72 protein-coding genes, 1 tRNA gene and 2 pseudogenes are annotated in these 85,645 nt (G+C 54.7%); 43 read left to right on the forward strand and 32 right to left on the reverse strand.

Annotated features, from left to right (window positions below; all coding sequences use genetic code 11):
• Positions 1–209 precede the first annotated feature (209 nt).
• Positions 210–980 (reverse strand): amidohydrolase, encoded by a 771-nt coding sequence (locus IAE48_RS20605; RefSeq protein ID WP_200135439.1) that lies wholly within the window; start codon positions 978–980, stop codon positions 210–212.
• 109 nt (positions 981–1,089) lie between these two features.
• Positions 1,090–3,537: an acyl-CoA dehydrogenase FadE gene (gene fadE / locus IAE48_RS20610; RefSeq protein ID WP_200135440.1), complete on the reverse strand. Its 2,448-nt coding sequence runs from the start codon at positions 3,535–3,537 to the stop codon at positions 1,090–1,092.
• A gap of 237 nt (positions 3,538–3,774) precedes the next feature.
• On the opposite strand from fadE, the gene lpcA reads away from it, so the two are divergent.
• Both lpcA and IAE48_RS20620 read left to right on the forward strand, forming a co-directional pair.
• The gene (lpcA, locus tag IAE48_RS20615; RefSeq protein WP_023479022.1) at positions 3,775–4,356 is read left to right on the forward strand and encodes a D-sedoheptulose 7-phosphate isomerase; all 582 of its coding nucleotides are present in this window, start codon (positions 3,775–3,777) and stop codon (positions 4,354–4,356) included.
• 140 nt (positions 4,357–4,496) lie between these two features.
• Positions 4,497–5,264 (forward strand): class II glutamine amidotransferase, encoded by a 768-nt coding sequence (locus IAE48_RS20620; RefSeq protein WP_023478998.1) that lies wholly within the window; start codon positions 4,497–4,499, stop codon positions 5,262–5,264.
• Here the strand turns inward: IAE48_RS20620 and dpaA are convergent.
• Complete coding sequence (gene dpaA / locus IAE48_RS20625) at positions 5,235–5,972, reverse strand: peptidoglycan meso-diaminopimelic acid protein amidase (protein WP_023479016.1); 738 nt, start codon at positions 5,970–5,972, stop codon at positions 5,235–5,237. The two genes, IAE48_RS20620 and dpaA, sit on opposite strands and share 30 nt — an antisense overlap.
• A gap of 350 nt (positions 5,973–6,322) precedes the next feature.
• On the opposite strand from dpaA, the gene dinB reads away from it, so the two are divergent.
• From dinB to prfH, 3 genes are all read left to right on the forward strand, one after another.
• Complete coding sequence (dinB, locus tag IAE48_RS20630) at positions 6,323–7,378, forward strand: DNA polymerase IV (protein WP_200135441.1); 1,056 nt, start codon at positions 6,323–6,325, stop codon at positions 7,376–7,378.
• A 207-nt stretch (positions 7,379–7,585) separates the two neighbouring features.
• Positions 7,586–8,725, forward strand: a complete 1,140-nt coding sequence (locus IAE48_RS20635) for an RNA ligase RtcB family protein (RefSeq protein WP_200135442.1) — start codon at positions 7,586–7,588, stop codon at positions 8,723–8,725.
• Complete coding sequence (gene prfH / locus IAE48_RS20640) at positions 8,722–9,336, forward strand: peptide chain release factor H (protein ID WP_042714190.1); 615 nt, start codon at positions 8,722–8,724, stop codon at positions 9,334–9,336. Before IAE48_RS20635 ends, prfH begins: the two co-directional genes overlap by 4 nt.
• A 41-nt stretch (positions 9,337–9,377) precedes the next feature.
• Here prfH and pepD read toward each other — a convergent pair whose 3' ends face one another.
• Positions 9,378–10,835 (reverse strand): cytosol nonspecific dipeptidase, encoded by a 1,458-nt coding sequence (gene pepD / locus IAE48_RS20645; protein WP_200135443.1) that lies wholly within the window; start codon positions 10,833–10,835, stop codon positions 9,378–9,380.
• 256 nt (positions 10,836–11,091) lie between these two features.
• Between pepD and gpt the strand changes: the two genes are divergently transcribed.
• The 3 genes from gpt to crl all read left to right on the forward strand — a co-directional run bounded on the left by gpt (position 11,092) and on the right by crl (position 13,351).
• Positions 11,092–11,550 carry a xanthine phosphoribosyltransferase gene (gene gpt, locus IAE48_RS20650; RefSeq protein WP_023478997.1) on the forward strand — a complete coding sequence of 153 codons (459 nt, stop codon included), beginning with the start codon at positions 11,092–11,094 and terminating at the stop codon, positions 11,548–11,550.
• Positions 11,551–11,650: 100 nt separating this feature from the next.
• Complete coding sequence (gene frsA / locus IAE48_RS20655) at positions 11,651–12,895, forward strand: esterase FrsA (RefSeq protein WP_200135444.1); 1,245 nt, start codon at positions 11,651–11,653, stop codon at positions 12,893–12,895.
• Between the two features lie 57 nt (positions 12,896–12,952).
• Complete coding sequence (crl, locus tag IAE48_RS20660) at positions 12,953–13,351, forward strand: sigma factor-binding protein Crl (protein ID WP_023479000.1); 399 nt, start codon at positions 12,953–12,955, stop codon at positions 13,349–13,351.
• A gap of 134 nt (positions 13,352–13,485) precedes the next feature.
• On the opposite strand, the gene phoE is transcribed toward crl, so the two are convergent.
• Entirely contained in the window at positions 13,486–14,559 is a 1,074-nt protein-coding gene (gene phoE, locus IAE48_RS20665) for a phosphoporin PhoE (RefSeq protein WP_042715969.1), read from the reverse strand.
• 294 nt (positions 14,560–14,853) lie between these two features.
• Between phoE and proB the strand changes: the two genes are divergently transcribed.
• The 4 genes from proB to IAE48_RS20685 all read left to right on the forward strand — a co-directional run bounded on the left by proB (position 14,854) and on the right by IAE48_RS20685 (position 18,769).
• Entirely contained in the window at positions 14,854–15,957 is a 1,104-nt protein-coding gene (proB, locus tag IAE48_RS20670) for a glutamate 5-kinase (protein ID WP_023479003.1), read from the forward strand.
• An 11-nt stretch (positions 15,958–15,968) separates the two neighbouring features.
• On the forward strand, positions 15,969–17,222 hold the full coding sequence (gene proA / locus IAE48_RS20675; RefSeq protein ID WP_200135445.1) for a glutamate-5-semialdehyde dehydrogenase: 1,254 nt from the start codon (positions 15,969–15,971) through the stop codon (positions 17,220–17,222).
• A 111-nt stretch (positions 17,223–17,333) separates the two neighbouring features.
• Positions 17,334–17,409: transfer RNA gene (locus IAE48_RS20680), tRNA-Thr, on the forward strand.
• A 163-nt stretch (positions 17,410–17,572) separates the two neighbouring features.
• On the forward strand, positions 17,573–18,769 hold the full coding sequence (locus IAE48_RS20685; RefSeq protein ID WP_200135446.1) for an integrase arm-type DNA-binding domain-containing protein: 1,197 nt from the start codon (positions 17,573–17,575) through the stop codon (positions 18,767–18,769).
• Positions 18,770–19,158: 389 nt separating this feature from the next.
• Here IAE48_RS20685 and IAE48_RS20690 read toward each other — a convergent pair whose 3' ends face one another.
• From IAE48_RS20690 to IAE48_RS20705, 4 genes are all read right to left on the reverse strand, one after another.
• Entirely contained in the window at positions 19,159–21,150 is a 1,992-nt protein-coding gene (locus IAE48_RS20690) for an ATP-binding protein (protein WP_200135447.1), read from the reverse strand.
• A gap of 760 nt (positions 21,151–21,910) precedes the next feature.
• Positions 21,911–22,252, reverse strand: coding sequence for a helix-turn-helix domain-containing protein (locus IAE48_RS20695; RefSeq protein WP_200135448.1), 342 nt, complete (start codon positions 22,250–22,252; stop codon positions 21,911–21,913).
• A gap of 56 nt (positions 22,253–22,308) precedes the next feature.
• Complete coding sequence (locus IAE48_RS20700) at positions 22,309–22,560, reverse strand: DUF1471 domain-containing protein (RefSeq protein WP_200135449.1); 252 nt, start codon at positions 22,558–22,560, stop codon at positions 22,309–22,311.
• Positions 22,561–22,683: 123 nt separating this feature from the next.
• Complete coding sequence (locus IAE48_RS20705) at positions 22,684–23,475, reverse strand: SDR family oxidoreductase (RefSeq protein WP_200135450.1); 792 nt, start codon at positions 23,473–23,475, stop codon at positions 22,684–22,686.
• Between the two features lie 148 nt (positions 23,476–23,623).
• On the opposite strand from IAE48_RS20705, the gene IAE48_RS20710 reads away from it, so the two are divergent.
• On the forward strand, positions 23,624–24,517 hold the full coding sequence (locus tag IAE48_RS20710) for a LysR family transcriptional regulator (RefSeq protein ID WP_200135488.1): 894 nt from the start codon (positions 23,624–23,626) through the stop codon (positions 24,515–24,517).
• Between the two features lie 34 nt (positions 24,518–24,551).
• Here IAE48_RS20710 and IAE48_RS20715 read toward each other — a convergent pair whose 3' ends face one another.
• The 3 genes from IAE48_RS20715 to IAE48_RS20725 form a co-directional block, all read right to left on the reverse strand.
• Positions 24,552–25,541, reverse strand: coding sequence for an aldo/keto reductase (locus tag IAE48_RS20715; RefSeq protein WP_200135451.1), 990 nt, complete (start codon positions 25,539–25,541; stop codon positions 24,552–24,554).
• A gap of 26 nt (positions 25,542–25,567) precedes the next feature.
• Entirely contained in the window at positions 25,568–26,419 is an 852-nt protein-coding gene (locus IAE48_RS20720) for an aldo/keto reductase (protein ID WP_200135452.1), read from the reverse strand.
• Positions 26,420–26,653: 234 nt separating this feature from the next.
• A complete protein-coding gene (locus IAE48_RS20725) occupies positions 26,654–27,565 on the reverse strand; it encodes a LysR family transcriptional regulator (RefSeq protein ID WP_004110853.1) in 912 nt (303 codons plus the stop codon).
• 178 nt (positions 27,566–27,743) lie between these two features.
• On the opposite strand from IAE48_RS20725, the gene IAE48_RS20730 reads away from it, so the two are divergent.
• The 9 genes from IAE48_RS20730 (at position 27,744) to IAE48_RS20770 (ending at position 35,947) form a co-directional block, all read left to right on the forward strand.
• Positions 27,744–28,202: a cupin domain-containing protein gene (locus IAE48_RS20730; protein ID WP_200135453.1), complete on the forward strand. Its 459-nt coding sequence runs from the start codon at positions 27,744–27,746 to the stop codon at positions 28,200–28,202.
• Positions 28,203–28,214: 12 nt separating this feature from the next.
• Positions 28,215–28,991 (forward strand): carboxymuconolactone decarboxylase family protein, encoded by a 777-nt coding sequence (locus IAE48_RS20735; RefSeq protein WP_200135454.1) that lies wholly within the window; start codon positions 28,215–28,217, stop codon positions 28,989–28,991.
• 22 nt (positions 28,992–29,013) lie between these two features.
• Positions 29,014–29,751 (forward strand): SDR family oxidoreductase, encoded by a 738-nt coding sequence (locus tag IAE48_RS20740; RefSeq protein ID WP_200135455.1) that lies wholly within the window; start codon positions 29,014–29,016, stop codon positions 29,749–29,751.
• Between the two features lie 199 nt (positions 29,752–29,950).
• A complete protein-coding gene (locus IAE48_RS20745; RefSeq protein ID WP_200135456.1) occupies positions 29,951–31,159 on the forward strand; it encodes an MFS transporter in 1,209 nt (402 codons plus the stop codon).
• Positions 31,160–31,244: 85 nt separating this feature from the next.
• Positions 31,245–32,288 carry an alpha/beta hydrolase gene (locus IAE48_RS20750; protein WP_200135457.1) on the forward strand — a complete coding sequence of 348 codons (1,044 nt, stop codon included), beginning with the start codon at positions 31,245–31,247 and terminating at the stop codon, positions 32,286–32,288.
• 64 nt (positions 32,289–32,352) lie between these two features.
• Positions 32,353–32,781: a cyclophilin-like fold protein gene (locus IAE48_RS20755; RefSeq protein WP_089598742.1), complete on the forward strand. Its 429-nt coding sequence runs from the start codon at positions 32,353–32,355 to the stop codon at positions 32,779–32,781.
• A 727-nt stretch (positions 32,782–33,508) separates the two neighbouring features.
• Positions 33,509–34,558, forward strand: a complete 1,050-nt coding sequence (locus IAE48_RS20760) for an NAD(P)-dependent alcohol dehydrogenase (protein WP_200135458.1) — start codon at positions 33,509–33,511, stop codon at positions 34,556–34,558.
• Between the two features lie 219 nt (positions 34,559–34,777).
• Positions 34,778–35,131 carry a cyclophilin-like fold protein gene (locus IAE48_RS20765; RefSeq protein WP_023320388.1) on the forward strand — a complete coding sequence of 118 codons (354 nt, stop codon included), beginning with the start codon at positions 34,778–34,780 and terminating at the stop codon, positions 35,129–35,131.
• Positions 35,132–35,155: 24 nt separating this feature from the next.
• A complete protein-coding gene (locus IAE48_RS20770; protein WP_032725892.1) occupies positions 35,156–35,947 on the forward strand; it encodes a carboxymuconolactone decarboxylase family protein in 792 nt (263 codons plus the stop codon).
• Between the two features lie 89 nt (positions 35,948–36,036).
• Here IAE48_RS20770 and IAE48_RS20775 read toward each other — a convergent pair whose 3' ends face one another.
• The gene (locus IAE48_RS20775; protein ID WP_023320386.1) at positions 36,037–36,936 is read right to left on the reverse strand and encodes a LysR family transcriptional regulator; all 900 of its coding nucleotides are present in this window, start codon (positions 36,934–36,936) and stop codon (positions 36,037–36,039) included.
• A gap of 222 nt (positions 36,937–37,158) precedes the next feature.
• Between IAE48_RS20775 and IAE48_RS20780 the strand changes: the two genes are divergently transcribed.
• Positions 37,159–38,031 carry an aldo/keto reductase gene (locus IAE48_RS20780; protein ID WP_046876685.1) on the forward strand — a complete coding sequence of 291 codons (873 nt, stop codon included), beginning with the start codon at positions 37,159–37,161 and terminating at the stop codon, positions 38,029–38,031.
• 52 nt (positions 38,032–38,083) lie between these two features.
• On the opposite strand, the pseudogene IAE48_RS20785 reads toward IAE48_RS20780, so the two are convergent.
• Positions 38,084–38,299: pseudogene (locus IAE48_RS20785) on the reverse strand (alpha/beta hydrolase); the annotation flags it as partial.
• A 2-nt stretch (positions 38,300–38,301) separates the two neighbouring features.
• Here IAE48_RS20785 and IAE48_RS20790 point away from each other — a divergent pair.
• Together IAE48_RS20790 and IAE48_RS20795 are read left to right on the forward strand one after the other, a co-directional pair.
• Positions 38,302–38,547: pseudogene (locus IAE48_RS20790) on the forward strand (type IV toxin-antitoxin system YeeU family antitoxin); the annotation flags it as partial.
• Between the two features lie 20 nt (positions 38,548–38,567).
• Complete coding sequence (locus IAE48_RS20795; RefSeq protein WP_200135459.1) at positions 38,568–38,936, forward strand: TA system toxin CbtA family protein; 369 nt, start codon at positions 38,568–38,570, stop codon at positions 38,934–38,936.
• A 331-nt stretch (positions 38,937–39,267) separates the two neighbouring features.
• On the opposite strand, the gene IAE48_RS20800 is transcribed toward IAE48_RS20795, so the two are convergent.
• Positions 39,268–39,615 carry a hypothetical protein gene (locus tag IAE48_RS20800; RefSeq protein ID WP_200135460.1) on the reverse strand — a complete coding sequence of 116 codons (348 nt, stop codon included), beginning with the start codon at positions 39,613–39,615 and terminating at the stop codon, positions 39,268–39,270.
• A gap of 379 nt (positions 39,616–39,994) precedes the next feature.
• Here IAE48_RS20800 and IAE48_RS20805 point away from each other — a divergent pair, with 379 nt between their 5' ends.
• The 3 genes from IAE48_RS20805 (at position 39,995) to IAE48_RS20815 (ending at position 42,685) form a co-directional block, all read left to right on the forward strand.
• Entirely contained in the window at positions 39,995–40,771 is a 777-nt protein-coding gene (locus IAE48_RS20805; protein WP_200135461.1) for an MBL fold metallo-hydrolase, read from the forward strand.
• A 109-nt stretch (positions 40,772–40,880) separates the two neighbouring features.
• On the forward strand, positions 40,881–41,843 hold the full coding sequence (locus IAE48_RS20810; RefSeq protein ID WP_200135462.1) for a GlxA family transcriptional regulator: 963 nt from the start codon (positions 40,881–40,883) through the stop codon (positions 41,841–41,843).
• 428 nt (positions 41,844–42,271) lie between these two features.
• Positions 42,272–42,685, forward strand: a complete 414-nt coding sequence (locus IAE48_RS20815) for a hypothetical protein (protein ID WP_200135463.1) — start codon at positions 42,272–42,274, stop codon at positions 42,683–42,685.
• A 195-nt stretch (positions 42,686–42,880) separates the two neighbouring features.
• Here IAE48_RS20815 and IAE48_RS20820 read toward each other — a convergent pair whose 3' ends face one another.
• Positions 42,881–43,333 carry a hypothetical protein gene (locus IAE48_RS20820; RefSeq protein ID WP_200135464.1) on the reverse strand — a complete coding sequence of 151 codons (453 nt, stop codon included), beginning with the start codon at positions 43,331–43,333 and terminating at the stop codon, positions 42,881–42,883.
• Positions 43,334–44,219: 886 nt separating this feature from the next.
• Here IAE48_RS20820 and IAE48_RS20825 point away from each other — a divergent pair.
• From IAE48_RS20825 to IAE48_RS20860, 6 genes are all read left to right on the forward strand, one after another.
• Positions 44,220–45,881: a ShlB/FhaC/HecB family hemolysin secretion/activation protein gene (locus tag IAE48_RS20825; protein WP_200135490.1), complete on the forward strand. Its 1,662-nt coding sequence runs from the start codon at positions 44,220–44,222 to the stop codon at positions 45,879–45,881.
• A gap of 11 nt (positions 45,882–45,892) precedes the next feature.
• Positions 45,893–60,610, forward strand: a complete 14,718-nt coding sequence (locus IAE48_RS24265; RefSeq protein WP_305067801.1) for a hemagglutinin repeat-containing protein — start codon at positions 45,893–45,895, stop codon at positions 60,608–60,610.
• Positions 60,585–60,872 carry a hypothetical protein gene (locus tag IAE48_RS20845; protein WP_200135465.1) on the forward strand — a complete coding sequence of 96 codons (288 nt, stop codon included), beginning with the start codon at positions 60,585–60,587 and terminating at the stop codon, positions 60,870–60,872. Before IAE48_RS24265 ends, IAE48_RS20845 begins: the two co-directional genes overlap by 26 nt.
• A 466-nt stretch (positions 60,873–61,338) precedes the next feature.
• Positions 61,339–61,800, forward strand: a complete 462-nt coding sequence (locus IAE48_RS20850) for an immunity 42 family protein (RefSeq protein WP_200135466.1) — start codon at positions 61,339–61,341, stop codon at positions 61,798–61,800.
• Between the two features lie 78 nt (positions 61,801–61,878).
• Positions 61,879–62,229 carry a ribonuclease toxin immunity protein CdiI gene (gene cdiI / locus IAE48_RS20855; protein WP_200135467.1) on the forward strand — a complete coding sequence of 117 codons (351 nt, stop codon included), beginning with the start codon at positions 61,879–61,881 and terminating at the stop codon, positions 62,227–62,229.
• A 450-nt stretch (positions 62,230–62,679) separates the two neighbouring features.
• Positions 62,680–63,075, forward strand: coding sequence for an SMI1/KNR4 family protein (locus tag IAE48_RS20860; RefSeq protein ID WP_200135468.1), 396 nt, complete (start codon positions 62,680–62,682; stop codon positions 63,073–63,075).
• 3 nt (positions 63,076–63,078) lie between these two features.
• Here IAE48_RS20860 and IAE48_RS20865 read toward each other — a convergent pair whose 3' ends face one another.
• Together IAE48_RS20865 and IAE48_RS20870 are read right to left on the reverse strand one after the other, a co-directional pair.
• On the reverse strand, positions 63,079–63,621 hold the full coding sequence (locus tag IAE48_RS20865; RefSeq protein ID WP_200135469.1) for an RNA 2'-phosphotransferase: 543 nt from the start codon (positions 63,619–63,621) through the stop codon (positions 63,079–63,081).
• A 65-nt stretch (positions 63,622–63,686) separates the two neighbouring features.
• Positions 63,687–64,022: a hypothetical protein gene (locus IAE48_RS20870; RefSeq protein WP_200135470.1), complete on the reverse strand. Its 336-nt coding sequence runs from the start codon at positions 64,020–64,022 to the stop codon at positions 63,687–63,689.
• 233 nt (positions 64,023–64,255) lie between these two features.
• Between IAE48_RS20870 and IAE48_RS20875 the strand changes: the two genes are divergently transcribed.
• Positions 64,256–64,525, forward strand: coding sequence for a hypothetical protein (locus tag IAE48_RS20875; RefSeq protein ID WP_200135471.1), 270 nt, complete (start codon positions 64,256–64,258; stop codon positions 64,523–64,525).
• A gap of 33 nt (positions 64,526–64,558) precedes the next feature.
• Here IAE48_RS20875 and IAE48_RS20880 read toward each other — a convergent pair whose 3' ends face one another.
• On the reverse strand, positions 64,559–64,936 hold the full coding sequence (locus IAE48_RS20880) for an Imm10 family immunity protein (RefSeq protein WP_200135472.1): 378 nt from the start codon (positions 64,934–64,936) through the stop codon (positions 64,559–64,561).
• A gap of 119 nt (positions 64,937–65,055) precedes the next feature.
• Between IAE48_RS20880 and IAE48_RS20885 the strand changes: the two genes are divergently transcribed.
• A complete protein-coding gene (locus IAE48_RS20885) occupies positions 65,056–65,664 on the forward strand; it encodes a histidine phosphatase family protein (protein ID WP_200135473.1) in 609 nt (202 codons plus the stop codon).
• On the opposite strand, the gene IAE48_RS20890 is transcribed toward IAE48_RS20885, so the two are convergent.
• From IAE48_RS20890 to zinT, 6 genes are all read right to left on the reverse strand, one after another.
• Positions 65,644–66,210: an NTP transferase domain-containing protein gene (locus IAE48_RS20890; RefSeq protein ID WP_200135474.1), complete on the reverse strand. Its 567-nt coding sequence runs from the start codon at positions 66,208–66,210 to the stop codon at positions 65,644–65,646. The two genes, IAE48_RS20885 and IAE48_RS20890, sit on opposite strands and share 21 nt — an antisense overlap.
• The gene (locus IAE48_RS20895) at positions 66,210–67,148 is read right to left on the reverse strand and encodes an XdhC family protein (RefSeq protein WP_200135475.1); all 939 of its coding nucleotides are present in this window, start codon (positions 67,146–67,148) and stop codon (positions 66,210–66,212) included. Before IAE48_RS20895 ends, IAE48_RS20890 begins: the two co-directional genes overlap by 1 nt.
• A 9-nt stretch (positions 67,149–67,157) precedes the next feature.
• Entirely contained in the window at positions 67,158–69,347 is a 2,190-nt protein-coding gene (gene paoC / locus IAE48_RS20900) for an aldehyde oxidoreductase molybdenum-binding subunit PaoC (protein WP_200135476.1), read from the reverse strand.
• Between the two features lie 3 nt (positions 69,348–69,350).
• Entirely contained in the window at positions 69,351–70,301 is a 951-nt protein-coding gene (locus tag IAE48_RS20905; RefSeq protein WP_200135477.1) for a xanthine dehydrogenase family protein subunit M, read from the reverse strand.
• The gene (paoA, locus tag IAE48_RS20910) at positions 70,298–70,852 is read right to left on the reverse strand and encodes an aldehyde dehydrogenase iron-sulfur subunit PaoA (RefSeq protein WP_200135478.1); all 555 of its coding nucleotides are present in this window, start codon (positions 70,850–70,852) and stop codon (positions 70,298–70,300) included. Before paoA ends, IAE48_RS20905 begins: the two co-directional genes overlap by 4 nt.
• A gap of 183 nt (positions 70,853–71,035) precedes the next feature.
• A complete protein-coding gene (gene zinT, locus IAE48_RS20915; RefSeq protein ID WP_200135492.1) occupies positions 71,036–71,674 on the reverse strand; it encodes a metal-binding protein ZinT in 639 nt (212 codons plus the stop codon).
• 346 nt (positions 71,675–72,020) lie between these two features.
• On the opposite strand from zinT, the gene IAE48_RS20920 reads away from it, so the two are divergent.
• Positions 72,021–72,194, forward strand: a complete 174-nt coding sequence (locus IAE48_RS20920; protein ID WP_023478999.1) for a general stress protein — start codon at positions 72,021–72,023, stop codon at positions 72,192–72,194.
• Positions 72,195–72,894: 700 nt separating this feature from the next.
• The gene (hutX, locus tag IAE48_RS20925; RefSeq protein WP_200135479.1) at positions 72,895–73,383 is read left to right on the forward strand and encodes a heme utilization cystosolic carrier protein HutX; all 489 of its coding nucleotides are present in this window, start codon (positions 72,895–72,897) and stop codon (positions 73,381–73,383) included.
• Position 73,384: 1 nt separating this feature from the next.
• Here hutX and IAE48_RS20930 read toward each other — a convergent pair whose 3' ends face one another.
• Positions 73,385–73,672, reverse strand: coding sequence for a SelT/SelW/SelH family protein (locus IAE48_RS20930; protein ID WP_200135493.1), 288 nt, complete (start codon positions 73,670–73,672; stop codon positions 73,385–73,387).
• Positions 73,673–73,877: 205 nt separating this feature from the next.
• Here IAE48_RS20930 and IAE48_RS20935 point away from each other — a divergent pair, with 205 nt between their 5' ends.
• The 5 genes from IAE48_RS20935 to IAE48_RS20955 all read left to right on the forward strand — a co-directional run bounded on the left by IAE48_RS20935 (position 73,878) and on the right by IAE48_RS20955 (position 79,932).
• On the forward strand, positions 73,878–76,232 hold the full coding sequence (locus IAE48_RS20935) for a TonB-dependent receptor domain-containing protein (protein ID WP_200135480.1): 2,355 nt from the start codon (positions 73,878–73,880) through the stop codon (positions 76,230–76,232).
• Between the two features lie 65 nt (positions 76,233–76,297).
• Positions 76,298–77,350, forward strand: a complete 1,053-nt coding sequence (locus tag IAE48_RS20940; RefSeq protein WP_200135481.1) for a hemin-degrading factor — start codon at positions 76,298–76,300, stop codon at positions 77,348–77,350.
• Positions 77,347–78,165, forward strand: a complete 819-nt coding sequence (locus IAE48_RS20945; protein WP_200135482.1) for a hemin ABC transporter substrate-binding protein — start codon at positions 77,347–77,349, stop codon at positions 78,163–78,165. The genes IAE48_RS20940 and IAE48_RS20945 overlap by 4 nt, the downstream gene beginning before the upstream one ends.
• Positions 78,165–79,160, forward strand: a complete 996-nt coding sequence (locus IAE48_RS20950) for an iron ABC transporter permease (protein WP_200135494.1) — start codon at positions 78,165–78,167, stop codon at positions 79,158–79,160. The genes IAE48_RS20945 and IAE48_RS20950 overlap by 1 nt, the downstream gene beginning before the upstream one ends.
• Positions 79,153–79,932, forward strand: coding sequence for a heme ABC transporter ATP-binding protein (locus IAE48_RS20955; RefSeq protein ID WP_200135483.1), 780 nt, complete (start codon positions 79,153–79,155; stop codon positions 79,930–79,932). The genes IAE48_RS20950 and IAE48_RS20955 overlap by 8 nt, the downstream gene beginning before the upstream one ends.
• A 537-nt stretch (positions 79,933–80,469) precedes the next feature.
• Here the strand turns inward: IAE48_RS20955 and IAE48_RS20960 are convergent.
• The 6 genes from IAE48_RS20960 to IAE48_RS20985 all read right to left on the reverse strand — a co-directional run bounded on the left by IAE48_RS20960 (position 80,470) and on the right by IAE48_RS20985 (position 85,397).
• Entirely contained in the window at positions 80,470–81,309 is an 840-nt protein-coding gene (locus IAE48_RS20960; RefSeq protein WP_200135484.1) for a glycosyltransferase family 8 protein, read from the reverse strand.
• Entirely contained in the window at positions 81,306–82,688 is a 1,383-nt protein-coding gene (locus IAE48_RS20965) for a D-arabinono-1,4-lactone oxidase (protein ID WP_200135485.1), read from the reverse strand. The genes IAE48_RS20960 and IAE48_RS20965 overlap by 4 nt, the downstream gene beginning before the upstream one ends.
• A 106-nt stretch (positions 82,689–82,794) precedes the next feature.
• Positions 82,795–83,754, reverse strand: a complete 960-nt coding sequence (locus IAE48_RS20970) for a D-2-hydroxyacid dehydrogenase (protein WP_200135486.1) — start codon at positions 83,752–83,754, stop codon at positions 82,795–82,797.
• A gap of 85 nt (positions 83,755–83,839) precedes the next feature.
• Complete coding sequence (locus tag IAE48_RS20975; RefSeq protein ID WP_200135487.1) at positions 83,840–84,379, reverse strand: 2-oxo-tetronate isomerase; 540 nt, start codon at positions 84,377–84,379, stop codon at positions 83,840–83,842.
• Positions 84,380–84,436: 57 nt separating this feature from the next.
• Positions 84,437–84,886 (reverse strand): DUF421 domain-containing protein, encoded by a 450-nt coding sequence (locus tag IAE48_RS20980; RefSeq protein WP_023478242.1) that lies wholly within the window; start codon positions 84,884–84,886, stop codon positions 84,437–84,439.
• A 10-nt stretch (positions 84,887–84,896) separates the two neighbouring features.
• A complete protein-coding gene (locus tag IAE48_RS20985) occupies positions 84,897–85,397 on the reverse strand; it encodes a hypothetical protein (RefSeq protein WP_139965553.1) in 501 nt (166 codons plus the stop codon).
• Between the last annotated feature and the right edge of the window lie 248 nt (positions 85,398–85,645).

The raw sequence follows: 85,645 nt of genomic DNA on the forward strand, positions 1-85,645 counted from the left end.
ATGGCGTCCAGACCTTGTCATTCACGCTTCGGTTCGCCGATTTCAGCGGGGGTCAACACCGCCGCTGTAATACCGCAGGTAAAAGCAACGTTGGTGTCGCTTTAGGCTCGTTTTGGTAGGCCGGATAAGGCGTAGCCGCCATCCGGCAATCGGTGCCGCGGAGATATTGCCGGATGGCGCGTAAACGCTTATCCGGCCTACGGGAGGCATCACTCTAAGGTGAAGGGATCGGCGTCCTGCCAGGCGGGGAACTGGGTGCGGTACTCTTTCAGCGCGGTGAGTGACATCTCGGCGTCGATGCGCGTTGCAAGATGCGCGTCGGCGCTGGCGACGATCTCCCCTTGCGGGCTAATCACCCGGCTGTCGCCGCGATAGTGGTGACCATTCCCGTCGCTGCCAACCCGGTTACAACCTGCCACCCAGGCCTGGTTCTCAATCGCGCGGGCCAGCAGCAGTGACTGCCAGTGCAGGGAGCGCGGCGCAGGCCAGTTAGCGACATAGAGCAGCAGATCATACTCATCGCGGTTGCGCGACCAGACCGGAAAACGCAAGTCGTAGCAGACCAGCGGCATAATGCGCCAGCCGCGCCACTGGAATATCACGCGCGTCTCACCTGGCTGATAGTGGTGATGCTCATCCGCCATGCGGAACAGATGGCGCTTATCGTAAAAATGCACCTCGCCCTGCGGCTCGACCAGCAAAAAGCGGTTCACCGCCCCGCGATCCATTTGCAGTGCCGCGCTGCCAGCGATCAGCGCATTAGTCTGCCGCGCCTTGTCGCGCATCCAGCTAATCACTTCTTCCTGCGATAACGACCGCGTGGCGGCTTCCATCGCAAAGCCGGTGGTGAACATCTCCGGCAGGACAATCACATCGCGCCCGCTAATCCCTTCCAGTTGCACATCAAAATGGCGCAGGTTCGCTGGGCCATCCATCCACGCCAGCGGTTGTTGTAACAGCGTAATTTTTAATCCAGGCACAATTGCGACTCCCCTTCAGACAGCATCGGCACACTGTAGCACGCCAAAAAACGAAAAAAACCCGCAGGGTTGCGGGTTTTGTCGAAGGAGGAGGGGAGCCGTCAGGCGCTTAGGCGGCTTCGGGCTTGCGCAGCTTTTCCGGCGTGTTGATCACCGGTTGAGTCGCCAGCGCATCCGGCTCAAAGTCATCAACGTTGATGGTGCGCAGACGGCTCGCCTCCGCTTTAATCAGCAGCGCCGCTTCATCCTGGTTAATCAGCCCGCTTGCCAGCGCCTGGTTAGCCAGATCGTCCAGACGGGTAAACGGCAGGTTTTTACCCAGCGATTTACAGATGCGCTGATGGATTGGGTCGGCGGCCATTACATCAACCAGCGCCTCTTCCAGCAGCCCGACCGGGTTGTGCTCGCTCGGAGTCAGGTATTGACCGCGACCGATGCGCGAACGGGTAGCGTTTGGCGTTTGCAGGATCTTCGCCACTTTATGGTCAAGCCTGTCGGACGGCGCACGATAGTGGCGACCTGTCGGGAAGATGACAAAGCTCAGCATGCCCGCGACGAGACGGTTCGGGAAGTTCTCCAGCAGGTCGACCATCGCTTGCTCAGCCTGATAGAGCGCATCCTGCACGCCCCAGTGCACCAGCGGCAGATCCGCTTCCTGGCGACCTTCATCGTCGTAGCGCTTCAGCACCGCTGAGGCGAGGAACAGCTGGCTTAACACATCACCCAGACGGGCGGAGATGCGTTCGCGGCGTTTCAGGCTGCCGCCGAGCACTGCCATTGAGATATCCGACAGCAGCGCCAGGTTGGCACTCAGGCGGTTCAGATGCTGGTAGTAACGTTTGGTGGCATCCCCTGTCGGTGAGGCGCTGGTTAAACCACGCGTCAGGCCGAGCCACAGGCTGCGCATCTCATTACTGCCGACATGGCCGATATGTTTAAACAGCAGCTTATCGAACGCATCCACGTCGTTATTCTGCGCGGCGGCCATCTCTTCCAGCACATACGGATGGCAGCGAATTGCCCCCTGGCCGAAGATCATCATCGTACGGGTGAGGATGTTAGCGCCCTCAACGGTGATGGCGATCGGCGCGCCCTGGTAAGCACGGGCGAGGAAGTTACCTTCGCCGAGCATAATGCCTTTACCGCCGGCAATATCCATCGCATCAATGATTGCCTGCTGACCACGGTGGGTACAGTGATATTTCACAATCGCCGACAGCACCGCCGGTTTTTCGCCGAGCATAATGCCGTAGGTGATCAGCGACGCCGCGGCGTCCATCACATAGGCGTTACCTGCAATACGCGCCAACGGCTCTTCGATACCTTCCATCTTGCCAATAGCCACTTTGAACTGACGGCGAATGTGGGCGTAAGCACCAATACCCAGCGCGACCGATTTCACGCCGCCCGTTGAGTTGGAGGGCAGGGTGATGCCGCGACCGACCGAGAGACACTCCACCAGCATACGCCAGCCCTGACCGGCCATTTTCGGGCCGCCGATGATGTAATCAATCGGTACAAAGATATCTTTCCCGCGCGTCGGGCCGTTCTGGAACGGAACGTTAAGCGGGAAGTGACGACGACCAATCTCCACGCCCGGCGTCGAGGTCGGGATCAGCGCACAGGTAATGCCCAGCTCTTCCGCACCGCCCAGCAGTTTGTCCGGGTCAGAGAGTTTAAACGCCAGGCCAAGCACCGTGGCAATTGGGGCCAGCGTAATGTAGCGCTTGTTCCAGGTGAGACGCATGCCGAGCACCTGCTCGCCCTGCCACTCGCCCATGCAGACCACGCCGGTATCGGGAATGGCACCCGCATCGGAACCCGCTTCCGGGCTGGTCAGCGCAAAGCAGGGGATCTCTTGCCCACGCGCCAGACGCGGCAGGTAGTGATCTTTCTGCTCCTGCGTGCCGTAGTGTTGCAGCAGTTCGCCCGGGCCTAAGGAGTTAGGCACGCCGACGGTGATCGACAGAATGCCGGAGACGCCGGAGAGTTTTTGCAGCACGCGGGATTGCGCATAAGCAGAGAACTCCAGCCCGCCGTACTCTTTTTTGATGATCATCGCGAAGAAGCGGTGCTCTTTAAGATAAGCCCACAGCTCCGGCGGCAGATCGGCCATCTCATGGGTGATCTGGAAGTCGTTCGCCATGCGGCACGCTTCTTCAACCGGGCCGTCGATAAAGGCCTGCTCTTCTGCGGTCAGGCGCGGCTGCGGGTAGTTGTGCAGCTTTTTCCAGTCCGGGTTACCGCGAAACAGATCGCCTTCCCACCAGGTGGTACCTGCGTCGATGGCCTCTTTTTCCGTGCGCGACATCGGCGGCATCACTTTGCGGAAACCGCGAAACACCGGCGCGGAGATAAAGGATTTACGCATCGGCGTGAAGTTGAGCGGCAGGAGGATAAGCGCCACCGGCACCAGCATCCAGAGAGACCAGAGGCCCGCCAGCCCAAGGGCTGCAGTCCATGCCAGCAGGATCACGCTGCTGAGCAGCAGATTAACGCGGTGATAGAAGAGCACACCGAGCAGAACGAGCGTTGCGACAATACTCAAAATCATCATAACGAAAAGCTCCCTTCTTGTAGGAGGTCTGACCACTTGTGATGTATTGTTTGTAGTGGATGTCATTTCTTTTAGCAATGTGTTTACAAAATAATTACAACCTGGTTCACATTGTTGAGGCCGTTTTGCGCACGGAAAATGAAAACGGCGGCGGGAGCGGTGGCTTTAGCTTCTCGGCTGAAAGCCTATCCGGTACACTGCGCAGTGTTATTTACATTTATGCTGAAGGATATCCTCATGTACCAGGATCTTATTCGTAACGAACTGAACGAAGCGGCGGAAACGCTGGCGAATTTCTTGAAAGATGAAGCCAATATTCACGCTATTCAGCGCGCGGCGGTGCTGCTGGCCGACAGCTTTAAAGCCGGTGGCAAAGTGTTGTCCTGTGGTAACGGCGGCTCGCACTGCGACGCGATGCACTTCGCGGAGGAGTTAACCGGGCGCTACCGTGAAAACCGTCCTGGCTACCCGGCGATCGCCATCTCTGATGTCAGCCATATCTCCTGCGTCAGCAACGACTTCGGTTACGACTATGTATTCTCCCGCTATGTGGAAGCCGTTGGCCGCGAGGGCGACGTGCTGCTGGGGATCTCCACCTCCGGTAACTCTGGCAACGTGATCAAAGCGATTGCTGCGGCGCGTGAGAAGGGGATGAAAGTGATCACCCTGACCGGTAAAGATGGCGGCAAAATGGCTGGCACCGCGGATATCGAAATTCGCGTTCCGCACTTTGGTTATGCCGATCGTATTCAGGAGATCCATATCAAAGTGATCCATATCCTGATTCAGCTGATCGAAAAAGAGATGGTTAAGGCGTAAAGCAGGCTTTTTATTTGCCCTGTTCAGCCTGGGCAGTGCTCAACGTGCCTGCGCCTGGCGCAGGTCATCGCGGCGCTGCCCGTGTCTGACGGGCGGCAACAATAACGCCTTCTCAGATTGAGGCGGTTGTGGAGGTGACTATGTGCGAACTGCTCGGGATGAGCGCTAATGTGCCGACCGATATCTGCTTTAGTTTTACCGGTCTCGTCCAGCGCGGCGGGGGAACCGGACCGCATAAAGATGGCTGGGGTATCACCTTCTACGAAGGCAAAGGCTGTCGCACCTTCAAAGATCCGCAACCAAGCTACAACTCGCCCGTCGCCAAACTGGTGCAGGAGTACCCGATTAAATCCTGCTCGGTGATTGCCCATATTCGCCAGGCGAACCGCGGCGAAGTGGCGCTGGAAAACACCCATCCCTTTACCCGCGAACTCTGGGGCCGCAACTGGACCTACGCCCACAACGGCCAGCTGACGGGCTATAAATCTTTGCAGACCGGCAACTTCCGCCCGGTGGGGGAAACGGACAGCGAAAAAGCTTTTTGCTGGATGCTGCACAAGCTGACGCAGCGCTACCCGCGCACGCCGGGCAATATGGGGGCGGTGTTTAAGTACATTGCAACGCTGGCGCTGGAACTGCGTGAGAAGGGCGTGTTCAATATGCTGCTGTCGGACGGGCGCTATGTGATGGCATTCTGCTCCACCAATCTCTTCTGCATTACCCGGCGCGCGCCGTTTGGCGTAGCGAAGCTGCTGGATCAGGATGTGGAGATCGATTTTCAGCGTGAGACCACACCAAACGATGTGGTCACCGTGATTGCGACGCAGCCGTTAACGGCGAACGAAACCTGGCACAAGATTATGCCAGGCGAGTGGGCGTTATTTTGCCTCGGTGAGCGTATAGTTTGACGCCAGCTGCGGCTGCACGGAGGTCGCCAGCGGCTTGCTGACCACGTAGCGTCCATCCACGACCGCGACAATCGGCGGCTGGTGGGTGGCCGCGAAGTAGTCATACCCCGGCTTCAACTGCTTCCAGAAATCCGCGTAGGTCGAATATTTGTGACGCTGCATATTCGCATCGGTCATGCGGAACGGATAGATATTCACCTGCACGCTCGGCTGGCCAAAAATCAGCGCTGCGGTAACAAACTGGAAGATCTCATCAATGCCGGTATCCGTCATGGCGTAGCAGCCGATGGAGACGCAGGCACCGTGAATCATCAGGTATTTGCCTTCATAACCGTGGGCGCGGTCAAAGTTGTTCGGAAAGCCAATATTGATAGCCTTATAGAAACGGCTGTCCGGCTTGAGCTGGCTGCGCTGTACCGAATAGAACCCCTCCGGGCTTTTAAAATCGCCCTGACGGCGTTTAGGCCCGAGGCCGCCGGAGTAGTTGCAGATTTTATAGCTGTCGAGCAGCTGATACTGTTCGCCCATCTTGACGTAGAGATCAAGGGTGCGCTCTTCTTTGAAGATCTGAATATAGACCGGTGACCCCATCAACTGCTGTTTAAAATCTTTGCTTACCGGCTTAGTGGCACTGTTGCTGCCAACCAGGCCAGCAAAGGAGACGCACGGGATCAGAAGCATCGCAATGAACAATGCGATTTTGCGCATACAACGTGTTTCCTTGATAAAACGGATACGACTTTGCCAGAACGGCAAAAGATGCCCAGAATTCGGACAATTCTGTTTTGAGCGCTAACCTTAGCACTCCGACATTTTTTCGCAAGCCCCGAATAGCGGTGATTCCGCGCCCGTCGATCCTGTTGATTGTCTTTTCGCCATCGCACAAAAAGTGTTCTGTTTTGCCTTTCAACCACCTGCGCGATTTGGCGACGGCTATTATGAAAGTAAACGCTGAGAATTAAACAGCAGATTGCCCTCTTTTCGGCGGTTTCTCGGCTGGCTTCTCATTTGCCTGAAACGTGCTGTATACTTATCCAGTGTTCTGTGAGGGTGTACGCATGCGCAAAATCATACATGTCGATATGGACTGCTTTTTCGCGGCGGTAGAGATGCGCGACAACCCGGCCCTGCGCGACATTCCGATTGCCATTGGCGGCAGCCGCGTGCAGCGCGGCGTCATCAGCACCGCCAACTACCCGGCGCGAAAATATGGCGTGCGCAGTGCGATGCCGACCGGGATGGCGCTGAAACTCTGCCCGCACCTCACGCTGTTACCCGGTCGTTTCGACGCCTATAAAGAAGCCTCCCGCCAGATCCGCGACATCTTCTCGCGTTACACCTCACTGATTGAACCCCTGTCGCTGGATGAAGCCTATCTTGATGTTACCGACAGCCCGCACTGCCACGGCTCTGCAACGCTGATGGCGCAGGAGATCCGCCAGACCATCTTTAATGAGACGCAGCTTACCGCCTCGGCGGGCATCGCGCCGGTGAAGTTCCTCGCTAAAATCGCCTCCGATCTCAACAAGCCCGACGGGCAATATGTGATTACCCCGGCGGAAGTGCCGGCCTTTCTGCGCACGCTGCCGCTGAGCAAAATCCCCGGCGTCGGTAAAGTCTCAGCGGCCAAGCTGGAAACCCTCGGGCTGCGCACCTGCGAAGATGTGCAGAGGAGCGATCTCGCCATGCTGCTTAAGCGGTTTGGCAAGTTTGGCCGAGTATTATGGGAGCGCAGCCAGGGGATCGATGAGCGGGAGATCAGCAGCGAGCGGCTGCGAAAATCGGTCGGCGTCGAGCGCACGCTGGTGGAGGATATTCATCAGTGGGAGGAGTGCGAAGCGATTATCGAGCGGCTCTACCCGGAGCTTGAGCGGCGGCTTTCGGTGGTAAAACCGGATCTGCGCATCGCCCGCCAGGGGGTGAAACTGAAGTTCAACGACTTTCAGCAGACCACCCAGGAGCATGTCTGGCCGTGCCTGAATAAAGAGGATCTGCTCGCCACCGCGCGTCAGGCGTGGGATGAGCGACGCGGCGGGCGCGGCGTGCGGCTGGTTGGCCTGCATGTCACACTGCTCGACCCGCAGCTTGAGCGGCAGTTGGTGCTCGGGCTGTAACCCTACCAGAATTTGCGGTGGTAATTTCCCGCCCGCTTCTTTATTATCCCCGGCGTTTATTCATTCCCTATTAACTGCAAAGGAGGTTCACCATGACACACCATGCCCTGATTTCTCTTTGCAGACCTCTCCAGGCTTAATTTCTCCAAAACTTGCCCCTGGTTTCGTCTGCCAATTCCTTTTATTTCTCTACATATGGATTGGTATATGGGCAACTCTGTTTGTCATATCTCAGACGCGATCTCCTATATTGCGTCGGAAAACCTGTGGATCGAAGGTTCAGCGATCCAACAATTACACACCACTGCGGCACTGCCGGGTATGACGCGCGTCGTCGGCATGCCGGATCTTCACCCCGGCCGCGGCTACCCGATTGGCGCGGCCTTTTTCTCCACCGGGCGTTTCTACCCGGCGCTGGTCGGGAACGATATCGGCTGCGGCATGGCGCTGTGGCAGACCGACCTGGTAAGGCGCAAATATAACGCCGATAAGGTCGAAAAACGTCTCAGCGCGCTGGGCGATAGCGCCTCTGCCGACTGGCTGGATGAAGCGGTGCCGGATGCGTGGCAAAACCACCCCTGGCGCGCCGCGCTGGGATCGATTGGCGGCGGCAACCACTTTGCCGAGTTGCAACAGGTCGATAGCGTGACCGATGCGGCGCTGTTTACGCAAAGTGGCCTCGATGAGCAGCGCCTGCTGTTACTGGCCCACAGCGGTTCACGCGGGCTGGGTCAGCAGATTTTGCGCCGCCACGTCGACGCCTTCTCGCACGCCGGGCTGGTGGAGGGGAGCGACGCGGCTCGCCACTATCTTGCCGAGCACGATGACGCGCTCAACTTTGCCCGCATCAACCGGGCGCTGATTGCGCGGCGCATTCTCGATCATCTCAACGCCGATGGCGAAGCGCTGCTCGATGTAGCACACAACTTCGTCGAAGCCTGCACCGTGGGCGGTGAAGCCGGTTGGCTGCATCGCAAAGGGGCGACGCCGGACGGGCAGGGCCTGGTAGTGATCCCCGGTTCACGCGGCGATCACAGCTGGCTGGTGATGCCGAAAGTGAGCGAGGTGAGCCTCTATTCGCTGGCGCACGGCGCGGGACGCAAATGGATGCGCACCGAGTGCAAAGGGCGCTTGTCCGGGAAGTTCACCCCGGCACAGCTGGCACGCACGCCGCTCGGCAGCCGGGTGATTTGCCGCGATCGTCAGCTGATCTATGAAGAAGCGCCGCAGGCGTATAAGTCCGTTGAGAGCGTGCTTGAGTGCCTGGTCGACGCCGATCTGGTGACGCCGGTTGCGCGGTTGCGCCCGGTGTTAACCCTGAAAGTGAGCGGAGGGGCGGGCGAATGAGATTGTTGCAACTCTCCTCCGCGCAGGGGCCTGATGAGTGCTGCCTGGCGGTGGGTAAAGCGTTAACGCGGCTGATGGAAGAGGCTGAGGCGCAAAAGGTGTCGCTGGCGGTGATCGAAACGGAAGCGGCGCGCCAGCCGGGCGCCTACCGCTCGGTGCTGGTCTCACTCGATGGCGAAAATGCGCAGGCGCTGAGTGCGCGCTGGTGCGGCACGGTGCAGTGGATCTGCCCAAGCCCCTATCGCGCCAATCATGCACGGAAGAACTGGTTTATCGGCGTGGCGGAGTTTATTCCGCAGACGGCGTTGCAGGACAGCGCCATTCGCTTTGAGACGCTGCGCTCATCCGGGCCGGGCGGCCAGCACGTGAATAAAACCGATTCCGCCGTGCGCGCCACGCATATTGCCACCGGCATTAGCGTAAAAGTGCAGTCGGAGCGCAGCCAGCATGCGAATAAGCGGCTGGCGATGCTGCTGATTTCACACCGGCTGGAGCAGGCGCAGGATGACGAGCGCGCGGCGCTTAAGTCGGAACGCAGGCTGTTTCATCATCAGATAGAGCGCGGTAACCCGGTGCGCACCTTTAAGGGGCCAGGGTTTAAAGCGCAATAAAAGAAGGAAAATGTCCGCGCCGGGCGGCGCGGACAGCAGGCTTATTTAGCCGGGATAGATTTCAGCAGTTCGGTCAGCAGGGTCCAGTAGTGGCCCACGCTTTCGATATGCACTTGCTCATCCGGCGAGTGCGGGCCGGTAATTGTCGGCCCAATCGACACCATATCCATCTCTGGATAGGGTTTTTTGAACAGACCACACTCCAGACCCGCGTGGATAATCTGAATGTTCGGCATCTTGTTGAACAGACGCTGATAGGTTTCACGCACCAGCGCCATCACCGGCGACTGGGCATCCGGCTGCCAGCCCGGGTAGCCGCCCTTCGGCGCGGTTTTCGCACCGGCCAGCGCACCCAGCGATTCCAGCATGCTTACCACGTAATCTTTACCGCTATCGATCAGCGAGCGGATCAGGCAGATAATCTCAGCGCTGTCGTCCTGCAACGTGACTACGCCGACGTTCAGCGAGGTTTCCACCACGCCTTTGGCAACATCGGAGTTGCGGATCACGCCGTTCGGCGTGGCGTTCAGCAGGCGAACAAATGCGTCGCGCGACTGCGCGGTCAGCGCCGCTTTGTCGCTGCTTACGCTATCGACCAGCACCACCAGATTCTTCTCTTTCGCTTCCAGCTCGTTTTTCAGGATCGCCTGGTACTCATCCGCCAGGGTTTTCAGCTGGGCGGCTTTATCCGCCGGCAGGGCGATCACGGCGAACGCTTCGCGCGGAATGGCGTTACGCAGCGTACCGCCGGTGAAGTCGAGCAGACGCAGATCCAGCTCAGAGGCGTGCGCGGCAAGGAAGCGCGCCAGCAGTTTGTTGGCGTTGCCCAGACCTAAATGGATATCGGCCCCGGAGTGGCCGCCTTTCAGCCCTTTCAGCGTCAGTTTGACGGTTTCAAAACCGGCAGGTACCGCTTCGCGGGTCAGGGGCAGGGTGGTGATGAAATCGATACCGCCCGCGCAGCCCATATAGATCTCACCCTCTTCTTCAGAGTCGGTGTTGATCAGGATATCTGCCTGCAACCAGTTGGGTTGCAGACCGAATGCGCCATCCATGCCCGCTTCTTCGGTCATGGTCAGCAGCACTTCCAGCGGGCCGTGTTGCACGGTGGAGTCTGCCAGCACCGCCAGCGCAGAGGCCATACCGATGCCGTTATCCGCGCCAAGCGTGGTGCCGCGCGCTTTTACCCACTCGCCGTCAACATAGGGGCGAATCGGGTCTTTGGTGAAGTCGTGTTCTGTGTCGTTGTTTTTCTGCGGCACCATATCGAGGTGCGCCTGCAGCACGACCGGCTTGCGGTTTTCCATCCCGGCGGTGGCCGGTTTGCGGATCAGGATATTGCCCACCTGGTCGCGCTCTGCGTGCAGGCCTTGCTCTTTCGCCCAGCCCATAATGTGTTCGGCGAGCTGTTCTTCATGGTAAGAGGGGTGCGGAATAGAGCAGATTTTGGCAAAAATATCCCACAGCGGCTGCGGAGATAGTTGAGACAGTTCAGACACGATGAGTCTCCTTAAAAGCGCCTGCGAACAGGTTGCCTGCAGGTCGCGGGTTAGATAAACGAATCGCAAGACCCTCTTGCGAGATGCGGTTGAGAATACCACTTTATGGCGACAGCGCGAGCACGGGATTGGGGAAAAAGCGGCGGCGATGCCGGGTAACACTGGTTTTTAGCGCGTCAGATCTCTATAATCTCGCGCAACCTATTTCCCCCTCGAACACTTTTTAAGCCGTAAAACACAGGCTGGGACACTTCACATGAGCGAAAAATACGTCGTCACCTGGGACATGTTGCAGATTCACGCCCGCAAACTTGCTGCCCGTTTAATGCCTTCAGAACAGTGGAAAGGCATTATCGCCGTAAGCCGTGGCGGTCTGGTTCCAGGCGCGCTGCTGGCGCGTGAACTGGGTATTCGTCATGTCGATACCGTTTGTATCTCCAGCTATGACCACGACAACCAGCGCGAACTGAAAGTACTGAAGCGCGCGGAAGGCGACGGCGAAGGCTTTATCGTGATCGACGATCTGGTGGATACCGGCGGCACCGCCGTAGCGATCCGCGAAATGTACCCGAAAGCACATTTTGTCACTATCTTCGCCAAGCCGGCTGGTCGCCCGCTGGTAAATGATTATGTGATTGATATCCCGCAGGATACCTGGATTGAGCAACCGTGGGATATGGGCGTAGCCTTCGTTCCGCCAATCAGCGGCCGTTAATCCCCCCTGTTGTACACACGCCCGGTTCTGCCGGGCGTTGTTCTTTTTGGCGCGTCACGGGTTACAATGCCCTCCGGTGAATTTTAAGGAGCTGCGCGCCATGCCCCAGTCAAATCTTAGCGAAACGCTGTTCAAACCCCGCTTTAAATACCCTGAGACCTCGACGCTGGTGCGCCGCTTTAACCCTGGCGTGCAGCCGCCCGTGCAGTCCGCGCTGGATGGCAAAAACGTGCCGCAGTGGTACCGGATGATCAACCGGCTGATGTGGATCTGGCGCGGCATCGACGCGCGCGAGATCCTCGAAGTGCAGGCGCGCATTGTGATGAGCCAGGCCGAGCGCACCGACGCGGAACTGCTCGATACGGTGGTCGGCTACCGCAACGGCAACTGGATCTACGAATGGTCCGCGCAGGCGATGAGCTGGCAGCAAAAAGCGATGCAGGAGACCGACAGCACGCTGAGCGGCCGCCACTGGCTGCACGCCTCTAACTTATATAGCATCGCGGCCTATCCGCACATCAAAGGCGATAGCCTGGCCGAGCAGGCGCAGGCGCTGGCTAACCGCGCCTATGAAGAGGCCGCGCAGCGCCTGCCGGGCAGCATTAAAGAGCTGGAGTTCGCCATTCCCGGCGGCGCGCCGGTCACCGGCTTTCTGCATATGCCGGAAGGCGAAGGCCCCTTTCCTACGGTGCTGATGTGCGGCGGGCTGGATGGCTTGCAGATCGATTACTACACCCTCTATGAGCGCTACCTGGCCCCGAAAGGCATTGCCATGCTGACGCTCGATATGCCCTCGGTGGGCTTCTCCAGCAAATGGAAGCTGACCCAGGACTCCAGCCTGCTGCATCAGCATGCGCTCCAGGCATTGCCGAACATTCCATGGATCGACCACACTCGCGTGGCGGCCTTTGGTTTCCGTTTTGGCGCCAACGTGGCGGTGCGGCTGGCCTATCTTGAAGCGTCGCGCCTGAAAGCGGTGGCCTGCCTCGGGCCGGTGGTGCATTCCCTGCTTAGCGAGCCGCTGCGTCAGGGCGATGTGCCGGAGATGTATCTTGATGTGCTCGCCAGCCGCTTAGGCATGCATGACGCTTCCGATGAGGCGCTGCGCGTCGAACTTAACCGCTACTCATTAAAAACTCAGGGGTTACTCGGCCGCCGCTGCCCAACGCCGATGCTCTCCGGCTTCTGGCAAAACGATCCCTTCAGCCCGGAGGCGGAGTCGCGTTTAATCACCTCTTCATCCAGTAATGGAAAGCTGCTCGATATCCCGTTTAACCCGGTTTATCGCAATTTTGACGCTGCGCTCAGGAAGATTGTTGACTGGATCAACCATCAGTTCGGTTAATACTTTGAGAATTTCCATTGATTTGGTAAAACAGTTGCATCACAAAAGGAGATCGCAATGACGTTACCAAGTGGACATCCGAGAAGCAGGTTGATTAAAAAGTTTACTGCGCTAGGACCTTATATCCGCGAAGAGCAGTGCGAAGAAAACCGTTTTTTCTTTGATTGCCTGGCAGTTTGCGTGAATGTGAAACCCGCGCCGGAAAAACGCGAGTTTTGGGGATGGTGGATGGAAATGGAAGCGCAGGAGAAGCGCTTTACCTATCGCTACCACTTTGGGCTCTTCGACAAAGAGGGGCACTGGAAACCCACCGCTATCAAAGACCAGGAAGTGGTCGACCGTCTGGAAAAAACGCTGCGCGACTTCCACGAGCGCGCGCGTACGCTGTTAGCCTCCCTTGAGCTAAAGCTTGAACCTGCCGATGACTTCAAAGAGAAGTTAAAACTCCCCGCATAACACCCCCGATAAAAAATGCCCGGCTGCTCTTCGCACGCCGGGCATGAACAGGCACTGGCCTGCTTTCTCCCATCAGACGGGAAAAAAATGCCCTCAACCGAGGGCATTTCATATAACGAGGGTCACTACAGGGTTTAGAACTGGTAGGTCACGCCAACGGCAACGATGTCGTCGTCAGCAATGCCCAGTTTGTTGTCGTCTTTGATCTGGTTGATTTTGTAATCGACCATCGCCGAGAAGTTTTTGTTGAAGTAGTAAGTGGCGCCAACGTCGATGTAGTTCACCAGATCTTCGTCGCCGATACCGTTTTCCATATCTTTGCCTTTGGTCAGCACGTAGCCCACGGACGGACGCAGGCCGAAGTCGAACTGGTACTGCGCGACGGCTTCAAAGTTCTGCGCTTTGTTCGCAAAGCCCAGCGAAGAGGAGACCGGCGTCATGTTGTATGAGACGGAGTAGAAGGTCGCCAGGTAGACGTTGTTGGCGTCATATTTCACGCCGGTCGCCCAGGCTTCGGCATTCTGACCACGGCCCAGCGCCAGCGCGGTGTTCTGTGCGTTGGTACGGTCAGAGTTGGCGTAAGCACCAATAATCGTGACCGGGCTGCCGCCGAAATCGTAGGCCAGAGAGGTGCCCCAGCCATCGCCGTTCTGCTTGATGATGCTGTTACGGCCATTTTCGTTTTTGCCCTGGTATTGCAGGGTCATGTCCAGGCCATCCACCATGCCGAAGAAGTCGGTGTTGCGGTAGGTCGCCACGCCAGTGGTGCGCTTGGTCATAAAGTTATCGGTACGGGCCAGCGAGTCGCCGCCGAACTCCGGGAACATATCGGTCACGGAAGCCACGTCGTAGAGCACGCCGAGGTTACGACCGTAATCGATAGAACCAAAATCTTTGATTTTCAGACCGGCAAAGGCCAAACGGGTTTTCTGGCCCGAAGTAGTTTCGTCGTTGTTACCGGCGAATTCAGATTCCCAACGGCCGAAACCGGTCAGCTGGTCGTTAATCTGGGTTTCACCTTTGAAGCCGAAACGCACGTAGGTTTTGTCACCGTCGTTGTTGTTGTCATCACTGAAGTAGTGCATGGCTTTCACTTTGCCGTACACGTCCAGTTTGTTGCCATTCTTGTTATAGACTTCCGCCGCGTGAACAGAAGAAGCCGATGCAACAACGCCCAGTACCATTAATGCCAGAGTGCTCTTTTTCATTTTGAATTCCTGATTAAACTAACGCGCCACTATTCGCTGGGCTCTCGCCCCGTGAAAAACAGGAAGGGTTGTAACGCTCTGAAATGAAACATTTATGACAAAGTAAGAGTAATTTGAAAAAGTTATGTTTTTTTGTGTTTGCCATAAAATTGTCAAACTCTGCCGCTACGCTTGCTGATCCCGCGCAACAAAAAAGTGGTCGATTCACGCTGGCGGTTGGCAAGCGCGCTCACTCCTGTTACAACGTTTGATTACTAATAAACTTCTTATTTTTTCTAAAAACGGCAGAGAATCATGAGTGACAGCCAGACGCTGGTGGTAAAACTCGGCACCAGTGTTTTAACAGGCGGTTCCCGTCGCCTGAACCGCGCCCATATTGTGGAGCTGGTGCGCCAGTGCGCGCAGCAGCACGCCGCCGGGCATCGCATAGTAATTGTTACCTCCGGCGCTATCGCCGCCGGGCGTGAGCACCTGGGCTACCCGGAACTGCCCGCTACCATCGCCTCAAAACAGCTGCTGGCAGCCGTCGGCCAGAGCCGTTTGATTCAGCTCTGGGAGCAGCTCTTCTCCATTTACGGTATTCATATTGGTCAGATGTTGCTGACCCGCGCCGATATGGAAGACCGCGAGCGCTTCCTCAACGCCCGCGACACGCTGCGCGCGCTGCTTGATAACAACATCGTGCCGGTGATTAACGAGAACGACGCCGTGGCGACCACGGAGATTAAAGTTGGCGACAACGATAACCTCTCGGCGCTGGCGGCGATTCTGGCCGGAGCCGATAAGCTGCTTTTGCTGACCGATCAACAGGGGCTATTTACCGCCGATCCGCGCAACAACCCGCAGGCCGAGCTGATTAAAGATGTCTACGGCATTGATGACGCGCTGCGCGCTATTGCGGGCGACAGCGTTTCCGGCCTCGGCACCGGCGGCATGGGCACCAAGTTACAGGCCGCCGACGTTGCCTGCCGTGCCGGTATCGAGACGATTATTGCCGCAGGCGGCAAGCCCGGCGTGATTGCCGATGTGGTGAGCGGCACGCCGGTCGGCACGCGTTTTCATGCGCAGACTTCACCGCTGGAGAACCGTAAACGCTGGATCTTCGGCGCACCGCCTGCCGGTGAGATCTCCGTTGATGAAGGGGCGACCGCCGCTATTCTTGAGCGCGGCAGTTCGCTGCTGCCGAAAGGGATTAAAAGCGTGACAGGCAACTTCTCCCGTGGGGAAGTGATCCGCATTTGTAATCTGCAGGGGCGCGATATCGCCCACGGCGTAAGCCGTTACAACAGCGATGCGCTGCGCCGGATTGCCGGCCACCATTCGCAGCAGATTGATGAGATTCTGGGCTATGAGTATGGCCCTGTCGCGGTGCACCGCGACGATATGATCACCCGTTAAGGAGCAGAAGTATGCTGGAACAGATGGGCATCGCGGCGAAAGCTGCGTCGTACAAGCTGGCGTTGCTCACAAGCCAGGAAAAAAACCGCGTGCTGGAGAAGATTGCCGACTATTTAGAGGCGCAGTCTGACGCGATTTTGCTGGCTAACGAGCAGGATCTGCAGGAAGCGCGCGACAATGGTCTTAGCGAGGCGCTGCTCGACCGCCTGGCACTCAACCCGACGCGCTTAAAAAGCATTGCAGACGATGTGCGCCAGGTGTGCAAACTTGCCGATCCGGTCGGCCAGGTAATCGATGGCGGCGTGCTGGACAGCGGGCTGCGCATCGAGCGCCGTCGCGTGCCGCTCGGCGTAATCGGCGTGATTTATGAAGCGCGCCCGAACGTCACCGTGGATGTCGCCTCTCTGTGCCTGAAAACCGGCAACGCCGCGATCCTGCGCGGCGGGAAAGAGACCTGGCGCACCAATGCCGCGACGGTGAAAGTGATTCAGCAGGCGCTGGAGGAGTGCGGTTTACCGGCGGGTGCGGTACAGGCGATTGAGAGCCCGGATCGCGCGCTGGTCAACGAGATGCTGCGCATGGATAAGTATATCGACATGCTGATCCCGCGCGGCGGGGCAGGGCTGCATAAGCTCTGCCGCGAGCAGTCAACGATCCCGGTTATCACCGGCGGTATCGGCGTCTGCCATATTCTGGTCGACGAGACGGCAGAGATCGCCCCGGCATTGAAGATTATCGTCAACGCCAAAACCCAGCGTCCGAGCACCTGTAACACCGTTGAGACGCTGCTGGTGCATCAGGGCATTGCCAGCACCTTTTTACCGGCGCTCAGCCAGCAGATGGCGGAGAGCGGCGTGACGCTGCATGCAGACGAGCAGTCGCTTGCCCTGTTGCAAAGCGGCCCGGCGAAGGTTGAAGCGGTAAAAGCGGAGCAGTATGACGATGAGTTTCTGTCGCTGGATCTGAATGTGAAGATCGTCGCCGATCTCGATGATGCGATCGATCATATTCGCCAGCACGGCACGCAGCACTCCGATGCGATCCTCACCCGCACCCTGCGCAACGCCAACCGCTTTATCAACGAGGTCGACTCCTCAGCGGTGTATGTGAACGCCTCGACGCGCTTTACCGATGGCGGCCAGTTTGGCCTCGGCGCGGAAGTGGCGGTCAGCACGCAGAAGTTACACGCGCGCGGCCCGATGGGACTCAAAGCACTGACCACCTATAAGTGGATCGGTTTTGGTGACGATACCATTCGTGCGTAAATAAAGTCGGGTGATGCAAAAGTAGCCGTTTGATTCACAGGGGCATTGACGCATCACCCGCTTAGTTTTAACCTTCTAACCCGTGATTCACGCTCGTGAACACCTCGCAGGGCCGATATAGCTCAGTTGGTAGAGCAGCGCATTCGTAATGCGAAGGTCGTAGGTTCGACTCCTATTATCGGCACCATTTCAAACTCTTCCCAAGTCTACCGAAATCAACTTAAAGCCCGTATACTGCGGTTTCTGGCCCGTATTTTATCACCTGTTATCAACTGGACTCAACCGCAATCAAGTCACAGTTGGGGGCATAAGTGGGGGCATTCTGTGTTCGGTCCAGGGAGATGCCCCCAATGAAGCTAAATGCGCGACAGGTAGATGCAGCTAAACCCAGAGAGAAAGCCTATAAGCTGGCAGATGGTGCTGGTTTGTATCTTGAAGTCGTTCCCTCTGGTTCTCGATACTGGCGAATGAAATATCGCTTCAATGGAAAAGAGAAGCGTATGGCTTTTGGTGTTTATCCAGCAGTGTCCCTTGCACAAGCCAGGGCACTGCGTGATGAAGCCAAGAAAAAACTGGCCGAAGGTATCGATCCATCGTTTGCCAAGAAAGAAGAAAAGCTGGTTCGTGATGTGCAGCTCAACAACACGTTTCAGGCTGTGGCGCTTGAATGGCACGGAACGAATGTAAGCCGGTGGTCAGAAGGCTATGCCTCGGACATTATCGAAGCCTTCAATAAAGATATTTTCCCCTATATCGGCCAGCAGCCGGTGAATGAAATCAAACCGCTTGTTCTGCTTAATGTGCTGCGTCGCATGGAAGGCCGTGGCGCGACAGAGAAGGCCAAGAAGGTTCGCCAGCGCTGCAGTGAAGTCTTTCGTTACGCCATAGTTACCGGCCGTGCGGAATATAATCCAGCAGCGGATCTAACCAGCGCGATGTCAGGGCATGAATCGAAGCATTATCCCTTCCTTACTGTTGAGGAGTTACCAGACTTCTTTAAAGCTCTCGCAGGCTACACAGGAAGCCCGTTAGTTGTTCTTGCAGCACGTCTGCTGATCCTTACGGGAGTTCGCACCGGTGAACTCCGAGGTGCTTTCTGGAGTGAGTTTGATCTTGAAAAAGCGGTGTGGGAAATTCCTACCGAACGAATGAAAATGAAGCGGCCTCACCTTGTCCCTCTCTCTACCCAAGCGCTGGAGATCGTACAGCAGCTCAAAGTGATGTCTGGGCAATATCCTCTTGTGTTTCCTGGGCGGAATGATCCCCGCAAAACGATGAGTGAAGCGAGTATTAATCAGGTGTTTAAGCGGATTGGATATACGGGGAAGGTTACTGGACATGGTTTTAGGCACACGATGAGTACAATTTTGCATGAGGAAGGGTTTAATACGGCATGGATTGAAACCCAGCTTGCGCATGTCGATAAGAATGCGATTCGCGGGACATACAACCATGCGTTGTATCTGGAAGGACGTAGGGAGATGATGCAGTGGTATGCGGACTATATTGATAACATTGGCAAAAATAAACTCATCATAGCCTTATGATATTAGCTCCAAATTTAGCCGTTTATTAGTAGATAGCGTGAAAACTCAAGCAGAGCTCCTCCGTTTTGGAGGAGCTCTGCACTAGAAATTTTTTTTGCTAATTTACATTTACGATTAATTCAGAAACGTTACATTTGCGTCTGACGGTCTAATTGATACCAAAGATGAAACTCCCTGATTAGTCGAAATTTTAAGTTACGGTGACCTGCACAATGGATCTCAAGCTAAAGAAATAATAGATCTCAAAATATCGGAAGGAAAACTATGAGTAGTGAATGTGAGGTGCATCAATTCAATAGGTTAGGGTTACATTTCAATGTAACCCTTTTTCATGAAAAATACATTAGCAAGAAAGAAACCTCTTCAAGCGTAGTATCGATTTTTTAATTTTAGACATCAACGCTTTCTTCTTGTAATTCCTTAACAAGTTCCTCCCGAGATTTCTTTTCAATTACATCTCTTTCCATTTGTAATTTCTCAAGCATGAAACTATTCGTCAATTCAAAAGTATCAAATATTGTGTACCAATTCTTAACGTAACGCTTCATATTGGCATCATCAGATACTAAACCAACATCACCACGGCCGGCATAGTTTGACAAGCGAGTAGGTATCTCTATATCTTGACTAGAAATCTTCCTACCTATAAGAATTAATTCAAAATGCAAATTTTGGCTAGAAAACTCAGGATGTCGTTTAATAATTCCAGCATAATCTTCCAGTTGACGTAAATGCTTAACATTAAGGGCTATGCTTGGTCTTTTAATTTCAATAATTATGCATCGAAAAATCTTATTGCCGTTAGAGTCAAAAGTTGGCATCCTTCTGGCTAAGAATAAATCCGTTTGTCTCTTAGCGCCTATAATATCCTCTCCATTTTCCACATCTTGTGCATCTATGTTATTAATGGAGTAAACACTATCCCTCAATGATTTTGCAATCTTAGTAAAAGTATCCTCCTCAGCGCCTATAGTTTCGTATCTTTCACCAAATAACCATGTGTTATTTTCAATGATTTTTTGTAAGTCAGGCGTTTCAAGAACATCTTTATAATGCTCGTTCATTATTAGCTTCAGTTTTTCAACTGCAAAACGCCTTCTTTGCAACTCCTCAATTGAACTTATAATATTTTCTAATTTTGTTTTTTTCAATTGTGATGCAAACCTAGAAAGATCACTATCACTTAAATCCAAAACACTTTCCAGAATATCAAATAAATCTTCATTTTGATTTGATACAAGCATCTTATCAAGAAGTCTGATGATTATCTTTTTCTGCTTTATAGTCAGTGATACCAAAAACTGAGGATCGGCAATATAAATACTTCTTACAACCTGCTTGATATTATTTCTTTTCCAGTTAGCATATGTTATATCGTATTCATTGTATGTAGGGAAAGCACCATCCTCTTCAAGCTTTTGTATGGCTTTTTCAACCTGCACTCGCAGAAAATCATCATATATAGATCTGGAGAATTTTAAGACATTTTTAACTAACTGCCGCCATGCTTTTGAATCAGGATTACTTTTAGCTGTTGAAAAAATGTCATCGCCATTAGCACTAAAAGTATCAGCCCAAATAGATGAAACAAACACACTCAAATGAAAATCTCTTTTTTTATTGAATGTTGTAGATTCTTTGTGAACTATCTTTCCTGAACTATCAGTCAAGTAAATAAATGATTTTTCTGTAGCTGGCTTTTTATCCCAGCGAATCCCTTTCACAGAGAAATCATTATTTTCAATCTCGAAGGAGACCTCTTTTATTTCGTGTTCTGGGATGTCAACTTCAGCACCATTTACGAAAACCTTCCTTTCATCATCCAATGCCAATTTACAACAGAATTCATTGGACAAAATAGAAATCAGTTCGCGTCTATCTGGAAGGCTTGAATGTAACAATGTTAATTCAACACACGTCCCCTTATCCATTGCATTCAATAAACTGTTTTGCTCATCAGCGTCGATATCTATTTGAGCTTCATATGCCTTAATATCCTCATCATTAATTTTGATATAGGCATTTCTACCTAAGTATTTAGTATACCAGATAGCCTGATGACAAAGTCTATGAAATGATAAACGCCCTCGACCTTTAGAGCCGTGTTGATCAATGCTTGTTTTTTTTAATGAATCGTTAAATCGATTAAAGTTGCTGCCTAAATCAGTAAAGTTTATCCCATCACCATCATCAAGAATGATCAGGTTTTTTACTGTATCAAAATGGTCATAAACTATGTTTATGTTAATATTCTTAGCGCCAGCATCAAATCCATTCCATACGAGTTCCAATATCGCCTGTACAGGTTCAACTGACTCAAAATGGTTCTTGATACCCAAGCTGTTGATTTCAGTTGTGCCCTGAATAATCTGCTTTGCCATTTGCGCTCACATCCTATGATGGAATTGAATTTTTACATTTTATAGAGTAGTTTAGTAACATCAAGACAGGTTTTTAAAGAACCTTACCTAGATCAAACCAACCCCCATAAACTCGTTCAGAGTGCCGTAGAAATCTCAGCCAAAAAAATCACGCCCAATCCCCTAAAACCCGCTCCTTACCTATGGTCAGAACTTTCAGCATCAAGATTAACGCAATGCTAAAGCACCTCATATTTTGTAATGAAAATTTTATCGTTCCAGAAACCGCAGTCGGGTGCGGTGTAGTGCCGTAAGCGTCACGTGACAGCACAGATCCTCTTGTGGTGTTGCATGGTAGAGCAGTGATATTCGGGCCCGACAGTCATTAGTAGCATGACAAAAGGATGTGAAAAACACATGGGCCTCAATGAACTGTGCTGTGGGTAGCGATCCGCGCTGATTAAGCTGCGACCAAAGGCCCGCTTCTTGTTCAAAGCAGCCCTTTGAACCTTAACGGTGGCAGCTCAGTGCCATGAATCACCAGCTATTTAAAAGCTCATGGATTACTAGGATGGATATGTGGTTGAGATATCGATCTGGTTCTGATCGATTTTTCCGCTAATGTGTAACAGGTGAAGATCATAGTCTAAACGTCGGATGTTAAAACCGGGCTGAGCTTCGTTCCGAACAAGAAGCTTCTGGCTCAAAAGGTCTTCAACTTTCGATGCTAGAATGAATTATCATTTGGGTAATACTACTTAAGGTTAAAAAATTTAAAAGGTTAATGTTTTTTTATCTTTTCGGTGTTTCTATATCTTAATGGCGGCAATTTATATTTTTTAGAGAAAACCCGAGTAAAAGTCTGTTGTGAATCGAATCCATATTTAAAGGCGATAACCATCACTGGCTCATTAGTCTCGATAAGATCTTTTGCTGCAAGTCTAAGTTTCGTATCTTTTATGTACTTCCCAAGGCTAACTTTTCTCACCTGCACAAAAATCCGCTGAAGATGCCACTTAGAGTATCCTGCCCTCGCAGCAACATCCCCTATCTTCAGCGGGTTATGCAAGTTTGAATCAATCCATTGAGTTATCTCATCGATGATGTCTTCTGTTCTGAGCATAAATCTACGCTCACTATAAGAGGGCTGTGACACATCCTGTTCGGGATGCTACTGATTTACTTATAGATTTCAGCAACCCCGTGTAGCCTGTTATCCCCCGTTGTCGACAGGATTTTGAATGATGTTGCCCCTTGCTCATCAGCCTTACGAGAAAGAACATCCGATAACTCATCAAGCGTATAGGTATTGCTGGCTGAGACTACACCCATCTTTTCTTTCCCATCTGCTTGGTTAATTTCCTGAGCGGCTGATGCGGCATTCACTGAAATAAATCCCATGATCAATGTAGTAATAAGTAGGGTTTTCATATCTAGTACCTCTTTGACAATATGCTTGAAACTGGACTTGTATCAGGAGTAACTTCCTCCATCTGTGTATTGAAATATACAGACTTAAGCTGTCATGAGGCTGACGGCTATATGACAAAATTGTCAGGGTTGTCGATTGGTTAATTTTTTTGAATACAAATTCAGCTCGTTAATAATGCAGTCAGGTTCTTCACGCAGAGGCATATTGTCTATGTCCAGAACCCCATCATTTTTTTGTGGATCATCAGTCTGCAGGTTTGCAAACAGTGGGGTAAGATTCTGCGGTGCTTCACCTCGTTCAGCCACCAGCTCGAACGTTTTATTTTTTGCCTCGTCGTGGGTCAGGGCACTGACCAGAACTTGGGCGATTTGCTCCCGAGATATCACACCATATTCCGGTGTTCCTGCATGGCGACGATCTCCCTGAAGCATAACGATTCTGTGCTCATCATCATTGTTGTAATCAAACCAGCCGGGCCTGACGATGGTATAGGGGTGACCACTTGCCCTGACCAGACGCTCGGCACGTCTTTTCCAGTCATGAACCTCAGTGCGTTGATTCCAGGTGCTGAGTCGTTCAGTCACGCCAATCGTGGTCATCAGGACGATACGAATAGGTGTATCCCTGAATATTCGTAAAATATTGCGCACTCCGCCGTAATCTATCGCCCTGGCACCAATACGTCCCTGGCCATCGGAACCGAGCGTGAAGATTATGGCATCAATATCTTTCGGCAAATCGCTGAGGGTTTCAGGCAATGAAACATCGCCGTAAAAAACATCTGTTCCCCGAGGAAGCGATTTCACTTTGCGCTTATTTCTGACCAGCGCTACAGGCTGATGGCCCATTTTGATAGCGGTATTGACGACATGAAGGCCAATACTTCCTGTCGCCCCTGCAACGAGTATTTTCATGATAAACCTACTGATAATTCAGACTTATTTTCGATACGGTCAGAATATCAATTATCATTAATGTCAGTAATGGGGCTAAAATGATTGTGTCTATGAACACCCTTCATGAGTGTGCGATGAAGGGAATGCCTCCATAAGGAAATCGCCGATGCTCAAAGAAAATTTCAACGAACTGCAAATCTTTCTTGTGGTGGCAAGGGAGCGAAGTTTTACCAAAGCCGCGGGTAAACTGGGCGTTTCTCAGTCTGCACTCAGCCACGCGATGAAGGCCCTGGAGGAAAGGCTGAATATCCGCCTTCTGACCCGCACGACCCGAAGCGTTGCCCCTACGGAAGCCGGTGAGCGAATTATTGCCTGCCTTGAACCGCGTATTGCCGATCTTGAGCAGGAGCTGGAATCGCTGGTTCAGCTGAACGGCACCGCCTCCGGCAATATTCGTTTATCTGCCGGGGAGCATGCCGCGCGAAGCCTGGTATGGCCGAAGTTAAAACCCTTCCTCAGGGAATATCCGGAAATCAACGTTGAGCTGGTGGTGGATAACGGCTTTGTCGATATTGTTGAGGGGCGTTTTGATGCCGGGATCCGCCTGGGCGAAAGCGTGGATAAGGACATGATTGCGGTAAGAATTGGCCCGGACATGAGAATGGCCGTAGTAGGAGCGCCGTCTTATTTCGCTGCAAATCCTGTACCTGAAACGCCGCACGAACTACAACATCACCGGTGTATCAATATGCGCCTGCCGACCGCCGGTGGGCTTTACCACTGGGAGTTTGAGAAGGAAGGGAAACCGTTGCGGGTCAGAGTGGAGGGGCAGGTAACCTTTAATCTGCAGGCGGAAAGGATTGATGCGGCGTTATCAGGTTTTGGTATCGCCTGCATACCTGAAGACAGGGTGCAGGATTATATAAAGTCGGGAGAGCTTATTCAGGTTTTGCAGGACTGGTGTCCCTCTTTCCCCGGATATTACCTCTACTACCCGAGCCGCAAGCAGCATCCCCCCGCTTTTGCGCTGATGATCGATGCGCTTCGCTATCAGGAATAACGGGTCCGCCAATTGCAGCGGACCCGTCCGGGTATTAACGGCCCACGCGGGCCTGGTGCTCAGGAGAGTAACGTTCGCCGACGATTTTAATGGTTTCAAGCGCCTGGGTTATCTGCCGTGAGTCATCCTGTGAAAGAATGATGTCGGCGGCCCCCAGGTTTTCCTCCAGCCGGTGCAGTTTAGTGGTACCAGGGATAGGCACAATCCACGGCTTTTGTGCCAGCAGCCACGCCAGCGCGATTTGTGCAGACGTCACGCCTTTCTCTGCCGCCAGTTCACCCAGCAAGGAGACCAGCTTTTCATTGGCTTCAATCGCCTGCCCGGCGAAACGCGGCACCTGGCTTCTGTAATCATCCTTGCCAAAAGTGGTTCCTGGCCTAATCGAGCCCGTCAGGAAGCCTTTGCCTAATGGGCTGAAGGGCACAAAACCAATGCCCAGTTCCTCCAGCAACGGCAGGATCTCCCGCTCAGGCTCGCGCCACCACATGGAGTATTCGCTTTGCAGGGCAGTGACCGGCTGTACGGCATGCGCACGACGAATGGTTTGCGCGCCCGCCTCGGACAGACCGAAATGTTTAACTTTGCCTTCAGCGATCAGGTCCTTCACCGTTCCCGCAACGTCTTCAATCGGGACGTCCGGATCGACACGGTGTTGATACAGCAGGTCAATGACATCAGTCTTTAGACGGCGTAATGATCCTTCCACCGCTTCACGGATATGCTCCGGACGGCTGTTTAAAATCTGCTGCTTGTTGTCGTCGCCAAAAGTAAAACCAAACTTGGTGGCAATGACCACGCGGTCACGAAACGGTTTTAAGGCAACGCCTACCACCTCTTCATTAAGAAAGGGGCCATACACTTCAGCGGTATCGAAGAAGGTGACGCCACGTTCGACCGCTGCGCGAATGAGCTCGATAGCCTGTCGGGTATCGGTCGCCGGACCATAGCCGTGGCTTAAGCCCATGCAGCCGAGGCCAAGCGCGGAGACTTCGAGTCGGGATTTACCCAGATAACGTTTTTGCATTGAATGAATACCTCTTTTATCGCGACTTAAACATCAAGTTTGCGGCCGGCCAACCATTCAACTCTGGCAGGATCGCGGTGGGAGAAGAAAGCGCTGGTTGCGGTATCGATAGCGGTAATCTGCAGCATATCTTCAGCGCTGAGTTCAAAATCGAGAATATTGATGTTCTCAGCCATACGTTCTTTACGCACTGTTTTTGCCAGCGAAACGATGCCTCGCTGGAAGATCCAGCGCAGCACAACCTGGCCCACGCTTTTGCCGTACTTCTGGCCAATCGCCTTTAACACGGGATGCTGGAACAGGCCATTTTTACCCTCAGCAAACGGTGCCCAGGCTTCCGGCTGAATGCCATGGCTTTGATTCCACGGAACAGCATGCAGCTGCTGGTTGAAGGGGTTCACTTCAATCTGGTTTACCGCAGGGGCAACGTTGTTGAAGGCGATAAGGTCGGCCAGTCTGTCAGGATGGAAGTTGCTGACGCCAATGGCGCGAATTTTGCCTGCCTGCTGCAGTTCTTCCATAGCACGCCAGGCCCCATGGACATCGCCGTAAGGCTGGTGAATCAGATACAGGTCAACGTAATCAAGTTGCAGTCGATTCAGGGAACGTTCGAACTGGGCTTTAGCGCCTTCGTAATTGGTATCCTGCAGCCAAAGTTTGGTCGTGACAAAAAGTTCGTTACGCGCGATACCGCTCTGTTTCAGAGCGTTCCCGACCTGGGTTTCATTCTGGTAAGACGCAGCGGTATCGATCAGGCGGTATCCCGTATCGATTGCATCAATAACGGCTCTTTCGCATTCAGCGGGATCAGACATCTGAAACACACCAAAGCCCAGCAGGGGCATTTCAATACCGTTGTTCAGTTTTACAGTTTGCATGACGTTATCCTTCAGCTGTTGTGTAGGAAAAGCATAACGCAAAGTGATTTATTCGATTAGGTGGGGTAATTAACTAGGGTTTATTAGATGTGTTCATTAATTTAGAGGGGGCTTAAGGGCGGCTTCGTGCTGCGAGTTCGATGGGTCGATGCAACGCTATCCTTAATAAAGGGGGACGTTGCCATGAAACGAAGAACTCACAGCTCATAGCTGATCGTCATTTATCAGGGAAGTTTAACTCTGATGCTTCTCGCGAGTTGAATAGCGAAGTTCATCAACTAGCAGGCTAAATGCCGGGGTGGGTTGTCGGTGGCCTGGATAGTAAAGGTGATATCCAGAGTAAGGTTCACACCAATCCTCAAGCACGCGAACAAGAGCCCCGGATGTTATATAGGGTTCAAGCTGCCCTTCTGGTAGATAGGCTAGCCCTCGACCTTCAAGCGCCGCTTTCAGTATCATGCTTCCCGTATTGAAAACCAGTTGACCATCAACTCGCACATTCAGTTCTCGCCCGTCCTTTTCAAACTCCCATGCATAGAGTCCTCCATGCCCGGAAAGGCGCAGGTTTATACAACAGTGTTCTGTCAATTCCTGTGGAGTAATGGGCGCATGCCGGTTACTGAAATAATCTGGAGATCCCGCCACTGTCATCCGCATATCTGGCGCAATACGAACAGCAATCATGTCTTTGGCAATAGTTTCTCCGGGACGTACACCGGCATCAAAACGATCTCTTACGATGTCAGTTAGCCCATAATCTGTAAGAATTTCGACTTTAATATCGGGGTATTTTTTAACGAGACGCGACACTGCTGGCCAGAGTATTGACTCTGCTGCATATTCTGTTGCGGTAAGTCGTATTGTACCGGCTGGCTTATCACGTAATTCACTCAGCACCATTAACTGCCGCTGAATATCCTCTATCTGAGGTCCAACTGAAGCGAGTAAACGTTCCCCAGCTTCAGTTGGGACAACTCTTCTGGTCGTTCGGTTAAGCAACCGGATCCCGAGTTGTGCTTCCAGAACACGAACAGTCTGACTGAGCGCAGACTGTGAAACACCCAGACGTTTTGCCGCTCGCGTGAAATTCTGTTCCTTAGCCACCACCATAAATGCAGCAAGGGCATTCAGATTATCATCAGCCATTTAGAGGTTCTCCTTATAATTTCAATCTCATTTTACCATCTAATCACTTAATACGTCCTCAGATATACTTTCTTCGTTCACTAAATAACCATTCCTCCCGACAAAAGGCGTTTTCATTTGCAGGGAATTAATGTAATCCGCTACGCCATTTAGCCGAAAGTAACCAGCGAGGTGAAAGATGAAAGCGATTATTGGTGCTGCAGCCATATCCGTACTGGGGGCCGCCCAGGTTTCTGCCGAAGGCATTGAAATTCGCCGTAACGGGCAGACCCCTTCTGTCGTCGGCAAGGCCGATAACTTCTCAGGTCATGCGGTTGTCAGCCCGTTGTTGCCGCCAAACGCGTCCACGCGTGCCAATCTGGGCCAGGTGGATTTCGCCCCGGGTGCGCGCACGGCCTGGCATACTCACCCCGCCGGGCAGTTGCTGATTGTTACGGCCGGTAAAGGCTGGGTTCAGGAAGAAGGTAAAGCGCGCCAGGATATCGCTCCGGGTGATGTTGTATGGATCCCTGCAACTGTACGCCACTGGCATGGTGCCACGGCGACGTCCCCCATGAGCCATCTGGCCATGACGTATATGGTGGACGGTAAAAACGTGGACTGGCAGGAGCCCGTCTCTGACGAACAGTATCAGTAATCCGGAGGTCAGATGAAAATTTCAACAGCAGTTGCGCTGGCGCTTTCTCTCGGATCGGCTGTCGCCATTGCAGAAACGGGAACACAGCGGGGCCCGCTGTCAGACACCGACATAGAGGCAGTATCTCCCGCACTCGAACGCTATGCGAGCACCAGGCTGGCAGGAGACCTCTGGAAAAGAAACGATTTGTCGCCACGCGATCGCAGCCTCGTGACCGTTGCAGCGGTTATTGCCCGGAATCAGACCGTACTTTTACCGGAGCAGCTGGAGCTGGCGCTGAAAAACGGTGTTAAGCCGGCTGAGCTTTCCGAAACCATCACGCAGCTGGCGTTCTATGCCGGCTGGGGCAATGCCATTGCGGCCGCAGCGGTAACGAAAGAGATATTCCTGCAAAAAGGAATTAACGCTGAACAGCTTCCTCGCGCGGAGGAGGCGCTGCTGCCGATCGATGAAAAAGCGGAAGCAGCTCGCGCTGCACGCGTGGAACAGAGTATCGGTAGCGCGGTGCCGGGGCTTGTCAGCGACACCACCGACGTGCTTTTCCGGGAATTGTGGCTGCGTCCCGGGCTTGCACCACGGGACAGAAGTCTGGTGACCCTGTCTGCCCTGATTGCAAACGGGCAGGTACAGCAAATTCCGCCGCACCTTAACCGGGCAATGAATAACGGCCTGACCCGGCAGCAGGCTTCAGGCGCACTGAGTCACCTTGCCTACTACTCCGGCTGGCCTAATGCTTTTTCCGCCGCGCCGGTTTTCAAAACGGTGTTTGAGCAGCGTGAGTCGAAATAACCACTCTTTACAGGAGGACAGTATGTCTCAGGGTATCGAAAACAAAATCATCGTCATCACCGGTGCCAGCAGCGGCCTGGGAGCAGAAACAGCCCGACACCTGTCGAAACTGGGCGCAAAGGTGGTCCTGGGGGCGCGCCGTATGGAGAAGCTTGAGCAACTTGCCGGCGAACTGGGGCTGGATGCCAGAGCCATACTGCGTACCGACGTGACGGATCGCACACAGGTTCAGGCCCTTGTTGACCGGGCGGTAGAGCTGCACGGTCGTATTGACGTGATGATTAATAACGCCGGTCTCATGCCGAGCTCCATGCTCGACAAGCTGAAGGTGGATGAATGGGACCGAATGATCGACGTGAATATTAAGGGTGTACTTTACGGTATTGCCGCCGCGCTGACGTATATGAAAGCGCAGAAGTGCGGGCAGTTTATTAACGTATCGTCCGTAGCTGGACACAAGGTGGGACCTGGCGGCGCTGTATATGCCGGTACTAAGTGGGCCGTCCGGGCTATTTCAGAAGGTCTGCGTCAGGAAGTGAAGCCCTGGAATATCCGCACAACGATTGTTTCTCCCGGCGCGGTAGATACCGAACTGACTAAAACCATCACCGACGAAGATATTGCGAAAGGTATGTCGAAAACCTACGAGAATGCGATCCCGGCAGAGGCTTTTGCGCGGGTCGTTGCATTTGCCATCAGCCAGCCTGACGACGTGGATGTTAACGAAATACTTTTCCGGCCGACCGTACAGGTTTATTGAAACACAACCAGGCGGGTAGCTGACGCCTGCATTATATCCGGATGGTTTATATCATCCGGATATAAAAAAAGCATTACCAGATAACGCATCTTTCAACACAGGAAATTCAAACCTGAATTTTCTGCGGGCTACTTCGCGCCCGAAAATTACATACGCGTATACGACATTCTGTTCATTTAAAGGTAAGGGGCTGCATTATATGCCTGTAAAACATTCTCAAAATAATTCCGGTGCCCGGGTTGTCGCAGCGCTGATGCCGGTAATGGCCGCGGTTCTGGTCGGTTTTATCATTATCGGCGTCGCGCTGCCCGTCCTGCCGCTGCATGTCAAAAATGACCTGGGCTTCGGGACGTTTATCGTAGGCCTGGTTGCCGGGGCACAGTTTGCGGCATCGCTGATTTCCCGGGTGTGGTCCGGAAGTTATTCAGACAGGCGCGGCGCCAAAAAGGGCGTGGTGGCCGGGCTCATCGCCGCGGCCGTTTCAGGGCTACTGTACCAGATGTCGCTCTGGCTGGTCGGCATGCCGGTACTGTCAGTGGGTGTACTGCTTGCCGGGCGCGCGATCCTTGGGGGGGCGGAAAGCTTCATCATTACCGGCGCCGTGGCATGGGGTCTGGCCCTCGTGGATAAAGAGCACGCAGGTAAGGTTATCGCCTGGGTGGGTACCGCAATGTTTGCTGCTATGGCACTCGGCGGGCCGGTGGGCACGATGTTGTTTGATGCCTTCGGCTTTGAGGCGATCGCACTACTGACGCTCCTGCTTCCGCTGCTGGTACTGGCATATCTCGCCCGCATGCCCGCGGTAGCGCCCCATCCCCATGCCGCACAGGCAACCTTTGGTTCCGTCATGCACGCCGTCTGGTTACCGGGGCTGGGCGCGGCACTGGCCAGCACAGGGTACTGCACCATTCTGGCCTTCAGCTCACTGTATTACAGCGCCATGAACTGGCAGCCCGTCTGGATGGCATTCACTGCCTTTGGCGTTGCGCTGATTGCTGCCCGAACCGTTGCGGGCCATCTGCCAGATCGCTTTGGTGGCGCGCGTATTGCGCTGATTTTTGTGCTCGTACAGGCCGCCGGGCTGTTCCTGATATGGCTTGCCGGTACGTCCCTGATTGCGACGACAGGTGCTGCCTTAGCCGGTTTTGGCTACTCACTGGTTTACCCGGGCCTCGGTATTGAAGCCATCAGTGGTTCAACACCCCAGAACCGCGGCATGGTGATGGGCATCTACACAGCATTTCTTGACGTGGCAATGGCGATCGGCAGCCCTGCGCTCGGCTGGATAGGAAGCCACCTGGGACTGAACGCGATATTTCTGGCCGGCGCGCTGGCAGTGCTGTCTACCGCTGTGGTGGCATTCCTGCTGTTAAAACGCCCGGGCCAGAGTCAACAAAATCCGGCCTGAACAGGTCCTGCTGTCCGGAGGTTTATTGCTCTCCGGATTTTTCACTCCGTTTGTCTTAACACCGTTATTTAATTCAGGAGGTAATATGAAATTGCATTCAAAAGGGAAATTAAAAACCCTGGCCGCACTGACGATACTCAGCGTCGCTCTGGGTATGGGGGCAAATACAGCCGTCGCAGCCGATATGTCCCACGGTGCGGATAATTTCTATAAAAGCGATAAAGTGAAGACTGAAACCGTAAAATTCAAAAATATTTACGGCATGGAAGTTACCGGCACGTTATTTACTCCCCGCAATATGGAAGCCGGTAAAAAATATGACGCCCTTATTGTCGGCCATCCTTTTGCTGCAGTAAGACAGCAGGCTGCTAACCTCTACGCAACAAAAATGGCGGAGGCCGGTTTTGTTGCACTGTCCTTCGACCAGTCTTTCTGGGGTGAGAGTGCGGGTACGCCGCGCGGGGCCGTGCTGCCTGATGTGTATGCAGAAAACTTCAGCGCTGCAGTTGATTTCCTCGGAACGCGCGAATTTGTGGATCGTGAAAAAATTGGCGTGATAGGTATCTGCGGTAGCGGCGGCTTTGCCATCGCCGCGACAAAAATGGATCCCCGCATCAAGGCGATCGCCACCGTTAGCATGTACGACATGGGCGAATATTTCCGTACCGGTCTGAACCATGAGCGGACCGTGGAAATGAGAAACAAGGACCTGGCGATTGCAGCAGAACAACGCTACAAAACCGCGGAAACCGGGCAACCCGTTTATGGTCCCGGGCAGAACGATCCGGTGTTCATCGAAGGTAAAGAGTCCAATGACTTTTATCAGACGGAGCGCGGTAAGGTGGCATCTAACAATCGCCGCTCAACACCGGCGACCTATGCGAAATTCATGAACTTCCATCCGTTTATCGATATCGAGTCCATTTCACCGCGACCAATACTCTTTGTCGTGGGTGATGCTGCACCATCCCGCACCTATACCGATACAGCTTACAAAATGGCCGCAGAGCCGAAGGAACTTGTGGAGATTAAGGGCGCTAACCGTATCGACCTGTATGACCGCACTGAACTCATCCCGTGGGACAAGCTGGTCTCATTCTTTAATACCAATCTGAAATCAGATAAATAATGTTTCTGAACGGCACTGCTTTAGTGCCGTTATTCATGAAAATATAAAAACAATGGAGAGTTTTATGTTCAAACCATTCATGCTTGCTCTGGCCTCCCTGACGGCTGTTTCATTCTCATCTTTAGGTGCCGAGGCCGAAGGTATCCGGGTCAAGATCACCGCAGGTGACCAGGTTATGACGGCAACATTTTATGACAATGCCACTACCCGGGCGCTGGTCTCTCGCTTTCCGCTGACGCTGCCCATGGAAGATCTTTACGGACGGGAAATGTGCTACCGGTTCCCGGATGCCCTGCCGGCAAACGAAACGCAGACCAGCGGTTATGAAGTGGGCGATATTGTTTACTGGGCACCCCGCCACAGCTTCGTCATCATGTACGAACAGAACAATGAACGGATAGGTAACCTTCAGAAAGTGGGCCGAATCCACTCTGGAGTGGGGATTTTCAGACATACGGGTAATATTGATGTGACATTTGAAATGGCACATTGATCCGTTATTCAATTCCGATAATTTAACGCAAGGACATTAGTTGTCTTCATTGAGTATGGCTTCGGTGTCCGGGTCAAGTTGGTTATGAAGACCAGTCTCATTTCAGTCGCGATTACAAGCGCAAATATGGCGAGCCGCCAGCGCGAAATATCGCACGATTGCGGAATATGGCTGCTCAAGGGGCAGGTGGTTAGCCGAATTACAAGTGTGGCTTGTCGGTCCCACAAGATGTCTCTTTTCTGATGTTTGACGATCCGAAGTGGGCGAGTTTCTTCCCGACACCGTTAACTGTCATCAACCAGACAACTGATCACGACTGGCACTCTACAATGCCTGCCGAGTAAGATACTTCATGCCCGCATGCAAAGCGCTGACCTTCATGGGAAAACATATCTGCCCGTTTATCTCTATCATCCGAAAAATTCCGGCAACATCAAAATAGTCAAAGACCTGATCGATTTTCTGATGTCCACAACAGCGTGATAAAAACCAGCAACCCACTATTAAGCATGGCGCTGTGAATGTTGTAGACATTTAGGGTACCCCTCTGGGATTTATTAATTTTGTTCATTACTGCTATCTCAACTGTGCTGTTGTACTGAGAAAGTCGTTGTTGTTACCGTTATGTACGTTTTGACAAATACTCTTCGCATCGCTTGCTGGTTAATTGCACGCGCTAATCGGGGGCTTTTCTGATTCTGAAATTGAAAAAGAACATGAGGTATTAATGAAAACGGTTGGTTATGCAGCGCACGCTGCCGACGCGAAACTGGTTCCTTATCATTTTGAACGTCGCGATTTACGTGAAAACGATGTCGCCATTGAAATTCTTTATTGCGGCGTTTGCCACTCAGATCTGCATACGGTCAACGGAGACTGGGGCCCGCAGCCTTACCCGTTGATCCCGGGCCACGAAATTGTGGGTGTCGTCACGTCCGTGGGGCAGAACGTCAAAAAATTTCATCCAGGCGATCATGTTGCCGTTGGCTGCATGGTGGATAGTTGTATGCACTGCGATCAGTGTGAGCATGGCGAAGAGCAATTCTGTCGTAACGGGATGACGCCTACCTATGGCGCACCGGATCGCTTGAGCGGCGAAATCACTCAGGGCGGATACGCCAAACATATTGTCGTACGCGAAGAGTTTGTCCTGCGTGTGCCGGAAAATATGGATCTGGCAAAGACCGCGCCGATCCTTTGTGCTGGTATCACCACCTTCTCTCCGTTGCGTACCTGGAATGTGGGCCCGGGAAGCCGCGTTGGCGTGATCGGATTAGGTGGCCTGGGCCATATGGCGGTTAAGCTGGCCGTGGCGATGGGGGCCGAGGTGACCGTCATCAGCCGCAATAAGAACAAAGAGGAAGAGGCAAAGGCGCTGGGTGCGAAGGGCATTTTGCCTTCTTCCGATCCGCAGGCATTGCAGGATTCAGCCTGTGCATTCGATTTAATTATTGATACAGCACCCGTTAAGCATGACCTGAATATCTATACCCCGTTATTGGATATTGATGGCTCGTTAGTCATTGTCGGCCAGGTTGGTCTGATGGATGAACCGCTCACGGTTCCTTTGATCATGGGTCGCCGTCGCGTTGCGGGTTCGCTGATCGGCGGCATTGCGGAAACCCAGGAAGTCCTGGATTTCTGCGCGAAGCACGATGTCTATCCTGAGTGCGAAATGATTAATATCGATCAGATCAACGATGCTTTCGCTCGCCTTGCACAGGGAGACATGGCCCACCGCTTCGTCATTGATATGGCCTCGCTGAGCGCAGAATAAACGCAAATACACAGGCGGTAGCGCGCGTTGGCTACCGCTTTCACAACGCCTCTGCGTCTTTTTTAAAAACAGTCGCAATTGATGTCGTCCGAGTGGCTCCTCATGTTTATTTATTCAAAAAACCAACGTGTATTTTCCAGATTTTCAGGATGGGGCATATTGGGTCTGATATTCATGTTTTCGGCTACGGCGAGCGCGCGGAATACAGAGGAAAATGTAATGAAGATAAATATCATACTTAACGATAAAACCCTTACCGCGACCCTGAATAACTCTCCTGCGAGCCGAGAATTTGCGGCCTTATTACCGCTTACGTTGCAACTGAAAGATTATGCCGGGGAGGAGAAAATAAGTGACTTACCTTCCCGGTTGACCACCGAAGGTTCACCCGAAGGAACGTCAGCAAAAAAAGGCGATATAACCCTTTATGCGCCCTGGGGAAATCTGGCTATTTTTTATAAATCCCATAGCTATGTGTCTGGCTTAATGAAACTTGGGCAATTAGATGAGCCAGATGCATTGCCCGTCCACCCTGATGCCTACAGCGCCAGATTTGAACTGTTGACGGAATAATCGTCACTCGGCGGGAGAAAATGAATGATAAGCAGGACATTTCTGGCGATTCTTTCTCTGTTATTGATGAGCGGATGCGTTTCCCAAACCACGCAAAACAGGAGTTTGAAAATGACACAAAAAGATACACATGGCGCCGTTGCTGAAGTCGCACCCGCTATGGCTGCGTATGCTGAACGATTTATTGAAAAAGATCTCTGGAATCGTCCGGAGTTGTCACGTCGCGACCGCAGCCTGGTCACGATTGCAGCACTCATCAGCCGGAATGATACGGCTGAGCTTCCGCACTACCTTAACGTGGCGCTGGATAGCGGCGTGAAGCCCGCTGAAATCTCCGAGGTTATTACCCATCTGGCATTTTATGCTGGCTGGCCAAACGCCACCTCTGCGGCGCTGGTTGCCCGCAACGTCTTTGCGCACCGCCATATCGATACGGCATCCTTGCCAGGGGATAAAGTGGATTTCCTGCCTCTGGATAAAGCGTCGGAAAACCAACGTGCCACGATGGTTGAGTCAAACTTTGGCAAGGTATCACCGGGGGTCGTGAAATACACCACGGATGCACTATTCCTGGACCTATGGCTGCGGCCGGGTCTGGCACCACGGGACCGAAGCCTGGTAACGGTTAGTGCACTGGTTACCGCCGGGCAAGTGGCGCAAGTGCCGTATCATCTTAATCGGGCGATGGATAATGGTTTGACCCAGACTCAGGCCTCAGAGGTCTTGACACAGCTGGCCTTTGTGGCGGGCTGGCCAAACATTTTCTCAGCTTTACCCGTATTTAAAGAGGTATTTACAGGCAGAAACCAGGCCTGACGGCTGACGATTCGCAAAAGCCAGCACCTGAACAGGTTCTGGCTTTTTTCTTCCAGGAGTCACAGGTCGTTAATCCTGCCAGGGCCTGTTCAGGGATGTTTGTAGTGGCGCAGCGCGTCAATAACGAGCTGGAAAGCTTTCGAATGATTTCTGTTTTCCGGGTAGTAGATGTAATAACCATCCCAGTAAGGACACCAGTCTTCAAGGACGCTGATCAGTTCGCCGCGGGCGAGCTGTTTCTCTGCTATATCACGGGGAACATGTGCCAGCCCATATCCTTCTATGGCAGCCTGTAAATTCTGATAGATACGACTAAACACCAGCTGACCGCTGACCTTGACGTTCAGGCTCTTTCCCTCTTTTTCGAACTCCCAGACATACAAATTACCGTGGGTGGGAAACCGAAGATTGATGCAGCTGTGATCAATAAGATCGTTAGGATGCAGCGGATAAGGGTGGCGGGAAAAATAGTCAGGAGAACCGACGACGGCAAAGCGCACATCCGGGCCGATACGCACGGAGATCATGCCATTAGAGATTTGCTCACCGAGCCGCGTTCCTGCATCAAACCGGCCGGAGACAATATCCGTCAGCGCATAGTCATCAATCAGCTCCAGAGTAATATCCGGGTATTCCTTGAGTAGTGGCTCAAGCTTGGGCCATATGACAGAGCCAATCGCATAATCTGACGTTGATATACGTACCGTACCGGCGGCTTTACTGTTGAGGTCCTTCAGCGACTGTAATCGCCCCTGGATCCCATCGATATAAGGGCCGAGGTCATCGAACATGGATTGCCCTATATCGGTTAACGAAATACTGCGCGTGGTGCGGGTCAGAAGTTTCATCCCAAGACGGGATTCGAGGGTTCGAATGGTATGGCTGAGGGCTGATTGTGAAACGCCTAAATGTGCCGCTGCTTTGGTAAAGCTCTTTTCACGCGCGACGACTATAAACGCCATTAAATCATTAAGGTTTTCCCGTGCCAACCTGCCCCCCCCCTTACTGCCAAAAGAAAGTGATGGAGTAGTGTAGCGTAATGCATAGCGAAGGGGCACTTAATGGATAGGTAATTTACGGCGTTAAGCTGGTCAATTTTCTGGGGCGTAATTTATGAAAATCGTGCATAAGTCATATCAGATTTCGCGCCTTACTCATGTCTGTCTTTTTATTCTAGAATGATTATTCAGGTATGGCAGAGGAATTCAAAAGTGAATTATTCATTATTAAACAATAACCTGAAAATGCCGATGGCTGGTTTTGGTGTTTTTCAGGTAACAGATAAAGAAGAGTGTAAACAGTCAGTATTGACTGCTATTCGTACTGGCTACCGCCTTATCGATACCGCAGCAGTTTACGGTAATGAAGATGCCGTTGGTGACGCCGTACGCGAGGCTATTGCCGAAGGGTTATGCAGCCGCGAAGAGCTGTTTATTACCTCAAAACTATGGGTACAGGACATGGCCAGTTACGATATGGCCAAAGCAGGAATTGAAGCGTCGTTAGAAAAATCAGGGCTGGAATATTTTGACCTTTATTTACTGCATCAGGCCATGCGTGATTACTTCAGCGCGTGGCGTGCGCTGGAAGATGCCTATGATGCCGGTAAGCTTAAGGCGATTGGGGTGTCTAATTTCTATGCTCATGTATTAGCAAATTTCTGCGAAACCGTCAGAATCAGGCCAATGGTGAACCAGGTTGAATTACATCCTTACTTTGCGCAGCCTGCTGCACTTGAAACCATGAAGTATTACAACGTTCAGCCGGAAGCATGGGCCCCCTTAGGCGGCGGAAGGCATAAGCCCTATGAAAATGAAATGCTGCAGCGAATTGCTGATACTCACAAAAAAACAGTTGCTCAGGTTGTCCTGCGCTGGAATGTGCAGCGTGGTGTCACTGTTATCCCTAAATCCACCCGTCAAGAACGTATTGAAGAGAACTTTGCCATCTGGGATTTCGCATTGACTGAGAGTGAAATGGAACAAATTAACATGCTCGATTTAGGCTACGTTGGTGATGCCGTGAAGCACTTTAACCCTGAATTTGTGCGTGGCTGTCTTGGTGTGAAAATTCACGATCGCTAATGCTGATATTGGTATTGAGCCTTCAATAATGAAGGCTCAATACGACTTCTTTCTACTGCAGATTTTTTTCTTTCAGGAACTGACTCACCAAATCAGCAATTTGCACATTATTGAGATCAGAGAACGGGAAGTGGGTATTCCCTTTGATTCCCACTTCAGGCAAATGCGTTACCGTCACATCCCCGCCATGCTTGTTCACCACGTCACGCCACTCACGCGCCATCGCCAGACGTACTCGCCAGCTGTCCTGCGCGGGCATGGCGACAGGCTAACCGCCTGCATTTTCTTGCTGACCGGGCCGGGTTTAACGGTGCTTTCAGCGACAAGTATGCGTTGCGCCTGGACCAAGCTTTTCCCCTTATACTCAAACAACTGGAACTAATGCTGACCAGCGGCGAGCTCAATCCCCAGTATCAGCACTGCGTCACGCTATATCACAATGGGCTCACTTGCGAAGCTGACACACTTGGTAGTTGCGGCTACGTATACATCGTCGTTTACCCAACTCAACGCTAATTAAATACACGAGAGCAAAAATGAAATTTCTACCTGCAAGAAACATGCGGGCGACAAAGCCCTGTCTGTCGCCCGTTGCAGTCTGGCAAATGCTACTTACACGCCTGCTGGAAAAACACTATGGTCTGACCCTGAACGATACGCCGTTTTGTGATGAAACCGTTATACAGGAACATATCGATGCCGGTATCACTCTGGTTAATGCCGTTAACTTTCTGGTGGAAAAGTATGAGTTAGTACGTATCGATCGCACAGGATTTACCTCACAGGAACAAGCGCCATATTTGACCGTGACAGATATCCTTCATGCCAGGAGAGCATGCGGATTAATGAACAGTTGTTCGTATCGGGAAGTAAGTAATATTGTTCTTAGCCGATCGCGGCAGTGAGGAAGACTTCAAGAGCCGAGAAAATTTGCACGGTCTGTGAAGAAATTAGTGATATTGGCGACTCAATGAAAACCTCATCGAGTCGCATGAAAAACAAGGTGGGGGCACAAAAGGGGGCATTTATAAAGATGAAACAAGATAATACGTATATTTATCAACTAGATGGTTTGTTGTGTTATGTTCCTATTATCGCACCACTTCAATAAGTTACGTCTCATTAGTACCTTTCTGATTTTCGCTGTAAAACAAATTTGTGACACAATCGCCAAAGGATTGAGTCGATTTGCTTCGCATGCTCAGTTAAAGGAAAATCCCGCCTGTCGTTTGTCTTTCAGATCCGCTTTTTAACCCGTGCTTCATCTCCACCATGCACGATGGCATCAAGTGCTGCTTTCTCCCGTAGAATGGAGATCTGCTTCCTGAGTGACTCTCCCTGGTAAGGAGCAGCACAGCCCTGACGAACCGCAGTATTTCTCCAGTCTCCACAGAGAGACCAGTCGTTTGGCTTTGCAATTCGCTCGGCAAGAGCCCGCCCATCACGGGAGACAATTTTGGGGTGGAGCCATGAACCCGGAAACATCGGATCTTTTTTATAACTGTCGCCATTATCAGCAGTCACGATCCAGATATCATCATGGCCTGCCTTTTCCAGTGCGTTGATAGCTTCATAGAGGGTCATTATTGTTCCTTTCTTTGATTGTAAATAGCCACCCTAAGTTATCACTTCAGTTCGCCAGCCTGATAATAAGCAGCCATAGAGACACGCAGGTAAATTAACGGGCAGTCGTTTTGCTCTGATCTGAGTTTTCAGCTATTTCATGGTTTTCGGAAAGGTACCACGGTGAGGAAATAATCATATCGCTGTAATACGCTTCCGCGCACCGGGTCACGGAACGGCGGCATCACAAACGCTTTATGACCCGATTCCATTGTTAATTGGCTGGAAGGCTACTCACGCCACCATTTTAGCCTCCCTATACTGGGCGCTGATCAGGTCAGCCAGGTGTGCCTGACATGACATCAGTACCTGCTGAATAACTACTTTATGGGGAGTAACTATGAAATTAACTCAGATTCGCAATGCAACACTTGCACTTGAATATGCCAGTAAACGTTTTCTGATCGATCCGATTCTGGCTGAGAAAGAAGCATGGCCCGGTTTTCCCGGAACGGCATGTTCGCACCTGCGCAACCCCCGGGTTGACTTGCCTGTGTCCGTCGATGAATTACTGAATGTCGATGCGGTTATCGTAACCCACACTCACCTTGATCACTGGGATGAAGCCGCACAGATGCTCATTCCGAAAAACAAAACTATCTTCTCTCAACATGACGAAGATGCCGCGCTTATTCGTGCACAGGGTTTCAGCGACGTGCGGGTACTGCAGGCAGAAAACCTTTTTGACGGTATCACTATTGTCAAGACCGACGGGCAGCACGGGAGTGATGCGGCCTATGCTGATCCAGAGATGGCAGCTTTTCTGGGTGACGCATGTGGCCTGGTCTTCAGCCACACTGATGAAAAGGTACTGTACATTGCTGGCGATACCATCTGGGTGAAGGCGTATGCAGATACTCTTGCCGCCCACACGCCAGACGTGGTCGTTATTAACGCCGGCTTTGCCCAGGTTGACGGCTATGGAGCCATCATCATGGGAACCGAGGATATCCTGCGTACGCACCAGGCCCTGCCGGATGCCGTGGTGGTCGCTTCTCACCTGGAGGCCATCAATCATTGCCTGCTTACCCGCAGTGAAATCAGAGAGTTCATTCAGCAGAAAGGGATCCAGAACAGTGTCCGTGTACCTGAAGACGGTGAAACGCTGGTTTTCTGAGAGTTAACAAACAACACGCAGAGAGTATTATCTGGCTTCAGCAAAGCACCCTTCGTTCTCAGGGTGCTTGATGCAGGAGACCGTGTCAGCCCTGAACCGGAGACGAAACGTGAGCGTACCCGTCGTTGCTGTTATCGCCACTGCTGGCGTCAGCGCATTCCATTTTTCAGTACCGTGTATGGTATTTGGACAGGCATTACCCGAGCCTGACCGTTTCTGTCTGAAAATTTGTGCCGAAAGCCCCGGTACTGTTGCGTCTGAGGCCGGGCTGCAAATCAATGTTGAAAACGGACTTGAACTGCTGGAGAGCGCCAGCATTATTATCGTTCCTTTCTGGAGCCATCCTGAGGAAAAACCTTCTGCTGCCCTGCTGAAAGCGCTGGTTGATGCCTGGCAACGGGGTGCAGAAATTGTGGGGTTATGTCTGGGAACCTATGTACTGGCTTATGCTGGTCTGCTGGACGACCGACGGGCTGCCACACACTGGGAATATGAGCGTGATTTTACCGGCCGTTTTCCTGCCGTCAGGCTGGATACGAACGCTCTGTATATTAACGATGAACGTCTCATCACTTCTGCCGGTACGGCAGCAGGAATTGACTGCTGTCTGAATATCGTGCGCGCGCATTATGGCAGTGCATTCGCTAACAGGGTGGCACGCCGCATGGTTATGCCCCCTTATCGTGAAGGGGGACAGGCGCAGTATATTGAACGGCCGGTGCCCGAAACGACCCGGGACAGTGCTGTCAACGAGTTGACAGACTACCTGCGCAGAAACCTGGAAAGGCCACATAATATTGACGCCCTGGCAAAGTTTTGCAGCATGAGCCGCCGGACACTTACCCGCCACTTCCTTGCTGCAACCGGCATGACTATTGGTGACTGGCTCAACGTTGAGCGCCTGCAGCGCAGTCAAGAATTACTGGAGTCCACTGACCACAGCATCGAAGTTGTTTCCTGGATGTCCGGATTTCAGTCTCCTGTCTCATTTCGCCAGAGTTTTAAAGCGCGGTTCAGCGTCAGCCCGAGCGAATGGCGGCGCGCGTTTCGTGGGCCGGGTAATCAACTCTGACAACATACCCCTGATTACGAGGATTAACTTTCAATGTTTACATGTTGCTCACTCAGTAAGTGAGTTACTGTGCCCGCGCTTGTCGGTTCCCTCCATTCACATGCTGATTTCTTCAGGCAGATGCGGAAAATGGCTGTATAAGTAACGTACCCTAACATGCGGCGTGCATTCAGCGTGCTCAAGTGTCATGTTACTAATAACAATAAAACTTCTGGAACCCACTCAAAATGAAAATTAAGCACCTGCTATCGTTTCGGTTCAACCGCTGTCTGGTGCTGATACCAGCGTCCTTTTTATTGCTCAGTTGTTCCTCCAACTACCAATTACTCTGTCCTTTCGGCGCACATAAAGGCGAGATTCAGCAATTCGATAAGAGTTACTGGGAGTCAACTAAAAAAAATCCCCTGAAGAGTGACAAGTAGGTTGTTATGGAGTGTAACACCCAGTCTGATGCGGAGAAGGAGCGCCTTTCATCGGCCTATATCCAGTTGTGCAAAGCAGGTCATCTTGATACCGGGAACCGCCTCTTCGTCGAAAAGATATTCAGCGATCCCCATTATTCCAGAGCAGTTTCAGGAATGATGAATGCAAAAATGCCGAAGAAAGAGTCAGCCGAATCACAGTTGAAATGGTCAGTGGCGCACAGCGATAACCCTGACAGTTTCAAGGAGTATTGTGGGTATTACGTCAAAAAAGATGCAGATAAACGTTCTTCCACACTGTTGGGCTTAAACGTTGAAGGTTTCATGTCTGAAATCTTTAACCAGTGCATGGTAAAAAACCATATGATGAAAATCGTTCCTACTAAATCATTCAGGAAGTGTAACAATATTAGCTGGTAACTAGCATGTAAGGTTCCAGCCCGCGTCCGGAATAACCGTTAAAAGCAGGGTATTATCCTGCTTTTATCGGGCCGGAATCTCGCTGCAACCGGGCGGCGAGTTAGATCTCAGTCAGTACCCGTTCTGATGAAGCCAGCCCGCACATGACCATATCCTCTTACCCGGCAGGAAGCCTGGATTATCAGTACAAACCTTCTACGCAGAACCTGATTTGTGCCGTTCGCTTCCTTTCCAGTAAATCAGATACGTAAGTGCAGCAACTGAGCAAAAAACATAAGGGCTTAAAAGCAGAATTTCGTGGTAAGTAATGTCGAATATGCTGATGACAGGCCATGCCAGTACAGCAAGCCATATGAAGAGCGTAGTGAGCAGTATAAAAAAGCATCCCTTAAATGAAGGGGCAGGGAATATTCGCCTTGTTATTACCACCACCGGAAGACCCACTATAAAAGTCCCTGCCAGAGTGCCGTAAATACTTATCATCACGGTAAACAAATAGACAAAAATGACAGATACCAACTCCTCAGCGGAATCGTTATTTTTTGCCCAGTAAAGATATATCAAAAGAAATAATGAGCCAGATAAACTGCCAAATACCGCTGACAGCACAGAAGACATAACTAAATTTTTATCAATAATTTTAGGCATCGTTTTCTCAGCATCTGAGTTGCTGGCCTTCGGGCGGCTTTCCGGCTGAACCGTGCAGCGTGGCGTGGGATCGCAAAGCAGGCATGGAGTTTAAAGGCGTTTACTCCCAACCCAGCTCACTATAAGTCTTACAATCCTGGTCAGGAAAAGAGGTCATATATTGACCCCAGCCCATATATTTATAATAAAGTGTCATTGCTTCATAATAGCTCGTAGCTTCAACTTCCCATACAAGCTCTGCGCCGGGCACTAATAATGATCTTGCGGCATTTCCGTGCACACCTTTGAGGCAAAAGGTCTGGCACCCGTCTGGCTCTAACCATAGTTCATGCTGCAAAATTGACTCCCTTTATTATTAAAGTTGTCTGCCAATCATTCCATATTAGACAGTGATTTAACAGACGATAGTCTGGTAAAGACCTCAGTTTTGCATGGCTGTGGTAATGGTCGGCATCAGTATCATTGATTTAGCCAAAGAGCGCGAGCAACGCAAATCAGGCAGAAGGGAGCACCGCGCTTACATCAGCCAGAGCGCCCGGCATAATAGCCTGTGGCTATTACCCCCATCCCTGTTTTGATATATCTATATCTCTCGATTAACCTACTAATTTAAGTAGCCAAATAATCGATGCTAACAATTACCAAAAATGCTAATAGCATCTTATTACCCAACCCTGCGTATCACGTAATCTTCAAAGCCACTGCGATATACTTCAATCTTCTCCAGAATATATCCTGAACTAAAGTTAAATTTAAAATCTCATTATCTATTTGCCTTGATGAGTATTGCCTTTTTAATTAATCCATAAGAAAATACTTAGAAATCATTATTAAAAGCAACTTAACCAAAATTATATTGGTCGGGTGACCTATGTTTTCTTCAGGGATGAGAAAAGTGCGTTATTTATTGCTGTTGATATTATTTATCTCTGCCGCACAGGCCGCGCCATTATCGCCGGCTGATCGGGATGCGGTGCGACAACAGCAAGAACAGCTGTTGCGCCAGAGCCAGCAACAGCGCGATGAGCTGGAGCGAAGCACGCCGCTGCCGCGTCAGGACGTGCGTACGCCCGACGGCAAAACTCAGGGCCCCTGTTTTACCATCCACACCATCACCCTTTCAGGCGTCACGCTTATCAGCGCGAAAGCGCAGCAGAAACTGATCTCTCCGTGGCTGAATCAATGCCTGGATATGGCAAAAATCACCGAATTAACCACCGCCATTTCTGACTGGTATATCAGCCGCGGCTATATCACCAGCCGCGCATTTCTTACTGAGCAAGACCTGTCGCAGGGTGAATTACGCCTGGTGGTAATGGAAGGGAAATTAAGCCATATCCGCCTCGACGGTGAATCGCCGCGCATGCTGAAAATGGTTTTCCCCGGTCTGGAAGGCAAGGTATTAAATCTGCGTGATATTGAGCAGGGGATGGAGCAAATAAACCGTTTGCGCAGCAACCCTGTGCAGATAGAAATAGTGCCGGATAGCGAGCCGGGATATTCCATCGTTAACCTCACCGTCACGCCTGAATTCCCGTTAAGTGCCACTTTCTCGCTTGATAATAGCGGGCAGAAGAGCACTGGCGAGAAGCAATTAAACGGTTCACTGAGTGGAAATAACCTGCTGGGGCTGGCCGATAAATGGTTTGTCAGCGGCGGGCGCAGCAGTGACTTCGCCACTGGATATGATGCGCAAAGTTTCCAGACCGGCGTCAGCGTGCCTTATGGCTACGGCCTGCTGGATTACAGCTACGCCTGGAGTAACTACCGCACCACCATTATGAATCAGGGTTATCCATGGATGTCGACGGGTGACACCAAAACCCATCGGCTGAATGGTTCATGGGTGGTGTTTCGTAATGGCGATATCAAAACCGCGCTCTCGGCGGGCGTAACCCAGCGCTCCAGCCGTAACTGGCTTAACGACGCGCCGCTGAAAAGCAGCACCCGTAACCTCTCCAGCCTCCAGCTTGGTATCAACCACACACAGAAAATGTTCGGCGGTGTGGCAACGTTCAACCCCGGTTATAGCCACGGTATGCCGTGGTTTAACGCCGAAACAGATGAAGAGAAGATCGGTGATGTGCCGCGCGCAGAGTTCCGTAAGTGGAACCTGAGCGCCAGTTTCCAGCGCCCGGTAACCCATGATCTTCTGTGGCTTACCAGCCTGTACGGGCAGTGGTCGCCGGACCGGCTCTATGGCAGCGAACGGCTGACCCTCGGTGGCGAAAGCTCCGTTCGCGGCTTCAAAGAGCAGTATCTCTCCGGCGATAACGGGGGTTACTGGCGCAATGAACTCAACTACCCGCTGTTTACCCTGCCGGTGCTCGGGCAGATCAGCGCCACCGTCGCGCTGGACGGCGGCTGGCTGGAAAAGGATCGCTTCGACAAATTCGCTTCAGGCACGCTGTGGGGAACGGCGGCATCGCTTAGCAGCGCCGGGCGCTGGTTCGCCAGTCAAATCACAGTAGGGACGCCGCTCGCTTATCCCGACTGGCTGGGGCCGGATCATCTGACGCTTAACTGGCGTGTTGCGGTGACATTTTAAGGAAGAAGGCAATGGATACTGTCAAACCTGTTCGTTTCTCACAACGCGCGCTGAGCTGGCTGATCATCAGCCTGCTGGTCTGGCAGCCCGTTGCGCCTTCCTTTGCCGCGGCCATCACGCCGAATGGCCCGGCCACCATGGATAAGGCCGCCAATGGCGTGCCGGTGGTCAATATCGCCACGCCGAACGGCGCGGGTATTTCCCATAACCAGTTCAAAGATTACAACGTCGGTGCCGAGGGGTTAATCCTCAACAACGCCACCGGTCAGCTTACGCAGACGCAGCTGGGCGGGCTTGTCCAGAACAACCCGAACCTGCGCGCAGGCCAGGAAGCGCGCGGCATTATCAACGAAGTCACCGGCGGCAGCCGTTCCCAGTTGCAGGGCTATACCGAAGTGGCGGGGAAAGCGGCGAATGTTATGGTCGCCAACCCGTATGGCATCACCTGTAACGGCTGCGGCTTTATCAACACGCCGAATGCTACGCTGACGACCGGTAAACCGCAGTTTGACGCGGCGGGCAACCTCTCTGCGCTGGAGGTGAGAAAAGGCACCATTACGGTGGAAGGGAAGGGGCTGGACGCCAGCGCGAGCGATGCCCTGTCGCTGATCTCCCGCGCCACCGAAGTGAACGCCGCGATCCATGCGAAAGCACTAACGGTAACCGCAGGCGCTAACCGCGTCGATGCCAGCGGAAACGCCACACCAATTGCTGGCGAAGGCGCGGCCCCGGTCGTGGCGGTGGATACCGGCGCGCTCGGCGGCATGTATGCCAACCGTATTCATCTGGTCTCGACCGAAAAAGGCGTCGGGGTGAACCTCGGCAACCTGGCCGCGCGGCAGGGCGACATCCAGCTTGATGCCAACGGGAAAATGGTCATCCGGGAGAGTGTCGCCAGCGGATCGTTAACCGCGAGCGGCGAGAGCGTGACGCTAAACGGAAGCCATCAGACCGGCGGCAATATGGTCATTGCCGGGACGCAGGCAGTAGCGCTGAACGGCACTCAGGTGGCAAAAGAGACGCTGGAGGTTAAGTCAAAAAGCCTCACCCACAGCGGAACCTCTACGGCGAATCGCATCGCGCTGACCGGCAAGGACACGCTTACCAACAGCGGCTCGCTGGTGGCGAAAGAGCTGGCGCTGGGCGCGACGCACATCACCAACAGCGGGAAACTTCAGGGCACCCAGGCTCTGAATCTCAACACCACTCAACTCGATAACCTGGCGAGCGGTACGCTTTACTCCGCACAGGATCTCACGCTCACGCTGCCGCAACTCAACAACCAGGGCACGGTTCAGGGGCGCTCACTCAACCTGACCGGCGATGTGCTGCATAACAGCGGCACGTTGCTGTCGGAAAGCAATACGCAACTGAAGATCGGGCAACTGGATAACCAGGGAACCATCGCAGCAAAACAGCAACTCACCGCCGACACCAGCTGGCTGAACAATGGCAAGAGTGGGCAGTTGCAAAGCAACGGTAATATCCGGCTCGGCGCTGATAATGCAGTGCTGAACGGCACTCAGCAGGCGAACGGGGCGCTGGATGTGACGGCGAACACGCTCCAGCACACCGGCAAATCCAGCGCCAGCGCGCTCAATCTCAATGCCCGTGACACCCTGACCAACAGTGGTTCGCTGGTGGCGAATAACCTGACTCTCGGCGCAGCGCACATCAGCAACAGCGGGCAGGTTCAGGGCACCGACGCGCTGAACCTGAACACCAGCCTGTTGGATAACCAGGCCAGCGGCACGCTCTATTCAGCAAAAGATCTCAACTTCACCCTGCCACAGCTGAACAATCAGGGCACGGTGCAGGGGCTGTCGCTGCGTATCAGCGGCGACGTACTGAAAAATGAGGGCACGCTGCTTGCCGATACCGGCCTGTGGTTGAAGGCTCGGCAACTGGAAAACCAGGGGAGCATCGCGGCGAAAGGCCAGCTCACCGCCAGCGCGACTGAGCTTAATAACCGCGGGCGTCTGGAAAGCAAGGGGCGTGTCGATCTCAGTGCGGATAACGCGACGCTTGGCGGAGCGCAAATCGCGCAGGATGCGCTGAGCGTGACGGCGAAAACCCTTAACCACAGCGGGCAGACCAGCGCGGCTGCCGTTGCCCTGACGGCGACAGATAGCATCAACAACAGCGGGTCGCTGCTGGCGAATAACCTTGCGCTGCATGCCGCGCAGATTAACAACACCGCGCAGATTCAGGGCACCCAGGCGCTCAATTTGCAGGCAGATCGGCTGGAGAACCAAGCGACCGGCACAATCTACACCGCTCAGGATCTGATCCTCAACATTCCGCAGTTGCACAACAGTGGCACCATCCAGGGGCTGTCGCTCAGCACGACGGGCGATGTGCTGCAAAACGAGGGCACGCTGCTTGCCGATACCGGCCTGTGGTTAAAGGCACGGCAACTGGAAAACCAGGGCAGCATCGCGGCGAAAGGCCAGTTAACCGCTAACGCTACCTGGCTAACCAACGCCGGGCGTCTGGAAAGCAAGAGCCGCATGGATCTTAACGCGGATGAGGCGACGTTGAGCGGGACGCAAATCGCGCAGGACGCGCTTAATGTAACGGCGAAAACCCTTAACCACAGCGGGCAGACAAGCGCGGCTGCCGTTGCCCTGAAGGCGACACAGAATATTAACAACAGCGGAGAGATGAGTGGAGCCTCTGTCGCCCTGACGGCAACAGATAGCATCAACAACAGCGGGAAGCTGATCGCGGATAACCTCGCGCTGCATGCTGCGCAGGTTAGCAACACCGCGCAGATTCAGGGCACCCAGGCGCTCAATTTGCAGGCGGATCGGCTGGAGAACCAGGCGACCGGCACGATCTACACCGCCCAGGATCTGATCCTCAACACTCCGCAACTGCACAACAGCGGCACCATCCAGGGGCTGTCGCTTAATGCCACCAGCGATGTGCTGCAAAACGAGGGCAAGCTGCTTGCCGATACCGGGCTGGTGCTAAAAGCAGGACAACTGGAGAACCGCGGTAACGTGGCGGCAAAAGGTGCCCTGAACGCCAGTGCTGGCCGCTTGAACAACCAGGGAGTGATGCAGGGGCTGACGCTCGGCATTGCAGGTGATGTGCTGGAAAACAGCGGGACGCTGCAAGGTAAAACCCTCGATATGCGCGGCGATCAGGTACGCAACAGCGGCATGCTGGTCGCGGATGACGCACTGCGCATCGATGCCGGTTCCCTGGCGACAACGGCTGACTCCACGCTCAACAGCAAAGGTGACCTCCAGCTTTCAGCTAAACGTGACGCCTCTTTGCAAGGGCAGCTCAACGCCGACAAATCGCTGGAGGTTGAGGCAGGCACGCTGACCAGCACCGCCCAGTTGCAAAGCGGCGGCAAGATGGCGATCGCCGCCGACAGCGCCACGCTTAACGGCGCGCAGTGGGCGAAAGGAACGCTGGAGGTGAAGGCCAACACCCTGAACCACGGCGGCCGAACGAGTGCGGGAAGCATTGCACTCACCGCGCAGGATGGATTGACCAACAGCGGCACGCTGATTTCAGATAGCCTGGCGCTGAACGCACGGCAGATTGCCAACCGTGGCCTGCTCCAGGGCACCCAGGCGCTGAACCTGAACACCGGGCAACTGGATAACGAGACCGGCGGCTCGATCTATTCGGTGCGGGGCCTGCTGTTAAACATTCCCCATCTCAATAACCTCGGCACCATTCAGGCGCTCTCCCTCGGCTTCACCGGCGATACGTTACGCAACGAGGGGGAGCTGACCTTTACTTCCGACGCGCAGTTGCGTGCCAACACGCTGGAAAACCGCGGCGCGATCACCGCCAAAGGGCGCTTAACCACCGAAGGCGCAACGCTTGATAACAGCGGCTCGCTTGAAGGCCGGACGCTGGAGATCGCTGCTGATACGCTGCGCAACAGCGGCTCAACCTTGTCTGCGGGTGATACGCAACTGCGCGCCGGGCTGCTGGATAACCGGGCAACGATGGCGGCAAAAGGCCAGCTAACAGCCGATAGCCAGACGCTTATCAACAGCGGCACGTTGCAGGGCCAGACGCTGGATATCGGCGGCGACGCCATACAAAACAGCGGCACGCTGAACGCAGCGGGCGCGGCGCAGATACGCGGCGGAGAAGTCACTAACAATGGTGCGGTGGCGGCAAAAGGCCAGCTCACCGCTACTGTCACGGCGCTTAACAACGCCGGTACGGTACAGGGGCAGGCTCTTGATATCACGGGCGATCGGGTGCAAAACAGCGGCACGCTGGCATCCGATGGCGCACTGCGCGTGCAGGCCGGAACGCTCGCCAGCGGCGCGGGCTCAACCATTACCGGTATCGGCAATGTGGCGCTGCATGCACAAACGCGGGCCGATCTCGACGGGCAGGTTAACGCTGGCGGTGCGCTTACTGTTCACGCCGGGACGCTGAGCAGCCAGCAACAGGCGCAGTTGCAGAGCGGGGGCGATATGACCCTCGATGCGGACAGCGTCACCCTAAACGGGACGCAGGCGGTCAAAGGCGCGCTGGCTGTTAAGGCTAATTCGCTGAGCCACGGCGGCAAGTCCAGCGCTGCTGGCATCAATTTAAACGTACAAAATACGCTGGCGAATAGCGGCACGCTGGTTGCCGACACCCTCGCGATGAACGGCGGGCAGATCCGCAACAGCGGCCTGTTGCAGGGCACCCGCGTACTCGATCTTCAGACCGGCAAACTGGATAACCTCTCCGGCGGGACGATCTACTCCACGCAGGGCTTCACCCTCGCCATCCCTGAATTAGCCAACAGCGGTCTCATCACCACCGATGGCGATCTGCATATTGGTGGCAACACGCTGATCAATGACGGCGAGATCAACGGCGTCAGCCTCTCCAGTGATTACCGTAACCTGACCAATGCCGCCAGCGGGCGTCTGCTGGCCGACAAAAATCTCACCTTTAATTCAGCCAGTATTGTGAATGACGGGCTGGTCTCGGCAGAGACCGGCAGCGTGACGGCGCAGAGTCTGGAGAACCGCGGTGAGCTGACCGCCACCTCGCTGCTGCTGACGCTCACGCGGCAGGCGATAAACCACGATAACGGGCGCATCATCGGAGAGAGCGGCCTGACGCTCAGCGCACCGACGCTGCTTAACCGCGGCCTGATGGCGGGTAACACCCTGACGCTGATGCAGGGCGATATCACCAACAGTGGAACGTTGCAGGGCACGAACGGCCTGACGGCAACCGGCACCAGCCTGACCAATGAGCAGGGCGGCGTCGTGCTGAGCAATGGCGCCGTCAGCGTTAAAAATGGTCGCCTGGTCAATGCCGGGCAGTTGCAGGGCGATACGCTGGATTTAGCCACCGGCGAGTGGCTCAACAGCGGCACCGCGCTGGGCAAAAATGGCCTGAATGCCGAAGTTAGCGGCAAACTGGAAAACCAGGGGCGCATCATCAGCCAGCAGGCAATGACGCTCCAGGCGGCAGGCAGCGAGAATGACGGCACGCTGATGGCTAAAGTGCTCGCCCTGCACGGCGATGTGCGCAACAGCGGGTTGATTCAGGGCAGCGACACGCTCGCCTGGGATGGAGCCTCGCTGGTGAATGCGGCCAGTGGGCAGATGCTGAGCGGCAACGGCCTTACGCTTAATGGAAGCACGCTGGATAACCAGGGGCAGATGCAGGGCCGCACCGTTACTGCAACCGCCGACAATATGCACAACGGCGGCACCCTGCAGGCGCAGGACGATCTTAACGCCACCCTTAGCGGCAAGCTGGATAACCAGGGGCAGATGCTGAGCCAGGGCGCGGCGGATATCCGCACTGCGCAAACCCAGAACGGCGGCAAGCTGGCGGCAAAAGTACTGCGGCTTACCGCGCCTGAACTGACCAACACCGGCCTGTTGCAGGGCAATGATGCCCTGACGCTCAGCACCCTTAACCTGCTGAATGGCAGCAAGGGGCAACTGGTCAGCGGCAACGCGCTGGCGCTGAATCTCGATCGGCTGGAGAACCAGGGGCAGCTCTATGTGAACGGCGGGCTGACCCTGAATGCGCTCACGCTGGTCAACGGGGGCAGCGTGGAGTCTGACGCTCTCGACGCCACACTGCGCGGCACGCTGACCAACAGCGGAACTCTGCTTGCCCATCAGGACGCGGTGCTGCGTGGCGATACACAGATCAACAGCGGTGACATCGCCGCGCAGTCACTGACCCTTGAGGGCAGAGCGCTCAGCAATAGCGGGCTGATGCAGGGAACGCACGGGCTGCAGGCCACGGCGGACACGCTACTCAATAATGCGGGCGGTCGTTTGCTCTCCGGCGACGCCATGACGCTCAATGCCGGCAAGCTGGAAAATGGCGGAACAGTGCAGGGTGGCACCGTCTCGTTAAACGGTTCGAGCCTGAACAACCGCGGTCTGGTTAACGGCCTGCAGGGGTTGACCGGGGTTTACGGCGCAGATCTCATCAACGACGGGCAACTGGTCAGCGGCGGCGCGACCGATTTACGCGCGCAAACCCTCACCAACAGCGGACGCATCACCGGCAATACCCTGACGTTAACGGGCCCAAGCCTGCACAACAACGGCTTATTGCAGGGCAATAATGGCCTGGCGGTGAGCGGTGACACGCTGACCACCGGAGCGGGATCGCGCACCCTGAGCGGCGGCATGTTGACGCTGGATAGCGGATCGCTCACCACGCTGGGGACGTTGCAGGGCAGCCAGGTCAATGTGGCCGCCGATAACTGGACGCTTGGTGGCTCGCTGCTGAGCCAGGGTGAGCTGACGGCGAATGTCGGCAATACGCTGGCCTTGTCCGGCTCGTTAACCAGCCAGGGTGGAATGAATGTACGCGCCCAGACGCTGAATAACGACGGGCAGATGCTGAGCGCCGGTGATATCACGCTGAGCGGCCAGTCGCTGACCAACACCGGCATGCTGCAGGGCAACAGCCTGGCGGCACATGAGAGCCGCATCACCAACACCGGGAAACTGATCGGGCTGAAAGGCCTGCAACTGGATAATCGTCAACCCGCTGTCACCACACTGGCGCGCATGGCGCTGGTGGCACCGGCGCTTGAGCTGAGCAACGGCGCGACGGGCTCGCTACTCACTCAGGGCACGCTCGATATTACCGCCGGGACGGTGCGTAACGCCGGGAACTGGCAAGGGAACCGGGTGCTGTTGGCGGCCCAGTCGCTGGAGAATGGCGGCGCGGTGCAGAGCGCCGGGGCGCTAAACCTGACGCTTACGGGCAATCTCAACTCCACGGCGGGCAGTAAAATTACCGCCATGGGCGCGGCGGCGTTGCAGGCGCTCTCGCTCACCAACCAGGGGCAGTGGGCGGCATCCACCCTTACGCTGAAGGGCAACACACTCGATAACAGCGGCGCCATCAGCGGGCGCGACGGCGCGACCGCGACGCTCAACGGCGCATTCACCCAGCAGGCGCGAGGCACGTTTGCCAGCAACGGTACGCTGGGACTTACCGCCACCACCGTGGGCAACCAGGGCAAAATCCAGGGCGGTGATCTTACGCTTACGGCGAGCTCGCTGACCAACAATGCGGGTGCCGAACTGGTGAGCAGCCGTGGATTGACGCTTACCGCACCATCGCTGTTCAACTACGGGTTGATTCAGGGCGCGGGCGAAACGCGCATTGAGAGCACCGCGCAGGCAATAAATGCGGGCAAACTCCTCTCCGGCGCGCGTCTGACCTTAACCACCCCGCAATACAGCGGCGCGGGCTGGTTACAGGCCACCAATCTGATCCTCAATGCGGCCAATAACGCAGGCACCGGGACGCTGCTTGCCGATCAGATGACGCTGACCGGCAACACCTTCACTAACCAGGGCACCACCCAGGCCAACAACCTGGCACTTAATTACGCCCAGCTCACCAACAACGGCACGCTGCTGGGCAACAGCCAGTTGACGGTCAATGCTTCACAAGTGAATCAGTCTGCCAGCGGCAAGCTCTTCAGCGGCGGCGATCTGTTTGTTGGCGCAACCGGGATGAATGCGCTGGGGCAGGTGGTTGCGCTGGGCAACCTGACGCTGCAACTCGCCGATGCCTTTACCGCTAAAACGGCGCTGGCGGCGGGCAGAAATCTGAACATCAGCAGCAATGGCGCAATTGATAACCAGTCTGTGATGCAGGGCCAGGCGGTCAACCTGAGGGCAGGCGGGCAGCTGACGAACAACGGGCAAATCACCACCGGCAACGGCAGCAGCACCCTAAGCGGCAGCACGATTGTGCTGAATGGTAATGGCTCTCTGCAGGGCGGCGGTGATGTGACGCTGTTAAGCCGCGACGCGATCGCGGTAAACGGCTTTACCGGCACCCGCGGCAGCCTGACGCTCAGCGCGCCGGGAAACATTGTTAACACCGCGCTGCTCTACGCGGCGAATAACCTGGCGCTCTATGCGAACACGATTACCAACCAGCGTGGCGATATGCTGGCGGGGAATAACCTGTCGATGCAGCGTGATGCGGCGGGGAATGCGAATAGTGAAGTCGTTAACACGTCAGGGAATATTGAGACGCAGAGTGGTGATATCACCATCAGAACCGGGCATCTGCTGAATCAGCGGGATGGGTTGAGTGTTAATAGCTGGATTGAACCTGTAACCCAGCCGGGGGCTATTCAGGATAAGTTATATTTGAGTATTAAGGATTTCCCAGTTGAAAGCCTGAAAAAAAATAAACTGCAATTTGTACCGGGCGATAAAGATCAGATCCAAAAAATAGCCTCATCAGTTACCCATAGTTCAGTAAACGCCAACGGTGGTGCAGGCGGTGTAGTTTCCGGGCGTGATATATCTATCTTTGCAGGTGCGCTGGATAATAAAGCAAGCCGAATTCTAAGTGCCCGAAATATTGCGTTATACGGTACTGATCTCAATAACCAGAGCTATCAGGATGGAACCGTAACAGCGTATTACACATACAAATATGCATCCACGACGGATACTTCTCGATCTAAGAAGGTCATAGATCCATCAAGTAGTGGCTATTTTATTTACGAATTAAGTGGGCAAACCACAGAAGCTGTAAATGGTCAGAGCTATCGCGCCGTTATCCAGGCCGGTGGTAATGTAACCGCTAACTTTAGTAGCAATATCAGTAACGAAACTACCACCTCCAACGCGGGTGGTGTGAGTGGTACGATTACCGCTCCTGCACTGAATACCCTGAGCAACCAGGGTATTGGCGGTAGCATGGCAAAACAGGCGCTTGCCGCAGGCTCCGCGTCCGTCAACTCGCCGCAGTGGCAGGATCAGCTACAAAACGCGCTGCAGCAGATTAACGGCGGCGGTTCGCTGGACAATGGCACAACCGCCGGAACGGCGCTGAGCACCGTCAGCGTTCAGCAGAAAGGCAGTGCCAGCCTCGGCAGTGCAGGAAGCCTGGCCAGTGCCAATGTTACCCAAGCCGCGCTGAAAAATATCGCTAATAGCGGCCCCGGTCAGCACCAGGGGAAAACCGTTGATACCAGCGCCTATCCGCTGCCAACGGGTAATAACGGCTATTTCGTGGTGTCGGCTAACCCGAAAAGCCCCTATCTCATTACCCTCAACCCAAAACTGGACGGGCTGGGTGATTTAGATCCGGCGCTGTTCGGCGACCTGAATGCATTGCTGGGGCTGTCGCCTTCGGCCTCCGCGCCCGGCTTTAACGCCGCGAACCTGCCGGCCGGGGTTAACCCTGCGGCGAAGCCCACCGGGCAGAACTCTTCCGGGTTACCTGGCGGCATTACGCCAGTCAGCCAGGTAAATGGCCCTTCGCTACCGCAGGGAATGACGCCGTCAGAGGGCGCGAAGCTTGTCAGTGCGCCAGGTGGTATCACCGGGGCTGGCGTATCAACGCCTGATTTGGCGGGTAACCCGCTCTTCGTAAAGGCTGGCATGACCACACTGGTTGCGCCGCGCGAGACCAATCCAAAGTATACCGACGAGAAGCTGTTCCTCGGTTCAGCCTACATGCTGGATCGCATCAACCTGAAACCGGATTACGATTACCGTTTCCTCGGTGATGCCGCATTTGATACCCGTTATGTCAGCAATGCCATGCTGAACCAGACCGGTAACCGCTACCTGAACGGTATCGGCTCCGATCTGGAGCAGATGCGCTACCTGATGGATAACGCCGCCAACGCGAAGCAATCCCTGGGGCTGCAGTTTGGTATCGCGCTCACCGCCGATCAGATTGCGGCGCTGGACCACAGCATCCTGTGGTGGGAGCGCGCGACCATCGGCGGCGAAACGGTGATGATCCCGAAACTTTACCTCTCGCCGAAAGATGTCACCGTTAATAACGGCAGCGTTATTGCCGGGAACAACGTCACCATTAATGGCGGCAAGGTCACCAACAGCGGCAGTACGCTGCTGGCGCGCAACGATCTTAGCGTTAACAGCGCCTCGCAGATTATCAACACCAACGATGCGCTGCTGAAAGCGGGCGGCAATGTCGATCTCAGCGCCGTTGGCGATATCAACAACATCAGCTCTGCCATCAGTGGCAAAACGGTAGCGCTTGAGAGCCTCGACGGCAGCATCAACAACATCACTCTGGCCGACCAGTTTGCGCTCAATGCGCAGGGCAAGGGCGGCACGATAAGCCTGAAGGACACCACGCTTGGCAGCATCGCCAGTATCACGGCGCTGGATGGCTTATCACTCACGGCCGGAAAAGATATCACCCTCACCGGCTCTACCCTGGCGGCAGGCGGCGATCTACTGATGGACGCGGGCGGCAATATCGCCGTCAACGCCATTGAAATTAACGATGCTTACAGTCAGTCCGGCTTCCGGCGTCAAACGCCGACCAGCCAGTCGACGGTGAGCTATCAGGGCAGCGGCATCACGGCGGGCGGATCGCTCTCCATGCAGGCAGGCGAAGATTTAACGCTGACCGCCAGTGATGTTCGCGCAGGGAAAGATGCTTCGCTTGCCGCGGGCAATGACCTCAACCTGAATGCGCAGCAGACCCGCCAGAGCAGCCGTAACGGCAACAGCGAAAGTCACAGCACCGGGCTTGATCGCACCACCGTCAGCGCGGGCGGTAACCTGATCCTCACCGCCGGGCAGGATATCCATTCCCAGGCCGCCGGGCTGGCAGCAGAGCAGCAGGTCGGGATGCAGGCCGGGCGCGATGTCGATCTACAAGCCGCAGAGACGACGCAGGGCGACAGTTATAAAGCCCGCAAAAAAACCGTTATCAACGAGCAGGTACGCCAGCAGGGTACGGAGATTGCCAGCGGCGCGGGCACGACGATTATCGCCGGGCGCGATATGAACGCCGAAGCGGCGCAGGTGACAGCGCAGGGCGATATCGGCGTGCAGGCCGGGCGTGACATCAACCTGACGACCGCCACCGAAAGCGATTACCACTACCAGGAACAAACCAAAACCAAGAAAGGGTTCCTGAAAAAAACCACCACGCACACCATCTCTGAACAGAGCGCAACGCGCGAGTCCGGCACGTTGCTGAGCGGCGATAACATCACCCTCAAATCCGGCAATGACCTGCTGGTGAAAGGCTCTAATGTGGTGGGTGATGGCAACGTGGCGCTGAATGCCGGTCACGATGTCAATATTGAGGCTGCCACCAACACAGATTCTAACTGGCAGTTCAAAGAGAAGAAAAAGAGCGGCCTGATGGGCTCCGGCGGGATTGGTTTCACCATCGGCACCAGCAAAACCACGCAGGATCTGAAAGAGAAGGGCACCACCCAGAGCCAGAGCATGAGCGCCATTGGCAGCAATGGTGGCAATGGCGCGATTAACGCCGGCGAGCAACTGCACGTGGGCGGCGCAGATCTGGTGGCTAAAAAGGATCTCTCCCTTTCCGGTGACAGTGTGGTTGTCGAACCTGGCCGTGACAAACGCGTCAGTGACCAGACGTTCAGGCAGAAGAGCAGCGGCCTGACGGTGGCGCTCTCCGGCGCGGTCGGCGATGCGGTGAACACGGCGGCGACCACCGCCATGGAAGCCAAAGATCAGAGCGATGGACGACTGGCCGCACTGCAGGCCACCAAAGCGGCGCTTTCCGGCATTCAGGCCGGGCAGGCGAGCCGCCTGGCAGACGCTGTCAGCGGTAGCGACATGACGAAGAACGGTGCGTTCGGCGTGATGGCCTCCATCGGTGGGCAGTCGTCGAAATCCACCTCCCACTCGGAGCAGGAGACCAATACCGGCAGCACCCTTAACGCCGGGAACGATCTCAGCATCACCGCCAGCGGCAAAGGGCAGGCGGCGAACAGCGGCGATATTGCCATTGCGGGCAGCCAGCTGAAAGCCGGGAAAGATCTCACCCTCGATGCCGCGCGTGATATCACCCTCACGGGCGCGGCTGATACCCAGAAAACCACCGGCAGCAACTCCAGCAAGGGCGGCTCCCTTGGCGTCGGCATCACCGCCGGAAAAGATGGCGCAGGGTTTACCGTTTCCGCCAGCGGCAACGCCGCCAAGGGCGGCGAGAAAGGTAACGGCACCGCCTGGAAGGAGAGCACGCTGGATGCCGGGCAAAATGTCAGCCTGAGCAGCGGGCGCGACACCCTGTTGCAGGGTGCGCAGGTTAATGGCGACAAGGTGACGGCGGATGTTGGCCGAGACCTGACGCTGAGCAGCCTACAGGACAGCGACACCTATAACAGCAAGCAGCAGAGCGTCAGCGGCGGGCTGAATTACACCTTCGGCAGCGGAGCGGGTGGCAGCTTCAGCTACAGCCGCGACAAGATGAAGAGCAACTACGACTCGGTGCAGGAGCAGACGGGGATCTTCGCTGGCAAAGGTGGTTTCGATGTTACGGTCGGCAGCCATACGCAACTGGATGGCGCGGTGCTTGCCAGCCGCGCAGAGGCTGACAAAAACCGGCTCGATACCGGTACGCTTGGCTTCACGGATATCGCCAACAAAGCGGATTACAAAGTCGAACACGTTGGCGGCGGGTTTAGCACCGGGGGAAGCATTGCCGGCAACGTGATCGGCAATATGGCGAGCAACATGCTGACCGGGCTCGGCGGTAGCGGGCATGCCGAAGGCACCACGCAATCGGCGGTGGCTGACGGTACGGTGATTGTGCGCGATACCGCCAATCAGCAGCAGGATGTCGGTACGCTGAGCCGCGACACGGAGCATGCCAACGGCAGCATCGACCCGATATTTAACAAGGAAAAAGAGCAACGGCGCCTGCAAACGGCACAGCTGATTGGCGAGATTGGCAGCCAGGTCTCGGATATTGTGCGCACCGACGCGAAGATCACCGCGACGGAAAACGCCAAATCCAGCATGCAACACGCGGATGAGAAAGACCGCGCGGCAGCCATCACCCTGCTGCAAAAGGCAGGGAAGCCGGTTACTGATGAGGCTATCAGTGACCAGATGTACCAGACCTTCTATAACCGTGAGTTTGCGAAAACACAGCAGGGCACGGGCGGCAGCGTTCAGCGTGCCATCACCGCCACAACCGCCGCAGTGCAGGCGCTGGCGGGAGGCGATCTCAAATCAGCGATTGCGGGTGGCGCCGCACCTTACCTGGCGAATGAGATTGCCAGGTTAATTCCCAAAGAAGATTGGCAAGCACGCGTGCTGGCGCACGCCGTGGTGAATGCCGCGCTGGCGGCAGCCAGCAAAAAAGATGCAGCGACCGCAGCGGCAGGAGCCGCCACCGGAGAACTGGGAGGCATAATTGCCGTTGACGCGTACCATAAAACCGTTGGTGAACTGAGCGAGGAAGAGAAACAGACCGTTTCCGCACTGGCAACCCTGGCATCCGGCCTTGCCGGCGGCCTGGTGGGCGACAGCAGCGCAAGTGTGGTGGCTGCGGCGCAGGCCGGGAAAACGACGGTTGAGAATAATTCTTTGACCGGCGATACGACTCGTGAATCAGTAAGGCAGAGCGCCGAATGGTGGAAAGAGCAGATCAGGGATAAGCTGGGTGAAAACACTGCTTCTCAGATTGCAAACGGTCTGGTTAATGTAGCCAGTGAAAGCGGTGATTTAGCAATGCTGAGTGGCGATACAGCATTTGATTTGATCGCTGGGCTTGTGACATGCGCCACCGAGAATGATTACTGTGATGAGGCGAAAAGTAATATTTCTAAAAAGGATGCAGCGGCAGCAAATGCGCTGACTAGCATCGTGAATGGCAGTGCGTGGGAAGGGATTAAATCTAACGTACTCAAAGCAGCGAATGGCGATCAGAAGGCGCTGGAGAACGTCGCAGGAGTATTATCAGGCGCTTTAATACCAGCGAAAGGTCCGATGAGTGGTAGTACTGCCACTAAGGTAGTTATAAAACCTGTCGAACTAAAAGCCGGGGCCGGTGGAAACTGGAATGTGCTGGATGAGGTCGTCGATCCAAACGTAGTTAAACAATTAACGCCAACAGCCTGTGGCGGTGCCTGCGGTGAAAACATGCTGAAAGATAGGGGAATCTTTGTCGATCAAACTCAGATAGGAACTGGCCTGAAAAGCCCTGAGCAGTTAGCCAGAGATTTGAGCAAGCATAGCGGAGATAACTGGAGTGGAGGATTTGTTGGTTTTGAAGCCTATGATGCCTTGAATAAAACAGGTTCATGGGGTGCAATGATGTGGGAGCAAGGCGGTAGGATTGGACATTGGGTTGTTGTTAAAGGTACTGATAGTAAAGGAAATGTATTTATCAATGATCCATGGAAAGGCACTAGTTATAAAATGACCTATAAAGACTTTGAGGAAACCTGGAATGGAAATGCCGTCTTCAACCAGTGATTCAGTATATATAGATAATATTTTATATTCGAAAGAAGATAAGAAAGTCACCCTGTGCTTTAACTATATGAGTAGTAAAGAAATTTTTACGGCAGAAGTGAGGAGGGTTGGGGGGGTAAAATTAGTCAGTTCTGATGAGCTACATTCTTTTTTGATGGAACTTATGCCTCATGATTCTTCAGTTTTTAAGAATTTACACAAGATAATATGGGATTATATTGAAGGTGGAGAGATAACTTTCCCTATCAAGTTGGCTCCCTAAATACCCTGGATTCCCGTTGTCAATGTGATTCCGCTGTCAACCACCAGCCTCGGTAAGAGAGCTTATGAGGATCCCACGGCGTTTGACTTGCCATCAGTAATGATTATGCATCAGACCGTCTATAACAGTGATTTTGAAAAAGCGTAGCAGGGGACGAGCGGCAGCCAACACCTCCATATTTGCCGCTGTACGTTAGCAATCTTTAATGTGCGATTTCAGATGGAGGAGCGCCTGAAACGGTTGAGATACATACATGTATAGAAACTTTGATTTATGCATTACAGATTTTAGTAGTGATAATGAGCCCGGGGGTTATTGATATGATTGCGCCATCGTGGAATCTACTGAGATGTTAAGTAAATTCAAAGAGGAAGATTGGTTATGTCTATTTTTCGACTTAGCAAATAAATCTATTTTGGGAAACAGAGATCTGGTGATGTACCAAACAGCTTAGGGTGAAAATAAAATGATTTATGGTGATCCGTTCATTTTCGCACTTCAATTTGATGTGGTTGAAGCATGGAATGCTCCGGGGGATACGTGGAAGAATGGCCTTTTTTCATTATATATTGATGGTCAAAGACTGTTCGGTAATATTAATCCGGTTGAGTTAAAAACCACACTTGGATTTTATTCGAGTGTGCCATTGGATAAGCTTTGTGTTAATGATTCGAGTATAGATGTGCATGGTTTGTATCAAAATGCAGAGAGCTATTTTACAGGTGATGGCACAGAGCTTATTGATGGGTTATTCGATATGACGTGCACTGCCATGGAAGATAATGCCTGTTATCTTTACTTTATGAAAAAAAGTGAAGGTGATTTATTAATTTGGAGTTTAGATGGAGGCATTAATGTAAGTGAAAAGATTTTTCCTAAAAATACAGTGAGTAATGTTGTTAGTTTATTGCAAAGGAACCTCTTGTAGTTTTCATTAATTCCATCCTAAGTTGACGGAGTTTTTTTTGTCTTGTAAACGCGCGTTACGAATTTTTCCGGTGACTGAATGAATAATAAAAAACTTTTCGGAGGCATAGATTATGAGAATGATCCTGAGTGGGTTATAAAAGAATTTTTTAATTCTATATATTCTCAACACAAGTTTTTATGGGCATTGCCATTTATCCTGAAAAGGTATGGATGCTGTGTTAATGAAACTGCTTGTACTTTTTCAGATTTAGATGATCCAGATCCTATGTATCCTTTTGAAGGAATTATGTTCAGTGTCTATGACGGAGAGATTATCGTACCTGAATCTGTAGTTTTTAATTACGTCAGGCTTGCATGTGAAAGATATATAAAGCTCCATCCGGATGATCAAATAACGGTTAATAATCAGTTGGTGCAAATACACTAATAGTGCCTACCTGGTAAGGAGATAAATATGATTTTTAGTGATCCTTATCGATTTGCAATATGGATAGAGATCCTTCCTCAATGAAGTGAAACTCATAAGAAGGGTTATTATATTGCTTACAATCTGTTGACGTTGAATGGAAAAACGAGTTCCATGAACATTGGTTTGTTCTGGAACAAGTGTATGCAGTTTTATTATATAGGAATGAAAGTATTGATCGTGATGATTCCGATATACAGGAGTCACTGGAAAAGCTAAGTTATCTATTAAAAAGATAATTTTAAGTATTAAAGGTTTGAGCTGTTTGTTAGAAGAAAAAGAGCAGTTTTGGTCTTTGTGGCTCTTAATTGATAATATGAGATGAAGCCATCGTTGGAGTTTTTAATCATCCTAGAGATGGGTTGATAAAAATTCCCAATGCTTCATTCCATTCGGAGATAATAGTGAAAAATGACTAGCAGAGCTATTACGTACCATAATTATTTATACTCAGGATTCGCTTTTCCTGAAAGTTTTATCAATTACGTGTCAAAAGAAAATCTTGAGGATATCGAACCGTGGTGGCTGCTCTGCCACACACAAAGCTCTGTTGATTTTTGGTGTCAAAAAGTCAAAGAACTCTATCCTGAAAGGAAGTTAATTCCTTTCGCTAACTGGCTTTATTCTGATGATATCGCCTGCTTTGATGGTTCGGATATTTCAGGGGATCCCAAAGTCTATTATGTCCATGCCTTTGCCTCCGCAGGATGGGAAGACAGAGGTTACGTGGCTAACTTTGATGAATGGTTAAAATCAGCTCGTCTTGACGCAACCCGTCATAAAGATGATCAGGATGACGATGAGTAACTTTCACTCCTGAATAAACTCACAGGGCACATGCTCCGTTAACCAAACTCCATTATCCGCCTGATAAAATGTAAAGCCCCTCTTATACATATCTACGGCTTTTATTTTTAATAACACGGGCTTCCCATAACGTTGCCCGACCTGAATTGCCGTATCTTCATCAGAAGAAAGATGTACATGCTGGCGCGACAAAGGGAGTAGGCCTTGCTCTCTGATTTGAACGATAAAGCGGGTTGCAGTGCCGTGATACAAAATATCTGGAGGCGTTTTCTCTGCGTAAGTGATATTGACCTGTTGAGTAGAGTGCCCCTGAGCCGCGCGAATGCGTAAGCCATCTTCTGAAATCGTGAAGCGTTTCTTTTCACTGCTTTCAACAACGTCGAAAATAAGATCTCTATCGAGTGCATGGCCTTTATTACCAGCACGCAGAATAAGCTCGTCTATAACGGCCCAGCCCTCTTTATCCAGAGTTAGCTCAATCGCTTCTGGTTCATGACGCAAGATATAACTTAAGAATTTACTGGTGTCGGTACTTTTTTTGCTCATAACTTACTCTCAAATAATCCCTGCCGTTAAACCAGAAGGCCACTGCTGTAAAGCTGATAATTTTATTAAGACCGCTGTTTGTCACTCATTATGTCGCGGCACTTCTGCTGGTTTTCTTTGATCGCTGCCTGCTGCTGCGCACTGAGGGACGTCCAGGTATCGATCATCCGTTTTCCCAGCGCGGAGATGTAGTGATTTTTACGTAACGCGTAATCGGAGTTGCCGCCCTCAATAATGTTTTCCATATCACGGGCAAAATTCTGTGAATCGTCGTGATCGATGGTGCAGAACACCGCGCGGTAATAGCTCTCCTCCTCTTCGGAGTAGTGCGGCGTAAGCCAGTAGGCAATAGCGCCAATCAGTGCGAGCAGTGGAATGATAAAGCGTAATTTTTTTAACATTATTGAGTTCAGCAAGAAAAAATTGAGCGGGTAGTGTAGCTGAGGCGAAAAGAGAATGTAAAAACGAAGGCCAAACAAAAGCACCACATGCGAAATGATCTCCCTCTCGCCGCAGTTGATGGATTGCCACGCACGAGATAATTTATCCCCACTCCCTCAGCTAAAAACCGTCATAGCCACTCGCAACAAAGCCGTGTAGCTTACTCAAAACTTCTTCTGCTCAGGACGCGGTATTGATTACTCAAGCTGAAGCCATCGAGATCGCCAGAGCCTATGCCGCGCAGAGCCGACGCGGATGGGATGAGCACGCCCATCACGCTACGGTCATCACCTTATACGGCGAGCCGGTGTGGATGATCGCCACCACTGATGTCCAATACTCCACGGAGCTTCCATGGCTGATGACCCATCTGCCAAACCCCCGCTATTACTACATCAGCATGGTCGAGGCGAAATGCATCGCGGTGGGTCACCGGGTGAATCAGTATCAGCGCGTACGCTGAGCCTTGGCTGTTTGGCACATTCACACCACAGCATTATTTAAGTTGTAGCAGCACTTTGCTGCCTGCAAATAACGTCAGCAAGGCGGCTTGCAACTCCCCGCTGTTTTGAACAGCAGAAATCTTCGCGCAATACTCCCTGTAGCCTGCCTGCTGCGCCGCAGCCTCGTTCAGCCGAATCGTCAATGTATCCACGCTTAGCGTAACGGCTTCTATTGCCGCCGCCAGTTCATAGGCGGTGTCGTCGCTCTGAAACCCGATACACTCATCAATAGCAAGATCATCTTCATCAAATCTCCCAATAATAAAAAAATGATCCGGGTTGTGTGCATCGTCTCCTACGCCAAGGGTTAGCACCTCATCCTCGTTGGCGACATTCGCGCAAACCGCATCAAACGCTTTTATCTCAACCATCTCTTACCCATCTTCAGCGTTATTTTTTTGCTTGTATTCCCGCCACATGATAGCCACTCTTCTTCCATTCATACCCATTATAAATTTCCCGCGAATATACCGGGCGAGGAGCAGTGCAGATGAAGGTTATTCTCGTACGCCACGCACAAACGCAGTGGAACCGCGCGGGCATGATTCAGGGCCAGCAGGACAGCCCAGTCACCGAACGCGGCGAGCGGGAAACGGCGGCATTACTCGCTGCATTAAAAGATGAAGGTTACGCCGCCGAGTCTGTCTTTAGCTCGCCGCTCGCGCGGGCGCGCAGCATGGGCGAACAACTCGCCGCGCTTTTTCAGGCGCCGCTGGTGATTGATGCCGCGCTGATGGAGCAGTCATTCGGGGGCTACGAAGGGCTTTCCACGCAAAAGTTGCAGGCTGAAGCAGATGCGTTATTCGCGCACGATGCCGCGTTCTGCCCGCCAGGCGGTGAATCGCTGGCGCAGGCGGTGGAGCGCATGCTGGCGTTTTTACAGCTTCAGCACACTCGCGCGGCGCATAAAACCCTCTGCGTTGTCTGCCATGGGCACGTCACTCAGGGGCTGCTGGCGCTGCTGAAGGAAGGGAGCCTGGAGAACTTCGCCCGCTATGCCCAGCCCAATGCCAGCTACGCGGTGTTAGAAATGGCAGAAGAAAAATGCGAGGTGCTGCGCTGGGGCGTGGCGACTCACTTACGCACGCTGGACGTGTAAAGGGTTATCGTAGATACGCTCCGCCCGCCGCAAATCCTCCTGCGTATCAATATCCTGAATAATCCCCGCATCCGCCAGCGGCAGATCCAGCACCTCGCCGCGCGCTCTTGCCTGCTGCACAATACTTTTCGCGCCGCTATCGCCAGTTAATGCCCGCAGGGCAGGGAGGTAGCAGCGGGAAAAGGCCACCGGATGACCCTGGCACTGCTGATGCCACGGCACCACCAGCGGTTTTTCACCTAACCCTTCGGCGACGCGCAGCAATGATTCCGGGGCGATCAGCGGCAGGTCGGCGGGCAAAATCAGCCAGCCGGATGCAGTCGAAGTAGCGTTAACGCCCAGCGCGATAGAGTCGCCCATCCCGCCCGAGCCACCCGCAGGGCGAACCAGGTGCCAGGCGAGACCGGCGTGCTCTACTGCATGAATCACATGTTCCAGCAGCGTGCGCTCACCGAGCGGCGTATCAAGCTTATGGCGTTGCGCGCCGGAGGCGAGAAAGCGCTCGCCGCGTCCTGCGGCAAGAATAATTACCACTGGATCAACCATCAGCTTTCGTCCGTTGCAAGCTGCGCGGCGGCGACATCCGCCAGCACTGAGAGCGCCAGCGAACGCGCATCGCGCGCTTTCGGGAAAATGCCAATCGGCGCTTTGATGCGCGCAATGTCAGAGGGCGCAAAGCCAATCTCACTGAGCTTCTGTGTGCGTTTTTGATGGGTGCGATAGCTGCCGAGCGCGCCGATGTAGAAAGGTTGCGCGCGGAGCGCTACCTGCAACACCGGCAGTTCCCGGTGCAGATCGTGCGACAGCAGGATCACCGCCGTCTGCGCGTCGATCTGCGCGCCATCGTTTAGAGTTTCGACAAGCTGCACATCGTAGCCAGAGGCGCGGGCGAGGCTGGCAGTGGCCTGCGCCTCAATCGAGCGACCAAACACCATCACCCGCACGCGCGGGCGGTAGGCGACGGTAAAGATCTCCTCATGCCAGCCGCTTTCGATCACATCGGTAACGCACTCAAGCTGTTCACGAGCCGGATGGTAGCGCAGCGCGGCGGGCTGGCGCTGCGCAAGCAGGTTCAGCACCGCCAGCAGCGGTTGCGCGCTACGCAGGCGATGAATATGCAGCGTAATACCGCCACCGCAGGGAAGCACGATGTCGAACCACGGCGATCCCTCGCCGTAGCGCACCACGCGATCTTCAACGCAGGCGAGTGCCGCCATCGCTTCAAAGGCAGCGGCAGACTCCACGCAGCCGCCAGAGACAAAGCCGCAATAGCCGCCATCTTCGCGTACCACCATCTGCGCGCCCACTGCGCGTGCTGCGCCGCCGCGAATGCCGGTCAGCGTTACCAGCGCTGCCCCCATGCCTGCGCCTAGCGCGTCAACGGCGAAGCGCAGAATCGCTTCGCTGTCATCGGTGAGCAGCGCCTGCTGCGGCGTCAGCAGCGCTTCATCCGCCGTGTCGGGTGCCAGAATGGTCTGCTGCATAACGTCTCCTCAGGTCATATCCGGCAAGGCGTCGAGCAGCTTATCGAGCGTGACCGGGTAATCCCGCACCCGCACGCCGGTCGCGTTGTAGATCGCATTAGCAATCGCCGCGCTGACGCCGCACAGCCCCAGTTCACCCACGCCTTTGGCCTTCATCGGCGAGGAGATGGGATCGGTGTCGTCGAGGAAGATCACCTCCTGCTCAGGCACGTCGGCATGTACCGGCACCTCGTAGGTCGCCATATCATGATTGACGAAGTAACCCTGGCGCGTATCGACCGCCAGCTCCTCCATCAATGCGCCGCCCAGCCCCATCGTCATCGCGCCAATCACCTGGCTGCGCGCGGTTTTCGGGTTGAGGATGCGCCCGGCGGCACACACCGCCAGCATACGGCGCACGCGTACTTCACCGGTTGCCGCATCGACGGCGACCTCAACAAAGTGGCCAGCAAAGGTCGATTGCTGATACTGCTCATCCAGATCGCCAAACTCAATGGTATCTTCCGCGCTGAGTGCACCCGCAGCTTTTAGCGGTGCGCTGCGATCGCCCACGCTTATCGTCTCATCAGCAAACACCGCTGAAGCGGCATCAAAGCCCAGTTTTTTGGCGATAGCTTCACGCAGCTTGACGCAGGCGGCATAGACGCCAGCGGTAGAGGTGTTGGCTCCCCATTGCCCGCCGGAACCGGCAGAGACCGGGAAGCTGGAGTCGCCAAGGCGCACCTCAACGTGTGAGAGCGGCACGCCGAGCATCTCGGCGGCGGTCTGGGCAATGATGGTGTAACTGCCGGTGCCGATATCGGTCATATCCGTCTCCACCGTCACCCGGCCTGCGTCGTCGAGGTGCACGCGCGCGCCAGACGGGGCGAGCAGGTTGTTACGAAAGCCCGCCGCGACGCCGTAGCCCACCAGCCACTCTCCATCCCGCGTCTGGCCGGGCGTGGCGTTGCGCTGCGACCAGCCAAAGCGATCCGCGCCGCTACGCAGGCACTCCACCAGCTGGCGGCGTGAGAAGGGGCGCTGTGGATCTTTCGGATCAACCTGCGTGTCGTTGAGAATGCGGAACTCAACCGGATCGATCCCGGCTCGCTCTGCCATCTCATCAATGGCAATCTCCAGCGCCATCAGGCCGGGCGCTTCACCCGGCGCGCGCATGGCGTTGCCCTCCGGTAAATCGAGGGTCGCCAGCCGTAAACCGGTATGGCGATTAGCCCCCGCGTAGAGCAACTCGGTCTGATTTACCGCTGTCTCCGGCGTCCCGCCCGGCAGGTTGCCGGACCAGCTGTCGTGGGCGATGGCGGTGATTTTTCCCTGCCGATCGGTGCCGATGCGGATGTGCTGAATGGTCGCCGGGCGATGGGTGGTGTTATTGGGGATCATCGGGCGCGGCAGCATCACTTTCACCGGGCGCTGCAAGGCGCGAGCGGCGAGGGCAGCCAGTAGCGCATCGCTGCGCAGGAAGAGCTTGCCGCCAAAACCGCCGCCGATGTAGGGCGAGATGATGCGCACGTTCTCTTCCGGCAACTTGAGGGTGGTGGCCAGATCGGTGCGGCACCAGGCGACCATCTGGTTGGAAGTCCAGACCGTCACCTTATCCCCTTCCCAGACGGCCATCGAGGCGTGGGGCTCCATCGCCATATGGCTCTGATCCGGCGTGGTGTAGGTGGCGTCGAGTTTCACCTCGGCGCTTGCCCAGGCAGCGTCAAAATCGCCGCTATTGTTGTCCGGTGCGCTCTCCGGCGCGCTGTTGACCGCCGGTTTCTCCGCCGCCAGATCGTAGGCACCGCTTTCGCGCTGGTAAGTGATGTCCACCAGCCCGGCGGCGGTGCGCGCCTGCTCAAAGGTTTCAGCCACCACCAGCGCAACGGCCTGGTGATAGTGCTCAATCTGCGGGCCGCCGAGCAGCGTGGCGGCGTTGCGCTCGCCTTTGCCCAGCGGACCGGCGTTATCGGCGGTGATAATCGACAGCACGCCCGGCGCGTTGCCAGCCGCATCGCAGTTAATCTCGCTGATTTTGCCTTTCGCAATCCCCGCGCTGACGATATAGCCATAGGCTACATTGGGCAGTACATCATGCCATTCGTAGGCGTAGTGGGCGCGGCCGCTCACTTTTAGCGGGCCGTCGATGCGGTCATGGGGCTGACCGACCACTTTCAGTTGATCGATGGGGTTTTCGCCTGCCGGTTTCTCAAATTTCATCGTTTACGCCCTCGCTTCCGACAACACCGAGGCGAGCGTGCGCTTCGCCAGCGTCAATTTAAATGCATTCTCAGCCGTGGGCTGCGCGGTGGCGAAGAGCTTGTCATACACCGCCTGTGCCCCCTGCGGCAGCGCCGCATCCGCTTCGGCAAGCCGCCACGGTTTGTGGGCAACGCCGCCGATAGCCACGCGCCCGCTGCCGTCCGGGTGGACAATCGCCGCCACGGAGACCAGCGCAAACGCGTAGGAGGCGCGGTCGCGCACTTTACGATAGATATGCGTGCCGCCCGCAGGCGGCGGCAGGGTGACGGCGACAATCAGTTCGCCGGGCTGCAATACCGTCTCCAGATGTGGCGTGTCGCCGGGCGCGCGATAAAACGCTGCCAGCGGGATCTGGCGTTCACTCCCGCCCGGGTTGACGGTCTCAACAGTTGCATCAAGCAGCTGCATGGCAACCGCCATATCGCTGGGATGAGTGGCAATGCAGGATTCGCTGGCACCGACTACCGCAAGCTGACGGCTGTAGCCGCCCAGCGCCGCGCAGCCGCTGCCCGGCTGACGTTTGTTGCAGGGTTGATTGGTGTCGTAAAAATAGGGGCAGCGCGTGCGTTGTAGCAGGTTGCCAGCGGTCGTTGCCTGGTTACGCAACTGACCAGAAGCACCGGCAAGCAGGGCGCGGGAGAGGACGGCATAATCGCGGCGCACGCGCCCATCGGCGGCGAGATCGGTGTTGCGCACCAGCGCGCCAATGCGCAGGCCGCCTTCATCGGTTACTTCAATGCTATCCAGCGCCAGGCCATTGACATCAATCAGATGGGTCGGCGTCTCAATCTCCAGCTTCATCAAATCAAGCAGGTTAGTGCCGCCCGCGATAAATTTCGCCCCCTCTGTGCGCTGTGCGCTGGCAGCCGCTTCGGCAGGGGTAGTGACCCGCTCATAGGTAAAGGTCTTCATGATTTCTCCCCGGCGGTCTCTTTAATCGCCGCCAGCATGTTGGCGTAGGCGCCGCAGCGGCAGATATTGCCGCTCATGCGTTCACGGATCTCATCTGCCGTCATCTCCGGCGCAGAGACGAGATCGAGGGTGACGTGGCTGGGAATGCCCTGCTCAATCTCTTTCAGCATGGCGACGGAGGAGCAGATCTGCCCCGGGGTGCAGTAACCGCACTGGTAGCCATCATGTTTGACAAAGGCCGCCTGCATCGGATGGAGATCCTCCGGCGAGCCGAGGCCCTCAATGGTGGTGACGTCGGCATCCTGCTGCATTACCGCCAGGGTAAGGCAGGAGTTGATGCGCCGCCCGTTAACGATCACTGTGCAGGCGCCGCACTGGCCGTGGTCGCACCCTTTCTTGGTGCCGGTGAGATGTAAACTTTCACGCAGCGCATCCAGCAGCGTGGTACGGGTATCAACCTCAAGCTGTCGGCGCTCGCCGTTAACAGTTAAGGACAGCGGGATCATTTCCGGGGCGCGGTGCGCGTCCGGGTTGTTGCCTTGGTTGCTCATACCAGGCCTCCAGTCATCAATGCGGGTGAATTAAAAGGGGTGTGCTTGTAACGGCGTTATCGTTTTTTTAAGCCTTAAGCATAGACGGCACTCTGGAGAGGATTACTCCTAAATCACTGGCGCGGGAAAAACGGGGAAGATAAGGGGAGAGGCGGGCGGCAGCGATGGCCGCCCGCAGAGAAATCAGTGATGCAGCATCTCGTCGACGATCTGCGCTTTAGTCATGTTGTAGGGGTAGTAAGTTGGCCAGTTATCCATCTCTTTCAGCAAGGCTTCCTGGGATTCACTGCCCATGAAAATGTGGAAATGCTGGGACTGGCGCGGGGCGATGGTGTGATCGCTGAACTGCACATACTTCGGCGCTTTGGAGCTGGCGTCTTTACACTCAAACAGATAGCGCACGCCCTTTTTGCCGGAAGCGTAGGTCAGGATCTTGTAACCGGCATAATCATAGCGGCAGCTGTTGACGGTTTTGCCAGAGTGAAACTCCATCACGTTGTTTTCAATGCCGATCATATCGATATCCGTGGCGTAACCCTTTTTGTAATAGTCGCGGTACGCCTCCACCGTTTTATCGCCGTGCTGCGCCTTTTTCTTCAGCACCGGATCGAGATCGCCGTTCAGCAGGTAAGGGTTAATGGATTGCCACACGCCATCCCAGTCCGAGAGCGGGCGATCTTTCACATCTTTATCATCAATAATCCCTTCGCTCGCTTTACGCTCCACTTCCGTCAGCGGTTTGCCGTGGTGATGCCCATGGGCAAAGCCCTGCGTGCTCATCAGCAGCGCGCCCATCGCCAAAGCAAAAGCCGTTTTCTTCATCATCGGTATCACTCCCTGGTTACGTTTGTCATAAATTGAAATGTTATATTATAACAAAACTAAATGCCAGCCCTGGCAGAGCCTGCCACGACAGGCTGACGGCAACCGGTGTGATTAGTACACTAAACGCAGCCGTAAAATAAATTTAGCCTCCCGCTGCGCTATTTTTTCTCGGCTAACCAGTGGGATAGAAGAAATAAAAAATACGCATTGCATAAACGCGGTATTAATTAACGGCTGCGCTTTGACATAAATTATGTTTATGGCCAGACTTAATCATGAAAGGCGATTGATATGACGCTGATGTCATATTGATTATATTTGAAACGACAGATGGAGAAATAACATGGCCGAGCATAGAGGCGGTTCCGGTAATTTCGCTGAAGATCGTGAAAAAGCCTCAGAAGCAGGGCGTAAAGGCGGACAGCAGAGCGGTGGGAACTTTAAAAACGACCCAGAGCGCGCGTCCGAAGCCGGTAAGAAAGGCGGACAGAATAGCAACAGCAGCAATAAAAAATAGTGGTGCCGTTGCTGTTTTAACCTGAAGTTTAAAATTTAATTTTTAAACGATAGCGAGTCGGAAACGGCTCGCTTAATTATTTATACGGTTTTAAAAATTCCAGAAGAAATAAAATTACTTTCCTTGGTTAATTATTTTCCTGAGCGACTGCAGGCAAAAAAAATCCCTCAGGTACAGGAAATCCGATCTGCGCCTGAGGGTATGCAAATGCATCTTCGTTACTAACAATGAGTTGGCGATCTATGCACAATTTGGGCAACAGCATAGGCTGCTAAAACGCGCATTTGTAATGAAATTTTACGCTGCTAACGAATAAATTATTTCATGAATAAATATTTGAAAATACGCCGTTTTTAGCTATGTAGGCGCTTTTTTGAACCGATTCAGCTTAATTCTTCTCCGCTAATGGCGCTTTTTTAACCCTCTGCCGCCTGGTTTAGAGTGCAAGGCTTAGCTATATTTACTAAACATCCATTCGCAAAAGGAGGTTTTGTGTTCAATATTGAAAAAGACGATCCACGCGAAGCGCCGGAATCCGGCGACAAAAAACCGCAACCGGTTAAAAAATAGTTACAAGGTCGCTTCGGCGGCCTTTTTTATTGCGCGGTAGCTCGCAGTTTTTTCTCGAGACAAATGATAGTAATTCTCATTCATCGCTGCAGGGGAGAGGTGGCGAAGGGAAAAGTCAAAGGAGAGAGAGATGACAGAGAAGAGCTTACAGGAGTTTCTGCACACCGAGCCGGATTGCATACTTGAACACGTCGCCCGGCATTATCAAACCACGCTGCTTGAAGTGGTACGCCAACTGCCTGGCAGCAAGATGATTGCCGGCACCCACTTTGACGAGGTGTGGCAAGAGGTGACCACCTGGGGCACGGTGCTGCTGCTGATCCACACTGAAGATGTGATTCTGGAGTGCAGCATCGCGCTGCCGCCGGGATTTTACAGCCACGGTTACTTCAACCTGCAGGGCAAAGAGCAGGTATCGGGTCATATCAAAGCCGACCACTGCTACCATATCGCGTTTATTGAACGCAAATTTATGGCGATGGACGCCGCCACCATCCTCTTTTTCAACGCCGCAGGCAGCGCGATGCTAAAAATTTTCGTTGCCCGTGACGAACGCCACCAGCTTATTCCACAGCAGCTGGCGTCGTTCCGCGCGCTGAGGCAGGCCTTCGCGCAGTAGATTACTCGCTGCGCTTTTCAACATGACCCAGCGGTTTTTCCGGGAAGCAGCAGTCGCGCACGCGGCGTTTTAACTCTGCGGCATCGGGAAAGCCGCCCTCCTGCTTGCGATCCCAGATGACGCTGCCATCGGCTTCGATGACAAATATGCCACCGGTGCCGGGGATCAGCGTCACGGATCCTAAGTCGGAATTGAAGGTATGGAGCAGCTCCTGCGCCATCCAGCTGGCGCGCAGCATCCAGTTGCACTGTACGCAGTAGTGCAGAGTGATGGCAGGTTTAGTGGACATCATCTTGTTACCAGAAGGGAAATGGGTCCACAAAGTGTAAGCAAAATGGTGGGATTATGAAATCGTTGCAAGTGATAATGGTTATCATTATTATCCTGCCCATAACAGAGAGCTGATGCCTGGCCCGTGCGGCTGGTGTACGGTTCCGCTGATTTCTGGGAGTTGATGTGAGCCCGATGATAATAATTCAAAGGCACACACACTTATGACGACTACACCTTTTTGCCGGCTACGCTTCAGAAACCGCGTGCTGGTCACCTCATTACTGACAACGCTTACACCCAGCGCAAGCTTTGCGGCAGAAACCGCACCACGCGATGAACAAGAACGCGCCGAAGAGATGGTCATTACCGCGCCCGCCCCACGGCTTAAAGCCGGGAGCGATCGCGCCATCAATGCTGACACTCTGCAACGCAACGGGGCGAATGATTTTGGCTCCATCATGCGGTATGAGCCGCTGATTGGTGCTACCGGGGCAGGGGGCGGTTCCGGCAACGGTAAGAGCGGCTTCGACCGCGGCGGTTACACCGGCTATAACATTCGTGGCCTTGAGAGTAACCGCGTGGGCATTGATGTTGATGGCATTCCCCAGCCGGAGGCCACCGGGCGCAGCTACGCCGGACGCGCCGGGCTTAACACTTTCGGCATTGGCCGCGACTATATTGACCCCTACCTTTACGGCAACGTGGCGATCCAGCCAGGTGCCACCTCTGTGGAACAAGCCAACACCACCATTGGCGGCAATGTCTCGTTCCGGCCAAAATCCGCCAATGACTACCTGCAAGGGGCGAAGCAGTACTACGCGGGCTACCAGAGCGATTATGACTCCAGCGATCGCAGCTGGCACAACGGCGTAACAGCCGCGGCAGGGGATGAGAGAGTGCGCGGCATTGTGGTTTACAGCCGCCGTGACGGCCAGCAAACGCGCAATAACAGCGACAGAGTCGGCGCTTACCCCGCTAACTGGCACTCCGATGCGCTGCTGCTCTCCGGGATCTTGCAAGCCTCCGAGGCGCACAAACGGACCTATACGGCGGAGTACTACAACAAAACGACGCATACTCACTTTGACGCCTGGAACCGTGACGGCAGCGCCATCATTGGCAATGCTCAGCAGGGCAGCTATAGCCGGCGCTGGGCCATCAGCCTGAAAGATGACTGGACACCGGTCGATGCGTGGGTCGATAGCGCTTCGACAAAGATCTATTTACAGCGCACCCAGGCGCACGATGCCACGTGGATGCCGGACAGTGCCACCGGCATTCAGGGCACCGTCTACTCCAGTTACGACACCGATACGATAGGTATTCAGCATGCGCTGGCGAAGAGCTTCGGCCGGCACGATCTGCGTGCCGGTTTTAATGCCAGTGCCAGCAAAACGCAGCGCCCGTTCCACCAGCAGCCAATGCCGAACGCGCGCAGCGCGATCATGCAGCCTGAAGCGGACAGTAAAAACGAGATCATCGGTGCATTTGTGCAGGATCAGATCAATTTCTCCGCCGGAGAGCACGATTTTGCCCTCATCCCCGGCCTACGCGTGGTGCACCAGTCAATGAAGCCGGAGAATCTCGGCAGCCTGACTACCACCAGCAATGTACTCAACACCGCAGATGTTAACGCGCTGTACCACAAAAACAGCGATACCGAGTGGCTGCCGTCGCTCACTTTCCAGTACGACCTCACGCCGCGTCTGATGAGCTATCTGCAATACCGGCGCGGGGCGCAGTTCCCCAGTGCCAGCCAGCGCTACGGCTCCTGGAATCTCGGCTCTAACTATGCCGGGCGCGCGCAGTATGCGCTGATCGGCAACGCGGCGCTAAAAACCGAAACCAGCGATAACCTCGAATGGGGGCTGAAAGGCGAGGTGGCGCAGGGCGTCACGCTGCGCAGTGCAGTGTTCTACAACAGCTACAAAAACTTTATCGCCTACACCCGCTATCGCCGCGCCGACAACCCCGGCAACTTTGCCAACGTGCCGTCGAATATCTACACCAGCTATCAGGCGGAAAACCGCGATAAGGCCTTTATCTACGGCGGCGAAATCAGCGCCACGCTTGATGTCGGCAGCTGGTTTGAGCAGGCGGAAGGGCTGCGCGCCACCCTCGCTTATGGCTACGCCGAGGGGCAAGCCAAATCGCGCTACATGGGTGACGCCTACCGCGATCTCGACAGCGTTGCGCCGATGAAAGCGATTGTCGGCCTCGGCTGGGACGATCCGGCAAAACGCTACGGCACTGCGCTGACCGCCACCTTTGTCAAAGGTAAGCGCGCCACCGCAACCAGCCGTGAAACCTATCAAAACAGCGGCGAGCCGATCGCCACCGCCAGCAGTAGCTATATGCGCGTGCCCGGTTACGGGGTTGTCGACCTGAGCGCCTGGTGGCAGGTGGCGAAACAGGTGAAGGTTAACGGCGGTATCTACAACCTCACCAACCGCAAATACTGGGATTACCTCAGCAGCCGGACGCAGGAAACGCGCACCCTCCAGGATAGCTACGACAATGCGCTGAGCGTGATGCCAGGGCGCAGCTGGCAACTGGGCGTCAATATTGATTTTTAATCCGGCAGCCTCTTTACCCCCGGCGCGCGCCGGGGATATTAAGACACATAAAGGACGTGAGAAATATGCCTGTATCTTCAAAGGATTATGCCGCCATCTGGCAGGAGTATCAGTTAATCAGAGCGCTTGAACCGGCAAAAAGCGCCAGAGATATCGCGTTCCAGCTGGCGATAAGCGAAGCGGAGCTGGCCGAAGCGCGTGTTGGCTACGATGCGGTGCGGCTGGAGGGAACGGTACGCCATATCTTCAAAGCGCTGGAGAGCGTCGGCGAAGCCAAAAGCATCTGTCGTAATGAATACGCGGTTCATGAGATGACCGGGCGCTTCACCAATCAACATATCAGCGATCGCGCCGGGGTGGTGCTCAACCCGCGCGGCCTCGATCTGCGCCTCTTTATGAGCCAGTGGGCCTGCGCCTACTACCTGCGGGAGCAGGGGCCAAGAGGCGAGCGCCGCAGTATTCAGTTTTTCGATCACCAGGGCGATGGACTACTGAAAATCTACGCCACGCCCTACACCGACGGCGGTCAGTGGGATGAGCTGGTGGAGCGCTTCGGGAGTCGGCGTCAGGTGCCGCTCTCCCTCTACGCGGCCGAAAGCAAATTTTACGACGAAGCGCCCGATGGAGAGGCTATTGACCACGACTGGCGGGAGATGACCGATGTCCACCAGTTCTTCAACCTGCTGCGCAAGCATAACGTCTCACGTCAGCAGGCGTTTCGGCTGGTGGGCGACGATCTCGCCTGCCAGGTCAGCAACGACGCACTGCCCGATCTTTTGCAGCAGGTGCAGCAAGAGGGGAATGAGATCATGATCTTTGTCGGCAACCGTGGCTGCATACAGATTTTTACCGGTGCGCTGGAGAAGTGTGCGCCGGTGGGCGACTGGCTGCGGGTGATGAATAAGATCTTTACCCTGCACCTGCGCGAGGCGGGGATCCACGAAAGCTGGGTGACGCGCAAGCCGACCGCGGAGGGGCATGTCACCAGCCTGGAGCTGTTTGCCGAGGATGGGACGCAAATCGCTCAGCTTTATGGTCAACGCAGCGAAGGAGATCGCGAACAGGCCTGCTGGCGCGGGCAGATCAAAGCGCTGACGCCGTGGAGGAATGAGGTATGAAACACGTGGTGATGCTCTTGCTGGCGCTACCGCTGCTGGCGGTGGCCGCCGAGCCAAAAGTTGTCGCCCTTGGCGGCGATGTCACGGAGATCGTCTATGGCCTGGGCGCACAGAATCAGCTGGTGGGGCGCGACAGCACCAGCACCTGGCCTGCCGAGGTAAAGCAGCTGCCGAATGTCGGCTATGTGCGCCAGCTAAATGCGGAGGGCATTCTGTCGCTGCGGCCTACCATCGTGCTGGCGGGCAGCCAGGCGCAACCCTCGCTGGTGTTGAAAAGCGTGCAGGACAACGATGTCTACATGGTGCCGGTGCCGGGCGGCTATACGCTCTCCGAGATCGATAAGAAAGTGGTGGTGATCGCCCGCGCCCTTGGCAAAAACGAAGAGAGCCTGGCGCTGCGCAAAAAACTGGCGACGGAGATTGCCGCGCTGCCCACCTCGCCGCTGGATAAAAAGGTGCTCTATATCCTAAGCCACGGCGGCATGGGCACGCTGGTGGCGGGAAGAGAGACGGCGGCGGATGGCGCCATCCAGGCGGCGGGGCTTAATAATGCGATGCAGGGCTTTTCCCACTACCGCGCGATGTCGCAGGAGGGGGTGATCGCCAGCCAGCCGGATCTGGTGCTCATCTCAGCCGACGGTGTGAAGCATCTGGGCGGCGAGGAGAACATCTGGTACTTGCCGGGCCTTGCGCAAACGCCCGCCGGGCGCAACAAACAGCTGTTAATTGTCGATGAGGCCGCGCTGCTGGGCTTTGGTCTGCGCACCCCGCAGGCGCTGCTTGAGCTGCGCAAAAAAGCGGAGCAGCTACCGTGATAACCCGAGCCGCTTCCCGTCTCCTGTGGGGACTCTTGCTGCTGACGGCGGCACTTACCCTCTTCGCCTCCACGCAGGGGGCGATGGAGGTCTCTCTTGCCAGCTTGTGGTACGGCGATGATGAGGTGCTGCGGCAGATTTGGTTCACCATTCGCCTGCCGCGCGTGCTGCTGGCGCTGCTTATCGGCGCGGCGCTGGCGCTCTCCGGCTGCGTTATGCAGGGGCTGTTTCGCAACCCGCTGGCCGATCCGGGGTTACTTGGCATCAGCAGCGGCGCGGCGCTGGTGGTGAGCTGCTGGCTGGTGCTGCCGCTGTCGGTACCGGTGCTGATTGCCCTCTATGCCCCGCTGGTGGCCGCTTTTATCGGTAGCCTGGCGGTAATGGTGGTGATCTTTTTACTCAGCAAAGCGGGCGAGAGCGCCCTTTCGCGGCTGCTGCTGGTGGGGATCGCCATCAACGCCCTGTGCGGCGCGGGCGTTGGCGTGCTGGCGTGGATCAGCAACGATGCGCAGCTGCGCCAGCTTTCGCAGTGGGGAATGGGCAGCCTCGGGCAGGCGCAGTGGCCGACGCTGATCGTTACGGCGACTCTGATCCTGCCCGCCATGCTCGGGATCTGGCGGGTGGCGAAACAGCTCAACTTCCTGCAACTGGGCGAGGAGGAGGCGCACTATCTGGGCGTTGATGTGCGGCGTTTACAGCGTCGGCTGCTGCTCTGTAGCGCGCTGTTGGTGGCGGCTTCTGTTGCCATCAGCGGCATCATCGGTTTTGTCGGGCTGGTGGTTCCGCATCTGATACGCATGGTGTTAGGCCCCTATCATCAACACCAGATCCCCGGCTCGCTGCTGGCGGGGGCGAGCCTGCTGCTGCTGGCAGATACCGCCGCCCGCACGCTGGTGGCGCCTGCCGAGATGCCGGTCGGCTTACTGACCAGCCTGCTCGGCGCGCCGTGGTTTTTATGGCTTATTTTTCGCCAGCGGAGTGCGCTCTATGGATAACGGTTTTATTGCCCACCAGGTGCAATTTACGGTCGGCCAGCGGCGGCTGGTGGATGATATCTCCCTTACGCTGCCGCCTGGCGAAATGGTGGCGCTGATTGGCCCGAATGGCGCGGGTAAATCGACGCTGCTGCGCCTGCTGACCGGGTTTCTTACGCCGTCGCGCGGCGTCTGTTCCCTGGCGGGGAAATCCCTTGCCGCCTGGCCTTCACAGGCGCTATCGCGCTACCGGGCGGTGATGCTGCAACATCACGCCCTCGGTGTGGAGTGGGCCGCGGAGTCGGTGGTGGCGATGGGGCGCGCACCGTGGGGAGAGAGGCATGCGTGCGATATCGTGCGTAAAGTGATGCGTTTAACCGGCTGCGAAACGCTGATTGGGCGCCGCTTCTCGACCTTGTCCGGTGGCGAGCAGCAGCGGGTGCAGCTGGCGCGTAGTCTGGCGCAGCTCTGGCGCAACGGCGCGCCGGAGGGGTGGCTGTTTCTGGATGAGCCGACTTCGGCGCTCGATCTCTACCATCAGCAGCAGTTGCTGCGCTTGCTTAAATCCCTGACGCAGCGTGCCCGGCTGCATGTCTGCGTGGTGCTGCACGATTTGAACCTCGCGGCGCTGTGGGCCGATCGCATTGTGCTGTTGCATAAGGGGAAATTGGTGGTGGAGGGGACGCCGCAGCAGGTGCTGCAACCGGAGGTTATCGCCAGGTGGTATGGCGCGCAGGTGCATGTGGCGACGCATCCGGACGGGCAGACGCCGCAGGTGTTTCTCTGTGTGTAGGGGGGCGGCTGAAACAAGCGGTACGCATCATCCGGCAATGGGGTTGGCTCGGTCGAATGGTTTCCGTAGGCCGGATAAGCGTTTACGCGCCATCCGGCAATGGGAGTTTCATGCGGCACTGATGGAAGGGTTCCGTTCACCATGCGCTGGGGAGTTTCATTTACCTCTTATGCGGTGAACGGGATAAGGGAAGCGGCCGCGCTCCCCTTATCAATCCCCGCGGCCCCGCGAGGAAATCGGTGCTGCGCACTGCGCTCACCTCCCGCGTGCCTGACCGCGGCCGGCTCGACTCGACATCCTGTCTCGGTTCGCCTCTGTCCGCCATCCATGGCGTCCAGACCTTGTCATTCACGCTTCGGTTCGCCGATTTCAGCGGGGACACAACCCCATCGCTGCCATATCGCAAAAAAAAGCAACGCTGGTGTCGCTGTAGGCTCGTTTTGGTAGGCCGGATAAGGCGTAGCCGCCATCCGGCAATGGTGCGGAGGGGATAATGCCGGATGGCGCTTATCCGGCCTACGGTTTGTTTCTCAACAATTACGCCTCGGCGGGGGCATGTTGCCACCACATTTTGTGCAGGTCGTAATACTTATCGCCCGGTTCGGGGTATTTGTCCCACGGCTTGTCGATGATGTAATGGATATTCTTCACCTGCGAGAGATCCCACATCTGCGGGTGCTGTTTCGGCAGGGTTTTCAGGGCGTTATATCCATAATGCAGCGGCAGCCAGCGGTCGTGGAACACCTCGTTGAGGAAGTCCTGCTCGGCGAAAACCCACTCGGCGATATCCTCTTTTGCCGCCAGCTTTGCCATCATCGCGTCGTAAACATCGCGATCCGGCGTCAGCACCAGAAAACCGCCGTTCAGGTAGTTATCGACCGAGGTGGGCGGTGCTGCGTTCATCTGCGCATCCTCAACCCAGCTGTAGTAGCAGTTATCCGGCTGCCAGCTGTCGGGATAGGTAGCAATATGGTTCGGATTGCAGCGGCAGGCGTGGCAGGCAGCAAGCGTCCCTTTGGCGAGCGGCAGTTCGAACACCTCATCCATGTTCTGTACCACCAGCATATCGGCATCAAGAAACGCGACGCGCTGATACTCCGTCAGCGTCCAGACTGCCAGTTTGCTCCACACCTCAGCGAAACGGGCGTTGGCGTAGCGATGGGCAAGGGCAGGATTCGGGCCGACGATCGGCACTTCGCGCACTTCACACCCCTGCGCCTGCAACTGCTGGCGCGTGGCGGCGTCGATAGTCTCCGTCACCATCACCACCAGCGGCCACGGCGAACCGCTGTCGCGCAGCGACTGCTGCAATGCTTCCACGCCGGGAAGGTAGCCCGGCTGCGTTAACAGCGTGACCCAGGCAAACGCGGCGCTCATGACAGCACCTCTGCCATAAAGCGGTTCATAAACTTCCCGTCCGGATCGAAGCGGCGGCGCACGGCTTTAAACGCCTCAAACTGCGGATAGAGCGCCGGCCAGTTGTAGAGCGACGGGTCAAAATATTTGCCCCAGTGTGGTCTGCCGCCCTCTTCGGCGAGCAGCTGTTCTGCGGCGCGTAAAAAAGCCGTTCCCTCTGCGGAGAGCGATCCATCTTCAGCGTAGTAGACGACAAAACCGAAGAAGCAGGTCGGTTCCCCGCCGGCCGGGCTAAGCCAGGCGCTGGAGGCCCCGGTGCAGCGCAAAATAATCGGGTAGTGCATATGCGGCTGTGACTCGCTGTGCCACGCTTTCATGCGCGCAATCACTGCCGCAACGCGCGACATCGGAATGCCGATCTCAATATTGATCTGCGGGGTGGCGATGCCGCGACAGAAGACCTGGTAGATATCGCCGATCACATCCGTGAAATCTTTAAAGCGCGTAACGGTGCGAAACGGTTTGCCATTCTCATCGACAATGCGGGTGTCATCGCGCATCTGCGCGAGGGTTTTATCCACCGTGGCGTTCATCTGCTCATCGGTCTCTTCCATTTCGACCAGCTCGCCGTGGTTATCACGCCACAGCGCCTGCTCCTCGGCGGTGGCTTCGCGCGCGTTCCAGGTGTGAACCTTGTTCTCATCCGGGAACCACCACGCTTTGCTGAAGGTCCACTCGTCGTTCCAGGCGATCAGATCTTCCGCCAGGTTATCGGCGTTGCCCGCGCTCTTAAAGCAGGTATAGAGCGTGGAAGGGCGGGTGCGCAGCGTCACGGCGGTGATCACGCCGAGGGTGCCGAGCGCCTGCTGTGCGGCGTCAAAGGCCGCATCGTCCCGCTCAATATCGTGCGCTTCACCGTGGGCATCAATCAGGCGAATGGCGAGCGCTTCGTCAGCCAGCGAGCTCTGCCCCATGCCCTGGCCGTGGGTGCCGGTCGACACTGCGCCCGCAAGGGTTTGTGAATCGATCACCCCCGGCGAGGCGTGCAGCATGCGGTCCATGCTGGTGAGGGTCTCAAACACCTCATGCAGCACGGTTCCGGCGGCAAAGGTGACGCTCTCGTCGGTCACTGCCAGCACGCCGCGCAGGCGCGAGAGGTCAATCAGCGTATCGCCCGGCTCGCTTAATTTCAGCATTCTGCCCGGCGACATGCGGCTGCCCATCACGCGGATTCGCCCCTTTGCAGCAGCAATGATCTGCTGCAACTGCGCTTCGTTTTCCGGTGTTTCAACAGCCTGAGCGGGCGCCAGCGTGGCGTTTTTCGCCCAGTTTACAACGACATTTTCATCAGAGGTTTGCTGTGGCAGGCGAGGTGGAAAAAGAGCCTGTAGCGTTGTCATTGGCATATCCTTGCGCAATATTTTTGTAATGATTTATCAAGCGTAGCTCATCATGTAAAAGTGTGACGTGAGTCGCTTCTTTTCGTGCGATCTGGCCATCCTGAAGCTACTGATCGACACAATTTTGTGGATCGCCGTTGATAAACGACCGCACGTTTTCCACCGTGGTGGCGAGAATGCGCCCGCGCGCATCGACGGATGCCCAGGCGATATGCGGCGTGATAATGCAGTTTTTCGCCTTCAGCAGCGGGTTATCTGCACCAGGTGGTTCGCTGCTCAGCACATCCACCGCTGCCCCGGCAATGCGCCCTTCATTAAGGGCGGCAGCGAGATCCGCTTCGTTAATCAGATCCCCGCGCGAGGCGTTCAGCAGCAGCGCGCTGCGCTTCATCTTCGCCAGCGCCTCGCGGTTGATCATCCCTTTGGTTTGCGGCGTCAGCGGGCAGTGCAGGCTGATAACATCCGCTTCGGCGTAGAGGGTGTCGAGATCGACATAGCGCAGTTGCGCGCTCTCCGGCAGCGGGCGCGAACGGGCAGAGTGGGCGAGTACCGTCATGCCCATCGCCTGGGCGATGGCACCAAACGCCTGGCCGATGCGGCCATAACCGATAATGCCGACGCGTTTTCCCGCCAGCTCGACCATCGGTTGCAGCCAGTAACACCAGCTTTCTGATTTGCTCCAGCCGCCAGCGTGCACATCGGCGTCGTGTTCACCGACGCGGTTGCAGAGCGCCAGCAGCAGCGCGGTGGTAAATTGCGCCACCGTCGCGGTGCCGTAGGTTGGCACATTGGTAACGACAATTTGCCGGGCGCGGGCGGCCGCAAGATCGATAATGTTGTAGCCGGTGGCGGTGACGGCGATACATTTCAGTTGCGGGCAGTGGGCGAGCAGATCCTCGCTAAACGCCACTTTATTGGTAATGGCGATATCCGCGTCGCGCAGGCGCTGCGCGGCTTTATCGGCCGGGGTGGTGTCATAAACCGTGACTTCGCCCAGCGCATGCAGCGGATCCCAGCTGAGATCGCCGGGGTTCAGCAGACCGCCATCCAGCACAACTATTTTCATTTTTTCCCCATTCGGTCATGAAAGTGTCGCAATAAAAAAGCCGGACCCTATCGTCCGGCATTCGCACACAAGAAGCAAATTGCAATCAATCACTTAATAGCGTTATCACGCCTGCAAGGGCATATTTTACCGCTTGCTCAATCACCTCTGTGGTGTCGCCTTCGAAGAGGCATTTAACGGTGACCGGCTCGCTATCCGGCAGGCCCCAGCCAAACCACACGGTGCCTGCGGGGGTGCCATCTTCGCCGCCATCGGGGCCGGTGTAGCCGGTCACGGCAATGCTGACCGGCTCGTGGCTGGCGTCGCAGGCACCTTGCGCCATTTCAAAAGCCGTCTGCTGGCTTACCGCCGTCCAGCGCGCCAGCGTCTCTTTTTTCACCTGCAACAGCGTCTGTTTTGCTTCATCGGTAAAGGTGATAAACCCGCTGCCGTAAAACTCCGGCGTGCTTTCGCAGGCGCAGAGGGCGGTGGCGATCTGCCCGCCGGTGCAGGATTCGGCGGTGGTGACGCGCAGTTTTTTATCGCATAACAGCGTGCCGAGCCTGTCGGCCAGATCGCTAATCTCAAGTTTTAATAGCGGCGCGACGCGCTCGCTTTGTAACGCGGTGGTGGTTTCGCTCTTCATATCTCTCCCTTCCATCCGAAAGAAAATTCTGCCTGGCAAAAGTATAGCAGCGCACTTTTAAGGCGAATTTTTCGGAATGATCGAGATATGACCATTGCGCTCGAGAATGGCGAACTTAATCTCTGCGAGGTCGACAATGCCCTGGTTATTGCGCGCCGAGAGCATAATATCGGCGCGGGAGATATCCGCTTCGCGCATCTTCTCTGGCAGCATTTCACCGTTCTCGACCAGCACCACCGGCGTGCCATCGATAAAATTTTCTGCCCCTTTCACGTACTTCTTCAGCTTGCCAAACAGAATATCCACCACCACCAGCGTGATGATGGTCAGCGCCGCGCCGGTGACGGAGAAGTCGTTGCCGAGCAGCGCCTGCTGCGTCGCTTCACTGATGATCAGCAGCAAAATGAGATCGAAAGAGGTCATCTGCAACAAGGCTCGCCGACCGGCGATTTTGAATACCACCATTAACACCAGATAGATCGCTACCGCGCGTAACACCATATCCATCGCCGTCTCCTCAGGGCCAGATAAACTGTTTCACCGCCAGCTGGGTGGTGTCATTTAACGAAAGTCGCAATTCGCTGCTGCCAGGGGTTTGCGGCGTCAGCCCGAGCCAGACGGTGAAGGGTTGATTGGGATGAGGACGGGCATACTCCAGCACCAGTTCGCCGTTCTGGCTGGTCATCTTTTCCGGCTGCGGTTGCAGGGTGCGGATCTCAAAATCCTGCATAAAGTTGCCGCCGAGGATAAAAACGGTGCGGCGTTCGTTCGAGGCGTGGGCGGTGAGTTGCATATCGATATCGCTTTGCAGGCGGGCGTAGCGGTCATACTGCACCGTCAGTTTGCCATCAATGCTATGGGCGCTTCGCGCGCTGAGCCACCCCTGGGAAAAGAGGCCGAGCAGCCCGGCGATCACTACCGCAAACAATATTACGGAGCCAATGCGCTGCACCTTTGTTTCAACATGCAGCCAGAACGGGCTGTCAGCCACCGGATAGCGGTGCGACTTCTTCTCCATCTCTCCTCCACGGCGTCGGTGGAAACCACGTAAAGAGAGTGTAGATGAGGCGGGGGGAAAGGGGGGTACAGGCCGAAGCCGCTGAAACCGCGTAGGCCGGATAAGCGTAGCGCCATCCGGCAATGGGGGTGGCACTCATGCCTGATGGGTGGAAGGGTTCCGTTCACCAGGGATTGAGGAGTTTCATTAACCCCTTATGCGGTGAACGGGACAAGGGAAGCGGCCGCGCTCCCCTTGTCAATCCCCGC

The organism is Kosakonia sp. S57 (genome assembly GCF_016516575.1).
Classification (GTDB): Bacteria; Pseudomonadota; Gammaproteobacteria; order Enterobacterales; family Enterobacteriaceae; genus Kosakonia; species Kosakonia cowanii.

What these genes read in the sequence shown, in the direction of transcription:
- IAE48_RS20980 (WP_023478242.1), bottom strand. Translation starts at nt 84,886, where the DNA reads ATGGATATGGTGTTACGCGCGGTAGCGATCTATCTGGTGTTAATGGTG.
- IAE48_RS20825 (WP_200135490.1), top strand. Translation starts at nt 44,220, where the DNA reads ATGAGAAAAGTGCGTTATTTATTGCTGTTGATATTATTTATCTCTGCC.
- IAE48_RS20850 (WP_200135466.1), top strand. Translation starts at nt 61,339, where the DNA reads ATGATTTATGGTGATCCGTTCATTTTCGCACTTCAATTTGATGTGGTT.
- IAE48_RS20880 (WP_200135472.1), bottom strand. Translation starts at nt 64,936, where the DNA reads ATGGTTGAGATAAAAGCGTTTGATGCGGTTTGCGCGAATGTCGCCAAC.
- zinT (WP_200135492.1), bottom strand. Translation starts at nt 71,674, where the DNA reads ATGAAGAAAACGGCTTTTGCTTTGGCGATGGGCGCGCTGCTGATGAGC.
- IAE48_RS20975 (WP_200135487.1), bottom strand. Translation starts at nt 84,379, where the DNA reads ATGAAGAGCGAAACCACCACCGCGTTACAAAGCGAGCGCGTCGCGCCG.
- IAE48_RS20955 (WP_200135483.1), top strand. Translation starts at nt 79,153, where the DNA reads ATGGATAACGGTTTTATTGCCCACCAGGTGCAATTTACGGTCGGCCAG.
- IAE48_RS20635 (WP_200135442.1), top strand. Translation starts at nt 7,586, where the DNA reads ATGGGCAACTCTGTTTGTCATATCTCAGACGCGATCTCCTATATTGCG.
- phoE (WP_042715969.1), bottom strand. Translation starts at nt 14,559, where the DNA reads ATGAAAAAGAGCACTCTGGCATTAATGGTACTGGGCGTTGTTGCATCG.
- IAE48_RS20895 (WP_200135475.1), bottom strand. Translation starts at nt 67,148, where the DNA reads ATGCAGCAGACCATTCTGGCACCCGACACGGCGGATGAAGCGCTGCTG.
- IAE48_RS20940 (WP_200135481.1), top strand. Translation starts at nt 76,298, where the DNA reads ATGCCTGTATCTTCAAAGGATTATGCCGCCATCTGGCAGGAGTATCAG.
- frsA (WP_200135444.1), top strand. Translation starts at nt 11,651, where the DNA reads ATGCCCCAGTCAAATCTTAGCGAAACGCTGTTCAAACCCCGCTTTAAA.
- prfH (WP_042714190.1), top strand. Translation starts at nt 8,722, where the DNA reads ATGAGATTGTTGCAACTCTCCTCCGCGCAGGGGCCTGATGAGTGCTGC.
- IAE48_RS20930 (WP_200135493.1), bottom strand. Translation starts at nt 73,672, where the DNA reads ATGTCCACTAAACCTGCCATCACTCTGCACTACTGCGTACAGTGCAAC.
- dinB (WP_200135441.1), top strand. Translation starts at nt 6,323, where the DNA reads ATGCGCAAAATCATACATGTCGATATGGACTGCTTTTTCGCGGCGGTA.
- IAE48_RS20685 (WP_200135446.1), top strand. Translation starts at nt 17,573, where the DNA reads ATGAAGCTAAATGCGCGACAGGTAGATGCAGCTAAACCCAGAGAGAAA.
- IAE48_RS20885 (WP_200135473.1), top strand. Translation starts at nt 65,056, where the DNA reads ATGAAGGTTATTCTCGTACGCCACGCACAAACGCAGTGGAACCGCGCG.
- IAE48_RS20945 (WP_200135482.1), top strand. Translation starts at nt 77,347, where the DNA reads ATGAAACACGTGGTGATGCTCTTGCTGGCGCTACCGCTGCTGGCGGTG.
- IAE48_RS20890 (WP_200135474.1), bottom strand. Translation starts at nt 66,210, where the DNA reads ATGGTTGATCCAGTGGTAATTATTCTTGCCGCAGGACGCGGCGAGCGC.
- IAE48_RS20700 (WP_200135449.1), bottom strand. Translation starts at nt 22,560, where the DNA reads ATGAAAACCCTACTTATTACTACATTGATCATGGGATTTATTTCAGTG.
- crl (WP_023479000.1), top strand. Translation starts at nt 12,953, where the DNA reads ATGACGTTACCAAGTGGACATCCGAGAAGCAGGTTGATTAAAAAGTTT.
- IAE48_RS20695 (WP_200135448.1), bottom strand. Translation starts at nt 22,252, where the DNA reads ATGCTCAGAACAGAAGACATCATCGATGAGATAACTCAATGGATTGAT.
- IAE48_RS20800 (WP_200135460.1), bottom strand. Translation starts at nt 39,615, where the DNA reads ATGACCCTCTATGAAGCTATCAACGCACTGGAAAAGGCAGGCCATGAT.
- IAE48_RS20760 (WP_200135458.1), top strand. Translation starts at nt 33,509, where the DNA reads ATGAAAACGGTTGGTTATGCAGCGCACGCTGCCGACGCGAAACTGGTT.
- paoA (WP_200135478.1), bottom strand. Translation starts at nt 70,852, where the DNA reads ATGAGCAACCAAGGCAACAACCCGGACGCGCACCGCGCCCCGGAAATG.
- IAE48_RS20620 (WP_023478998.1), top strand. Translation starts at nt 4,497, where the DNA reads ATGTGCGAACTGCTCGGGATGAGCGCTAATGTGCCGACCGATATCTGC.
- IAE48_RS20985 (WP_139965553.1), bottom strand. Translation starts at nt 85,397, where the DNA reads ATGGAGAAGAAGTCGCACCGCTATCCGGTGGCTGACAGCCCGTTCTGG.
- fadE (WP_200135440.1), bottom strand. Translation starts at nt 3,537, where the DNA reads ATGATGATTTTGAGTATTGTCGCAACGCTCGTTCTGCTCGGTGTGCTC.
- IAE48_RS20965 (WP_200135485.1), bottom strand. Translation starts at nt 82,688, where the DNA reads ATGACAACGCTACAGGCTCTTTTTCCACCTCGCCTGCCACAGCAAACC.
- gpt (WP_023478997.1), top strand. Translation starts at nt 11,092, where the DNA reads ATGAGCGAAAAATACGTCGTCACCTGGGACATGTTGCAGATTCACGCC.
- IAE48_RS20725 (WP_004110853.1), bottom strand. Translation starts at nt 27,565, where the DNA reads ATGGCTGATGATAATCTGAATGCCCTTGCTGCATTTATGGTGGTGGCT.
- IAE48_RS20905 (WP_200135477.1), bottom strand. Translation starts at nt 70,301, where the DNA reads ATGAAGACCTTTACCTATGAGCGGGTCACTACCCCTGCCGAAGCGGCT.
- IAE48_RS20720 (WP_200135452.1), bottom strand. Translation starts at nt 26,419, where the DNA reads ATGCAAACTGTAAAACTGAACAACGGTATTGAAATGCCCCTGCTGGGC.
- paoC (WP_200135476.1), bottom strand. Translation starts at nt 69,347, where the DNA reads ATGAAATTTGAGAAACCGGCAGGCGAAAACCCCATCGATCAACTGAAA.
- IAE48_RS20820 (WP_200135464.1), bottom strand. Translation starts at nt 43,333, where the DNA reads ATGCCTAAAATTATTGATAAAAATTTAGTTATGTCTTCTGTGCTGTCA.
- IAE48_RS20715 (WP_200135451.1), bottom strand. Translation starts at nt 25,541, where the DNA reads ATGCAAAAACGTTATCTGGGTAAATCCCGACTCGAAGTCTCCGCGCTT.
- IAE48_RS20710 (WP_200135488.1), top strand. Translation starts at nt 23,624, where the DNA reads ATGCTCAAAGAAAATTTCAACGAACTGCAAATCTTTCTTGTGGTGGCA.
- IAE48_RS20870 (WP_200135470.1), bottom strand. Translation starts at nt 64,022, where the DNA reads ATGTTAAAAAAATTACGCTTTATCATTCCACTGCTCGCACTGATTGGC.
- IAE48_RS20750 (WP_200135457.1), top strand. Translation starts at nt 31,245, where the DNA reads ATGAAATTGCATTCAAAAGGGAAATTAAAAACCCTGGCCGCACTGACG.
- IAE48_RS20960 (WP_200135484.1), bottom strand. Translation starts at nt 81,309, where the DNA reads ATGAGCGCCGCGTTTGCCTGGGTCACGCTGTTAACGCAGCCGGGCTAC.
- IAE48_RS20740 (WP_200135455.1), top strand. Translation starts at nt 29,014, where the DNA reads ATGTCTCAGGGTATCGAAAACAAAATCATCGTCATCACCGGTGCCAGC.
- proB (WP_023479003.1), top strand. Translation starts at nt 14,854, where the DNA reads ATGAGTGACAGCCAGACGCTGGTGGTAAAACTCGGCACCAGTGTTTTA.
- IAE48_RS24265 (WP_305067801.1), top strand. Translation starts at nt 45,893, where the DNA reads ATGGATACTGTCAAACCTGTTCGTTTCTCACAACGCGCGCTGAGCTGG.
- IAE48_RS20690 (WP_200135447.1), bottom strand. Translation starts at nt 21,150, where the DNA reads ATGGCAAAGCAGATTATTCAGGGCACAACTGAAATCAACAGCTTGGGT.
- IAE48_RS20765 (WP_023320388.1), top strand. Translation starts at nt 34,778, where the DNA reads ATGAAGATAAATATCATACTTAACGATAAAACCCTTACCGCGACCCTG.
- IAE48_RS20920 (WP_023478999.1), top strand. Translation starts at nt 72,021, where the DNA reads ATGGCCGAGCATAGAGGCGGTTCCGGTAATTTCGCTGAAGATCGTGAA.
- IAE48_RS20705 (WP_200135450.1), bottom strand. Translation starts at nt 23,475, where the DNA reads ATGAAAATACTCGTTGCAGGGGCGACAGGAAGTATTGGCCTTCATGTC.
- IAE48_RS20745 (WP_200135456.1), top strand. Translation starts at nt 29,951, where the DNA reads ATGCCTGTAAAACATTCTCAAAATAATTCCGGTGCCCGGGTTGTCGCA.
- IAE48_RS20970 (WP_200135486.1), bottom strand. Translation starts at nt 83,754, where the DNA reads ATGAAAATAGTTGTGCTGGATGGCGGTCTGCTGAACCCCGGCGATCTC.
- IAE48_RS20860 (WP_200135468.1), top strand. Translation starts at nt 62,680, where the DNA reads ATGACTAGCAGAGCTATTACGTACCATAATTATTTATACTCAGGATTC.
- IAE48_RS20845 (WP_200135465.1), top strand. Translation starts at nt 60,585, where the DNA reads ATGGAAATGCCGTCTTCAACCAGTGATTCAGTATATATAGATAATATT.
- IAE48_RS20730 (WP_200135453.1), top strand. Translation starts at nt 27,744, where the DNA reads ATGAAAGCGATTATTGGTGCTGCAGCCATATCCGTACTGGGGGCCGCC.
- IAE48_RS20735 (WP_200135454.1), top strand. Translation starts at nt 28,215, where the DNA reads ATGAAAATTTCAACAGCAGTTGCGCTGGCGCTTTCTCTCGGATCGGCT.
- IAE48_RS20755 (WP_089598742.1), top strand. Translation starts at nt 32,353, where the DNA reads ATGTTCAAACCATTCATGCTTGCTCTGGCCTCCCTGACGGCTGTTTCA.
- IAE48_RS20935 (WP_200135480.1), top strand. Translation starts at nt 73,878, where the DNA reads ATGACGACTACACCTTTTTGCCGGCTACGCTTCAGAAACCGCGTGCTG.
- hutX (WP_200135479.1), top strand. Translation starts at nt 72,895, where the DNA reads ATGACAGAGAAGAGCTTACAGGAGTTTCTGCACACCGAGCCGGATTGC.
- IAE48_RS20865 (WP_200135469.1), bottom strand. Translation starts at nt 63,621, where the DNA reads ATGAGCAAAAAAAGTACCGACACCAGTAAATTCTTAAGTTATATCTTG.
- IAE48_RS20795 (WP_200135459.1), top strand. Translation starts at nt 38,568, where the DNA reads ATGAAATTTCTACCTGCAAGAAACATGCGGGCGACAAAGCCCTGTCTG.
- lpcA (WP_023479022.1), top strand. Translation starts at nt 3,775, where the DNA reads ATGTACCAGGATCTTATTCGTAACGAACTGAACGAAGCGGCGGAAACG.
- IAE48_RS20770 (WP_032725892.1), top strand. Translation starts at nt 35,156, where the DNA reads ATGATAAGCAGGACATTTCTGGCGATTCTTTCTCTGTTATTGATGAGC.
- IAE48_RS20815 (WP_200135463.1), top strand. Translation starts at nt 42,272, where the DNA reads ATGGAGTGTAACACCCAGTCTGATGCGGAGAAGGAGCGCCTTTCATCG.
- proA (WP_200135445.1), top strand. Translation starts at nt 15,969, where the DNA reads ATGCTGGAACAGATGGGCATCGCGGCGAAAGCTGCGTCGTACAAGCTG.
- IAE48_RS20805 (WP_200135461.1), top strand. Translation starts at nt 39,995, where the DNA reads ATGAAATTAACTCAGATTCGCAATGCAACACTTGCACTTGAATATGCC.
- cdiI (WP_200135467.1), top strand. Translation starts at nt 61,879, where the DNA reads ATGAATAATAAAAAACTTTTCGGAGGCATAGATTATGAGAATGATCCT.
- dpaA (WP_023479016.1), bottom strand. Translation starts at nt 5,972, where the DNA reads ATGCGCAAAATCGCATTGTTCATTGCGATGCTTCTGATCCCGTGCGTC.